This is a genomic window from Streptomyces sp. NPDC057565, assembly GCF_042801455.1.
Lineage (GTDB): Bacteria > Actinomycetota > Actinomycetes > Streptomycetales > Streptomycetaceae > Streptomyces > Streptomyces yanii.
This window is the reverse complement of sequence record NZ_JBHVFU010000006.1, coordinates 57196-150155: the sequence shown is the minus strand read 5'-3', so window position 1 is coordinate 150155 and position 92960 is coordinate 57196. Positions and strand designations below refer to the sequence as shown.

Below are 92960 nucleotides of genomic sequence, written 5' to 3'. Positions count from 1 at the left end.
CAGCCACCGGACCGACCGGACCCACAGGACCGACCGGACCCACGGGACCGACCGGAGCCACCGGAGCCACGGGACGGACCGGACCCACGGGGCCGACCGGACCCACGGGACCGACCGGAGCCACCGGAGCCGCTGGGCCGTGCATCTCCATCGACGCCTTCCAGACCGCGAACGAGAGGGAGGTCAAGGCCGTGCTGGCCCCCGACGGGACCGCGTTCGGGGCTTCTGTGGACTTCAACGTGGACCCGCAGTACACGTGGCAGGCCCTCCCCAGCGGCCCCGGGTCCGGCTACCCGCCCAACCCCTGTGGCATCTCGATCACCACGCACGCCAACTCCGTCAGGTTCGAGGTGGTCACCACCGACGGGGATGTCTTCGACCTCCAATGCCCGACGGTCGGGGGCGAACCTACGACGTTCAATTGCGCCGGCCAGACATGGGTACCGGCCGATGTACAGCCCCTCGGGACCCTGGCCGGCGCCGGCAAGCCGCCGCTCGTGAGCGAGGAGCCGATGACCGAAAGCCAGCAGTCCAGCTACCAGAACGCGATGGAGGAGCTGCTGAACAGCCTCGGCTCCAACGGGGGGATGAAGCCTGGCACGCAGGACGCAATCGAGAAGGGACTCTCGAAGAGCCAGTAGTGGTCCTGACCTCGTTGGGATCCCTCTGAAGTGTGCCGTGTCCGGGATCGTCCGGGCACGGCACACGTGCGTGCGCCGTGCGGCGCAGCCCACGTTCCGCCTGTGACCGGGTTGCCGGAGAGAATCGGCCGCTCCCGTTGCGTACTGGGATGCGCACTTCACCTGCCGTCCACTCAACTCGGCCTGGAATGTGGGTTTCCGCGAGCAGTCTGCATCCGTGAGACGCATCGTGGGAATCGTCCTGGCGGTGCTGCTGATCGGCGGAGTGGCAGTAGCCGTCGTAGCAGGCCGCGACAGCAAGGACACGAGCACGGCAACGAGGACCGTGCGTGGAGTGATCGGGTCGGAGAAGGCGGAGTTCTTCGCCGATCCCGATGTGGTGAAGGCCCTTGCTGCCAAGGGATTCACCGTGAAGGCGGAGACGTCCGGGTCCTGGGCCATGGACCGACTTCCCCTGAAGGGTTACGACTTCGCCTTCCCGAGCTCGAAGGCTCCGGCCGATGAGCTGCAGCGCAAGTCCCCCGTCAAGGGCGGCCCGCTCAGGCCCTTCTACTCGCCGCTCGTCGTCGTCGCGCACCGCGGCGCCGCGCAGGTGCTGGCGGACAACGGGCTGGCGACTCTGAGCGGCAGGTCCAGCGGGAAACTGCACATGGCTCCGTATCTGAAGGCCGCGAAGGCGGACCGGACCTGGCAGCAGCTGGGGGGTGCGGACGAACACGCCGAGTTGACCGGGACGGTGTTCATCACGAGCACCGATCCCGTCGCGTCCAACTCCGGCGCGCTCTACCTGGCCGCCGCCTCGTACGTCGCCGACGGCGGCCGGGTCGCCGCCGACGACGCCGCGATCGACCGCACCGCGCCGCTGCTGAAGAAGCTGATCCAGGTGCAGGGTGCGCAGCAGACCAGCAGTGACGCGCCGTTCCGGGACTTCATCAGCGGAGTCGGCAATCCGCTGGTCCTGGTGTACGAGTCGCAGGTCGCCTCGCTGCTGATGCAGAAGCAGCAACAGGAGCTCGGGGACCTGGTCGTCCTCTACCCGGACACCACCGTCTCCAGCGATCACACCCTCGTACCGCTGACCGCCCCGGGCCGGCAGCTCGGCGAGCTGCTCTCCACCGACCCCAAGCTGCGCAGGCTGGCCGTGCGGCACGGCTTCCGCCCCCAGGGCGCGGCGGCCGAGTTCACCGCCGCGACCGCCGGCCACTCCGACTACATCGACCAACAGCTGACCGGGATCCGCCAGGCGCCCGTGCCCACCGCCATGGTGCTGCGCGCGATGGCCCGCCGGACCCGCGGCTGATGACACACGCCTTCCGGGAGACCTCACCCATGACCGAAACCGAGCCGCAGCCGCTCGTCCTCACCCCGCCCGAGCCCGTCGCCCCCGTCCGTACCGAGCAGGCCGCCGGTCTCGTCCCGGTCGACGACTCCGTGCGCACGGAGATGACGCGACGCGCCACCGAGTACGTCGCCGGCCTTGCCGGGCTCGATGCCCGCTCGCCCGAGTTCACCACCAGGATCGGGGAGATCGCCGCCCTCGGGCAGGGCGACATCCGCAGCGCCGCCCAGCAGTCCAACCGGATGCTGGACCGCACGGTCCGTGAGCTCTCGGCCGGGTCGGGGGACGGGGACGCCCGGTCGAGGGTCGGTGCCTCGCTCGTCGAGCTGCGCCGCACCGTCGAGGACCTCGACCCGCGTGACACCCCCGGTCGCGGCGCCCGCCGGCTGCTGGCGAAGCTGCCCGGCGGCAACAGGCTGCGCGATCACGTCGCGAAGTACGCCTCCGCACAGTCCACCCTGAACAGGATCGTGGGCTCGCTCCGCGGCGGCCAGGACGAACTGCGCCGCGACAACGCCGCCCTGCACACCGAGCGCACCCGGCTCTGGGAGACGATGGGCAAGCTCCAGGAGTACGTGGTCCTCACCGAGGCCCTGGACGGCGCGGTCGAGGAGCGCATCCGGGCGACGGAAGCCGCCGACCCCGTGCAGGCGGACGCCCTGCGGGCCGATGTGCTGTTCCCCGTACGGCAGAAGCACCAGGATCTGCTGACCCAGCTCGCGGTCTGCGCGCAGGGGTACCTGGCGATGGATGTCGTACGCCGCAACAACGAGGAACTGATCAGGGGCGTCGACCGCGCCGCGACCACGACCGTCTCCGCGCTGCGGATCGCCGTGATGCTGGCATCGGCGCTGGAGAGCCAGCGCAAGGTGACCGAACAGGTGCAGGTGCTGCGCTCCACGACGGAGGATCTGATCCGCGGCAATGCGGAGATGCTCGCCACCCAGAGCGGGGAGATCCAGCGGATCGCCGCGGACCCGGCGGTGGGCGCGGAGACACTGCGGACGGCGTTCCAGCAGATCTACCGGACGCTGGACGCGATCGACACGTACAAGGTGCAGGCGACCGAATCCATGGCGGTGACGGTCGAGTCGTTGACAGCCGAACTCCAGCAGGCCGGAACCCACTTGGAGCGCAGCCGGACGGCGGGGGCCCTTGAGGGCGGCGGTCTCGGATGAAGGGCCGGCTCAGAAGGCTGCGCCGTCGGGTGTCGCGCAGGCTCGCCGCGCTGCTGGCCGCCGCGGTGCTCGTGCCGGTCGCCGCGTGCTCGGCGGCGGACGATCCCGCGGCGTCCGGGAAGAAGGACGACGGCGCGCCGCGGGCCGGCACGCTGCGCGTGCTGGCGTCCAGTGAACTGTCCGATATGAAACCGCTGTTGGAGCAGGCGCGGAAGGCCACCGGGATCACTGTGCGGCCCACCTGGACCGGGACGCTCGACGCCGTCCAGCAGCTCGGCTCCGGGAAGGCGGACGGGGCGTACGACGCGGTGTGGCTGTCGTCCAACGACTATCTGCGGCTCCACCCGGAGGCGGCGAAGCGGGTCACTTCCGAGACGCCGCTGATGGCATCGCCGGTCGCCCTCGGCGTCAAGCCGGCGGTGGTGAAGCGGCTGGGCTGGGACCCGTCGCGCGTCACCTGGTCGCAGGTGCACCGGGCGGTGGCCGACGGGGAGCTGACGTACGGAATGACGGATCCGGCGCGCTCCAACTCCGGTTTCGCCGCGCTTGTTTCGGTCGCTTCGGCGCTGTCGGGCGCCCAGTCCGCGCTGACCGACGCCGATGTCCGCAAGGCGAGCGGGAAGATGGAGGAGTTCTTCGGCGGGCAGCGGCTGACCTCCGGATCGTCCGGTTGGCTGGCCACCGCGTACGCCCGGCGGGGCACGGTCGACGCGCTGATCAACTACGAGTCCGTGCTGCTCTCCCTGGGCCGGGACAGTCGTACCGGGCTGACGGTGATCCGCCCGCGCGACGGTGTGGTGACGGCGGACTACCCGCTGAGCCTGCTCTCCGCCGCCTCGCCGGAGGCGAAGGACTCGGTGCGCGCCCTGACCTCGTACCTCCGCTCCCCCGCCGTGCAGCGGCAGCTGACCCGGGAGACGTTCCGCCGCCCGGTCGTCACGTCCGTGCGGCCCGCGGCGCCACTGGCCGCCGAGGCGCGACGTGAACTGCCCTTCCCCGGCTCGCGGTCCGTCGCGGACAAACTGGTCGACAGTTACGAGAACAAGCTCCGGCGCCCCTCGCGGACCGTGTACGTCCTGGACACGTCCGGGTCGATGAAGGGCGAGCGGCTGCGGAGGCTGAAGGCGGCGCTGACCGGGCTGACCGGGGACTTCCGGGAGCGCGAGGAGGTCACGCTGCTGCCGTTCGGGTCGTCGGTGAAGCGGGCGCGCACACATACGGTCGATCCCGCCGATCCGCGGGCGGGGCTTGCGGCGATCAAGGCGGACACCGCCGCCCTGACCGCGAGCGGCGAGACGGCGATCTTTTCGAGTCTGGAGTCCGCCTACGACCGGCTGGGTCCGGACACCGGGTCCGCGTTCACCTCGATCGTCCTGATGACGGACGGCGAGAACACGACGGGCGACTCGGCCGACGACTTCGCCGGCTTCTACCGTTCGCTCCCGGCTGCGCGCCGCGTCACCCCCGTCTTCCCGGTCGTCTTCGGAGACTCGGACCGTGCGGAGCTGGACGCGATCGCCTCCCTGACCGGTGGCCGGCTCTTCGACGCGACGAAGGACCAGGGGCCGGGCTCTCTGGACGGGGCCTTCGAGGAGATCCGTGGCTACCAGTAGAGCGCCGGGCCGGCTCCTGGCGTACATCGAGTCGCGCAAGAACCTCACCGGGAGCGCCTGCGGGATCGCCGGGCTCGCCCTCACCTTCACCGGGCTCGCGGGGGCGTACTGGCCCGTGGTGATCGTCGGGCTGTACGGCGCGGGTGCGCTGATCGCCCCGCCCGAGCGGCCGTCCGCCCCGGACTTCCCCGACCCGTCGTCCCAACTGGATTCGTTGCGGGCCGACTTCGTGACCCTGCGGGCGTATCTGGACGAGGTCGAGCTGCCGCCCGCCGCGTCCGGGCGGCTCGTCGAGCTGACGGAGCTGCTGGCGGGGCTGCTCGCACCCGGCTGGGTCTGCGAGGCCCTCGCCACCGACCCGGAAGGCATCCACGCCCTGTCGCGCGCCGTGCACCAGGACATCCCGGAGTCCGTGGACACGTATCTGCGGACCCGCTGGTGGACGCGGATCGCACCGGGCACCGAGCCGCCCGAGCGCCACCTCGAACAGCAGCTGTCGCTGCTGCACCGGGAGGCGGAGTCGCTGGTCGCGGGGTTGCGGGAGGCCGAGGCGCGTCGGCAGCAGACGCACACGCGGTACCTGGAGGACCGGGGCCGGGCACTCTGAGCCCCTTCGGACGGGCCGGGAGCCCCGGCCCGTCCGAAGGGAAGCCGCCCGACTACCGCCGGACGCGCACCGTCGCCGACGCCGTCGAGTCCGTGTGCAGAGCGTCGCCGGCGTAGCTCACCGTGTACGTCACCTCGCCGGTCGCCCCGGGCAGGTCGTTGATCCGGAACGTGCCGTCGGCGGCGACCGCCGCCGACGTCAGCGCGCCGGTGCCCTTCCGGTCGGTCCGTTCGACGGCGACGGTGATGCCGGACGGAAGCGCCCGCCCCTGGCCGGTGAGCTTTCCGGTGATCTCCACGCCGCCGGACTTCGTCGCCTCCGCCGGGGCGGTCAGCGTGATCGTCGTCGGCGCCTTGGCGACCGCGACGGTCAGGGCGATGTCCTCGGCCGGGCGGTGGGTGACGTCGCCGGTGAAGGAGACGGTGTACGTGGCGTCCCCGACCAGCGACGGCACGTCGAGGACGGTGAACGAACCCTCCGGGTCGACCTCGACGGGGGCGAGCTTCCGGTCGCCGTTGGCGTCGTGGCGTACCGCGGACACGTTGACCGGCTCGGCGGGGGCCGTCCCGTCGAGCTCCAACCGGCCGCGTATGCCCACGGGTTCGCCGACGACCGGCTGCCCCGGGGTGGTGGAGAGCGAGCCGGTGAACCGGGAGTCGTACTGGGCGGCCGGGGGCTGGATGACATGCAGCCAGTACTCGTTGCCGTACGTGTTGGTGGTGACCGCGAAGAGGCGCGACCCGTCCTTCGACCAGCCGAGCCCGCGCGGCGCGACCCGGTCCCCGTCGAGCACCCCGTCGAAGGCGAACTCCAGCGGCACCGTGCCGTCCGCCGGGTCCGCGGGCTGCACCAGCAGATCGGGCGTGGACCCGGTCGCGGCGGCGCCTCGCGCGAGGTACTTCCCGTCGCCACCGAAGGAGACGGCGGACGCCGTGGCGCCTTCGGGCAGCGGCTGGTACGCGGTCGCCGCGTCGGACAGGTCGGCGGCGTCCAGCAGCCGGGTGCCGTAGGAGGCGTCGGCGACGGCGATGCGCTTGCCGTCGGCGGACTGAGCCACGTCCTTCACGTCGAGCGCGCCCTGCCCGTCGCTGTCCGCGAACCGGCGCTCCGGACCGCGCACGAGCGTGTCCCCGCTCGCGTCGAACGTGGTGAGGAAGGGATTCGGCTCCGCCGTGCTGCGCGCCTGCGCCACGACGAGACGGTCCGGCGCCTCGGGACCGCTGGTCAGCCGCAGCCGGCCCGCGCCGTTCCAGCCGGTGTTGACGGACTGCGTGCCGCTCGTACCGTACAACCAGCTCTGGCGCGCGTCGCAGTCGGAGTAGTACGGGATCTCCGTGTGCCACTCCTTGCCGCCGGCGAAGGCGACATCGCGTGGGCAGCCCACGTCGTACGCGGTGAAGGTGAAGCCGGTGCGCGTCTGCGTCCGGGTGTCGAAGACGAGGATGCCGGACGACTGCGAGACGTAGAGCGTGCTGCTGTCCGCGCTGAGGGCCATCCCCGAAGGTGCCGTGCCGGTGAGCAGCGAACCGACCTTCTGCCCGTCGAAGTTGTAGACGAGGACCTCGCCCGCGCTGCGGTCCCTGCGGTCGTCCGTGACGTACACCCGCTCATGGACGGAGTCGACGACCAGGGCCGAGTACGAAGCGATCGGCAACTTGGCCACGGTGTCACCGGCCGCACCGCCGTCGGCCGCATGGGCGCCGGGTGCGGCGAGGGCGGTGAGGCCCACAGTGGTGAGCGTCAGTGCGGCCAGCGTCGCCGCCATGCGCCGGTAGTGCCGAGACGTGTTCAACTGAGTCCCCCACAGGCTCGGTTGGCCTCCGGACGGCTCGACCGAAGGCGATGTGGAGGGACATCAAAGCCATGTGAAGGTCTCGTGTGCAACCCTGCGGCGATGTGCGGATGTTCTCTATAAAAGGGGCGGGAAAGGGCGGCCCCCGGAACCGTGAGGGGATTCCGGGGGCCGTTCCGCGGCGGGCTGTTGACCCCACAGGTCAGGGCGGATGTCGGAAGACCCGGCCGCGGGGATCGAAAGGGGCGCGCTTCAGGAGTGCGCCCGGGTGGGCGACGCCTCGAAGGCGCCGCCCGGGGGCCTCAGCCCAGGCGCTGGACCAGCGCGCGGTACTCGTCCCACAGTTCCTTCGGCGTGTGGTCACCGAAGGTGTTGAGGTGCTCGGGGACCAGCGCCGCCTCCTCGCGCCAGACCTCCTTGTCGACCGTGAGCAGGAAGTCCAGGTCGGACTCGGAGAGGTCCAGGCCCTCGGTGTCCAGGGCGCCCTTGGCGGGCAGGATGCCGATCGGCGTCTCGACGCCCTCGGCCGTGCCCTCCAGGCGCTCGACGATCCACTTCAGAACACGGCTGTTCTCGCCGAAGCCCGGCCACACGAACTTGCCCGCGTCGTTCTTGCGGAACCAGTTCACGTAGTAGATCTTCGGGAGCTTCGCCTGGTCCTTGTCGGCGCCGACCTTGACCCAGTGGTTCATGTAGTCGCCCATGTTGTAGCCGCAGAACGGCAGCATGGCGAACGGGTCGCGGCGCAGCTCGCCGACCTTGCCCTCGGCGGCGGCGGTCTTCTCGGAGGCCACGTTGGCACCGAGGAAGACACCGTGCTGCCAGTCGAAGGACTCGGTGACCAGCGGTACGGCCGAGGCGCGGCGGCCACCGAAGAGGATGGCCGAGATCGGCACACCCTTCGGGTCCTCCCACTCGGGCGCGATGATCGGGCACTGGCCGGCCGGGACGGTGAAGCGGGCGTTGGGGTGGGCGGCGGGCGTTTCGGACTCGGGGGTCCAGTCGTTGCCCTTCCAGTCCGTGAGGTGCGCGGGAAGCTCCTCGGTCATGCCCTCCCACCACACGTCGCCGTCGTCGGTGAGCGCGACGTTCGTGAAGACGGAGTTGCCCCACATCGTCTTCATGGCGTTGGCGTTGGTGTGCTCGCCGGTGCCGGGGGCGACACCGAAGAATCCGGCCTCGGGGTTGATCGCGTAGAGACGACCGTCCTCGCCGAACCGCATCCAGGCGATGTCGTCGCCGATCGTCTCGACGGTCCAGCCGGAGATCGTGGGCTCCAGCATGGCGAGGTTGGTCTTGCCGCAGGCGCTCGGGAACGCGGCGGCGACGTACTTCGACTCACCCCGCGGCGGCGTGAGCTTGAGGATCAGCATGTGCTCGGCGAGCCAGCCCTCGTCGCGGGCCATGACCGAGGCGATGCGGAGCGCGTAGCACTTCTTGCCGAGCAGGGCGTTGCCGCCGTAGCCGGAGCCGTACGACCAGATCTCGCGGTCCTCGGGGAAGTGCGAGATGTACTTGGTGGAGTTGCACGGCCACGGAACGTCCTCCTGGCCCTCCTCCAGGGGTGCGCCCAGCGTGTGGACCGCCTTGACGAAGAAGCCGTCGGTGCCGAGCTCGTCGAGGACGGCCTGGCCCATGCGCGTCATGGTGCGCATCGAGACGGCGACGTACGCGGAGTCGGTGATCTCGACGCCGATCGCGGACAGCGGGGAGCCGACGGGGCCCATGCAGAACGGCACGACGTACATCGTGCGACCCCGCATGGAGCCGCGGAAGACACCCTTCTCACCGGTGAAGATCTCCCGCATCTCGGCGGGGGCCTTCCAGTGGTTCGTCGGGCCCGCGTCCTCCTCCTTCTCGGAGCAGATGAAGGTGCGGTCCTCGACGCGGGCGACATCGCTCGGGTCGGAGGCGGCGTAGTACGAGTTCGGGCGCTTGATCTCATCGAGCTTGGTGAACGTGCCCTTGGCCACGAGCTCCCCGCACAGGCGCTCGTACTCGGCTTCGGAACCGTCGCACCAGACCACACGGTCCGGCTCGGTGATGGCTGCGATCTCGTTCACCCAGGAGGCCAGCTCCTGGTGACGGGTGGGAACAGTGAGGGGAGCCGCGATGTCGCGCGCCACGATCGCTCCTTGTTGAGGGTGTCTTTGGGCAGTTGCCCCGTGGGGGCTGCGACCCGGATGCTTCGTAGCCGCTCATCCGGTGCCGACCATACTCATTTGATCATCCGACCGATTCGCCCATATGTCCAGAGGAGTGCCCACGTGAGCATCGCCACTCGCGTCTGCAACCTACGGTGGCGTAGGTAGCATGCGGTCATGACTGCTGCCGCCGCCGCGCCCGAACCAGCCGAGGTCGAACCAGCCGAGCCGGGCCCGGCCGAATCGGCGCCGGGCCCGGTGAAGCCGCGCATGCGCGGCTGGCTGCATGCCGGAATGTTCCCCGCGGTGCTGATCGCGGGGATTGTTCTGATTGCGCTCACGGACAGTATCCGCGGCCGGATCGCCTGCGGCATCTACATCGTGACCGCATGCCTGCTCTTCGGCGTGAGCGCGGTCTACCACCGCGGCACGTGGGGTCCGCGCGGCGAGGCGGTGCTGCGCCGGCTGGACCACGCCAACATCTTCCTGATCATCGCGGGCACGTACACGCCGCTGACCCTGCTGCTGCTCCCGGAATCGACCGGGCGTCCCCTGCTCTGGGCGGTCTGGGCGGCAGCCGCCGCCGGCATCGCCTTCCGGGTGTTCTGGGTCGGCGCCCCCCGCTGGCTGTACACCCCCTGCTACATAGCGATGGGCTGGGCGGCGGTCTTCTTCCTGCCCGATTTCATGCACACCGGCGGGATCGCGGTCCTGGTGCTGGTCGTCGTCGGCGGCCTGCTCTACAGCGCGGGCGGCGTCATCTACGGGATCAAGCGACCCAACCCGTCACCGCGGTGGTTCGGCTTCCACGAGGTCTTCCACTCACTGACCCTGGCGGCCTTCACCGTGCATTACGTCGGCATCTCGCTGGTGGCGTACAACCACGCCTGAGCGAACCTCCTCCCCGCCCTCCAGGGCCGCGGCTTCCGGGCCGCGGCCCTTTTGCACGGCGAGGCATCGTCGCCCGGCGCCCACCGCATCGATGGATCATCGGCGCCGCGTCGCCGGTGACCGCGCTGCTGGTGGGGGCACCTCTGACGGACGCCGGCCCGTCGCGGACCGGGGACGCCGACGTGGTCGCGGAGTCCGTCGATGCATGAGAATGGCAACCATGGCCGCCACCTCCCGTACCTCCTCCGCCACGCCCGTCGAGGCGCAGGCCCGGCCGGGGCTGCGCGAGCGCAAGAAGCTCAAGACCCGAATGGCGATACGCAGCGCCACGTACCGGCTGATCGCCGAACAGGGGTACGACGCGACGACGATCGAGCAGATTGCGGAGGCGGCGGAGGTGTCGCCGAGCACGGTGTTCCGGTACTTCGCGACCAAGGAGGACATCGTCCTCACCGACGAGTACGACCCCGTCATGGAAGCGGAGATGCGGAACCGTCCCCCGGACGAGCCGCCGCTGGAATCGCTGCGGTTCATCATGACGAAGGCGCTGACGGCGTTCCTCGCCACCGAGGAGGAGGAACTGCGCCGGCGCACCCGGCTGATGGTGGAGGTCCCCGCAGTCCGGGCACGCATATCGGAGGCCATGTCGGACACGGCGAAGATCCTGGCCCAGGTACTCGCCGACCGCAGCGGCCGCAGCGCCGACGACCTGGAGGTCCGGGTGTTCGTCGCCGCGGTGCTGGGGGCGCTGCGCGAGGCGACGTTGTACTGGGGCGAGCACGACCAGGAGGGCGACCTGATCGCGATGATCAACCGGGCCATGGACACACTCGAGGGCGGCCTGACGCTCTGACGCAAGCGGTGCGCCGGGCCGTCGGCCCTGGTGGGGGGAGACCGCGGACAGAGCGCCGGCCGGGCACCCACCGGGCTCCTCCCCGGGTCACCCCCCGAGCTTCCGCGCCAGCTCCCCCGCATCCGTGGTCGGCGCGTCGCACACAAAGTGCCGGCAGACGTACGCCGTCGGCGCCCCGCCCACCATCGGCCGGTCCACCAGCAGCGGAAACTCCGCGCCACCGGTCTCGCCCGCCGCGACCACCGCCCCCGGCGCCCGCCCCAGCAGTGCCGTACGGTGCAGTCCGCCGCCGACCGGGCCGGCGACCGCCACCTCGCGCGGGCCGTCGAGCAGCGCCTCGGCGACCGCGAGGCCCCACCCGATGAACCGCGGAACACGTGGCCCGAGCGCCTTCACCACCCCCAGCGCACTTTCCGCGGCCGCGCGATGGGCCTCGGATCCGGTGTGCGCGGCGTACGAGAGCAGCGCTCCGGCCGCCGCCGTCCAGCCCGCCGGAGTCGCGCTGTCGGTGGGGTCCTGCGGGCGGCGGATCAGCTGCTCGGCGTCGTCCGCCGTGTCGTACAGCTGCCCGCCCTCGCCGGTGAAGTGCTGCAGCACGATGTCGAGCAGGAAGCCGGCGAACTCCAGCCAGACACCCTCGCCGGTGACGGCGGCCAGCGCGAGGAAACCCTCCGCGACATCGCCGTAGTCCTCCAGGACCCCGGCGTTGTCACCCGCCCGGCCGTCCCTGGACGTCCGCGACAGCCGGGCGTTGTCGCCCATGTGGACCCGGACCAGCAGGTCCGCCGCCTCGGTGGCGCGTTCGATCAGGTCGGGCCGGTCGAAGTACGCCCCGGTCTCGGCGAGCGCGGCGATCGCCAGACCGTTCCAGGCCGCCACCACCTTGTCGTCCCGTCCGGGACGCGCCCGCTCCTCGCGCGCCGCGAGCAGCCGGGCCCGCACGTCGGCGGCCCGGTCCGGGTCCACCGCGTCGTCGGTGCGCGGCAGTTGGAGCACGGACGCACCCTCCTCGAAGGTGCCCGCCTCGGTCACCCCGAAGTACTCCGCGGCGAACGTGGCGTCCTGCTCTCCCAGCGCCTCGCGCAGCTGCGCGGGCGTCCACACGTAGTACGCGCCTTCCGCGTGGCTGCCGCCACCGTCCTCGCTGTCGGCGTCGAGCGCCGAGGCGAACCCGCCCTCCGTCGTCCGCAGTTCGCCCACGATGAAGTCGGCGGTCTCCAGCGCGACCCGGCGGGCCAGGTCGGAGCCCGTCGCCCGCCACAGATGCGCGTACACCCGGCAGAGCAGCGCATTGTCGTAGAGCATCTTCTCGAAATGCGGTACGACCCATTCCCGGTCCACCGAGTAGCGGGCGAAGCCGCCGGCGAGCTGGTCGTACATCCCGCCCCTGGCCATCGCCTCACAGGTGTCGGCGGCCATCTGGAGGGCGCCCTCGGCACCGGTGCGGGCGTGGTGGCGCAGCAGGAACTCGATCGTCATGGACGGCGGGAACTTCGGAGCACCGCCGAAGCCCGCGTACTTCTCGTCGTAATCCCTGGTCAGCCCGAGCAGCGCCTGCGAGAGCTCCTGCTCGCCGGGCAGCCCCTCCCCGCCGTGCGCCAGCGAGCGGCCTGCCAGGTCGTGCACGATGCGCCCGGCAACCTCGGCGACCTCGTCAGGACGTTCGGTCCAGGCGGCTACGACGCCTTCGAGAATCTGCCGGAAGGACGGCATGCCGTGACGGGGCTCAGGCGGGAAGTACGTACCGAAGTAGAAGGGCTCGGCGTCGGCGGTCAGGAAAACGGTCATCGGCCAGCCGCCCTGACCGGTCGCCGCCTGCACCGCCTCCATGTAGACGGCGTCGACGTCGGGCCGCTCCTCGCGGTCGACCTTCACCGGGACGAAGTGCGCGTTCAGATACGTCGCAAGCTCCGGGTCCTCGAACGATTCGTGCGCCATCACATGGCACCAATGACAGCTCGCATAGCCGACGCTGAGCAGCACCGGTACGCTCCGCCGACGCGCCTCCTCGAACGCCTCGGGCGACCACGGCCACCAGTCGACCGGGTTGTCCGCGTGCTGAAGGAGGTACGGGGAGGTGACCTGCGCGAGTCGATTGGACATGCCCCCATCCTTGCGCACGGGGCGGAGCCCCCCGCCGCACGCCACGGTCCGGGCACCGGACTCTCACCCGGCACCCCCCAACCGATCTCCTTGCTCTCTCGCGCCGATCCGCCGTAGACAGGACACTTGGTGCTGTGTCAGCTGATGCAGAACGCGGCGGTCGGAGGGGGACGGACATGTGGGACAGCCACCGGGCTGAAGCCGAACGGCTGTTGGTACGCGCCGTGGAGGAGGAAGTACGCCGTTCGGGGGGCAGGGCCGACGCGGGTGCGCTGACGGCGCGCGGGCGGGCGGCGCTCGACTCGCTGGCGGCGAGCGCGGCCGAGGAGTACGCCGCGTACACGCAGGCGCTCGACGCGATGGAGGCCGGGCAGAAACCCCTGTCGCAGCAGTTCAGCAAGGCCGCGATGGGAACTCCCCTGCTGGTCACGGGGGTTGCCGCGGCAGCGGCGTTCGGCGCCGATCTCGCGTTCGGTACGGCGGCGGGGCCGGCGCTCGGCGCGGGCGCCGTCGTCGCCGTCGCGGGCGCCGCGGCCACCGTCGTCAAGGTGACCGCCTCGCACTGGCCCGCCGCCCACCGGCACGCGGGTGCGGCGGGCCAGCCCGGCGGGCCCGAACAGCTGCGGCTGCAGTGGCTGGCGGCGCTGGAGGTACGGGGCATCCGCCCGTACCTGGACCAGCAGCGGATGCTGAGCGCGTCGTCCCGTACGCCGAAGAAGAAGGCCGCCGCCGTCGTGCCGCAGCTGCGCGGCGGTGACCGCAGTGCGGCGGCGCGCAGGCGGTCGCTGCTCGACCAGTCCTTCGGGCATCTGCCCGCCCCCGACGGCCCGTTCGCCGGCCGCCGGGCCGAGCTGGCGCAGATCGCCCAGTGGGTGCACGCGGCCCGCGCGTCGACGGAGACCAAGCCGACCGTCGTCGTCCTGCACGGCACACCCGGCTCCGGGCGCACGGCACTCGCGGTGCGGGCGGCGCATGAGCTGAAGGACCAGTTCCGGGGCGCGTGCGTGGTGGATCTGCGTTCCGATGTCACCGGCGAGAACCCGCTGCCGACCCGCGACGCGCTGCTGCACCTGCTGAACCGGCTCGGCGCGCCGCGCGAACAGCTGCTGTTCCGGGACGGGGTCTCCCCTGATCGGTCGGAGTCGGGATCCCGGGGCAGGTCCTCCGCCGAGCAGCAGGTACGACGGCTCAGCGAGCTCTACCACCAGCATCTGACCGGCACGCCCGTGACGATCGTCCTCGACGACGCCGGTGACCCGGCGCAGGTCCGTACGCTCATACCGGAGCGCTCCGACAGCCTGGTTCTCGTCACCGCCCGCGCCCCTCTCGACCTGCCTGCCGACATTCCGGCGTGGGTGCATCAGCTGCCCGTGGGCCCGCTGGACCCGGCGGGTGCGGAGGAGCTGCTGCGCGTGTCGGCGCAGGAGGAGGAGCAGGGGCCGTACGACTCCCAGTCGACGGACGCGATCGCCGAGCTGTGCGGTGGGCTGCCGCTGGCGCTGCGGGTCGCGGGTTCCTCGCTCGGGCCGCGTACCCGCACGGCGCTGGCCACCGAACTCGCCGCGTACGGTCCCGTCGCGCCCGTCGAACGGGCTCTGTGGCTGCGCTACACCGACCAGTCCGAGCAGGCGCGGAGGCTGCTGCGCCGGCTCGCGCTGGCCGGGCGCGCCAGCCTGGGCGCGGCGGCGGCCGCGGCGCTGCTGTCCGCCGAGGAACAGGAGGCGCAGTCGCTGCTGACGGCCCTGTCCCGGGCCGGGCTGCTCGACCATGTGCGGGGTTCGCGCTACCGGCTGCACGATCTCGTACGGGGTTTCGCCCTGGCCCGGTTGCGTGACGAGGAGGAGGCGGCGGACCGTACCGCCGCGCAGGAACGGCTGATCCACAACTATGCGGAGCTCGCCGGTGCGGTGATCCGGATGGTGGACGGCAAGATGTCCACCCGGGCGGGGCAGTTCGGTTCGCACGGGTTCGGTTCGCTGGACGCGGCACTGCACTGGCTGGACGACGAGTCGAGCTTCATCACCTCCGCGCTGCGGCATGCGGAGGGCGTCGACCAGGGGGCCGTGCTGGACCTGCTGGGCGCACTGTGCGACTACTGCCTGCTGCGCGGCGACCTCTATCGCCTGGGTGAGATCAGCGAGCTGACGCAGGCCGTCGACAAGGGGCTGCTGGAACGGTCGGTCCAGTGGCGTACGGGCATCGCGGCCCGGCAGCTCGGCGAGCTGGACAAGGCCCGCACCACACTGTCCTCGGTCGTCGGTCTCTACCGCGAGGCGCAGAACGACGCGGGCACGGCGCTGGCGCTCTGCTCGCTCGGGATCACCCTGCACCACCAGGGCAACCTCACCGAGGCGTCGGCGCGGCTGCGCGAGGCGATCGCGCTGCAGTCCTCCGACGGGCAGGCCGAGGACCGGGCATGGTCGCTGCACGCCCTGGCCGCCGTCGAGCGCGACCGGGCGAACCTGGCGGAGGCCCTGACCCTCCTCGACACGGCGCTGATCCTGCACCGGGAGGGCGAGTCGCTGCACGGCGAGGCGTGGACGCAGTTCCAGCTGGGCCAGGTGCTGCTGCGGATGGGCGATATGCCCGGGGCCGAGGAGACGCTGCGTACGGCCCTGGACCTGTACGGCCGCACCCGTGACGAGCGCGGCGAGGCGTGGGCGCTGACCCAGCTGGCCCGCGCCCGGCTGCTCGAGGGCGACCCGGGCCCGGCGGTCGACGAGTTGCGCCGGGCGCTCTCCCGCCACCGTGACAACGAGGACGCGCGCGGTGAGGCGTGGACGATGTACTACCTGGGCCAGGCGCTGGAGGAGGCGGGCGACACCGACCAGGCGGTGCGGGAGCTGGAGCGGTCGCGCACGATGTTCTCGCGGATGCGGGACGTCTACGGGCTGGCGTGTGCCCGGCACCACTCGGGCCGGGTCACCCGCGACCAGCGGGCCGCCCGGACCGGCAATCTGCGCAACTCCGGTTTCGCCCGTCAGCTCCTGGCCGACGCCCGGGCCGACTTCCGGCGCATCGGCGTCGCCCACGGCGAGGCGTGGACGTGTCTGGAACTGGCCCTGGTCGACGCGGGGAACAACCGGGCGGCCCAGGCGCTCGCGCTGTGCGACGAGGCGGTGGAGCTGTTCGACTCGTACGGCGACACGCGGGGCGCCGACTGGGCCCGCTTCCTGCGCTGCACACTGCTGCCGTACGCGTCGGCGGGCGGCACGGAGGTGGGCACCGTGGTGGCCCAGCAGGAACTCGCCGATCTGCTCCGGGCCGGGCACCCGAACCGCGACAGCAAGCTGCTGGACTGCGCGGAGGCGTTCACCGTGGTCCTGAACCGCGGGATCGACCTGGAGGACGGCTGGCAGGCCTGGCGCCTGGGCATGACCCCGACCCGCCGCGCCCGGGAAATCATGGGCGTGGCAGTGGGAGCACGGTCGTAGCCGCCGTCCCGGCACCCTCGCCGGACGGGCCTTTCAAGCCCGTCCGGCTCGAGGACAAAGGCACCGACCGGTTGCGCCGGAACCCGCTACTTCGCGGACCCGGCCCCCGCCCCGGATACGTCGGCCCCGGCCGACCCCGCATCCGGATCCGGCGCCTCCTCGAAGTTCACCTTGCCCATGTGCCGGTTCATGGACTTCATCAGCAGCCACACGCCCACCGCGAGCGCCGCGAAGACGAGGAAGCCGAGGACGCCGGGTGTCACCTTGTTCTTGTCGAACTCCTCGGCGAGAGGAACGACGTGGGTCAGTGCCTGGGTCGCGTACATATCAGGCATTGTCGCGGATGCCCGCGAAGAGGTCGCTCTCGGGGAGGGAGGTATCGACGAGAGACTTCGCCAGCTCGTACTCCTCGGTCGGCCAGACCTCCCGCTGGATGTCCATCGGCACCCGGAACCAGCCGCCGTCCGGGTCGATCTGCGTGGCGTGCGCGATCAGCGCCTTGTCCCGGATCTCGAAGAACTCCGCGCACGGGACGTGCGTGGTCAGCGTCCGCTCGACGCGCTCGAACTCCTTCCAGCGCTCCAGCCACTCGCCGTAGGGCGACTCCAGGCCGCGGGCGAGCAGCGCCTCGTGCAGCGCCACCGTGCGCGGACGGTTGAAGCCCTGGTTGTAGTAGAGCTTCTGCGGCTGCCAGGCGGGGCCGAATTCGCTCTCGGGGAACGTCTCGGTGTCCGCGGCGCCCTCGAACGCGATCATCGTGATCGTGTGGGTCATGATGTGGTCGGGGTGCGGGTAGCCGCCGTTCTCGTCGTACGTGGTGATGACCTGCGGCCGGAACGCGCGGATGGAGCGGACGAGACGCCCTGCCGCCTTCTCCTCGTCCTCCAGGGCGAAGCAGCCCTCGGGCAGCGGGGGCAGGGGGTCGCCCTCGGGCAGCCCCGAGTCGACGAAGCCGAGCCACTCCTGCTTGACGCCCAGGATCTCCCGGGCCTCGTCCATCTCCTTCTTCCGTACCTCGTGGATGTGCTCCTCAATGTACGGGTCGCCCTGGAGCTTCGGGTTGAGGATGGAGCCGCGTTCGCCTCCCGTGCAGGTCACAACCAGCACGTCCACCCCCTCGGACACATACTTGGCCATGGTGGCCGCGCCCTTGCTCGACTCGTCGTCGGGGTGGGCGTGGACGGCCATCAGTCGAAGCTGCTCAGTCAAGACTCGATCCTCAGTGATTCGGCCGCCACCCAGTGGCGCCGTCCCGGAGGGACGGCGGTGTGGGGCGGCGGTCGGGTGGCGGGTGAGAGGCTTCTATAGTGACCGAACCGAGGGGCGGAAAATTCCTCGATCCCCGGTACGGGAGGAACGATCATGGTTGCGGTGCGTGAGGCACTTCCGGAGGGCCGCTACGGGCGCTCCGCGGACGAGCGCGCGGACCGCAAGCTCAAGATCATCGGCTCGGTGCTGGGCGTCGCGCTGCTCGGCGTGGTCGGCTGGATCGGTTACGACTACGTGGCAGGCCAGGGCATCAGCGCCGAGGTGATCAAGTTCAGGATCGCTTCGGACGACCGGGTCGACATCCACCTCGAGGTGCGCAAGGAGCGGGACGCGAAGGGGTACTGCACGCTCCGCTCCCAGCAGGTGGACGGCAGCGACGTGGCCCGGAAGGACATCCGCTTCGACGACCGTTCCGACCGGATCGACCGGATCGTCTCGTTGCGTACGACCTCGCGGGCGACCAGCGTCGAGCTGCTGGGCTGCACGGTTGACGGCGGGTCGTCGAACTGACCGGAACGGACCTGCCCTGACCTGCGATTATCGCCGCTGACCTGCATTGACGCGGTCATAGCGGTTTACCTTCTCCCCCTTTTCCTGGGGAATTGTTAGGCTCGTGGTTTCGCCCACCCGTGGAGGCACATGCTTCTGGGTAGGGCGATGCTTTGTATTCCCAGTACCGACGCTTGAATATCCAGTACCGACTAGGAGCACCTGTGACCCAGACCAGCGAAAACGTCACCTGGCTCACGCAGGAGGCGTACAACCAGCTCAAGGCCGAGCTGGAGTACCTGTCTGGTCCCGCGCGCACGGAGATCGCCGTCAAGATCGCGGCGGCCCGTGAGGAGGGTGACCTCCGGGAGAACGGCGGGTACCACGCGGCCAAGGAGGAGCAGGGCAAGATGGAGTTGCGGGTGCGCCAGCTCACCCAGCTCCTGGAGCATGCGAAGGTCGGCGAGGCCCCCGCCGACGACGGCGTGGTCGAGCCCGGCATGGTCGTCACCATCGCGTTCGACGGTGACCCCGACGACACCATGACGTTCCTGCTCGCCTCCCGCGAGTACGCGAGCGCGGACATCGAGACGTACTCTCCGCAGTCTCCGCTCGGTACCGGCGTGAACGGCAAGAAGATGGGCGAGGACGCCGAGTACGAGCTGCCCAACGGCAAGCGGGCCTCGGTGAAGATCCTCGCGGCGAAGCCCTACTCGGGCTGAGCCGGCCACCGGACACGGCAGAACACCAGGAAGCCCCGGCCGCCGACGGCCGGGGCTTCCTGGTGTTCCTCAGGCGGTCGCCGAGCGGTACTTGCGGACCGCGAGGGTCCGGAAGACCACGATGATCAGCACGGACCAGATCAGCGAGGCCCAGACGGGATGCTGCATCGGCCAGGCGTCCGACGGGGAGACGCCCGGGTTCCCGAAGAGCTCGCGGCAGGCCTGGACGGTCGCGCTGAACGGGTTCCATTCGGCGATCGGCTGGAGCCAGCCCGCCATGTTCTCGGTGGGCACGAAGGCGTTCGAGATGAACGTGACCGGGAAGAGCCAGATGAGACCGCCCGACGTGGCCGCCTCGGGGGTGCGGACCGACAGACCGATCAGCGCCCCGATCCAGGAGAAGGCGTACCCCAGCAGGAGCAGCAGCGCGAAGCCGCCCAGCACCTTGCCGGCGTTCTCATTGGTGCGCCAACCGACCAGCAGGGCGACGACCGCGAGAACGACCAGGGTGAGCGTCGTCTGGACGAGGTCGGCGAGCGTACGGCCGGTGAGGACCGCGCCGCGCGCCATCGGCAGCGAGCGGAACCGGTCGATGAGGCCCTTGTGCATGTCGTCCGCGATGCCCGCACCGGCGCCCGCGGTGGCGAAGGTCACGGTCTGCGCGAAGATGCCCGCCATCAGGAAGTTGCGGTAGTCACTGGGGCTGGTGGAACCGCCGATCATCATGGAGCCGCCGAAGACGTAGCTGAACAGCACCACGAACATGATCGGCTGGATCAGCCCGAAGATCACCATCTCCGGGATCCGGGTCATCCGGATCAGATTCCGCTTGGCGACGACGAGGGAGTCGCGGACCGACCCGCCGATGCCGCCACCCACCCTGGGGGCTGCCGCGAGGCGCGGCGTGTCCGTCGTGGCAGTCACTTGCTGACCTCCTGTCCGGCCTTCCTGCCGGTCTGCGCGCCGGGACCCGGGACCGTCCCGTTCTCGTCGGTCTCCGGCGCCTCGGCGACATGGCCGGTGAGCGAGAGGAACACGTCGTCGAGGGTCGGGCGGCGCAGTCCGATGTCGTCGATCTCGACCCCGCGGGTGTCGAGATCACGGATGATCTCGGCGAGCAGCTTGGCGCCGCCGAAGACCGGGACCGTCAGTTTGCGGGTGTGCTGGGCGACGGTGACCTCACCCTTGCCGAGGTTGGTGAGGACCGCGCGGGCCGGCTCGATCTGGTCGGGGTGGTGAACCACGACCTCGACGCGCTCGCCGCCGGTCCTGGCCTTCAGTTCGTCGGAGGTGCCACGGGCGATGACGAGGCCGTGGTCGATGACACAGATGTTGTGCGCCAGATGGTCGGCCTCCTCCAGATACTGCGTGGTCAGCAGCAGAGTGGTGCCGCCTGCGACGAGCTCCTCGATGACCTCCCACAGCTGCTGTCGGTTGCGCGGGTCGAGTCCGGTCGTCGGCTCGTCCATGAACATCACCGGCGGGGAGACGACGAGCGCCGCCGCCAGGTCGAGGCGGCGGCGCATACCACCGGAGTACGTCTTCGCGGGGCGGTCGGCCGCGTCCGCGAGGTTGAACCGCTCCAGCAGCTGCACCGCACGGGCCTTCGCGTCGCGACTGCTCATCTGGTAGAGCTGACCGACCATCTGCAGGTTCTCACGGCCCGTCAGATACTCGTCGACCGCGGCGAACTGGCCGGAGAGGCCGATCGAGCGGCGAACCTCGTTGGGTTTCTTCAGCACGTCGATGCCTGCCACGACGGCCCGGCCGCTGTCGGGTTGGAGCAGCGTCGTGAGGACACGCACGGCAGTCGTCTTGCCTGCGCCGTTGGGGCCGAGGAGGCCCAGGACCGTGCCCTCCGGCACGTCGAGATCAACACCGCCGAGTGCTCGTACATCGCCGAAGGTCTTCACCAGACCTTCGGCGTAGATGGCGCCTGGCATAAGGGATTCCCCCAGAGCGTTTGTTGACTTACTCGACAGATCCTAGGTTTGCGCGCCTCTCCCCGCCCGGCGAACGCCCAACCTGACGACATGTCATTCCGTCACCAGGTAGCCCGCACCACGCAGCTCCGCGGTGACCTCCTCGCAGTGCTCGGGCCCCTTGGTCTCCAGATGCAGGTCGACCTCCGCCTCGGTGAGTCCGAGCCGCGGGTCGGTCCGCACATGACCGATGTCGAGGATGTTCGCGTCGGCGACGGTCAGCACGGAGAGCAGCGTGGCCAGTGCCCCCGGGCGGTCCGTGAGCCGGACCCGCAGGCTGAGATAGCGGCCGGCGGTCGCCATGCCGTGGGTGAGGATGCGCTGCATCAGCAGCGGGTCGACATTGCCGCCCGACAGCAGGGCGACGACCGGTCCGCGGAACGACTCCGGGTCGCTCAGCAGCGCCGCCACCGGGCTCGCCCCCGCCGGTTCGACGACCAGCTTCGCCCGCTCCAGACAGAGCAGCAGCGCGCTGGAGAGTTCGGCCTCGGAGACCGTGCGGACCTCGTCGACCAGTTCCCTGACGAGCTCGAACGGTACGTCGCCGGGGCGCCCCACCTTGATGCCGTCCGCCATCGTCTGGAGCGAGCCGATCGCCACCGGGTGGCCGGCGGCGAGCGACGGCGGGTAGCAGGCGGCGCCCGCCGCCTGGACTCCGACGATCCGCACGTCGGGCCGGATCGCCTTCACGGCCACGGCGATGCCCGCGGCGAGTCCGCCGCCGCCGATCCCGACGACGATGGTGCGGACCTCCGGGCACTGTTCGAGGATCTCCAGGCCCACGGTGCCCTGTCCGGCGATGATGTCCGGGTGGTCGAAGGGGTGGATGAAGACCGCGCCGGTCTCCTGTGCGTACTCCTCGGCGGCGGCGAGGGTCTCGTCGACGACGTGGCCGTGCAGCCGGACCTCGGCGCCGTACTCGCGGGTCGCGGCGACCTTCGGCAGCGGCGCCCCGACCGGCATGAAGACCGTTGAGCGTACGCCGAGCAGTGCAGACGCGAGTGCGACACCCTGCGCATGGTTTCCGGCGCTTGCGGCGACGACTCCGGCCGCCCGCTCGACCGGGGAGAGGCCGGCGATCCGCACGTACGCGCCGCGCAGCTTGAACGAGCCGGTCCGCTGCAGGTTCTCGCACTTGAAGTGGACCGGCGCTCCGACCAGCGCGGACAGGTGACGGCTGCCCTCCATCGGGGTCATCCGGGCCACGCCGGAGAGCATCTTCCGTGCGCCGCGGACGTCGTCGAGGATCACTGGGGGAAACGGGTGTGGCGTACGGAAGTTCATACCGCAAGTCTCGCAGCTGGACACGAGGGCCGGACGCCGTGCTGGTGCCGTCCTGCGTCGTTGTTCGCAGGTTTGTGCAGCACTGGTACACGTTGCCCCGTGGCCGCGTACTCTGTCCCCCACCCATCCGAACACCGCACGAAGAGAGCCCCCGGCCATGCCCCCTCAGGACATGACGACTGCTGCGTCTCCTTCCGGGGGCGCCACCCCCGACTCCACGGGTCCCGACCACCTCCTCGATGTTCTGCAGCACCAGGTGGCCGTCTTCGCCCGCCGTGCCGAGCAGACCCGCCTCGGCGGTGTCGGCCAGGTCCGCAATTCCATGGACCGGGCGGCGTATCTGCTGCTGAACCGACTGGACCGGGAAGGCCCGATGGGCGTCAAGGCGCTGGCCGCGGGCATGGGGATCGACTCCTCGACCGTGACCCGTCAGGTCGCGCCGCTCGTCGACACCGGTCTGGTCAAGCGGACCTCGCATCCGGAGGACGGCCGCGCGGTCGTGCTTCAGCTGTCGCCGCGCGGACATGCGCGGCTGGACGAGGTGCGTGCGTCGCGGCGGGAGCTGATGTCGCAGGTGACGGGGGAATGGACGGCGGAGGAGCGCGAGACGTTCTGCACGCTGCTGACCCGGTTCAACGCGGCGCTGGCTGCGCGGCAGCACCAGCCCGCGGGTAGCTGAGGACCGGATTGCGCCTGCACGACCTCTTGACCCGGGGACCTCCCTGGCGATCCGATGTGGGTGTGCGAGAGCGGCAGACAGGACTTCAGCGGCGGCGCGCCCAGGAGTTCGAGGCCTTTGTGGCGGGCGCCGCGGGCCGACTGCTGCATACCGCCACCCTGCTCACCGCCGAGCCGACGCAGCCGCCCGGCGCGAACGAACGGGCACAGCGGCTGCTGACCGCCGCCCTGGCCCGCACGTACGCGGCCTGGGACGGGCTGCACGGCGAGGATCCGTACGACCGCACCCGGCAGGAGCTGGCCATCCGGTTCGCCCATGAGGCGTGGCGGCACCATCGGCCGCGCGGTGGGCTGTTGGATCCGTTGACCCCGCGGGAGCGACTGGTTCTCGTGCTGCGGCTGTACGAGGGGGTCGCGGAGGAGCAGACCGCCGCGTTGCTGGGGCTTCCGGTGGACCGGGTCCGGGCGCTCTGCAACCGGTCGGTGGCCACGATGCGCGGCACCCGCAGGCCCACGGCGCGGCGGTTGCCCGTACGACTGCTGGGGGTGGGGCCATGAGCCGTCAGGGCCAGAAGGAGGAGCAGGTCCGGCGGATGCTGGACGTGCCGCATCCGCAGGTCCCCGCCGATCTGGCGGAGCGGGCGGCGGAGCAGGGCGGCCGGATGCTGCGCCGGCGCCGTGCGTTCCGTGCGCTGGTGGTGTTCGTGCTGTGCGTGGCGGTGGTCGCGTTCACGGTGTGGGTGATGATCGCCGAGCCCTGGCACGTGCGGCCCTCGGAGACAACCCCACCCCTGGACGGGGCATAGAGCCCGATTCCTGTGGATTTATCCTGGATATGACGGCATGCCGCACGCGCCGAGGAGCCCGTCATGACCAGGAAGATCGCTGACTGCCGCAAGCACCCGAGCGTCACGAACTGCTCGCTCACCATCGCCGGTGAGGAGGAGGAAGTGGTGCGAGCCGCGACGGAACACGCGGTCTCCGTCCACGAACACGCCGACAGCCCGGAGCTGCGGGAGCAGATCCGGGCGTCGCTGGAGGACGAGAAGGTCGACGCCTGACCCCCAGGACGCCGGGCGGGCGGGACGAGCGCCTGCCCGCCCGGTTCTGTGCCGCCCGACTCCCTGGACCTCTCCAGTGCTGCGACCGGAAAGGTTCACCGGCTCGCGGGATCCGGTCCGACCGGAAGAAAGGCCCTATCCGAGCGCCTGCGTCAGGTCGGCCAGCAGGTCGTCCGCGGACTCGATGCCGACGGAGAGGCGGACCAGGTCGGCCGGTACCTCCAGGGCGGAGCCGGCCACGGAGGCGTGCGTCATCCGGCCCGGGTGCTCCACCAGCGACTCGACGCCGCCGAGCGACTCGCCGAGCGTGAAGAGCTCGGTCCGGTTGCAGACCTCGACCGCTGCCTCCTCGCCGCCCTGGACCCGGAAGGAGACCATGCCGCCGAACGCCCTCATCTGCTTGGCGGCGATCTCGTGTCCCGGGTGCTCCGGCAGCCCCGGGTAGAGGACCTGGGTGACCTTGGGGTGCCGGGTCAGCAGCTCGGCAACCTTGGCCGCGTTCTCGCTGTGCCGGTCCATCCGGACGGGCAGCGTCTTGATGCCACGCAGCACCAGCCAGGAGTCGAACGGTCCGGCGACCGCGCCCATCGCGTTCTGGTGGTAAGCCAGTTGCTCGCCGATCTCCGCGTCGGCGGCGATCAGCGCACCGCCGACGACGTCGGAGTGGCCGCCCATGTACTTGGTCAGGGAGTGCACGACGACGTCCGCGCCGAGTGCGATCGGCTGCTGCAGGTAAGGGCTGGCGAAGGTGTTGTCGACGACCAGCCGGGCTCCCGCGGTGCGCGCCACGTCCGCGACCGCGGCGATGTCGGTGATGCCGAGCAGCGGGTTGGACGGCGTCTCGACCCAGATGACCTTCGTACGGTCGTTGACCGCGGCCCGGACCGCCGCCGGGTCCGAGGTGTCCGCGACGGAGTAGTCGACGCCCCACCGCTCGACGACCTTGGCGAAGAGCCGGAAGGTGCCGCCATAGGCGTCGTTCGGGATGACGACATGGGCGCCGGGGTGGAGCAGCGTGCGGAGCAGGCAGTCCTCCGCCGCGAGCCCGGACGCGAAGGCGAGACCGCGGCGGCCGCCCTCGATGGCCGCGAGGTTCTCCTCCAGCGCCGTGCGCGTCGGGTTGGCGCTGCGGCTGTATTCGTAGCCGCCGCGCAGTCCGCCGACGCCGTCCTGCTTGTACGTGGACACCTGATAGATGGGCGGAACAACGGCACCGGTGAGGGGATCGGCGGTGTTGCCCGCATGGATCGCGAGGGTCTCGAAGCTGTGCTGATCGCTCATGGGGCCCGAGCGTAGTTCGTCACAGGGGTGATCCACGCCCACTGCGCCGTCCGGTGACAATGGGCGCATGGAGATTCTCTGGTTCCTGATCGCGCTCTGCATGCTCGCCGCGGTCCTCGGCCCCTTCGTGCTGCGTCGCCGCTCCGGTATCCACCAGGTCGCGCCCGGCTCCCCCGACGCCGCCGACCCGGACACGTACGGCTTCGTGCGCCAGGAGCAGCTGGACATCCGGATGCCGGGCCCCGACCAGGACCTCCTCGATGTCCTCGATGTCGTGCAGCGCACCCAGGACTGGCGCGCCGCCTCTCAGTTGCTGGCGGGGACGCCGAAGGAGGGTGAGGTGCGGTGGCAGCGCGTGCAGGCGTTCGCCGGTGCCGCCTCGCTGGAGCTGATGCAGGCGCCCGGGGTCGGTGGCGCGTGGCTGCGGTCGTGGCGCGCCCAGTCGCCGAAGGACGCGGGTGGGGCCGCGGTGCACGCCGAGTTCCTGGTCCAGCAGGCTTGGCGGTCGTCGTCCGCGGGGACGGACGACTTCCGGATCATCCTGGAGGAGGCCCGTGCGGTCTGCGGCGAGGCGGCCCTGCTGGCGCCCGGCGACCCGGTCCCGTACATCGTCGAGCTGGCCGTCGCGCGTGGACTCGGCTACTCCCACGAGCAGTTCGACCAGCTCTGGGCGAAGATCATCGACCGCGCTCCGGCGCACATGGGCGCGCACATCGCCGCGCTGCACTTCTGGTGCGAGAAGTGGCACGGCTCCCGCGAGGAGGCCGAGCGGTTCGCGACGTCCGCCGCGGCCCGCGCCCCGCAGGGTTCGCTGCTGGCCGCGTTGCCGCTGTTCGCGGTGTACGAGCATCTGCCCGAGGTCAATCTGGTGCAGGGCTTCTACCGGGGCGTCGTGGTGACGAAGGCCGTCGAGGGCGCCTTGTTCGCGGTGCACGCGGCGCGCCCCGACGACCCGATGCTCGCCCATGTCCGTCATCTGCTGGTGCTGTTCCTGGTCCGGATGGAACGCTGGGCGGAGGCGATGCACCAGCTCGTCCACATCGACGGGCACGTGGGCGCGCTGCCGTGGACGCAGAACCCCGACCCGGCCGCCGAGTACACGGTCTACCGGGCGCTGGCGGTCGCCGGGTACGAGGCGAACGGCGGCAGCCCGGCGACGCTGCCGCGGTGAGGGGGGCCGGTTCCGCCACAGGTCACCCCTCGTTCCACCGCTGGTCAGCCGTCGTTCCACCGTCGGCTGCGGCTGTCGCCGAACCACGTTGCCGCATCCGCCCGCGGTAGGACATACTCCGGATCCCCCCACAACCCGCACGCCCGACTCTGCCGTTCGCCATACGTTTCTCATTCCCGTGGGGGGAATCGCCCAATGGGCCCATCTCTGCGTGCCGCGCGCGCCCTTGTCCTGCTCGCCGGCTTCTATCTGCTGAGCGTCGTCCTGCTCGCCGCCCTCGGAGCCCTCGACTGGGCGGCGTTCGCGTGGACGACGGGCAGCGTCGCCGCGAAGCTGTTCGTCCTCAGCGTCGTGCTGGCCGTCCCGATCGTGCGGGGCATGTTCATGCTGCGCACGCCGAAGGACGAGGGCCTGGCCGGACTGCCGGTCGACGACACCCACGAACCCCGGCTCTGGGCCACCGTCCGTGACATCGCGCAACAGGTCGGCACCCGCGCGCCGGACGAGATCGTGCTCACCGGCGATGTGAACGCCGCGGTCAGCGAGGACGCCAGGTTCCTCGGCCTGGTCGGCGGCAGCCGCCGGCTCTATCTCGGCCTGCCCCTGATGACCGGCCTGTCCCAGGCCCAGCTGCGTTCCGTACTCGCCCACGAGATGGGCCACTACGGCAACTCCGACACCCGGCTCACCGCGATCACCGCGCGCGGCCGCATCCAGGTGATGCGTACCATCGCCCACTTCCAGGAGCGGGCGGGCAAATCCGTCGCCAAGGAGCAGGCGCGCCAGGAGAAGAAGGCGGCAAAGGCCCTCGCCAAGGGCAAGAAGGCCAAGGAGATCGACGCCGGTGGCGCGGGTGTCACGTACCGCGCGATGGCGGCGATCTACACGGCGTACGCGAAGTTCTACATGCGTGCCACGCTCTCCGGCGCCCGCCGCGAGGAGCTCGCGGCCGATGTCGCAGCGGCCCGGATCGCGGGCCGTGACGCGACCGCTTCCGCCCTGCGCGAGCTGCCGGCCCTCGACGCCGCCCACGGCTTCTACATGAACGCGTACGCCACTCTCGGCGTCGAGGCAGGAATGCTGCCGCTGCCCGGCCAGGTCCTCGGAGGCGTACGGCATCTGCTGGCCGCCCGCCAGGACGAGCTGGACGAGATGCGCGACTCCCTGCCGACCGAGCCGTCCTCCCCGTACGACTCGCATCCCCCGATCGCGGAGCGCGTCGCCCGGATCGAGGCGCTGCCGGACGACGGGCGTGCCTCGGAGCCGGTGGAACCGTCTCTGGCCCTGCTCGCCGATCCCGAGCGGGCGCTCGCCGCCGTCGAGGAGGCAGTCCTCACGCCCGAGGCGCTGAGGCTGCGCCGTGCCGACTGGCCGGAGCTGGTGCACGAGTCGATGGCGTCGTACACCGAGCGGTCGGCGCGGGGGTTCGGCGCGGTGGTCGCCGAGGCGACCGGCAGCGACGGCTCGCTCTCCGCCACGCTCGACGCGATCGACGCGGGTGCGCTGTGGCAGATCGCCGACCGGCTGCCCAAGTCCGAGGAGGCCGCCGCGGCGACCGGCCGGGCGGCCCGCGAGTTCGCCAGGCCCCGGCTGCGGTCCGGCCTGTCGCAGCTGGTCAGCAACGAGTGCGTACGGCAGGGACGGGCCCACTGGCAGCTGTCCTGGTCCGACTCCGCCGCGCTGGAGCTGCCGCACGGGTGGGCGCAGGAGCTCCCCGCGGCGCTGGACGCCGCCGTGGCGGACATCCCGGACACGGAGCCGCTGCGCAAACTGCTCACCCCGTGACCTCCCCGCATCCTCCCGGATTGGACCGGTACTCCCTGTGGCACGACTGATACCTCTGCTGGCGATCGCGTTCGGCGTCTACTTCTGGCTGAAGGCACGGCAGAACACGGCGTCGCCCGACACCCCCTCGGCGTCCGGCAGGCGCCGGAGCCGCAAGTCCGACCCGGCGAGGGCCGCGACAGAGCTCGGCTTCGTCCCGGCCGACGCCATCGACACCGCACACGCCGCCGCCCCCGACCCGCACGACGAGGAGGTACGCGCCACTGTCCGGGCCGGGAACTGGCAGGCGGGCGCCGACTTCCTCGCCGGCGCGGGCCGGGACTGGCAGGAGCGCTACCGGCGTGCCGGCGTGCTCCAGGACGAGGCCGCGGCCGACGACACCTGGCTGCTGGCCTGGCGCTCCGCGCAGCCGAAGGACGCGGGCGCCGCCCTCGTGCACGCGGGCGCGCTGATCAGCGTGGCGGCGGACATCCGCGGTGCGAAGCAGGCGAAGTACACCACGCAGGAGCAGTTCGCCGGCTTCCACCGGATGATGGCCCAGGCCCGGGTGGCCTGCCACGAGGCCCAGGAGCTGGCGGGCGACGACCCGTGCCCGTACATCGCCGAGATCTCCTGCGCCCTGGGCCTCGGCTACGGGCACGACGACTTCCGCGCCCTGTGGGCCGAGATCGAGAAGCGCGACGCGCACCACCTCGCGGCTCACACCTCGGCACTCCAGTACTGGTGCCGCAAGTGGCGCGGCTCGCACGAGCTGGCCGAGCGTTTCGCGCGCGAGGCGGCGGCGAAGGGCAGTCCCGGCCGGCTCCTCTCCTTCCTCCCGCTCTACGCCGCGTTCGAGCAGGAGACGGCGGAGCAGGACGTGGATCCGGACGCGTACTACAAGAGCCCTGAGCTGATCGCCGCGGTCGACGCCTGTCTGATCGATGTGGCGGCCGCCGCGGAGGCCAACCCCGGAGACCCGCGGATCGTCCGGGTCCGCCACATGCTCGCCTGGCTGCTGTACTGGCAGGATCGGTACGAGGAAGCGGTGGAGCAGTTCCGTGCGGTCGACGGCCATATCGACAGCGCCCCGTGGACGTACTCGGGCGACCCCGAGAAGCGCTACCTCCAGGCCCGCGACTTCAGCGCCGCACAGGTCCTGGCGGCGAGCGGGAACTGACCGCTGCGACGCGGCGGGGGCGCCGGAATCCGCGGCGGCCCCGCCACGTTGTACGGGCTGCACACCCCTACCCCGGAGGAGCCCCCGCATGTTCCTGCAGCGCCGCACCCCGCAGCTCCCCACCCCAGAAGAGGCTCTGCGCGGCCGCCCCACCCCCGAATTCACCGTCCCGTCCCGCCACACGGTCCTCGGCAATCCGCTGGTGGGCCCGTACCCGGACGGACTGGAGGTCGCGGACTTCGCGCTGGGCTGTTTCTGGGGCGCCGAGCGCAAGTTCTGGCAGACGGACGGTGTCTGGACGACGCTCGCCGGCTACCAGGGCGGCTACACGGAGAACCCCGCGTACGAAGAGGTCTGCTCGGGCCTGACGGGGCACACGGAAGCGGTCCGCGTCGTCTTCGACCCGAAGATCGTCACGTACTCCGAGCTGCTGAAGGTCTTCTGGGAGTCCCATGACCCGACACAGGGCTTCCGCCAGGGCAATGACGTGGGTACGCAGTACCGCTCGGCGGTCTACACCCACTCCCCCGAGCAGGAGGCGGCCGTTGCCGCGTCCCGCGAGGCGTACCAGAAGGTCCTGACGGCCTCCGGCCACGGCACGATCACCACGGAGATCCTCCCGGCGGAGGGCCGCATGTTCTGGCCCGCCGAGGCGTATCACCAGCAGTACCTGGACAAGAACCCGGCCGGCTACTGCGGGATCGGCGGGACGGGCGTTTCATGCCCGATCGGTGTGGCCCCTGTCCCCTCGACGGACACCTGAGGGACAGCTCACCACTTCGGCGACTCCCGGCCCTGCGCCGCGAGCGCGCACGCATCCGCAGCGAAAAGGGCACGACGACCGGCTGGCTGCCGGACGGGCCCACTGACCAGAGACTGCGATTCGCCGCCGAGCCGAGCCACGGTGGTCGGAACCTGGCCAGAATCCTGGAACCAGCTGATGCGTGCCCCCGGGGAAGGCGTTGACCCGGGTCGCTCGCTTACGACGGCCGTGAGAGCCGGTCAGGGGTTCGTGCGTGACAGGTGGTCGGGGAGGTCGGTGAGCCGTTCGATGCGGAGCACCGTCTCGTCTGCCGTCGGCGATGGCCCACCGGTGACGAAGTCGATGCCACGGTCCAGCCAGATGCCGGTGAGCCCGGCGAGGGCGGCTGCGTTTACATCGCTTTCCAGCATGTCGCCCACGTTGACCGCCTGCGCGGGGTCCGTCCGCATCCGCCGGCAGGCGGTGGCGTAGGCGGCGGGCTTGGCCGCACCGAGCTCGGTCGGGGTCAGGACGGCTTCGAAGTATTCGAGGAGGCCGAAGCGGGCGAGCTTGGCGCGCTGCTGCTCGGGGTCCCCGTTGGTGAGAACAGCCAGACGCGGTCCTCGGGGAAGCCGTTTCAGGGTCTCCAGGCATGGCTGGACATCGGGATAGCACCGCCAGGACTCCTCGAACGCGGTGAGGTAGCGCTCGGCGATCCAGGCGTCCAGAAGGCCGGGACTTTCAGGAACCGGCTCGCCGAGCATCGGCAGGAAGGAACGGAGCCTGCGTCGGTGGTGCTCAGCGAAGGAGCACTGACCGGCCAGGTATTCCCGCATGTGGCGCGCCTCCAGCGTCCACCACAACGTCACCAGCTCCTCCGGTGGAGCCGTCGCGTTCGGCGCGGCCCGGACGATCCGGCCGATCGTCTCCAGGACCGCGCTTCGGTGATCGACCAGGGTGCCGTCCAGATCGAAGAAAATCACATCTGCCACAGGCTGATCGTCTCGTGGTGCCCGTCCCTGACGCCAGAAGGCAGGTATCGCGATCTTCCTTTCGGTTTGCGTAGCCGGACGTAGTGGTTGAGGGGGCCGGGCCGGGAGAACGACCCCTTCGGATGGAAAGAGGGGTGGTGCTGCACCCTCCCTGCCCACTGGCCCAATCACGGGTCCAGCCCGGCAGAAGGCTGAACCCGGCGAACCTCCCCCGCAGGCACCGAAGGACCGGTGCCCGGACTGCGCGCAGTGCGGCCATGGTTCGCCGGTCGGCCAGAGCAACGGACCGCCCATGGAACTGTGCCGGACGCCGGGCTCCCCACTCCTCGGATACAGCAAGGTCGTCTCCCTGGCGAAGCTCGCGAACTCCGGTACGAGCTCCGCCAGGTCGAAGGGCGGTGGGGGAATCCTGCGGGGCACGGTGCGAGTCCTCCAGGGACGGACATGCTGGTTCAGGCGGTAGGTAACCTATGCCGGAGTGCTGACAGACGAGGGACACCTGGCACAACAGACCCGCGGGACGCGGCATATCGTGCCCGATCGGTGTCTCGCCCGCGGACGGCCGACCTGCCGCCCGCCGTCTCGCGGACCTGCCCGAGGAGGAGTCCCACCCGATGACGAGCGACGGCCTCGACAGCCTTGCCGCGATGCGCGGCCGCCCCTGGTTCATGGCCAACGAACTCCTGGCGTTCGTGATCGAGTTGGCGGCACTGGCGTGCCTGTCGTGGTGGGGTTTCACCGCCGGTGGCTCAACCGCTGCCCGGTGGCTGCTGGGGCTCGGGATGCCGGCGGTGGCCATCGTGCTGTGGGGGCTGTTCGCCGCTCCTCGCGCCCGGGTCCGGCTTCCGCTGTGGGGCGTCCTGCTGGTGAAGGCGGTGGTGCTCGGCGGCGGGGTGTACGCGGTGTACCGCGTGGGTCATCCGGTGGCGGCGTCGGTGGCCGGCGTCGTGGTGGTCGTGAACACGGGGCTGGCCGAGTTCTTCCGGCGCCGCCCCGCACGGTGACGGGGCTCTCGGGGCCTCTCGCGTTCGGATCACGCCGGGCTCGCGGGGACCGATCCGAGGGGAAGGGCCCTGACGCCGCCGGCCCGGCCGCGGAGGCGGCCGGGCCGGCGGTGCGTACGGCGCGGGATCAGATGAGGCCCTGCGCGAGCATGGCGTCGGCGACCAGTTCGAAACCGGCGATGTTCGCGCCGACCACGTAGTTGCCGGGGCTGCCGTAGCGCTCCGCCGTGGTGAAGCAGGAGTCGTGGATGTGGCGCATGATCTCCGCGAGCCGCTCCTCGGTGTGCGCGAAGGTCCATGAGTCGCGCGACGCGTTCTGCTGCATCTCCAGCGCGCTGGTGGCCACTCCGCCCGCGTTGGCGGCCTTGCCGGGGGCGAAGGCGACGCCCGCTTCCTGGAGGACCCGCACGGCCTCCGGGGTGGTGGGCATGTTGGCGCCCTCGGCGACCGCCTGCACCCCGTTGCGTACGAGTGTCAGCGCATCGGCCTCGTGGAGTTCGTTCTGCGTGGCACACGGCAGGGCCACGTCGCAGGGGACGTTCCACACGCCTGTGCCGGCGACGAAGCCGACATGCGCGCCGCGCCGTTCCGCGTACTCCGAGACCCGGCCGCGACCGGCCTCCTTGACCTCCTTGAGCAGGGCGAGGTCGATGCCCTTCTCGTCGACGACATAACCGTCGGAGTCGGAGCACGTCACCACGGTCGCGCCGAGCTGCTGGGCCTTCTCGATCGCATAGATCGCGACATTGCCGGAGCCCGACACGACGACCCGTCGGCCGTCGAGGGATCCGCCCCGGCTCCTGAGCATCTCGTCGGTGAAGAGCACACAGCCGTAGCCGGTGGCCTCGGTGCGCGCCTGGGCACCGCCCCAGCCCAGGCCCTTTCCGGTGAGCACACCGGATTCGTACCGGTTGGTGATCCGCTTGTACTGACCGAACAGATAGCCGATCTCGCGGCCGCCGACGCCGATGTCACCGGCCGGGACGTCCGTGTACTCGCCCAGGTGACGGTGGAGTTCGGTCATGAACGACTGGCAGAACCGCATGACCTCGGCGTCGGAGCGGCCCTTCGGGTCGAAGTCGGCGCCGCCCTTGCCCCCGCCGATCGGCATGCCGGTGAGGGCATTCTTGAAGATCTGCTCGAAGCCGAGGAACTTCACGATGCCGAGGTCGACCGAGGGGTGGAAGCGCAGCCCGCCCTTGTACGGTCCCAGCGCGCTGGAGAACTCGACGCGGAAGCCGCGGTTCACATGGATGTCGCCGGAGTCGTCCGACCACGGCACTCGGAAGATGAGCTGACGCTCCGGCTCGCAGATGCGCTCGATGATCCGCGCGTCCACGAACTCCGGTCGCTTCGTCAGGACCGGGCCGAGTGTCTCGAGGACTTCCCGTACCGCCTGATGGAACTCGCTCTCGCCCCGATTGCGCCGCAGGATCTCCGCGTACAGCGGCTCGATGACACGGATCTCGGCTGCGTGCGGCTCCGAGGAAACAGGGGTGGCCGGCATCTGATCAAGACCTTCCATGGGTCGGCAACATGCGCGAAGGCGCCCCTGTCCCGAGGGGCACCGCCGGTCCCCCTCCCCATTGAGGACGTCACCCAGACATCGTGAGAAGTGCACTCACCAATGCGACGTACGGGACCGTTGTGACGTACCGATTGTCCCAGGGGAGCCGCACGATCCTCGGCCGCATCCACATACTGAGCTTTCCCCGGGCCTTCCGGCACCGGGCGTATGGCGCAATCCACACCGGATGCGGCCGGTCGGGGCGCACGGGTCAGGCCTCCTCGCGCCTGTCCCGCAGCATCCACAGCCGCACGCCGGACGCGAGGACGACGGCGCCCGAGACGACGCTCAGGGCGATGTGCAGCCCGGTGTCCTCCATCAGGTTCAGGCCGACATTGGCGACGACTGCGAGACAGAGCACGAGCCAGAGCAGCGGCTTCATGGGGTTCCCTCCGTGGTTGATCCGATGTGTTCCATCCTCCCGGGCGGGGCGCGCCGCAGCGAGGGACTCCCCACCCGGAACGGAGGTGTACTCAGCTACACCTCGGCTCGGAGCCTGCAGCCCCTCGGGGCTCAGCCGTGGCGGCTGCCGGCCGTGGCCCGTCAGGCTTGTACGGCCGCTGCCGCCGCTCGCATCGCGGCCGCGGTCGTCGACGCGTCGTACTCCGGCCCGACACCTTCGACGAGCACCGCATCGCCCGCCATGTTCCGGGTCCGCAGCGGCAGCAGTTCCCGGTAGGCGTCCGACTCGTACCAGCCGCGGGCAGCCGTCATGCTCGGGAACCCGATGACGACGAGCGCACCCGGCCAGTCGCCCTCGATGACCTCGACCTGCGCGCCGTGGACGAGGAAGCGGCCGCCGAAGGGCTCCATGGTCGACTGGATGCGCTCGATGTAGGTGAGAACCTCCTCGCAGGGGTGGGCGGCGGGGTGCAGGTGGGCTATGGCGTATGCGGTCATGGTCTCGCCCTCCGGGATCTGCGTGCTGCCGTGTATCCGTCAGCCGGTGTGCACCATGCTGCTCGGGGGCGTGCGGAGCGTCGATTACCTCCGGGGTAGGAGCGGGGCTCAGTCGGCGATGCCCAGGTCCTCCCGCATCAGCTCCCGCATCGTGTCGAGGTACGGACTCGCCGCCCCCAGGTTCTCCAGGATCCGGGTCACGGTCTCGCCGTCGCGGGCGAGACCGCGATCCAGGCGTTTGACGGCTCCGTCTGCGTTCGCGAGGACCTGGTTGAGGTCACGGGAGGCCTGCAGGATCCGCTCCGGGACGATCATCTGCGCCTCGGCGTATCGGTCGCGGTGGTCGAGGCGGGCCTCTTCGAGCTGGGTGCGTTCCTGCTCCGTATAGACGCCGTCCCTGATCCGGTGCAGGGCGTCCTTGAGAAGTGTGTGGAATTGCCGGGAGGCCCGGTTCATGGCCGTGTACTGGGCGCGCTGCTCCTCGAACCTCCGCCGCGTGTCGGCCAGTTCGGCCTCCTCCCGGCGCTGCCGCGCGGTCATTCGGTGCGCGAGCATCGGCGCGAACAGGGTGCCGAGCACACCGACGACTGCGGTGATCATGGCGGTGATGGCAGCGGTCATGACTGTGAGATTAATGCGATGAGCGGAGGGGAACAGACATGATGCAGCCATGACAACACCACCCACCACGCCGCTGCCCCGTACCCCACTGCGCGCCGGGGACATGCGCCGCTTTCTCGCCGCCGGACTCGACTGCTACCTCTGCCTGCTGACCGTCGGCTTACTGGCCCGGTCGCATGCCGATGCGGCCACCGGACCACAGCTCGCCGGCCTGATCCTCGGGCCGGCGCTCGTGTTCTCGTTCCTCAACCAGGTGGTGCTGACCGCGCTCGTAGGGGCCGGTGCGGGCAAACTCATCATGGGCATACGCGTCATCAGGCTGCCCGATGCCGGTCGCCCCGGCCTCGGCCGGCTGACCCGGCGCTGGCTCCACGGGCTGGCCCGGCTGCCGCTGCAGCCCTGTTACTGGCTGCGCCCGTTGCGCTCCGGCTTCTCCCGTACGGGCGAGGGGCCGCGCCCCGCGGGCAGCACCCCGCCCGGCCGCCCGTGCGCGGACCCGTCCGCCGACCTCTCCGGACTGCGCCAGGTCCGCCGCAGCGACCTCGCCGCGTACCGGACCGCCTGCGAAACCGTGTACGGAACCGCCGGCGCCGGGCAGAGGCATCGGCGTTAGCGCCGTTGTCCCTGCCCGGAAGGCCGGTGTGCCCGAGCCGGTGCGTCCGTGCGTCACGCGTCCGCGTCCGTACGCCGCCTTCTGCGTCCGTACGCCATACCGTGGCGTCCGTGCGTCAGGCCGCCGCGTTCTCCGTGATCGTGACACGGCCCTTGCGGATGGTCGCCAGCCGCGGCGCCCTGCGGGCGATCGCGCTGTCGTGGGTGACCATGATGAAGGTCAGCCCGTGCTCCTTCCACATCGTCTCCAGCACCTCCATGACCTCGTCGCGCATCGATTCGTCGAGGTTGCCGGTGGGCTCGTCGGCGAGCAGCACCTTCGGCTGCTTGACCAGGGCCCGTGCGATCGCCACACGCTGCTGCTGTCCGCCGGACATCTCGCTCGGGAGGTGTCCGAGCCGCTCACCGAGTCCGACGGAGTCCAGCGCCTCCGCGGCCCGCCTGCGCCGCTCCGCAGGCCTGCCGCCGAGCGGGACGAGCGCCGTCTCGACGTTCTCCTGCGCGGTCAGCGTCGGGATGAGGTTGAAGCTCTGGAAGACGAAGCCGATGTTCTGTGCGCGCACCTCGGTGAGCTTGGCCTCGCTGAGCTTCGCGAGGTCCACACCGTCGAGTTCGACGCTGCCGGCCGTCGGACGGTCCAGACCGCCGAGCATCTGCAGCAGCGTGGACTTACCGCCGCCGGTGGGGCCCTGGATGACCAGGCGGCCCCCGTCCTCGATGGTCAGATCGACGCCGGCGAGCGCATCGACGGTGGACTTGCCGCGGGTATAGCGCTTGGTGACGCCGCTGAGCGTGTACATGGGTCAACTCCTGCTGGACTGAAAGGGGTGGGGCTCGCGGTCGGGCTATTCGACGCGACGCAGTGCGTCCGCGGGGCGCAGCCGGGAGGCCCGCCAGCCGCCGAACGCGCCGGCGATCAGCCCGCCCGCCACGGCCAGCGCGACGGCGATGAGGACGGTGGAGAGGGAGACGGGTGCGGTCAGCGCGATGTCGAGGGACTTGGACGCCGCCTGCCGGGCGGGGCCGCCCATGCCGCCGGGGCCGCCGGCCATGCCGCCACCGCCGCCCGAGCCACCGAGCTGCGCGGTGAGGGTGGGGCTGATGGCCGTCACGACGTACGCGCCGGCCAGGCCGACCGCGATGCCGAGGACACCGCCCATCAGACCGTTCACGAGGGCCTCGCCGACAACCTGGCGGGTGACCCGGCCGCTCTTCCAGCCGAGCGCCTTCAGCGTGCCGAACTCCCGCACCCGACGGCTGACCGCGGAGGAGGTGAGCAGTCCGGCGACCAGGAAGGCGGCCACGAGGACCGCGATCGACAGCCACTTGCCGACGCTGGTGGCCAGGTCGGAGGCGGTGGACAGGGAGCCGGAGACGGTGTCGGCGAGGTCCGCGGAAGTGGTGACGGTCGTGCCCGAGATGTTCTTCTGGATGGCGGACTTGACGCTGTCGATCTGCTGCGAGTCGGCGGCCTTGACGTAGACCGTGGTGACCTTGTTCTTGGCGTCGGCGAGGGTCTGCGCCTGCTTCAGCGGGATGTAGAGGTTGGCGGCCGCGTCGCCGCTGTCCGCCGTCGAGACACCGACGATCTTGTACTTGGTCCCGGAGACGGTCACGGTCTTGCCGACCGCGAGCTTCTTCTGCTTGGCGTACGAGGCGTCGACGACCGCGACCTCGGCGTCGGTCTCGGTGGCCCTGAACGTACGGCCCTTGGTGATCTTCGACGAGGTCAGCGGGCCGAGGTCCTGCTTGGTGACGTCGGTCCCGTACACGGTGTACGAGTTGACGTCGAACGAGGCGCCGCCGCCCTGGACCTCACCCTGCGGCTGCGTCGTACCGCCCTCGCCGCCGGGGCCGCGCTGGCCGGTGGCGCCCGCGTTCCCGTTCTGCTTGAACTCGCCGCGCTTGAACTGGCCGTCCACCTTCAGGACGTTGAGGCTCAGCCCACCGACGGCGTCCGCGACGCCGCTCTGCTTGCCGACCTTGTCGACGGTGGTGGAGGACAGCGTCTGGAAGCCCTGGACCATGACGCGGTCCGAACTCTGCTCCGAGTCATCGCCCTTGGCGTCGAACTCGAACCTGGGGCGCTGACTGCTGGAGCCCGGAGCGGCGGCGGCCTTGGTGACCGTCATGTCCGTGCCGAGGCCGTACAGCGATTCCAGGACCTTGTCCTGGGCCTTGCTCATGCCGGAGGAGACGGAGCTGACGATGATGACCAGCGCAATGCCCAGGGCGAGCCCCGAGGCGACGACCAGCGCCGCCTTTCTGCGGCGGCGCAGCTCGCGCCGGAGGTAGGTGAAGAACATGACGCGACGCTATGGATCAGTTGTGATGGCGGGTTAAGGCCACGATGAGATCCGGATGAGAAGGCTTCCGTACGACGAAGGCGGCGGCACCGGGGATCCGAGGGGATCCGTGGTGCCGCCGCCTTGCTTACGTACGTGGCGTCGGGGATTGCGCGGGTACGCGGTCGAGCGTGGGACACGGAGGGCGTCCGGGGACGCCCACCGGGGTCAGACTGCGGAGCCTGCCTGCCAGTCGGCCCAGCTCAGGTTCCAGCCGTTGAGGCCGTTGTCGGGGGTGATGGTCTTGTCCGGGGAGTTCTTGACGATGACCACGTCGCCGACCATCGAGTTGTTGTAGAACCACGCGGCAGGCTGGTTGGCGTCGCCCGCGCCCTTGACGTCGGCGAGGCCGACACAGCCGTGGCTGGTGTTGGCGCTGCCGAAGACCGACCGCGCGCCCCAGTAGTTGCCGTGGATGAAGGTGCCCGACGAGGACAGCCGCATGGCGTGCGGCACGTCCTTGATGTCGTACTCACCCTTGCCATCGGCGTCGGTGAAGCCGACCGTCGCACCGTTCATCCGGGTCTCCTTGAACTTCTCGGAGATCACCATCTGACCGTTGTACGTCGGGTTCTCCGGGGAACCGGCCGAGATCGGGATGGTCTTGATCGTCTTGCCGTTCTGGGTGACGGTCATCGTCTTCGCCTTGGCGTCGACCGTCGAGACCTGGTTGCGGCCGACCTTGAAGGTGACCGTCTTCTGCTGCACACCGAAGACGCCGTTCGAGCCCTCGACGCCGTCCAGCGCCAGCTTCAGCGTGACAGTGGAGCCGCCCGTCCAGTACTGCTCGGGACGCAGGTCCAGACGCTGCGAGTTGAACCAGTGACCGACGACCTGCTGGCCGCTGCTGGACGTCACGGTGATCCCGGCCTGAACGGCCTTCCTGTCCGTGATCGGCTTGTTGAAGTTGATCGAGACCGGCATGCCGACGCCGACCGTGGAGCCGTCCTCGGGGGTGAAGTTCCCGATGAAGCTGTTGGCGGGCGACACCGTGGTGAACGAGGAGTTCTCGTGCGCCTCGCGGCCCTTCGAGTCCTTGGCCGTCGCGTTGATCTTGTACGTGGTCGAGCGCTCCAGCTGCCCGTTCGGCTGCCAGCTCGTGCCGTCGGCCGCCAGGGTGCCCTGGACGCTCGCACCGGCCGACGTGGTCATGGTGACCTCGCTCAGCTTGCCCTTGGTGACGGTGACCTTGGCGTCGTTGTTGATGCTGGCGTTGGTCGCGCCGTTCTTCGGCGAGATCGCTATCTGCGCCTCGGAGGCGTCCTGGGCCGCCGCCTTGTCGACCGCTGCTGCCTGCGACTTCTTCGAGCTCTCGGCGCTCGCCGTGTCCCCGCCGTCGCTGCAGGCAGTGAGTACCAGAACGCCGCCGAGCAGTGCGGACGCGGCCATCAGGCCCCTGCGTCGTTTGCTGTCCGTCATCACACGCTTCTCCATCGTTGCCGTATCCCCCATAACCCCGAGCAGAGCCGCCGGCCGGCGGTACCCCGTCAATGTTCCAAGAACACCCAGGAAAGGCCCTCAGTTCCACATCCGTCAAAGATGTGGGGAACACCACTCATCGACGCAGCCGTGGCAGCTGTGGTTCCAGGGCCGAACGCCTGGTGGCCCCGACCCACCGGGAACGGGCCGGGACCGGTGTGTTCACCGGCTGGACCGCTGTTCCCCGTCGTCGTGTTCCTCCCCATTGTGCGCGACGTCGTCGTCGTCCTCGTCGCCGTAGCCCTCGTCCTCGTCGTCGAGGTCCCAGGCGTCCGGCTCCTCGGGGTCGTAGTCGACGATCTCGCTGGTCCAGGAGGCCTGGGCCAGCTCGACCCCCGGCACCTCGGCGACCAGATCGAACGGGTCGATGAGGGAGGCGAGGGCCTCCGCACCGTCTTCCCGTACCGCGGACTCGGCATGCATGCGTTCCTCGGCCGACTCGCCGCCGGGCTCGCCGTACTCGGCGGCGATGCTCTCCAGTGCCGTACCGCTGAGGGCGTCCGCGTCGGTGATCTCCAACACCATCTCCACGCGAAGACGAACAAACCGTGATGTCTCTGAAGTGCTCATACGCCGGAGCGTAGGGCCAAGAACTCCCCCGGCTTTCCCGCGACCCGCTGCTTTCATTAGCATCGGCGCAGCCGGCTAACTCACTGCTGTCACAAGGGGGATCGATTCCGTGGCCATGGCCCGCCGTCCGCTCCTGACCGCCACCGCGGCGGCCACGCTGCTGTGCGCCCTGTGGTTCGTCCCGTCGGCCAACGCGACGGACGATGCCGACGGTGTGGCCGGTGCGCCGAGCAGACCGGCGGTCACGAGCACCGGGGACGAGGCGTCCGGGCCGGCGCTCGCCGAGACCGGAGCCGGGGTCGACACCACTCCGTATCTGATCGGTGGCACAGCGTTCCTGTTCGTCGGCGCGGCGTTCGTCGCCCACTCGGGGCGCCGCGCGGGCGCGTTGTCCTCGGTCGCCGGACGGGCTTGAGGGACGGGCCCGGCCGGCAGATACGCAGATACACCGGATGCCCCGGGAGACGTCCGCACCATATCGCCGTCCGCCCGAAGGGCGTGGCCCCGGCGTCCGCACATGGGATCGCAAGGCGCCCTGATGCCCAAGTAGCGGAGCCACTTGGGCATCAGGGCAACGCCGCGGGCCGGGCGAGAACTTGTGCACGCACACCAGCCGCTCCGCGGCGAGCCGCTCCCCGATCCGGCCTGATCCGAACGGGAAAACCCTAGTGCCGTGACCGGCAATGTTTGCCCCATGAGGAGCGTCGTCCAGTGCGTGCGATCGCAAGGCGGCCGGAAGTCCTCGTAGCGGAGCTACTAGGGCTTTTGGCCAACGCGGCGAGCGTGCGTGCTGGACGGCGCGACGGGGCAAAGCTTGCCGGGAGGGGCACTAGGCCAGTGCGCCGGTGACCGGCTCCACCGCAGCCACCAGCTTCCCGCTCCGCACGAACGCGTCCGCGGCCGCCAGGTCCGGCGACAGGAACCGGTCCGGGCCGGGCCCCTCGACACCGGCCGCCCTCAGCGCCTCGATCGCGGCGAGGGCCGCGGGCGCGGGGGCGAGCCCCTGGGCGACGCGCAGTTCGATGGCGCGAGTCGCCGCGTACAGCTCGACGGCGACGATCCGGCCGAGGTTCTCCACCGCGGTACGGAGCTTGCGCGCCGCCGACCAGCCCATGGAGACGTGGTCCTCCTGCATTGCGGAGGACGGGATCGAGTCCGCCGACGCCGGGACCGCGAGCCGCTTCATCTCACTGACCAGGGCGGCCTGCGTGTACTGGGCGATCATCAGACCCGAGTCGACACCGGCGTCGTCGGCGAGGAACGGCGGGAGCCCGTGCGAACGGTTCTTGTCCAGCAGTCGGTCCGTGCGGCGCTCGGTGATCGAGCCGAGGTCCGCGGCGACGATCGCCAGGAAGTCGAGCACGTACGCCACCGGGGCGCCGTGGAAGTTGCCGTTGGACTCGACGCGGCCGTCCGGCAGGACGACGGGGTTGTCGACGGCGGAGGCCAGCTCGCGGTCGGCGACGATCCCGGCGTACGCAAGGGTGTCCCGCCCGGCGCCGTTGACCTGGGGCGCGCACCGCACGGAGTAGGCGTCCTGGACACGCGGGGCGTCGTCCTGGTGGTGGCCGGTGAGACCGGACCCGGCGAGCACCCGCAGCATGTTGTCGGCGCTGACGCCCTGGCCCGGGTGCGGGCGGATGGCGTGCAGCTCCGGGGCGAGGACCTTCTCCGTGCCGAGCAGCGCCTCCAGGCTGAGCGCGGCGGTGATGTCGGCGGAGGTGTAGAGGTTCTTCAGGTCGGCGAGGGCCATCACCAGCATGCCGAGCATGCCGTCGGTGCCGTTGAGGAGGGCGAGGCCCTCCTTCTCGCGCAGTTCGACAGGGGCGATGCCGTGCGCGGCGAGGAGCTCACCGGCCGGGCGCACGACACCGTCGGGGCCCTCCGCGTCACCCTCGCCCATCAGCGTCAGGGCGCAGTGCGAGAGCGGTGCCAGGTCGCCGGAGCAGCCGAGCGAGCCGTACTCGTGCACGACGGGGGTGATGCCCGCGTTCAGTACGTCGGCCATGGTCTGGGCAACCTCGGGACGGACGCCGGTGTGGCCGGAGCAGACCGTCTTCAGGCGCAGGAACATCAGGGCCCGCACGACCTCGCGCTCGACGCGCGGGCCCATCCCGGCCGCGTGCGAGCGGACGATGTTGCGCTGGAGCTGAGCCCGCAGGTCGGGACTGATGTGCCGGCTGGCGAGCGCGCCGAAGCCGGTGGAGACGCCGTAGACAGGCTCGGGCTTGGCGGCCAGCGCATCCACGATCTCGCGGGCGGTGGCGAGCGCGCCGACTGCGGCTGCGGAGAGCTCGACGCGGGCTCCCGCGCGAGCCACGGCGATGACGTCCTCTGCGGTGGTACCGGACGTCCCCACCACGACTGTATGCATATCCATATTCAGAAGCGTACGGACTGAAACTCTCCATGTCACTAGTGGTCGCGCGGTTGACCCCTTACCGATCTCGACCGCGGTTCCGCACGCGCGCTACGGACGGCTGCCGCGCAGCCGGCGGCGATCGTGGGCGGACTTCGGCGGCGAGTCGGCCAGCCGGATGACCTCGCCGTCCCGCCCCGCCACCACCGGTTTCGTCGAGCGGGCCGCCTTCGCCCGGTACTGGGCGGCGTCCGCCAGCCGGAAGAGCCGCCGGGCCGAGACCACCGGACCGATCGGGTCGCCGGTCGATGCGATCCCGCAGGCGACCCCGTCGCCGTGCTCCAACTCCGATGCGCGGTCGCAGAGTTCGGTGGCCACCCGGATCACCTCGTCCGCCTCGGGGCCCACGGCGAGCAGACAGAACTCGTCACCGCCGAGCCGGGCCGCGAGCGCGCCCGGCAGCATCGCGCCACACCGTGACAGCACCGAGCCGAAACGTTCCAGCAGTCGGTCGCCGACCGCGTGGCCGAGCGTGTCGTTGACCCCCTTCAGGCCGTTCAGGTCGCAGACGACCAGGCTGACCACCGAGCCGTCGGCATGGTGCCGTTCCACCGCCTCGTCGAGCCGCGTATCGACGAGGCGGCGGTTGGCCAGCCCCGTCAGCGGGTCGGTGAAGGCGAGCTTGCGGACCTCTTCGAGGCGCTCGGTCTGGGAGATCCCGGCGGCGACGACGGCGGCCAGCACGGTCGCGAAGTCCGCGTCCTCCCGCCCGAACACCGGCTCCCCCACCGGTCGCGCCACATAGAGCTCACCCCAGGCCCTCCCGTGCAGCACGATCGGCGCGACCACACAGCAGCCGCGCCGGCGGCGGCGCAGAGCCGCCACGCGCTGATGGTAGTAACCACTCCCGTGTCCTCCCCCACCCGCCGATTTCGCGTCGGACGCGGCACCGTCCTCGCCGGCCGGCCCGTCGGCCGTCTCCACCCAGGCGTCCGGTTCACCACCCCCCGCCCACCGCTCGTGCAGGAACTCGGTGATCTCCGGGAACTGGTGCACAGGGTACGTCTCGTCGTCGGGGAACTCCTCCTCCCCCTCGGCCCGTTCACCCGCGTTCACCAGCACCCGGAGCCGCCCCGGCCCGCGCTCCCACACGGAGAGCGCGGCGAAACTGCCGCCCAACGCCTCGCACGCACCCAGCGCGGCCGCCCGCCAGGACTCGCGCGGGGTATGCGCCGCAGCCATCGACTGCGCAAGCGATACGACGGCCCGCAGTCGCACATCCTCACCACCCATCGTTACATCGTATGTAGATCTGTGGTGATTTGATCAACTTGAAGCGACGAATCGGCCGCTCTGCGCGTCGGAACCATGACGTACCGTTACTCGCCGGGCCAGTTCGGCTTCCGCTTCTCGTTGAACGCGGCCACGCCCTCGGCCCGGTCCCCGGAGAAGGCCACCGAGCGCCAGGCCGCGTCCTCCACTTCCAGTCCGGCCCGCAGATCGAGCCCGTGGCCGAGCCGCAGCGCACGCTTCGCAGCGCGCAGACCCACCGGCGAGTTGGCCGCGATCCGCCCGGCGAGCGCGAGCGCCCGCGTCCGGTCCTCCCCGGCCTCCACCAGCTCGTCGACGAGCCCCAACTCCCTTGCCTCAGCGGCCTCCACCCGCCGGGCGGTGAAGACCAGCTCGGCGGCGCGCGCCGTCCCGACCCGGCGCGGGAGCAACTGGGTACCGCCGCCCCCCGGGATGACGCCGACCGACACCTCCGGCAGCCCCACCACGGCGGTCCGGTCGGCGACGATCAGGTCGCAGGAGAGAGCCAGCTCGAATCCGCCGCCGAGGGCGAACCCGTGCACGGCGGCGACCGTCGGCATCGGCAGGTCGAGGACGCCGGTGTAGGCGGCGCGGGCGGTGGGCCGCTGCCGCACCAGCTCGGCGTCGGTGAAGGAGTTCCGCTCCTTGAGGTCCGCGCCCACACAGAAGGCGCGCTCGTGGCTGGAGGTGAGAACGGTGACCCGCACGGTGGGGTCGGCGGCGAGCGCCGCACAGGCGGCACCGATCGAGCGGGCCATGTCCGTGGACACGGCGTTCATGGCCTTGGGCCGGTCCAGAACCAGTTCGGCGACATGGTCCTGGCCCTCGTGGACCCGTACGACGACGAACTCCCCGAACCGCTGCTCGGACGTGACGGTCATGACTGCACCCCTCCGGTTAACGAGCGTTACCGGAGGGATCCTAGGGGGTGTACGCGACCGCGCCCCGGGGCGCGGTCAGGACATACCGCGCCGGGCCAGCAGCCACGGCTCCACCACGCCGAGCCCACGCACCGGCCGCTGCCACATCGGCTGCAGCCCGTACCGGTACTTCGGCACGGCCAGCGGCTCCACGCCGTTCTCGCGCTCCTTCTCGGCCGCCGCGGCCTCCTCCGCCGCCTGCGCCTCGGAGGCCGGGGCATCGCCCGTACGCGTCAGCTCCTCCGCGAACGCGCCGTCCACCAGCACGGCGTCCTTGGGCGCTATAGAGGTGAGGCGGCTGGCGAGGTTCACCGTCGTGCCGAAGACATCGCCCATCCGGGTCGTGACGGTGCCGAAGGCGATGCCGACGCGGAGCGCGGGCATCGTCTCGTCCTGGGCCATCGCCTCTATCAGGCGCAGCGCGATCTCGGCCGCCGTGCCCGCGTCGTCCGCGGCGAAGAGGACCTCGTCACCGAGGGTCTTGATGAGCCGGCCGCCGTGCGCGGCGACCAGGTCGGCGCAGGTCGTCTCGAACGACTCGACGAGCTCGCCGAGCTCCTCCTCCTCCAGCCGCCGGGTCAGCCGGGTGAAGCCGACCAGGTCGGCGAAGCCGACGGCGAGCCTGCGGTCCACCATCTCGTCGTCGTCGGCCGCCTGCACCACCCGGCCGGTCGCGGCGGCGAGCTGGCGCCGCCAGACATAGATGAGGAACTCCTCCAGCTCCGGCAGGAGCAGCTCCACCAGGGGATACGTGACCTCGGTGCGGGTCATGCCGGGCTCGGGCGGCTCGGTCAGCCCCTCCAGGAAGGAATCGATCTGCCATTCCGCCAGCCGGGCGGTGGTCTGCCCAGTGGACCGGGCCACCTGCACCGCCATGGGCTCGCTGAGCAGTCCCGCCTCCACGAGTCCGGCGAGCCGCCGCAGCGCGAGCACGTCCGCCTCGGTCAGCGCCTTCGCCTGCCCGATGTCGGCGAACCCCATGGCGCGCCAGAACCGCGACGCCAGGTCCATCGAGACACCGGCGGTACGGGCCGCCTGGAACGGGGTGTAGCGGCGGTCCGCCCCCAGGATCAGCTGTTCCAGCCGGATCGCGAGGGGATCGTCGGTCGGTTCCGCCGTGTGGTCGACTTCGTGATGCGGCGTCGCGTGGACCGAGGGTTCCGGTGGGGGCTCCGCGCCCGCGCCGGAGCTCGTGTCGTCGACGGTCACCAGCCGCCTCCTGCCCGTTCCCTGCGCACTGCCCTGCCGATCTGTCGGTGGATCGCCTCAACGATACGGCAGGTGTGCGCTACCTCACTAAGTGAGGGCGTCCCGGTACGAGGCCGGCCGGGGCCGGGGGCGTGGGGGTTTGCCCCCCGGCGGGTGGTTCCCACGGGGACGACGGCCGGATCGGGCCCCCGGTACGGGGCCGGCCCGGGGGATCGTGGTGGCTACGGGTGGTGGGCCGGGGCAGAGCCGGCCGGGAGGGGCACTGGGGCTTGTGTCGGAAGTCCCGCCGTCCGCCCGCAGGGCGGGCCCGGCGGCGTCCGGTGCGTGCGATCGCAAGGCGGAGGGTCGTCCTCGTACGGGACGTACTCGGGCGAGCCCGACAACGCAGCGAGCGTGCGTGCCAGGCGTCGCCGGGCAGGCGGGACTTCCGACACACGCCCTAGGTGAGGCCGCCCTCCGCGCCCCTCAGGTGGACGATGTCGCCCGCCGACACCGGTTCCTGCAGGCCTTCGTCGGTGGACAGGATCAGGCGGCCGTCGCCGTCGATCGCCACCGCCTCACCGGTGAGGGAGCGGTCGCCGGGGAGCTGGGCACGTACCCTCCGCCCCAGCGTCGCGCAGCCCGCCGCGTACGCCGCCTGGAGGCCGCTCTCCGCCGCGTCGCCGTCGGCCGAGCGCCATTCCTCGTACCAGTGCTCCAGCGAGCGCAGCACACCCCGCAGCAGGGTCTCCCGGTCGGTGGAGACCGCTCCGGCCAGGGCGAGGGAGGCGGCATTGGGGGCGGGGAGCTCGTCCGCGTGCAGGGACACGTTGACGCCGATACCGACCACGACGCCGTTCGCGGCGCGCTCGGCCAGGATGCCGCCCGCCTTCCGCTCCTCGCCCGCCACCGTGACCAGCAGGTCGTTCGGCCATTTCAGCGCCATGTCGACGCCCGCCGCCTTGGCCAGGCCGGTCGCCGCCGCGACACCGGCGAGCAGCGGCAGCCAGCCCCAGCGATGGACCGGTACGCCGTCGCCGGGCGTCAGGTAGACGGAGAAGAACAGGCCGGAGCGGGCGGGCGCCGACCAGGTCCGGTCGAGGCGGCCTCGGCCCGCGGTCTGTTCCTCGGCGATCAGGACCGTGCCCTCGGTGAGTTCCGCAGCCCGTCCCGCGAGGTCGGAGTTGGTGGAACCGGTCGTGTCCACGACGTCGAGTGAGGTCCACAGTCCGCCGGGCCGCAGCAGTCCGCGGCGCAGCGCGGGGACGTTCAGGGGCGGCCGGTCCAGGTCCGACCAGCGGTTCTGTGACGCATCCGGAGGTGTCATGCAAGCCACCCTAGGTGTGGCAAACGACGCACTGCCGAACGGTATCCGCGCCGATACGCTACGGATCAGTAGCCATTCCGTACCTTCGGCAGCTGCCCGGCCGGCCGTCCCCGCGCACGCATCGCGCACCCGGCCGCGCACGCAGCCGTAGAACCCACCAGTCAGTCGTCCCCGTGACCAGGCAGGGAGCCGCCACCCGATGTCCGAGCCGGAAGAGATCGACATCCACACCACCGCGGGCAAGATCGCGGACCTGCAGCGCCGTATCGACGAGGCGACACACGCCGGTTCCGCACGCGCGGTCGAAAAGCAACACGCCAAGGGCAAGTTGACCGCCCGCGAGCGGGTCGATCTTCTGCTCGACCAGGGCTCCTTCGTGGAACTCGACGAATTCGCCCGGCACCGCTCCACCAACTTCGGCATCGAGAAGAACCGCCCGTACGGAGACGGTGTCGTCACCGGCTACGGCACGGTCGACGGCCGCCCCGTCTGCGTGTATTCGCAGGACTTCACCATCTTCGGCGGCTCGCTCGGCGAGGTCTACGGTGAGAAAATCGTCAAGGTGATGGACTTCGCGCTGAAGACCGGCTGCCCGATCATCGGCATCAACGACGGTGGCGGCGCACGGATCCAGGAGGGTGTGGCCGCGCTCGGTCTCTTCGCCGAGATCTTCCGCCGCAATGTGCACGCCTCGGGTGTCGTCCCGCAGATCTCGCTGGTCGTCGGACCGTGCGCCGGTGGCGCGGTCTACTCCCCCGCGATCACCGACTTCACCGTCATGGTCGACCAGACCTCGCACATGTTCATCACGGGTCCCGACGTCATCAAGACGGTGACCGGTGAGGACGTCGGCTTCGAGGAACTGGGCGGCGCCCGTACGCACAACACCACCTCGGGTGTGGCGCATCACATGGCGGGGGACGAGAAGGACGCCATCGAGTACGTCAAGTCGCTGCTGTCCTACCTCCCGTCGAACAACCTCTCCGAGGCGCCCGCCTTCCCGGAGGAGGCGGATCTCACGGTGACCGACGAGGACCGCGAGCTCGACACCCTCATCCCGGACTCGGCGAACCAGCCGTACGACATGCACACCGCCATCGAGCATGTGCTGGACGACGGCGAGTTCCTGGAGACGCAGGCCCTGTTCGCGCCGAACATCATCACCGGCTTCGGGCGTGTCGAGGGCTACCCCGTCGGCATCGTCGCCAACCAGCCGATGCAGTTCGCGGGCTGTCTGGACATCAACGCGAGCGAGAAGGCCGCACGCTTCGTCCGCACCTGCGACGCGTTCAACGTGCCCGTGCTGACCTTCGTCGACGTCCCCGGCTTCCTGCCCGGCGTCGACCAGGAGTACGGCGGCATCATCCGGCGCGGCGCCAAGCTGATCTACGCGTACGCGGAGGCGACCGTCCCGCTGATCACGGTGATCACCCGCAAGGCGTTCGGCGGCGCGTACGACGTCATGGGCTCCAAGCACCTGGGCGCCGACATCAACCTCGCCTGGCCGACCTCGCAGATCGCGGTGATGGGCGCGCAGGGTGCGGTGAACATCCTGCACCGCCGCACGATCGCGGCCGCCGAGGATCAGGAGGCGACCCGCGCCGAGCTGATGGCCGACTACGAGGACGCGCTGCTCAACCCGTACGTGGCGGCCGAACGCGGCTACGTGGACGCGGTGATCATGCCGTCCGACACCCGGGCGCACGTGGTGAAGGGGCTGCGCCAGCTGCGCACGAAGCGGGAATCCCTGCCCCCGAAGAAGCACGGCAACATCCCCCTCTAGAAAGGGTCCTGACCATGATCAAGGTCGTACGGGGCAACCCGACCCCGGAGGAGCTGGCCGCCGCACTGGCAGTGGTCCAGGCGCGCGCCGCGGCGACGGCCGCTGTGTCGTCCGGCGCGCCCGCGCAGCCCGAACAGTGGTCCGACCCGGGCCGCATCGCCCGCCGGGAGCGCCACCGGCCCGGCCCGCGGGCCTGGGCGCGCACCTACTGGCCGGGGTAGCCGTCCGGCCGCACGGTGTCCTCGGAGGCCCGGAACCCGCCACAGGGGTCCGGGCCTCCGCCGTGCGGCCGCGGAACGATCTGGTCCGTACGCACCAGGGCGGCTGAGTACCCGTACTCAGGCGCCGCGGGGGCGGCCGCAGCAGGATCGGGACCATGCTGTGGTCCGACCCCGAGAACAAGCCTCCGAAAGAGCTGCGCGACGCCCAGGACATGATGCGGCGCGTGTGGCTGGTGCTTGCGCTCGCCATGGTCGTCGCGATGCTGGCGCTCGGCACGCGCTGACGCCGTGGGCGCCCGGTGCCGCGGCGCGCGTCATGGCGACGGATGCCCGGTGGCGCGGCGCGTGCCGCAGTCGTGGGCGCCCGGCGACGTGGCGTGCGCCGAGGCCGTGGATGCGTGGTACTGCGGCGCGCCGGGCCCTTCTACGATGGCCGGTATGACTGATCAGCGCCGTCTCGTGCTCGCCTCCGCCTCCCCCGCCCGTCTCGGTCTGCTGCGCCAGGCAGGCTTCGCACCCGAGGTGATCGTCAGCGGTGTGGACGAGGACGCGTTGACCGCCCCGACGCCGGGCGAGCTGGCGCTCGTCCTCGCCGAGGCGAAGGCCGCCGCCGTGGCCGGCCGTCCGGAGGCCGCGGGGGCCCTGGTCGTCGGGTGCGACTCGGTCCTCGAACTCGACGGCGAGGCACTCGGGAAGCCGGCCGACAGCGAGGACGCCACCGCCCGCTGGAAGTCCATGCGCGGCCGGTCCGGGATCCTGCAGACCGGCCACAGCGTGATCGACACGGCGACCGGGCGTACGGCGTCCGCGACGGCGTCCACCGTCGTCCGGTTCGGTGAGCCCACGGATGCCGAGATCGCCGCCTACGTCGCCTCGGGCGAGCCGCTCCATGTCGCGGGCGCCTTCACGCTGGACGGGCGCTCGGCACCGTTCGTCGACTCCATCGAGGGCGACCACGGCAATGTCATCGGGCTCTCGCTGCCGCTGCTACGCCGGCTCCTGGGCGAACTGGGTTTCTCCGTCACCGACTTGTGGGTCTGACGTGCACGGCTGACGCGCACGGGCGGGTCACGCGGGCGCCGGAGCACCCTCTTCGGCGCCGCCGCCGTTCCCGTCCGCCTCGCCGTCGCTCTTCTCTCGCGCGGTCCCGTACGCCACCAGAGTCAGCACGATCAGTCCGAGCACGACCATCATGAAGGCGAACGCGGCCCAGCCGACCAGCCCCACGGTCAGCGCGCCCAGCACCCCGTGCACCACGGCGCAGCTGATCAGGGCGAACCGTCCGACCCGGCCGGGGGCCCGGTCACGGATGCCGGTCAGCAGCAGGACGAGACCGCACAGCAGCAGATAGAGGCCGGCGACGCCACCCATCGCCCATGCTCCGGCGGACATGGCGGCGGGATCGAGCCCGGCCAGCGACATCTCCTGGTTGTCGACGACCGTGGCCAGGATGCCGTTGACGAGCACCATGCCCGCGGCTTCCACGAACAGCACGATCGCGGCCACGAAAGCCACCGGTCTGCGCACCACGGCGCTCACCCCCTGTTACCTGCAGTACGTGCGATAGCGCGGACCCTACTAACGGGTAATCCTTCGGACAAGAGTTCAGACCGCCCTGCCTGCCTCTTTTCGCACCCGGGCATGGATCACACTCGGCACACGGACCCCGCGTTGTCGCGCCCCTCGTGCGTCGCGCAAAGAAAACCCCGCCCCTTAGTAGGTATTCCACAAAGAAACGCCGGGAGCTGTCGTTCCTGTGAACAGAGACCTGGACCACACCTCGTGGCTACTGTGCGGTCATGAAACCCGGCGTACCGTGGTGCCACAAGGGATTTCACGCTTCGAGCAGGCCTCGAATCACGCTCCGTGTGGGCAAGCTCACCAATGGGGACGGGTCGTAAGGCCGTGTCGGTAGTCCCTAAACTCAGCTTGTTTCAAGGAGGGAGCCATCGTGCGCAAGGTGCTCATCGCCAATCGTGGCGAAATTGCTGTCCGTGTTGCTCGGGCATGCCGGGATGCCGGGATCGGGAGCGTGGCCGTCTACGCCGACCCGGACCGGGACGCTCTGCATGTGCGTGCGGCCGACGAGGCATTCGCTCTGGGCGGTGACACCCCGGCCGCCAGCTATCTGGACATGGCCAAGGTGCTGCAGGCTGCCAAGGACTCGGGGGCGGACGCGATCCACCCGGGCTACGGCTTCCTGTCGGAGAACGCCGAGTTCGCCCAGGCCGTGCTGGACGCCGGGCTGACCTGGATCGGTCCGCCGCCGCAGGCGATCCGCGACCTGGGCGACAAGGTCGCCGCCCGCCACATCGCGCAGCGTGCCGGTGCGCCGCTGGTCGCCGGCACCCCGGACCCGGTGTCGGGTTCCGCGGAGGTCGTGGCGTTCGCCGAGCAGCACGGGCTGCCGATCGCGATCAAGGCGGCGTTCGGCGGTGGCGGTCGCGGGCTGAAGGTGGCCCGGACGCTGGAGGAGATCCCGGAGCTGTACGACTCCGCCGTCCGTGAGGCGGTCGCGGCGTTCGGGCGCGGGGAGTGCTTCGTGGAGCGCTACCTCGACAAGCCGCGGCATGTGGAGACGCAGTGCCTGGCCGACTCCCACGGCAATGTGGTGGTCGTGTCGACACGTGACTGCTCGCTGCAGCGCCGTCACCAGAAGCTGGTGGAGGAGGCTCCCGCGCCGTTCCTGTCCCAGGAGCAGAACGCGGAGCTGTACGCGGCGTCGAAGGCGATCCTGAAGGAGGCCGGGTACGTCGGTGCGGGCACCGTGGAGTTCCTGGTCGGTGTGGACGGCACGATCTCGTTCCTGGAGGTCAACACCCGTCTGCAGGTCGAGCACCCGGTCACCGAGGAGGTCACCGGTCTCGACCTGGTCCGGGAGATGTTCCGGATCGCGGACGGCGAGAAGCTCGGCTACGACGACCCGGCGGTGCGCGGACACTCGTTCGAGTTCCGGATCAACGGTGAGGACCCGGGCCGCGGCTTCCTGCCCGCCCCGGGCACGGTGACGGTGTTCGCACCGCCGACCGGTCCGGGTGTCCGCCTGGACGCGGGCGTCGAGTCCGGCTCGGTGATCGGTCCGGCGTGGGACTCGCTGCTGGCGAAGCTCATCGTGACCGGTGCCACGCGTGAGCAGGCGCTGCAGCGGGCGGCGCGCGCGCTGGCCGAGTTCAACGTCGAGGGCATGGCCACCGCAATCCCGTTCCACCGCGCGGTCGTCACCGACCCGGCGTTCACCAGCGACCCGTTCCGCGTCCACACCCGCTGGATCGAGACCGAGTTCGTCAACGAGATCAAGCCCTTCGCCGCTCCCGCCGACGCGGAGGCGGAGGAGGAGGTGGGCCGCGAGACGGTCGTCGTCGAGGTCGGCGGCAAGCGTCTCGAGGTCTCCCTGCCCTCCTCGCTGGGCATGAGCCTGGCCCGCACCGGACTCGCCGCGGGCGCCAAGCCCAAGCGCCGCGCGGCGAAGAAGACCGGCTCCGCGGCCTCCGGCGACACCCTCGCCTCGCCCATGCAGGGCACCATCGTCAAGATCGCCGTCGAGGAGGGCCAGCAGGTCCAGGAAGGCGACCTGATCGTCGTCCTCGAGGCCATGAAGATGGAACAGCCCCTCAACGCCCACCGCGCCGGAACGATCAAGGGTCTGGCCGCCGAGGTCGGCGGCTCGGTCTCGTCCGGCGCCGTGATCTGCGAGATCAAGGACTGATCCGCCGATCCGTGCCGGGGCCCCTGCGGAGTCGTACGAACGACTCCGCGGGGGCCCTTGTCGTCTGTCGGCTCCGCCCCGGTGTCGCGGCGGGTTCCGGTCCGGCCCCGACGGGGCGGAGGCCTACGTTTCCGCAATGGCATCCTGGACCCCGGGGGCGGAAAAAGGGAGGACTGCGCAATGGCGATGAGCACGGCACAGACGCCGGGCCGGCCCATGCGCGCCGACGCGCGGCGCAACTACGACCGGTTGCTCTGCGAGGCCCGTACGGCGTTCGCGGAGCACGGCACCGATGCCTCGCTGGAAGACATCGCGCGCCGGGCGGGCGTGGGGATCGGCACGCTGTACCGGCACTTCCCGAACCGGCACGCGCTGATGAGCGCGGTGTTCCAGGAAGCGGTCGCCTCACTGCTCGCCCGCTCCCACGAGCTGGCGAAGGCGGATCCGTGCGGGGGCCTGGTGGACTGGCTCGGCGCAATCATCACCCATGCGGGTGAGTACCGCGGGCTCGCGCAGGCACTCATGTCGACGTCGCGGGACGAGACTTCGGCCCTGTCCGACTGCAACGTGCCGCTGCGCGAGGCGGGGGCACGGCTGCTCGCACGGGCGCAGGCGAGTGGGACGGTACGGGCGGACGTGTCGATCGGCGACCTGATGCAGCTGACGAATGCGATCGCGCTGGCGGCGGAGCAGGCGCCGGAGGATCCGGCGTTGGCCGGGCGACTGCTGACGCTGACGTTGCAGGGGCTGAAAGGGCCGCGGGCGGCGGCGGGCTGAGACTGCTCCTCAGTCGCGGGAGGGGCCGGGTTCCGTCGGCCCCATCAAGCCCGTCCGGCACTTGAACGCTGGGGTTCGGGGCAGTGCCCCGATGGACTCAGCGGCGCCGGAGGTCCGCCACGCGGGACCGGTCGCCCGGGGACTGGTCCGTCAGGGCCGAAGCCGCGCTGCGCAGTTGCGGCCCCGGACCGCTGTGCGTGCGCCGCTGACCGGGCAGGGGCATGTCGCGGCGCGCCTGGCGCCCCGACGAGTGGGAGTCGGTCCCGACCGGCCCCATCCCCGCCCCGGCCACCGCGATCTGTACGCCCTGGTCGGCCAGCGCCTGCAACTCGGTGGCGGACCGCTCGTCGTGGGCCGGAGGTTCGTCCGTCACCAGACGGGTCATCAGGTCCGTGGGCACCGTCTGGAACATCGTGTCGGAGCCGAGCTTGGTGTGGTCCGCCAGGACCACCACCTCCGCGGCGGCCTGCACCAACGCCCGGTCGACGCTCGCCGAGAGCATGTTGGACGTGGACAGCCCCCGTTCCGCGGTGAGTCCGCTCCCGGACAGGAACGCGCGCGACACCCGCAGCCCCTGGAGCGACTGCTCCGCACCGCTGCCCACCAGGGCGTAGTTGGAACCGCGCAGGGTGCCTCCGGTCATCACCACCTCCACCCGGTTGGCATGGGCCAACGCCTGGGCGACCAGCAGTGAGTTGGTGACGACGGTCAGGCCGGGGATCCGCGCGAGCCGACGGGCCAGCTCCTGCGTGGTCGTGCCTGCTCCGACCACAATGGCCTCGCCCTCTTCGACGAGACCGGCGGCCAGGTCGGCGATGGCCGTCTTCTCCGCGGTGGCGAGATGGGATTTCTGCGGAAAGCCGGACTCCCGCGTAAAACCGCCCGGCAAAACCGCACCGCCATGCCGGCGGTCGAGGAGTCCTTCTGCCTCCAGTGCCCGCACGTCCCGCCGTACGGTCACTTCGGAGGTCTGGACGACGCGGGCGAGCTCACGGAGCGATACCGCCCCGTTGGCGCGCACCATTTCGAGGATCAATTGACGACGTTCTGCAGCGAACACGAAACTGACAGTAACGTGACCACCCGAGAGTTTTCAGCAGTTTGCGCCGAATAACAGAAGTTGTACACACAAGGGGCCGCCAAGTGATATAGGCGGCCCCGTTGTTGTTCCCTACTGATCGTCCGACGGCCTCCCGCCGGCCTGAGTTGCCAGGGGTTGCCGGGGAATGCCGGGTTCCTACGCCTCGCCGGCCCGCTTCCGGGTGTGCAACTGCCGTGCCACTTCGGCGATCGATCCCGACAGGGACGGGTACACAGTGAAAGCGTTTGCGATCTGTTCCACCGTCAGATTGTTGTCCACCGCGATCGAGATGGGGTGGATCAGCTCGCTGGCCCGCGGCGCGACGACACAGCCGCCGACCACGATGCCGGTGCCGGGCCGGCAGAAGATCTTGACGAAGCCGTCCCGGATGCCCTGCATCTTGGCGCGCGGGTTGCGCAGCAGCGGCAGCTTCACCACACGTGCGTCGATCGCGCCGGAGTCGACGTCCGCCTGCGTGTAGCCGACGGTGGCGATCTCCGGGTCGGTGAAGACGTTCGAGGAGACGGTCTTCAGATTGAGCGGGGCCACCGCGTCACCGAGGAAGTGGTACATCGCGATCCGGCCCTGCATCGCGGCGACCGAGGCCAGGGCGAAGATGCCGGTGACGTCACCGGCCGCGTACACGCCGGGGGCGCTGGTGCGGGAGACCTTGTCGGTCCAGATGTGGCCGGAATCCTTGAGCCGGACCCCGGCCTCCTCCAGACCCATGCCCGCGCTGTTCGGGATCGCGCCGACCGCCATCAGACAGTGCGAACCGGTGATCACGCGGCCGTCGGCGAGGGTGACCTCGACCCGGTCGCCGACCCGCTTCGCCGCCTGGGCGCGCGAGCGCGCCATGACGTTCATGCCGCGGCGCCGGAAGACGTCCTCCAGCACGGCGGCGGCGTCCGGGTCCTCGCCCGGCAGCACCCGGTCGCGGGACGAGACGAGCGTGACGCGGGAACCGAGTGCCTGGTAGGCGCCGGCGAACTCGGCACCGGTGACACCGGAGCCGACCACGATGAGCTCCTCGGGGAGCTCGTCGAGGTCGTAGACCTGGGTCCAGTTCAGAATGCGCTCGCCGTCGGGGAGCGCGTCCGGGATCTCCCGGGGGTGGCCGCCGGTCGCGATCAGCACGGCGTCGGCGGTGAGCCTCTCCTCCGTACCGTCGGCCACGGTCACGACGACCGTGCGGGAGCCGTCGGCGGCCTGGAGGCCTTCCAGACGCCCGCGGCCACGCATCACGCGCGCCCCCGCGCGGGTGACGGAGGCGGTGATGTCGTGGGACTGGGCGAGCGCCAGGCGCTTCACCCGTCGGTTGACCTTGCCGAGGTCGACGCCGACCACCCGCGCCGCCTGCTCGATGTGCGGCGTGTCGTCGGCGACGATGATGCCCAACTCCTCGTACGAAGAGTCGAAGGTGGTCATCACCTCTGCCGTCGCGATCAGGGTCTTGGAGGGCACGCAGTCGGTGAGTACCGACGCGCCGCCGAGGCCGTCGCAGTCGACGACGGTCACCTCCGCGCCGAGCTGGGCGCCCACCAGTGCCGCCTCGTAGCCGCCGGGTCCGCCGCCGATGATCACGATCCGGGTCACAAAAAGTCCGCCTCGCGTATGTCATCCCGCGGCCGTCTGCCGCCCCGGCCGGGGGTCCGGGGGATCACCCCGGGGGTATGCAGTACGTACTCCATTGTCCCGCACGCGCCAACATGCTTCGCCCCGGGGCCCTCCATACGGGAGCCAGGACGGCGAAAGGGGCGCGGCGAGGTCCCCTCGCGGAGACCTCCACGGGTTCCCCTCGAAGGCGCCGACCGGGGTCTTCCTCACAGGAATCGCCGCTCCCGGGGTCACCTCCCGTACCCTCGACCCCATGTCGCTCTACGCCGCGTACGCCGGCAACCTCGACGCGCGGCTGATGACGCGCCGCGCACCGCATTCCCCGCTGCGCGGCACGGGCTGGCTCAACGGCTGGCGGCTGACCTTCGGCGGGGAGCAGATGGGCTGGGAAGGCGCGCTGGCCACGGTGGTGGAGGCGCCGCGCTCGCAGGTCTTCGTGGCGCTGTACGACATCGCGCCGATGGACGAGGACTCCATGGACCGCTGGGAGGGTGTCGGCCTCGACATCTACCGGCGGATGCGGGTCCGGGTGCACACCCTGGACGGCGAGGAGCCGGCCTGGATGTACGTGCTGAACGGGTACGAGGGCGGGCTGCCGTCCGCCCGCTATCTGGGCGAGATCGCGGACGCCGCCGAGTCGGCGGGCGCACCGCACGACTATGTGATGGAGCTGCGCAAACACCCCTGCTGAGGCGCCGCGCCGCTGCCCGGTTCTGTGTGAAAGTACAAAGAGTCGCGTGGAGACTCTGCGCAGGGGCATCTACGCGCGTAGGGAATCACCGGCTACCCTCATCCGCGTGAACGCATCTGTTATTCCGGACAACATCCAGGGCGACCCGCACGCCGCCGCTGCCGACGCCGCTGCCCGCCTGCGCGAGCTGACCGGTGCCGAGACCCACGACGTCGCCCTCGTGATGGGTTCCGGCTGGGCACCTGCGGGCGACGCGCTCGGCACTCCGGAGGCCGAGTTCCCGGTGACCGAACTTCCCGGCTTCCCGGCACCCGCCGTCCAGGGCCACGGCGGCACGATCCGCTCGTACCGGATCGGCGAGAAGCGCGCCCTGGTCTTCCTCGGCCGCACGCACTTCTACGAGGGCCGCGGCGTCGCCGCCGTCGCGCACGGGGTCCGCACCGCCGTCGCCGCGGGCTGCAAGACCGTCGTCCTGACGAACGGCTGCGGCGGTCTGCGCGAGGGCATGCGCCCCGGACAGCCGGTCCTGATCAGCGACCACATCAACCTGACCGCGGCGTCCCCGATCGTCGGCGCCAACTTCGTCGACCTGACCGACCTGTACTCGCCGCGGCTGCGCGCGCTGTGCAAGGAGGTCGACGACACCCTCGAAGAGGGCGTGTACGTGCAGTTCCCCGGCCCGCACTACGAGACCCCGGCCGAGATCAACATGGTCCGGGTGATGGGCGGCGACCTGGTCGGCATGTCCACGGTGCTCGAAGCCATTGCCGCGCGGGAGGCGGGGGCGGAGGTGCTGGGCATCTCGCTCGTCACGAATCTGGCTGCCGGGCTGAGCGGGGAGCCGCTGAACCACGAAGAGGTACTGCAGGCAGGACGGGACTCGGCGACCCGGATGGGGTCGTTGCTCGCGCGGGTGCTCGAGCGCATCTGACCGCGCGTCGCCCTGCGGCGGGCGGTGTCTGTCGCCCGGGACGGCCCCGCGCGGCGTGCCACCCACCCGCACCCGGAAAACACCTCACCCCGCAGAAAGGCGGACACCGTGCAGCAGGACCTCATCACGCAGGCCAGGACCTGGCTCGTCGAGGACCCCGACCCCGAGACCCGCGACGAGCTCGCCAAGCTCATCGACGCCGAGGACCTCGACGCGCTCGCCGCACGGTTCGCAGGCACGCTGCAGTTCGGTACCGCCGGGCTCCGCGGTGAGCTGGGGGCCGGGCCGATGCGGATGAACCGGTCCGTCGTCATCCGCGCCGCCGCCGGGCTCGCCGCCTATCTGAAGGCGAAGGGGCAGACCGGCGGCACGGTCGTCATCGGGTACGACGCCCGGTACAAGTCCGCCGACTTCGCCCGCGACACCGCGGCCGTGATGACGGGTGCGGGTCTGCGCGCGGCAGTCCTCCCCCGCCCGCTCCCGACCCCCGTCCTGGCGTATGCGATACGTCACCTGGGCGCCGTCGCGGGCGTCGAGGTGACCGCGAGCCACAATCCGCCGCGCGACAACGGGTACAAGGTCTATCTGGGCGACGGCTCGCAGATCGTGCCCCCGGCGGACGGGGAGATCGCCGACGCGATCGCCGCGGTCGGCCCGCTGGCCGGCGTGGACCGGCCGGAGAGCGGCTGGGAGATCCTCGGCGACGAGGTCCTGGACGCCTATCTGGCCCGTACGGACGCGGTGCTCGATGCCGGGTCCCCGCGTACCGCCCAGGTCGTGTACACCGCCATGCACGGCGTCGGCACGTCCGTCCTGACCGCGGCCTTCGCCCGCGCCGGGTTCCCGGAGCCGGTGCTCGTCGCCGAGCAGGCCGAGCCCGACCCGGCGTTCCCCACCGTCGCGTTCCCGAACCCGGAGGAGCCGGGGGCGATGGATCTCGCGTTCGCCACCGCCCGGCGCGCGCACCCGGACATCGTCATCGCCAATGACCCGGACGCGGACCGCTGCGCCGTCGCCGTCCCGGACCCGTCCGTGGACGGCGGCTGGCGGATGCTGCGCGGCGACGAGGTCGGCGCGCTGCTCGCCGCCCATCTGGTCGCCCGCGGTGCCACCGGTGTCTTCGCCGAGTCGATCGTGTCGTCGTCGCTGCTCGGCCGGATCGCCGAGAAGGCGGGGAACGGGTACGAGGAGACGCTGACCGGCTTCAAGTGGATCGCCCGCGTCGACGGCCTGCGGTACGGGTACGAGGAGGCGCTCGGCTACTGCGTCGACCCCGACGGCGTACGTGACAAGGACGGCATCACGGCCGCACTGCTCGTCGCCGAGCTGGCCTCCGTGCTCAAGGAGCAGGGGCGCACGCTCCTCGATCTCCTCGACGACATCGCGGTCGAGCACGGGCTGCACGCCACCGACCAGCTCTCGGTCCGGGTGGAGGACCTGTCGGTCATCGCGGACGCCATGCGGCGGCTGCGCGAGGCCCCGCCGACCGCGCTCGCGGGGCTCGCCGTCACCTCGGCCGAGGATCTGTCGGAGGGCTCGGAGCAGCTGCCGCCCACCGACGGACTCCGTTACCACCTTCAGGGTGCCCGGGTGATCGTCCGACCGAGCGGCACCGAGCCGAAGCTCAAGTGCTACCTGGAGGTCGTGGTGCCGGTCGGTTCGGCGGACGGCCTGCCCGCCGCGCGGGCCAAGGGCGCGGAACTCCTCGCGGGGATCACCAGGGACCTGTCGGCGGCCGCCGGGATCTGAGCACAAGCGCCCCTTCGTACGTGCGGAGGAATCGGGTACGGCAGTTGCCGCAGCCTTCCGCCTCCTTTCCCGGTCATCGGCCCGGGCCGGGAAGGGGCCGACCCGGTGTCCCCGCACCGAGCCGTCCCCGCTGTCCCGATCGTCCCCGCCTCCCGTGCCGCGCAGCCGCCGGTCACGGGAGGCGGTGGCGCAGGGCCCTGCGGTCCCGGACGTCGTCGCTCGCGGATCGGCGCGCGTCGTCGGACGCGGTGCGTCGCAAGGCGGAGAAGCCTCCTCACACGGGGCGCACCCGGGCGCTCCGACGAAGCAGCGGGGTGCACGCTGTCGTCGTGCACCCGCCGGCGATGAGCAGGACAGCCCTCAGCCCAGCGCCAGCAGCACCACCAGCAGCACAGCCCCCGCGACCGCCGGCGCAATCACCTCGTACGCCCATCGCACGACGACCGCCGCGGCGCCACCGGCGCCACCCGCGCCGCCCCCGCCCTGCTCGGCCATCTCGCGCAGATCCGCCACCGTCTGGTCCGCCCCGGCGATCCGCGCCTTCGTGTCCCGCACATCCGCATGCACCGACGTGCGCCGGTACGGATCGTCCTGCGACTGGCGCGACTGCTGCCGTGCCGCCTTCTTGCGCTGCCGCAGCGACACCGGCACCGCCCACAGCTGGTACTTCGCGCCGTCGTGGGTGAACAGTTCGGTGGAGTACCCGGCCCGCACGTCCGCGACCGCCGGCCACGGTGCCGTGATCGTCCGGAACGGGTTGCGGATCCGGATCCGCTCCTTGTTCACCGACACGACCGGTCGCAGGGTGAACGCGACGATCAGCGGTACAGCCGTCAGCAGTCCGGCCAGGGCCAGCCACGGCGTCCGCCCGTCACCCCTGATCAGGGCATCCACGCCGAGCCAGCCGACCAGCAGGAGCAGCAGGGCACCGCCCACCATCCCGGCGGGCGACCGGAAAGTCCGGTCGGCGTAGGAGGGCTCGGTGGGAGGTGTGGGGCTCGTCATGAGGCCGATTCTGCCTGACGTGCGGGGGCCTCGCCGGAGCGGCCACCCCGCACCCGCACGGGCACTGCGCTCCACGCCGGTGACCCCTCCCCCCTGTACAGGCCGCTACGCGCGTAGATATGCTCATCTGGTGACCATGCCCACCACTGCACCCGCATTCTCCGACGCCACCGCGTCCGACGGTGCGCTGCGCCGCTTCCTGCACGGGCTGCCCGGCGTCGACGCCGTCGGCCTCGAAGCGCGCGCCGCGTCCCTCGGAACCCGTTCGATCAAGACGACGGCCAAGGCGTACGCCATCGACCTCGCCATCTCGATGATCGACCTGACGACGCTGGAAGGCGCGGACACCCCGGGCAAGGTCCGGGCTCTCGCCGCCAAGGCCGTCAATCCCGACCCGACCGACCGCACGACCCCGCGCACCGCCGCGGTCTGCGTCTATCCCGACATGGCGGCGACGGCCGCCGCCGCGCTGGCCGGTTCCGGCGTGAAGGTGGCGTCCGTCGCGACGGCCTTCCCCGCCGGGCGCGCCGCGCTCGACGTGAAGCTCGCGGACGTCCGTGACGCCGTGGCCGCCGGGGCCGACGAGATCGACATGGTGATCGACCGGGGCGCCTTTCTCTCCGGCCACTACCTCAAGGTGTACGAGGAGATCCTCGCCGTAAAGGCCGAGTGCGCCCGTGCCGACGGCACCGACGCCCGCCTCAAGGTCATCTTCGAGACCGGAGAGCTGTCCACCTACGACAACATCCGCCGCGCCTCCTGGCTCGGCATGCTGGCGGGCGCGGACTTCATCAAGACGTCGACCGGCAAGGTCGGGACCAACGCCACACCTGCGAACACCCTGCTGATGCTGGAGGCCGTGCGCGACTTCCGGGAGCAGACCGGTGTGCAGATCGGTGTGAAGCCCGCGGGCGGCATCCGCACCTCCAAGGACGCGATCAAGTTCCTCGTCCTGGTCAACGAGACCGTCGGCGAGGACTGGCTGGACAACCACTGGTTCCGCTTCGGCGCCTCCAGCCTGCTGAACGACCTGCTGATGCAGCGTCAGAAGCTCAGCACCGGCCGTTACTCCGGCCCCGATTACGTGACGGTGGACTGATCCCCATGGCATCTGCATTCGAGTACGCACCCGCCCCCGAGTCTCGGTCGGTCGTCGACATCGCACCGTCGTACGGCCTGTTCATCGACGGCGAGTTCACCGACGCGGCCGACGGCAAGGTCTTCAAGACGGTCTCCCCGTCGTCCGAGGAGGTCCTCTCCGAGGTCGCGCAGGCCGGCGCCGCGGACGTCGACCGGGCCGTGAAGGCGGCCCGCAAGGCGTTCGAGAAGTGGTCGGCGCTGCCGGGCTCCGAGCGCGCCAAGTACCTGTTCCGGATCGCCCGGATCATTCAGGAACGCTCCCGCGAGCTCGCCGTCCTCGAAACCCTCGACAACGGCAAGCCGATCAAGGAGACCCGCGACGCGGACCTCCCGCTGGTCGCGGCGCACTTCTTCTACTACGCGGGCTGGGCCGACAAGCTCGACCACGCAGGCTACGGCGCGAACCCCCGTCCGCTCGGCGTCGCGGGCCAGGTCATCCCGTGGAACTTCCCGCTGCTGATGCTCGCCTGGAAGATCGCCCCGGCACTCGCCACCGGCAACACCGTGGTCCTGAAGCCCGCCGAGACGACCCCCCTCTCCGCGCTCTTCTTCGCGGACATCTGCCGCCAGGCGGGCCTCCCGAAGGGTGTCGTGAACATCCTCACCGGGTACGGGGACGCGGGCGCGGCCCTCGTCCAGCACCCGGACGTCGACAAGGTCGCCTTCACCGGCTCGACCGCGGTCGGCAAGGCGATCGCCCGCCAGGTCGCCGGTACGGACAAGAAGGTCACTCTGGAACTGGGCGGCAAGGGCGCGAACATCGTCTTCGACGACGCCCCGATCGACCAGGCCGTCGAAGGCATCGTCACCGGCATCTTCTTCAACCAGGGCCAGGTCTGCTGCGCGGGCTCGCGCCTCCTCGTCCAGGAGTCGATCCAGGACGAGCTGCTGGACTCCTTGAAGCGCCGGCTGTCCACGCTGCGCCTCGGCGACCCGCTGGACAAGAACACCGACATCGGCGCGATCAACTCCCCGGAGCAGCTCTCCCGGATCACGGCACTGGTCGAGACGGGCGAGGCGGAGGGCGCCGAACGCTGGTCGGCCCCCTGCGATCTCCCGTCGTCCGGCTACTGGTTCGCCCCGACGCTGTTCACGAACGTCACCCAGGCGCACACCATCGCCCGCGACGAGATCTTCGGCCCGGTGCTGTCCGTCCTGTCGTTCCGTACGCCGGACGAGGCGGTCGCCAAGGCCAACAACAGCCAGTACGGCCTGTCGGCCGGCATCTGGACGGAGAAGGGCTCCCGCATCCTCGCGGTGGCGAACAAGCTCCGGGCGGGCGTCGTCTGGGCCAACACGTTCAACAAGTTCGACCCGACCTCGCCGTTCGGCGGTTACAAGGAGTCGGGCTTCGGCCGCGAAGGCGGCCGTCACGGCCTGGAGGCGTACCTCGATGTCCGATAACCGTCTGAGTGTCTTCAAGACCTACAAGCTGTACGTCGGGGGCAAGTTCCCCCGCTCCGAGAGCGGCCGGGTGTACGAGGTGACGGCGAAGGCATCTGCCGCTGACGCGGCGGGCAAGGGCACGTGGCTGGCGAACGCCCCGCAGGCCTCCCGCAAGGACGCACGGGACGCGGTCGTGGCCGCCCGTAAGGCGTTCGGCGGCTGGTCGGGCGCGACGGCGTACAACCGCGGCCAGATCCTCTACCGCATCGCGGAGATGCTGGAGGGCCGCAAGCACCAGTTCGTACGGGAAGTGGCGGACGCGGAAGGGCTGTCGAAGTCCAAGGCGGCGGCCGCCGTGGACGCGGCGATCGACCGCTGGGTCTGGTACGCGGGCTGGACCGACAAGATCGGCCAGATCGTGGGCGGGGCGAACCCGGTCGCGGGCCCGTTCTTCAACCTGTCCACGCCCGAGCCGACGGGCGTGGTCGCGATCGTCGCGCCGCAGAAGTCGTCGTTCCTGGGCCTGGTCTCCGTCGTCGCGCCGGTGATCGCGACCGGCAACACGGCGGTCGTCATCGCGTCCGCCGACGCCCCGCTCCCGGCGCTGTCCCTGGGCGAGGTGCTGGCCACCTCCGACCTGCCGGGCGGTGTGGTGAACATCCTGTCCGGGAAGACGGCGGAGCTCGCGGCCCCGCTCGCGTCCCACCAGGACGTGAACGCGATCGATCTCACGGGCGCCGACGCCGATCTGGCGAAGGAGCTGGAGATCGCGGCAGCGGACAACCTGAAGCGAGTTCTCCGCCCACCCGTCCCCCGCCACCACCCCGAGAAGGAAGCGCAGAGCTCCGATCGTCCACAGGCTGTGGACGGAAACGACTGGTCGGCCGACCCGGGCACGCACCGCCTGACGGCCTTCCTGGAGACCAAGACGGTCTGGCACCCCACGGGTGCGCTCGGCGTCTCGGGTTCCTCCTACTGAGCGACGCGGCTGCGGCCCGCCCCTCCGGCAACACCGCGGAGGGGCGGGCCGCAGCCCTGTGTGCCGGGATCAGCCGTGCACCAGCCCCGTCACCTGCCCCACCGACGGCAGGTCGTTCAGCGCACCACCGCCGCTCAGTGGTTCGGTGACGATGCCCGTGGTGACCGGCTTGAAGTCGCCGATCTGCGTCCCCACCCCGTTGGCCAGCGGGTCCACACCCGTCTTGGCCAGCGGGTCGAGCTGAAGGTTCGTGACCGGAGAGACCCCGTGCCCGAGCGCCCCGGTCACCGCGCCCCCGGTCGCCTCACCGACCGCGTCGAGACTGCTGTCGGCGCCGGGGGCCGGAGCGATGGGCAGCGGCGCCGCGTGGGCCGCCGCACCCCCCGCACCGAGCGCGGCGCCCATCGCGGTGACGGTCAGACCTGCGCGCAGCAGCGCGGGGCGCCGGGACCTGGAAAGTGCATGACGTGCCATGGAGTTCCCACCTGATCGACAACGATCGAGTAATCATCTGTACACGTAGAGTAATTGAGGTGTGATGCTGGATACCAACACGGGCACCGGGGGATCCCCTGCGCGGGTCGATGCCTCACACTCGTGTCCTGTGAGTTCCCAACCGATCCCGACCCGCGTCGTGCTGCTCGCGGGCCCCTCCGGCTCCGGCAAGTCCTCCCTGGCCGCCCGCACGGACCTTCCGGTGCTGCGCCTGGACGACTTCTACAAGGAGGGCGACGACCCCACACTGCCGCTGGTCCCGGGCAGTTCGGACATCGACTGGGACTCCGCACAGTCCTGGGACGCGGATGCGGCGGTCGCCGCCATCACGGAGCTGTGCCGCACGGGGCGTACGAACGTCCCGGTGTACGACATCGCCACCAGCTCCCGGATCGACCGCGAGGCGCTCCACATCGAGCGGACGCCGCTCTTCGTGGCCGAGGGCATCTTCGCGGCGGACATAGTCGAGCGATGCCAGGAACTGGGTGTCCTGGCGGACGCGTTGTGCCTGCGCGGCCGTCCGACGACGACGTTCCGGCGCCGGCTGCTGCGGGATCTGCGCGAGGGCCGCAAGTCCGTGCCGTTCCTGCTGCGACGGGGGTGGCGGCTGATGCGCGCGGAGCGGCGGATCGTGGCACGGCAGACGGCGCTGGGCGCTCACCCCTGCGGGAAGCAGGAGGCGCTCGGGCGCCTGGCGGCGGCTGCGGCAGGGCGGTGCCGCCGGGCACCGGTGGCGTAGCCGGTCCGGCGCCGGGGGCTCACGCGTCCCGAAGCCGCAGGACCAGTCCCCCTCCCAGGAGCGCGGCCGCGGCCCATCCCGCGAGCACTCCCAGCCCTGCCCACGGGCCGATGGGCAGGCTGTCGGCACCGGTCGTGGACTGAATGGCGAGTCCCGCCGTCATCGGGGCGATCTGCTGCAGGTGACGGTGCCAGTCCGGGTCGGTGACCAGCTGCGTGAGGATCGGGAGGACGAAGAGCAGGCCGAGTACGACGCCGACCGCCGCCGCCGGGTCCCGGACCGCGGTGGCGGTGCCGAGAGCCAGCAGGGCGATCAGCACCAGGTACAGCACCGACCCGGCCGCCGCGCGCAGCGTCGGACCGTCGGCCGGGGACAGCATCGCCTGGCCCTGCGCCGTCGTGAAGCCGTTGCCCGGCAGGATCAGCCCCGCCGCCAGCAGGCAGCCGAACACCGCGACCGCCCCGGCGACCAGCACCACCCCCGTGAGGACGACCGACTTCGCGGCCAGGACCGTGGACCGGCGCGGTGTCGCCATCAGCGTGGTGCGCATCATCCCCGTGCTGTACTCGCCGCTGATCACCAGCACGGCCAGGACGGCGACGACCGTCTGCCCCACATGGATCCCGGTCAGACCGAGCCTGGCGACGTCCTGGTGACAGCCCGTCGAGGGGCACTCGGCGGCGGCAGCCGTCGCGGCACTGACCGCCACCGTGAGCACGACAAGGGCAAGAAGCAGCCGCCCCGGGGCCGTCACGGTGCGCAGCTTCGTCCACTCCGCGTGCAGGGTCTGCTTCATGCGTCCCTCCGGCGCATCATGAACACCGCCGCGCCCAGCGCGACAGCCGTCCACCCGCACAGCACCGCGAATCCGCCCCAGGGCGGCAGCGGGAAGTAGCCGAAGGCCGGTGTGTAGTCGCTGTCCACCTGCGCGTACTGCGGCATGTTCTGCTGAATGGCGAAGCCCGCTGCCGGGGTGACACGCAGCAGCCACTGCGAGGGCCCGGCGGGCAGGATCGAGGCGGTCGCGAGGATGTACGGCAGGACGATCGCCGCGAACACCAGGGTGACCGCCCCGGCGCTGCGCCGCAGTACGGTGCCGACGGCCATGGCGAGCACCGCGGTGACCGCGAGCAGGGCCGCCGTACCGGCCACCACGCGCAGCTCCGTGAGCGTGCCGACCGGGAAGTCGAAGCCGCCGGGGCGCACCAGCCATTCACCGAGCAGCACCGCTGCCGCCGCGGCGGGCAGCCCGGCCGCAAAGGTCACGGCGGCGAGGACGACGGCTTTCGCGGCCGGCGCCCTGCCCCGCCCCGGGCTCGCCATGAGGGTGGTGCGGATCAGTCCGCGCCGGTACTCGGCGGTGATGAACGTCGCCCCGACGACGATCACCAGGATCAGCCCGACGAACGTGCCGGCCAGGCTGCGCTCGATGGTCTGACCGCCCGCGGTCATGGGGCCGCCCACGGCAGGTGCGATGTCGCCGGAGCCGGTGACGGTGAACGTGTCGTCCGCCCGGCGGAACGTGCCGTCCGACGCGAAGTCATCGGCGGGTCCGCCCATCTGCTCACCGTGCCACGCCGCGTCCCCGGACTCCGCGCCGCTGAGAGCGACGTGGTCGAAGACACCGGTGGCCCGGGTGGGCGCCCCGCGGTTGCTCAGCCCGCCGAACTTCTGGCTCGTCGACTCCGTGGCGGGTGGCGAGGCGGCGAACATCCCGGCCTGCACCTGCGACGGAAGCCCGGTCAGGCGTGCGGTGCCGACCGCGGTCCAGCGCGCCCCGTCGGCCGACCGGTAGCCGGTCACCATGTCCCCGGTCCGGGTCAGCCGCAGCCAGTGCGGGGACGCGGCGGAGACGGCGCCGGGCGCACCGGCTGTGTCGTGCGTGTAGTTGTACTGCATCCGCACACCGTGCCCCGCGGTGGCCATGACGGCCGCGTACGCCGACCCCGCCCGGTCGCCCGCCTTCAGGACGATCCCCGCCTTCGCCCACGGCGGCAGCCCGCCCTCGGCACCGTCCGGGCCCAGCGACGTGATCCGTACGGTGATGCTGCCGTCCCCGGTCAGCGGCCGGTGCACGAAGTAGAACCGGTCCGTCACGGCCTCGCCGCCCGGACCCCTGGCACCGGTGCAGGGCTGGTTCGGATCCTCGCAGGTGGGCCGCTCGGTGTGGGCGCCGATCAGCCCGATCAGTACGATCACCAGCGCCGCGGCCGCGAGTCCGGCGACCCAGCCCCGCACCGTACGGAACTTGGTCCACTCGGCCCGCAGTTGCTGAGCGAACCCGGCGTGCACGGCCGGCGTCCCGGAGCGGTACGACGTCGTGGTCCGGGTCATCGGGCCGGCTCCTCGGCAGCCGCGGCGCGGAACTCGACCGCGTCCCGGGTGAGTTCCATGTACGCCTCCTCCAGTGTCGCGCGATGCGCGGACACTTCGGAGAACGGCACCCCGCTCTCACCGAGCAGCGTCACGACGTGCTCCGCCGTCAGCCCGGAGACGGTGAGGGTGTCGCGGTCCGTGGCCGCCACGGTGGCTCCGGCGTACGCAAGCGCCGTCATCGCCTCCGACCGTGCCGAGGTCCGCAGCGTGACCCGGTCGCCGGACGCGGCCCCGATCAGCTCGCGCACGCTGGTGTCGGCGATGACCCTGCCGCGTCCGACCACCACCAGATGGTCGGCGGTGTCCTGCAGTTCGCTCATCAGGTGGCTGGACAGCAGCACCGCACGGCCCTGTGCGGCCAGCGCACGCTGGAAGTCGCGCATCCACACGATGCCTTCCGGGTCCAGGCCGTTGAACGGCTCGTCCAGCATGATCACCGGCGGGTCGCCGAGCAGTGCGGCGGCGATCCCGAGGCGCTGCCGCATGCCGAGCGAGAAGCCCGCCGTCCGGCGCCCGGCGACCGGCCCCAGACCGGCCTGCTCGATGACGTCGTCGACCCGACGCGCGCCGAGGCCCTGCGAGTGGGCCAGCCACAGCAGATGGTTGCGGGCGGTCCGGCCCGGCTGCAGTGCGGCGGCATCCAGCAGGGCCCCGATGTGGTTCAGCGGGTTCCGCAGGTTCCGGTACGGCTGACCGCCGATCAGCGCGGTGCCCTCGTCGGGCGTGTCCAGGCCGAGGATGACCCGCATCGTGGTGGACTTGCCGGCGCCGTTGGGGCCGACGAAACCGGTGACCTGTCCGGGCCTGACGGTGAACGTCATCCCGTCCAGCGCGGTGGTCGGCCCGTAGCGCTTGCGCAGGCCGGTGACTTCCACGGTTGCTTCCATGTCCGGCAGGCTAGGCAGCCCGGTGCCCCGCGGTCGTCACGCCGGACAGCGACTTCTGATCTCCCTGGCACGAGGGATGTCCGGTGCCACGGGTCCCTCACGAGAGGGATGCCGGGGTGTGCCACCTGCGGCAAGAATGACGGACGTGGACGAGCACCGGTGGGGCGGACGGGCCGAGTGGGGGCGGCGCATCGGCGTCGGCCCTCGTACGCCTGTCGTGGCCGGGACGGTCCTGGCGCTGCTCGCGGTGACCGAGTCGTTCGCGCGGACGGCGGACAGCGGCGTCACGGTCCGGTTCGGTCTGCTCATCGGCCTGCTCGCGCTGGCCACCACGCTGCCCCCGGCGTTCTTGAGTCCTGCCGCGGCCGCCGCGTCGGTCACTGCGGCAACCGTGCTGTCGCTGGCCCCGTTCCACTCGCTGACCGTCGCAGGGCTCTGCGCCCAGCTGATCGTCCTGCACCGTCTGGGCCGTGCGGGCTCACCGCGGTCGGCGGCGCTCCTCGCCATGCCGTTCCTGCCGCTCGCCCTCGCCGGGCTCGCCCCGGCGCACTCCGAAACCGGCGTCCTCACCGTGCTGCTGGCCTCGCTCGCCCCGGTCGCGGCGTGGGCGGGCATCGCCCGCCGGGCCCGCGGCGAGGCACTCACCCACAGCGCCGCTCACCGGGCGATGACCAGCACCCTGCTCGAGCACACGGCACGCAGTGAACGCGCCCGGATAGCACGCGAGTTGCACGACGTCGTCGCCCATCACATCTCCATGATCGCCGTCCAGGCGGAGACGGCCCGGCTGACCACCCCCGGGATGCCCGCCGCCGGTGCGCAGCGGCTGTCGTCGATCGGCGACACCGCGCGGGCGGCACTGACCGAGATGCGCCGACTGCTCGGCGTCCTGCGCGAGGACACCGGGTCCGATACGGCCGACCGGCAGCCGCAGCCGGGCCTGCGACAACTGGTCGACCTGCTCGACGAGGCCCGGGACGCGTCCGGGACGGGCACCCGCCTCATCGTCCGCGGCCGGCAGGCGGCGCTCGACCCGGGCGTCGAGCTCGCCGCATACCGCATCGTCCAGGAAGCCCTCACCAACGCCCGGCGACACGCACCGGGCGCCGCCGTCGACGTGGAACTGCACTACACCGCCGGCACCCTCGCCCTGCGCATCCGCGACAACGGCCCGGGCCCGCCGCCCGCGCCGCCCGCGGGCGGCCACGGACTGTCCGGCATGCGCGAGCGTGCCGCCGCGGTCGGCGGCGACCTGCGCACCGGCCCCGCGCCCGGCGGCGGCTTCCTCGTCGAGACCGTACTGCCGACCCACGCGGAGACCACCGGATGAGCACCGAGCCACAGCCCGCCGTACGGATCGTCGTCGCCGACGACCACCAGGTCGTCCGCACGGGCTTCGCCGCCCTGCTGGACACGCAGCCGGACTTCACCGTCGTCGGCACGGCGTGCGACGGCGCCGAGGCGGTACGGACGTGCGCCGGTCTCCGGCCCGACGTGGTCCTCATGGACGTACGGATGCCGGGCACGGACGGCATCGAAGCGACGAGACAACTGGCCGCGTCGGGCCCGGACGGCCCCCGCATCCTCATCCTGACCACGTTCGACCTGGACGAGTACGTGTACGACGCGCTGCGCGCCGGAGCCAGCGGCTTCCTGCTCAAGGACGTCACCGCGGAGCGGCTCTTCGACGCGGTGCGCGTCATCGCGGCCGGCCAGGCCCTGCTCGCTCCGACCGTCACCCGCCGCCTGATCAGCGAATTCGCCACCCAGCACCGCACGCCGGACCCCGTACCCGCGGCGGTGCTCGCAGCACTCACCCGCCGGGAGACCGAGGTCCTGCGCCTGGTGGCGGAGGGCCTGTCCAACCCGGAGGTCGCGACGCGCCTGCTGATCACGGAGGAGACGGTGAAAACACATGTCAGCCGAATCCTGGCCAAACTGGCCCTGCGCGACCGCACCCAGGCGGTGGTGACGGCCTACGAATCGGGCCTGGTCGTCCCGGGCTCCCGGGGCAGAACCCCGGATCCGAGGCCGTCGCGCGATTGAGGACCGGGGTCCGGGGCAGAAGCCCCGCGGGCCCCCTGCCTCTCCGCACCCGTCCCCGGACGCACCGCAGGGCCGGACGGGACCCCCCGGCCCATCCGACCCCGCTGCGTGCCCCCGTAAGCCCGCCGCTTCCCCCGAAGCAGCAGTCCCCCGATCCCCCGCTGCCTTCAGGCCACCAGCTCGCCGAAGGACTCCTCCTCGTCACGGCCGAAGCTCAGCACCTCGTCCTCGCGCAGCCGCCGCAGCGACCGCCAGATGCTCGACTTCACCGTGCCGACACTGATGTCGAGTATCGACGCGATCTCCGGGTCCGTGCGGCCCTCGTAGTACCGCAGGACCAGCATCGTGCGCTGGAGTTCCGGCAGCCGCGCCAGCGCCTGCCAGAGCACGGCACGCAGTTCCGTACCGCGCATCGCGTCCGTGTCGCCCGCCGTCTCCGGCAGTTCCTCGGTCGGGTATTCGTTCAACTTGCGTCGGCGCCACGCACTGATGTGCAGATTGGTCATGGTGCGGCGCAAGTATCCGCCGACCGCCGCCTTGTCACTGATCCGGTCCCACGCCCGGTAGGTGGAGAAGAGGGCGCTCTGCAGCAGGTCCTCGGCCTCGAACCGGTCACCGGTCAGGTGGTAGGCGGTTGCGTACAGGGAGGCGCGGCGCTCCTGGACGTAGGCCGTGAACGCCGCTTCGGCGTCCGAGCTCTCCGTCCGGGACATCCGCTCCCCCGTGTCCTCCCCGTACGCGGCTCCCCCGCCGGCTCCCCCGCTTGCGTCGACCACCGTCATACAGGACGTGTGCTGACGCCCGACACCACGAACGCACCCCCGCCCTGCCCCGAGCTCCCGGCTCCGCTCGAGCAGGGAGGCGACCCCTCCTGCGCCGGACTTCTCGGTGCCCCTGCCGACGTCGTGGAGACGCGTGACAACTGCGCTTGTGGTCGTGCTGTGCAGTGCGTTCATCTCGCGCCCCCCGTCGGTGGAGTCCGTCCGTTCCTTGTGCCAATGAGCTTGCCCGGGCTGTTTCATGACGCTGTCCGCCGACTGTCACAGACCTGTCACAGGACCTCCCACCGGGGCGCCGGATGTATGAGAGCGCTTCAAGTGTCGAACTGAAGCTCCACCATGGGCCAGAATGACCTCCGTGCCTTTCCTGTTGCTGATCGAGGACGACGACGCCATCCGCACGGCCCTCGAACTCTCGCTGTCGCGCCAGGGCCACCGTGTGGCCACCGCGGCGACGGGAGAGGACGGCCTGAAACTGCTGCGCGAGCAGCGGCCGGACCTGATCGTGCTGGATGTGATGCTGCCCGGCATCGACGGTTTCGAGGTGTGCCGCCGTATCCGGCGCACCGACCAGCTGCCGATCATTCTGCTGACCGCGCGCAGCGACGACATCGACGTCGTGGTCGGACTGGAGTCCGGCGCCGACGACTATGTGGTGAAACCCGTGCAGGGCCGGGTGCTCGACGCCCGGATCCGCGCGGTGCTGCGCCGCGGCGAGCGCGAGTCCACGGACTCGGCGACGTTCGGGAACGTCGTCATCGACCGTTCCGCGATGACCGTGACGAAGAACGGGGAGGACCTGCAGCTCACACCGACCGAGCTGCGGCTCCTGCTCGAGCTGAGCCGTCGCCCCGGGCAGGCCCTGTCGCGCCAGCAGTTGCTGCGGCTGGTCTGGGAGCACGACTATCTCGGTGATTCCCGGCTGGTCGACGCCTGTGTGCAGCGGCTGCGGGCCAAGGTCGAGGACGTGCCGTCCTCGCCGACCCTGATCCGTACCGTGCGCGGCGTGGGCTACCGGCTGGACTCGCCTCAGTGAGTGCTGCCGCCGAACGCAGTCTGCTCGCCGGACTTCGCTGGACCAGTCTGCGGCTGCGGCTCGTCGTCGTGTTCGCACTGGTGGCGCTGACCGCCGCGGTGTCGGCCTCGGGAATCGCGTACTGGCTCAACCGCGAGGCCGTCCTGACGCGGACGCAGGATGCGGCGCTCGGGGACTTCCGGCAGGAGATGCAGAACCGGGCGGCTTCGCTGCCGCTGCGGCCGACCAAGGACGACCTGCAGAACACCGCCGTGCAGATGGCGAGCAGCAGCCCCGGCTACAGCGTGCTGCTCGTCGACAAGCGTGACGGCGGCAAGCCGATCGTGGGCAACTCCGATCTGGACACGTTCACGCTCGACAACGTGCCGCTCTCGCTGCAGCGGCAGGTCAACCGGAAGCAGCCGGTGGAGGCGGGCAACAAGTACGCGTACCACCTGTTCTGGCAGCGGACCTCGATCCGCGGTACGCCGTACCTGGTGGCCGGCACGAAGATCATCGGTGGTGGTCCGACCGGCTACATGCTGAAGTCGCTCGACCAGGAACGGCAGGACCTCAACTCCCTTGCGTGGTCGCTGGGGATCGCCACGGCTCTCGCCCTGGTCGGCTCGGCGCTGCTGGCGCAGGCCGCCGCGACGACGGTGCTGCGGCCGGTGCAGCGGCTCGGTGACGCGGCGCGCAAGCTGGGCGAGGGCAAACTCGACACCCGCCTGGTGGTGTCCGGAACCGATGAACTCGCCGATCTCTCCCGCACGTTCAACAAGGCCGCGAGTTCGCTGGAGAAGAAGGTCGCGGACATGAGCGCGCGGGAGGAGTCCAGCCGCCGGTTCGTCGCCGACATGTCGCACGAACTGCGGACCCCGCTCACCGCGATCACCGCGGTCGCCGAGGTGCTGGAGGACGAGGCCGACAGCCTCGACCCGATGATCGCGCCCGCCGTGCACCTGGTGGTCAGCGAGACCCGGCGGCTCAACGACCTGGTGGAGAACCTGATGGAGGTCACCCGCTTCGACGCGGGTACCGCCCGGCTCGTCCTCGACACGGTCGATGTCGCCGACCAGGTCACCGCCTGTATCGACGCCCGGGCCTGGCTGGACGCGGTGGATCTGGACGCCGAGCGCGGCATGATGGTCCGCCTCGATCCGCGCCGGCTCGATGTGATCCTGGCCAATCTGATCGGCAACGCGCTGAAGCACGGCGGTTCGCCGGTACGGGTCGCGGTACGGACCGACGGCGACGAACTCGTCATCGAGGTGCGCGACCACGGCCCCGGCATTCCCGAGGACGTCCTGCCGCACGTGTTCGACCGTTTCTACAAGGCCAGTGCGTCCAGGCCGCGTTCGGAGGGCAGCGGGCTGGGTCTGTCGATCGCCGTGGAGAACGCGCACATCCACGGCGGTGACATCACCGCGGCGAACTCGCCGGACGGCGACGGCGCGGTGTTCGTCCTGCGGCTGCCGCGCGATGCCGAACAGCTCACCCGCACCGCGCAGGACCACGACACGGAGGTCCAGGACGAGGAGGGCGGCGCGACGTGATGCGCAGCAACCGTGGTAGGCACCGGGCGCTCCGCTCGGCCGGGGCGCTGGCCGGAGCCGTCGTCTGTGCCGTGCTGGCTGCCGGGTGCGGGATCAGGACCACCTCGGTGCCGGTCGACGCCGGGGCCGCGCCGTCGCGGGTGCCGTGTTCGATGTCCGCGGAGGACGTCAGCACAGAGGCGTTGAAGGGCATCCCGGTCCAGATCTATCTGGTCTGCGCCTCGCAACTGGTCACGGTGGACCGCACGGTGCAGGTTCACGACGACGCGAAGTCGGACCGGGTCCAGGTGGCGCAGGCGCTCCTCGACGAGCTGCAGCGGGAACCGGCCGATGACGAGCGTCAGGCCGGCTTCTCCACAACCGTGTCGGCGACGCTCCGGATCAGCGCGGCACGTCGGGGCGATCCGGCGACCACGCTGCGGCTCAGCGAGCAGCCGGAGGACCTGCCGCCGCAGGCGCTGGCGCAGATCGTGTGCACCTACGCGGAGAGCGAGTCGCTCGCCACGGACGGCACGGTGCTGCTCGGCGGACCGGGGAACTACGCCCCGCGCGGCTATCTGTGCACCTCGGAGACGAAGTCCCGGCCGAATTCCGTGCCGACGCTCGGCGCGCTCGAACTGCCCTGACGGCCTCCCCCCGCCTGTCGCTCCGCCCCCGCCCGGGTTTCTGCGGCGGGGGCGGAACCGATCCCACCGGTGGGGGCGTCCTGGGAGGCGTGGGTCAAGGTTCGGACGGCCAGGCCGTCATCCGCTTCCGCGCGGCCGGGGGGTTCCTCCTCCTCGCGCATCTGCTGCTGGTCGGGTGGCTGACTCTGCGCCCGCTGGATGTCCCGTGGGTGACAGCGGCGAACCTTCAACCGCTCGCCGGCATCAGAGCGGACCTGTCCCTCGGCCCGGCCGCGGCGGCGCACCGGATCGGTGAGGGACTGTTGTTGCTGGCACCGCTGGGGGTGCTGCTGCCGATGGCCGGGGGCCGGCTCTTCGTCTCCCCGTGGGCCTCGCTGGCGCGTACGGTCGCCGCCGGGTCGCTGATCTCGCTGACCATCGAGCTGGCGCAGACCGGGGTGCCGGGGCAGGTCGTCGATGTCGACTCGCTGCTGCTGAACACGGTCGGGGTGGCGCTGGCCCATCTGCTGGTGGTGCCGGTGTTCCGGAAGCGGCTGCGCCGCCGGAAGCAGGAGCAGCAGGTGCCGGGGGCGATTCCCCGCCCCAGGGAGGAGACCTCTCAGGGGTCGACCCCGACGATTTCCAGGGTCGGTATCGCACCGTAGAGCGACGCTTTGCCCCGTTCGCGGAGCCACCATGGAGACATCGGGAGCACGACGGAGCTGCTCCCCAGCAGACGGTTCGCGAAGGAGCCCACCATGGCCGCACTTGCCCGCCCCCGTGACGGACGCATGATCGGCGGAGTGTGCGCAGCGCTGGCACGGCGCTTCGGCACGTCCGCCGGGACCATGCGCGTGATCTTCCTGGTCTCTTGCCTGCTGCCCGGCCCGCAGTTCCTGCTCTACCTGGCGCTGTGGCTGCTGCTGCCGGCCGAGAAGTCGTCGGCGGCCGCCTGGTAGGGGCCGTCCGGCGGATCATGGCCGGACATCCCCTCGTCCCCGGACGCACACGTGGGGCGGACACCCGGACCGGGTGTCCGCCCCACGTGCGTGGGTGCGGGGGTCAGCCGCCGAGCGGGAGACCGTTGGTCGACAGACCGTTGGCCTTCACGCCGCCGGCGGGCAGTCCGCCGAGCAGACCCTTGAGCGGTGAGGTGGCGTCGTGGACGACCTTCGTCTGACCGCTGCCGAGGAGCTTGGTGGCCGTGTCCTGGACCGGAAGGCTCTGGGTCGCGGTACCCAGCGCCGAGCCGGCGGCGGGCAGGGCGGACGTGGCGTCGACGGGCAGCGCGGACGCCGAGGCGGTACCGGCGGCGGCAGCGGCGAAAGCGGCGCCGAGAGCGGCGACACCGAGATTCCTGGCAGCGGACTGCTTCATGTGGAATTCATCCTTGGGGAAGGGGATGTGAGCGGCTCTGCAAACTAGTCAGCCCACGACCGGTCCCGCAAACATGCCGGACACGCCGAACGGCCGGGATTCGATCGTCCCGGCCGTTCGGCAAAGCACGCGAATCAGCCCGCGGGGGACGAAGATCCGCTGGTCGCAGCGGTCTGCTCGAAGAGCCACTCGGACTTCAGCTCCGCATATCCGGGCTTGATCACGTCATTGATCATCGCAAGACGTTCATCGAAAGGAATGAACGCTGATTTCATCGCATTGACTGTGAACCACTGCATGTCGTCGAGCGTGTACCCGAAGGTCTCGGTCAGCCGCTCGAATTCCCGGCTCATGCTCGTACCGCTCATCAGCCGGTTGTCCGTATTCACGGTGAGGCGGAAATGGAGCCTCCGCAGCAGCCCGATGGGGTGGTCGGCGTACGAGGCGGCGGCGCCGGTCTGAAGGTTGGAGGTCGGGCACATCTCCAGCGGGATGCGCTTGTCCCGTACGTACGAGGCGAGTCGGCCGAGCGTCACGCTGCCGTCCTCGGCGACCTCGATGTCGTCGATGATGCGGACCCCGTGGCCGAGGCGGTCGGCGCCGCACCACTGGAGCGCCTGCCAGATCGACGGCAGACCGAAGGCCTCGCCCGCGTGGATGGTGAAGTGGTTGTTCTCGCGCTTGAGGTACTCGAAGGCGTCGAGGTGACGGGTGGGCGGGTAGCCCGCCTCGGCGCCCGCGATGTCGAAGCCGACGACACCCAGGTCCCGGTAGCGGTTGGCGAGTTCGGCGATCTCCAGGGCGCGGGCGGCGTGCCGCATCGCGGTGAGCAGGGCGCCCACCCTGATCCGGTTGCCGTCCTGACGGGCCCGGCGCTCACCCTCGCGAAAGCCCTCGTTGACCGCCTCGACGACCTCTTCGAGGGTCAGCCCGGATTCCAGGTGCTGCTCGGGGGCGTAGCGCACCTCCGCGTACACGACACCGTCCGCAGCCAGGTCCTCGGCGCACTCCGCGGCCACCCGGAACAGGGCGTCCCGGGTCTGCATGACGGCACAGGTGTGGGCGAACGTCTCCAGGTAACGCTCCAGCGAGCCGGAGTCGGCCGCCTCGCGGAACCAGATGCCGAGCTTGTCCGGCTCGGTCTCGGGAAGGGCTTCGTAGCCCGCGTCACGGGCCAGGTCGACGATCGTGCCGGGGCGCAGACCGCCGTCGAGGTGGTCGTGGAGCAGCACCTTGGGGGCGCGTCGGATCTGGTCGGTGCCGGGCACGTGCAGGGTCGGGCTCATCATCTGGGCACTCTAGCGCCTACGCGCGTAGAGCGCCGCGCGCCGATACGTAACAGTGACCGCGAATACGGGTGGAGTACACCTCTCCTTCTGACACTGTTCTGTCATGGGACAGCGCGCACTTCCCCTGCCTGCTCCGAGGCTGGGACGGGCCGTGAAGACGGCCGGAGCACAACCTGCGGTCAGCGGAGTGGTCGTGCTGCTCCCGGACGGCGAGGCCGACTCGCGCCGCCGCCCTTCCTCCCTGTCGTACGCACTGCAGCTGCCGCTCGCCCGGACCCTGGCCCGCGCGGGCCAGGACGACGGGCTGGCCGCGCATGTCGTGCACTACCGCTGCCGGGGCTGGAACGCCACGGACGCGCAGCTCGCGGCGGACGCGGAGTGGGCGGTGGAGGAGGTCGTACGACGCTACGGCGACATACCCGTCTGTCTGGCCGGGCACGGCATGGGCGGCCGGGCGGCGCTGCGCGCGGGTGGCCACGCGGCAGTCAACTCCGTTCTGGCGATGGCTCCTTGGCTGCCCGGGGAAGCCTCGGCCGAGCCGGAACCGGTGAAGCACCTGCTGGGCCGCCGGGTGTTGCTCGTCCACGGCACGAACGACGCCCGGTCCGACCCGGAGTTGTCGTTCCGGCTGGCCGAGCGGGCCAAGAAGGCCAACCGGGACACCTGTCGCTTCGAGGTCCACTCGGACGGTCACGCGCTGCGCCAGCACCGGTCCGAAGTGGTGGCGCTGGCCACGGACTTCGTGCGGGGGTCGCTGTTCGGCCGGGCCTACGCGCGACCGGTCGCCGACGCGCTGGCGGCGCCGCCGCCACTGGGGCTGCGGATGCCGTTGGCGGCGGGGTTCGGGCGGTCGCTGGGATCTTAGGGTGCGTGTCGGAAGTCCCGCCTGGCACGCACGCCCGCCGCGTTGTCGGGCTCGCCCGAGGACGCACCCCCACCGCATCCCCGTCCGCGGGTCAGTCGGGCAGCAAGTGCCCCCGACGCGACAGCAGGAACTGCTTGAACGCCGCCACCGGCGGGGTGTCCGGGTGGCCGTCCAGCCAGGCCACGCCGATCTCGCGGGCCGCACGGGGGGCCGTGACCGTCAGTTCGACCACGCCCGGGCGGGCCACCGCCGGCGGCGGCAGCAGGGCGACGCCCAGGCCCGCCGCGACCAGGCCGCGCAGGGTCTCCGCCTCCTCTCCCTCGAATGCCACGCGCGGAGTGAAGCCCGCCTCGGCGCACAGGTCGTCGGTGATACGCCGCAGGCCGTAACCGGGCTCCAGGGTCACGAACGCCTCGTCCGCCGCCTCCGCCAGGCGGATCCGCCGGCGGGAGGCGAGGCGGTGGTCCTCCGGGACGACCAGACGCAGCCGCTGCTCGTCGAGGCGGCGGGAGACCAGGTCGGGGGCGTCCGGGACGGGGGAGGTGAGGCAGAGGTCGAGGCCGCCGGCCCGGAGGCGTTCGATCATCGCCTCGCCGTAGTTCTGCACCAGCTGGAAGCGGACCCGCGGGTGGTCGGCGCGGAAGGCGCGGAGCAGGGCGGGGACGGTCTCGGAGCCCATGGTGTGCAGGAAGCCGAAGGCGACCTTGCCCGCCGTCGGATCGGCGTCCGCCCGCACCGAGTCCGCGGCCCGCTCCACCTCGGTGAGAGCCCGCTCGGCGGAGCCCAGGAAGGTGCGGCCCGCGGGGGTGAGCGAGACGGTACGGCCCTTGCGGGCGAACAGGGCGACGCCCAGGTCCTGTTCCAGCCTGACCATGGCCCGCGACAGCGTGGACTGCGGGACGCCGAGCTCGTGCGCGGCGCGCGTCACATGCTCGTGGCGGGCCACCGCCTCGAAGTACGCGAGCCGCGGCGCAAGCACTGCGCGAATGTCTTCTTCGTAACTACTCGGTGACAGCCGAGGCTGTGAGCTGCGTTCATGCACCATAGGATTGATTATCGCAAGTTCGTGCATTGGACGCATGAATCAGAGAGATCTACTTTCGATGTATGCCTCCTGCCAGTACCAAGGCGTCCACCCTCACGCTGGACGCCTCATCCCCCTCATCGCCCGTCGCGCCCGTTTCCTCCCCTGACCGGCTGGAGCCCGGCCGGCCCGGCTACCGCCGGATGAGCTTCGCGCTCTTCGCCGCCGGTGTCGCGACGTTCGCACTCCTCTACTCCACCCAGGCACTGCTGCCCGCCGTCTCCGCCGGATTCGGCGCCACGGCCGGACAGGCCAGCTGGACGGTCTCGGCGGCGACGGGTGCGCTGGCACTGTGTGTGCTGCCGATGAGCGCGCTCTCCGAGCGGTTCGGGCGGCGGCAGATGATGACCGCGTCGCTGACGGTCGCGGTACTGGTCGGGCTTCTCGTCCCCTTCGCCCCCTCGCTGGGCTGGCTGATCGCCCTGCGCGCCGTCCAGGGCGCGGCCCTCGCCGGACTTCCCGCCTCCGCGATGGCGTACCTCGCCGAGGAGGTGCGGCCGAAGGCGCTGGTCGCCGCGATCGGACTGTTCGTGGCGGGCAACAGCATCGGCGGCATGAGCGGGCGCATCCTCACCGGCTGGATCGCCCAGCTGTGGGGCTGGCGGGCGGCGCTCGGCGCGGTCGGGCTGCTGGCCGTGGCCTGCGCGGTCGTCTTCCACTTCATGATCCCGAGGGCCCGTCACTTCACGCCCGGTTCGCTGAACCCGAAGGCCCTGGCGAAGACGGTGGGCGGACACCTCGCCGACCCGTTGCTGCGCAGGCTGTACGCGATCGGCGCACTGTTCATGACGGTGTTCGGGGCGGTCTACACGGTGATCGGCTACCGGCTGGTCGGGGAGCCGTTCCACCTCCCGCAGGGTGTCATCGGCTCGATCTTCCTGGTCTACCTCGTCGGTACGGTGTCGTCGGCGGCGGCGGGCAGGCTCGTCGCACGGCTCGGCCGCCGGGGCGCGCTCTACCTGGCCGTCTCCACCACGGCCGCCGGTCTGCTGCTCTCCCTCGCCGACCAGCTGATCGCCGTACTTCTCGGTCTGGTCCTGATCACGGCGGGCTTCTTCGCCGGTCACGCGGTCGCCTCGTCGTCCGTGAGCCGGACCGCGACGACCGGCCGGGCGCAGGCATCGGCGCTTTACCAGTCCGCGTACTACCTGGGCTCCAGCGCGGGCGGCACGCTCGGCGCGATCGCCTTCCACGCCGGTGGCTGGGCGGGCACGGTGACGCTGGGGCTGCTCGCGGTCCTCGGGGTCGTCTCGATCACGCTGTACGGGTCGCGGGTCGCCCGCGCCGAGCGGCGGCACCTCGTCCCGATGGCGTCAGTACAGAACTGAGACATACACACGCACAACCACCGACTCCCCTTCGCGCGTCTATCAGGCGTAATCAACGCACTGCGGCGCGAAGGGGAGTTGGCGTACATGGCAGTTGCAGGGAACATGCGGGGAGTCCGGACGCGGCGCGCGGTCGCGCTGTCCGTCGCCGGGCTGATGGCGGCGCCGGCGCTCGTCCTGGGCGGTGGCACGGCGGCGCAGGCGGCGTCCTGCACCACATCCACCGGGCCGTACCAGAAGCAGGTCGAGGCGTATCTGAACCGGCCGGTCGACGGGAAGCAGTCGGCCGCCGACTGCAGGGCGATCCAGACCTTCCAGCGCACCTACGGGGTCACCCCCGACATCGGGTACGCGGGACCGGTCACCTGGCGGACGATGAAGACGCTCACGGCACAGAAGGCGGCCGGCACGAACCCCAACAAGGACAGGAAGTGCCCCACGAACAAGGGGCGCATCGCGTGTGTGGACCTGACCCGGCAGCTGAGCTGGATCCAGGACGGATCGAAGCTGAAGTTCGGTCCGGTGCCGATCCGCAGCGGGCGGAACGGGTACGAGACGCGCACCGGTTCGAAGAAGATCTACCTGCGGCACATCAAGCACTGGTCGTCGCTGTACCACGTGTGGATGCCGTACTCCCAGTTCTTCGACGGCGGGCAGGCGTTCCACTCGGTGAATCTGAAGATGTGGAACCCGCCCGGCTCGCACGGCTGCGTCAACATGCGGGACGCGGACGCGAGGACATACTGGAACCTGCTGAAGAACGGCGACGACGTGTACGTGTACGGGCGCAAGCCCGGAACGTGACCGGAATCGGGGACGTGACCGGAGAGCGGGCGGCTTCGGCACTTCCCGCCCCCGTTGTCAGTGGCCTGCGGTAGCTTCCGAAGTGCCGAAGTGAGCGGCGTCACAGCACAACAGGGGTGGAGCGATGAGTGATCTGACGGCACCAGCGGATATCGACAGCCGTCTGGAGGGACACCGGGTCGAGCTCACCGGTTACTGCTATCGCATGCTCGGCTCGGCCTTCGAGGCGGAGGACGCGGTACAGGACACGCTGGTGCGCGCCTGGCGGAACTTCGACAAGTTCGAGGGCCGTTCCTCGCTGCGCTCCTGGCTGTACCGGATCGCCACCAACGTCTGCCTGGACATGCTGAACGCGGGGAAGAAGCGGGCCCGCCCGGTCGACCTGACGGGCCCGACACCCCTCGCCCAGGCCGCGCTCAACCCGCTCCCGGAGAACACCTGGCTGGAGCCGATGCCGGACGGGCGGATCCTGCCGTCGGTGGCCGACCCGGCGGAGGCCGCGGTGGCGCGGGAGTCGGTACGGCTGGCGTTCGTCGCCGCGCTGCAGCATCTGCCGCCCAAGCAGCGTGCCGTGCTGATCCTGCGCGAGGTGCTGGCGTGGAAGGCAAGCGAGGTCGCCGAACTGCTCGACACGTCGGTCGCCTCGGTCAACAGCGCCCTGCAGCGGGCGCGGGCCACGCTCACGGACCATCGGAGCGCGGCCACCGACACCGCTGAACCGCTCGACGACGAGCAGCGCAAGCTCCTTGAGCGGTACGTGGCGGCGTTCGAAGGCTACGACATGGCGGCGCTGACCGCGCTGCTCCACGAGGACGCCGTGATGACCATGCCGCCGTTCGACCTCTGGCTCCAGGGGCACGACGACATCACGGGCTTCATGCGCTCCCTCGGTGCCGGCTGCGAGGGCTCCCGCCTGGTGGCGACCGTGGCCAACGGCACCCCGGCGTTCGCGCAGTACAAGCCGAATCCGGACGGTCCGGGATTCGTGCCGTGGGCGGTGCAGGTCATCGACATCTCGGACGGTGCGATCACCGGCATGCACTGCTTCCTGGACACACCCCGCTGGTTCCCGCTCTTCGGCCTGCCCGACCACCTCGAGGCCGAGACGGCGTGACGCGGCGGCCGCGGCAGCGGCACGTGTGGGTGGCCGGCTGGGTGGTGCTGGTGCTCGGCGGCTGGGGGGTCACGCAGTGGCTGGGTGAGCCGGTCGCCACCGAGGGACCCCGCCCGGCCCGGCCCCCTGCCTCCGGCGCCGAACCGGGACCGCAGCCGGAGCACTGGCACGACGGAGCCTGCGCCGACGACGCGACAGCGACGCCGGCGCCGCACCCCTCGGCCTCGGCGGCCCTGCTGTTGGTGGAGTTCTGCGCGCGGGCCGGCTGACGCCACGGGACGGGGCCGGGCACCTCAGCCCTGCTCCCCCAGGTCCACCACATCGGCCAGCCCCACCAGGTCCAGCAGTTGCTGCAGTCCGGGCGGCACATTGCGCAGCCGGAGCTGTCGGCCGCCCGCCCGGCGCGCGATGAGCCCCAGCCGCGCTATCGCCTCGACCAGGGCCAGGTCCGCCTGTACGACCCCGCCCACATCGCAGTCCACCCCCGCGGCCGGGTCGCGGACGGCGCCCCCGGGGTCGAAGAGCAGCGCCTCCAGCTCGGCGCAGAGTCCCGGCACGGCCGCGCGTGTGACGCGGCCGGTGACGACGAGAACGATCGGGGTCTTGGATTCCACATCAAACAGACCGGTCCGGCGGCCGAAACTCATCGCTGCGCCGCCGCGCTCCATCTCTCCGGCGCCGACCTGCTGTCCGCCACACCCATACGTCGGGACCAAGGGCTGTCCCGTCATCTCTTAGAGGAGCTGACCAAATGGGTGCCCGGCTCGCTACGCCTGGCATCCACCCCGAATCGATGCATTTCCGTCAACTGTGGTCAGCGGCAGCATGCGTGTGAACCCGCGCGGCCAATTCCCCCTCTAGGTACATGAACCGGCGAGCACCGGTGCCACACCGGGGCGCGCGGGACAACGGTTCCGAGAGATCACCTCATTCTCCAGGGGGAGAGTTGCGCAGACACGCGAGAAGCGCCTGTGTTTCGACCATCGCCACGGCGGCCGCCGTGGCGCTCGCGGCCGGGATGACCACCCCGGCCATGGCGCAGCCGGAGCAGGCCCGTCCGGCCGCCGGAACCACGTCCGTGACCCGGCATCAGCTGACACTGATCACCGGCGACCGGGTCTCGGTGGACGCGAAGGGCCGGGTCGTGGACTTCCGGCCCGCCGAGGGGCGCGGGCGGATACCCGTGCAGCGGCAGATACGTGACGGGCACACCCTGCTCATACCGGCCGACGCCCACCGGCTGATCAGTTCCGGCAAGCTGGACCGCCGGCTGTTCGACGTCACCGAGCTGAACCGTCCGGAGAACCGCCGGGCCCAGCACACCGACCTGAAGCTGATCGTCGGCTACAAGGGTGCGCAGGCCGCCGCCGCAAAGGCGGACGTCCGGGACGCGGGCGCCACCCGGGTCGTCCGGACCCTGAAGTCGCTGAACGCCCAGTCGGTGACCACTCCGAAGAGCGACGCCAAGGACATCTGGCAGGCGCTCACCAGCAAGCCGTCCCAGGGCGCCCAGCGCACCACCGCGGCCGGCATCGACCGGGTCTGGCTGGACGGGGTGCGCCGGGCGAGCCTCGACAAGAGCGTGCCGCAGATCGGCGCGCCGACCGCCTGGAAGGCCGGTTACACCGGCAAGGGCATCAAGATCGCCGTCCTGGACACCGGTGCGGACGCCACCCACCCGGACCTCAAGGGGCAGATCCTCGACTCGAAGAACTTCTCCGCGTCGCCCGACACCAAGGACCGGTTCGGGCACGGCACCCATGTGTCCTCGATCGCGGCCGGTACGGGCGCCAAGTCGGGCGGCAGGTTCAAGGGGGTCGCACCGGACGCCAAGCTGCTCGAGGGCAAGGTCCTCGACGACGACGGCTTCGGTGAGGACTCCGGCATCCTGGCCGGCATGGAGTGGGCGGTCGCGCAGGGCGCCGACATCGTCAACCTGAGCCTCGGCGGCCCCGACACCCCCGACGTCGACCCGCTCGAAGCGGCGGTCAACAAGCTGTCGGCCGACAAGGGCGTCCTGTTCGCCATCGCGGCGGGCAACGAGGGCGACGGCGCAGGCACAGTCGGCTCCCCGGGCAGTGCGGACGCCGCACTGACCGTCGGTGCCGTCGACGACAACGACAAGCTCGCGGACTTCTCCAGCCGCGGACCGCGCATCGGCGACGGCGGCATCAAGCCCGATGTCACCGCACCCGGCGTGGACATCACGGCGGCCGCCTCACCCGGTTCCGTGATCGACCAGGAGGTCGGCCAGAACCCGCCCGGCTATCTGACGATCTCCGGCACGTCGATGGCGACCCCGCATGTCGCGGGCGCCGCGGCGCTGCTCAAGCAGGAGCACCCGGAATGGAGGTACACCGAGCTGAAGGGCGCGCTGGCGGCCTCCACCAAGCCGGGCGCGTACACGCCGTTCGAGCAGGGCACAGGCAGGATCGCCGTCGACAGGGCGATCGCCCAGACCGTCGTCGCCGACCCGGCCTCGGTCGGCTTCGGGATACAGCAGTGGCCGCACACCGATGACGCCCCGGTCACCAAGAAGGTGACGTACCGCAACCTCGGGACGACCGATGTCACCCTCGACCTCGCGGTGACGGCCACCGGCCCGAAGGGCAAGCCGGCCCCGGCCGGCTTCTTCGCCCTCGGTGCCGAGCACGTCACCGTCCCGGCGGGCGGCACGGCCGACGTACCGCTCACCGTGAACACGAAGCTCGGCGGCACGGCGGACGGCACCTACTCCGCTTATGTCGTCGCCACCGGCGGCGGCCAGAGCGTCCGCACCGCGGCCGCGGTCGAGCGGGAGATGGAGTCGTACGACCTCACGATCAAGAACGTCGGGCGTGACGGCAAGCCCGCCACGTACTACGACAACAACCTCTTCGGCCTCTCCGGCGCCGCGGGCGGCATCTGGCTGAACCCGGCGGGCCCCGACGGGACGGCGAAGGTCCGTGTCCCGAAGGGCGGTTACGTGCTGAACTCGGCCGTCTACGTCGACCCGGACAACGCCACCAAGGGCGTCGACTGGATCACCCAGCCGAAGCTGGACGTCACCAAGAACCTCACCGTGACGCTCGACGCCCGGAAGGCGAAGCCGGTGACGTTCACGCTTCCCGCCACCGGCACGAAGTCCCTGATGGCTGCCCCCGACCTCCAGTTCGACAGCAAGGACGGCGGCTTCAGCTACGGCTGGTTGCAGAACTCGTACGAGGGCTTCCGCACCGCGCACGTCGGCCCGAAGGTCACCGACGGCTCGCTCTCCCAGCACTGGCTGGGCACCTGGGCCAAGGGATCCTCGACCCGCTACGACGTGGCGGTCGGCGGTCCGGTGACGCAGGCGGCGACCGGCTACACCCGGAAGTTCACCAGCGGTCAGCTGGCGAAGGTCACGATCGGTCTCGGCGCGTCCGGCAAGGGCAAGACCGGATCGATCACCGCCTGGGGCACGCTGCCCGGCGTGGACGGGGGCTGGGCCACATCGACGGGGCAGCCGGCCCCCGGGACCCAGACCGTCTATGTCTCCACTGCCGACAAGGTGAAGTGGAACTTCGACTTCGAACAGGAGGGCGGGCGCTTCCCGAAGTACGAGGCGGGTTACTCGCTCGGTGACCCGCAGACCCTCAAGGCGGGCAAGACGTACCGGAAGCGGGTCAACACCGCGGTGTTCGGCCCCGCGCTCCCCGAGGGGTACGGGTTCTTCCGCAAGGACAACAAGATCCTCGGCGTCCTGCCGCTCGTGGCCGACGGCAACGGGAACGTCGGCGGGTCCACGTACAGCTCGGTGAAGACCGTCCTGTACCGCAACGGCGTCAAGTTCGCCCAGAACAAGGACCCGCTGGAGGGCGATACCCCCTTCACCGTGCCGTCCGGCGTCGCCGACTACAAGGTGACGACCTCGGTGCAGCGCAACGTGAGGATCTCCGCCGTCTCCACCCGGATCGACGCGAGCTGGACGTTCCGCTCGAAGAAGACCAGGGATTTCACCGAACTTCCCGTCTCCACGGTGCGGTTCACGCCCCATGTCACCCTGGACAGCAAAGTCACGGCCGGCCGGACCGCGTCGGTGCCGGTGAAGGTGCAGGGTGCGGCCGCCGGCAAGAACCTCAAGTCGCTGACTGTGTATGTCAGTTACAACGCCGGTAAGACCTGGAACAAGGTCACGGTCAAGTCCGGCAAGATCTCCGTGAAGAACCCGGCCAAGGGGAAGTCGATCTCCTTCAAGGCCAAGGTCACGGACAAGCAGGGCAACACGTCGTCGGTGTCGATCTACCACGCCTACTTCGGCAAGTAGGCGCCCGACCGCATGACGGCGGCCCGCCGGACGGATCTCTCCGTTCCGGCGGGCCGTTCGCATGCGCGGGCGGTGTTACGCGATGCGCTCGCGCACCACCGGGGTCGGCGTGAACTCCGTTCCTGCCGGGGCGATGTCGAACGAACCGGGCAGGGCCTTCAGCGCGTACTCGAACTTCTCCGGGGTGTCCGTGTGCAGCGTCAGCAGTCGCTGGCCCTCGGTCACCGTGTCGCCCGGCTTGGCGTGCATCTCGATGCCCGCGCCCGCCTGCACCGGGTCCTCCTTGCGGGCCCGGCCCGCGCCGAGGCGCCAGGCGGCGACACCGATGTCGTATGCGTCGAGGCGGGTGAGCACACCGGAGGCCTGGGCCGTCACCACGTGCTGCTCGCGGGCGACCGGGAGCGCGGCGTCCGGGTCGCCGCCCTGGGCGGAGATCATCCGGCGCCAGACGTCCATCGCGGAGCCGTCGGCCAGGGCCTTCTCCGGGTCCGCGTCCTTGAGCCCGGCCGCGTCCAGCATCTCGCGGGCCAGGGCGAGGGTGAGGTCGATGACGTCCTTCGGACCGCCGCCGGCCAGGACCTCGACCGACTCGCGCACCTCCAGGGCGTTGCCCGCGGTCAGGCCGAGCGGGGTGGCCATGTCGGTGAGGAGCGCGACCGTCCGCACACCGCTGTCGCTGCCCAGCGCGACCATGGTGGAGGCCAGTTCGCGGGCGTCCTCGATGGTCTTCATGAAGGCGCCGGAGCCGACCTTGACGTCCAGGACGAGTGCCCCGGTGCCCTCGGCGATCTTCTTGGACATGATCGAGCTGGCGATCAGCGGGATGGCCTCGACGGTGCCGGTGACGTCGCGGAGCGCGTACAGCTTCTTGTCGGCGGGGGCCAGCCCGTCACCGGCGGCGCAGATCACGGCTCCGGTGGTGTCCAGGACGTTCAGCATCTCGGCGCCCGAGAGGTGGGCGCGCCAGCCGGGGATGGACTCCAGCTTGTCGAGCGTGCCTCCGGTGTGGCCGAGACCGCGGCCGCTGAGCTGCGGCACGGCGGCGCCGCAGGCGGCGACCAGCGGGGCGAGCGGCAGGGTGATCTTGTCGCCGACGCCGCCGGTGGAGTGCTTGTCGGTGGTGGGGCGGGAGAGCGCGTCGAAGTTCATCCGCTCGCCGGAGGCGATCATGGCGGCGGTCCAGCGGGCGATCTCCGTGCGGTTCATGCCGTTCAGCAGGATCGCCATGGCCAGCGCGGACATCTGCTCGTCGGCGACCTCGCCTCGGGTGTATGCGTCGATGACCCAGTCGATCTGCTCGGGGCTCAGCTCGCCGCGGTCCCGCTTGGTGCGGATGACGGAGATGGCGTCCATGTCCTGGGTGTCCTTCCGGCCGGTACGTACGCAAGAGTCCCGAATGACTCTACGCGCATAGAGGGTGGAGACGGGTGTGGCCCTCCCGAAGTTTCAGGAGGGCCACGGGAGTTCTGGGCCTGTCTTTCGGATCAGGCCGGGCTCGCGGGCCCTGGCACCCGGCCCGATCCGGCCTGATCCGAGAGGGAAGCCCTACCTGAGATGGTCCGGCCCGAATGCCTGCGGCAGCATCTCGTCGAGCGTACGGAGGCCGTCCGGGGTCTCCAGGACGAGCTCCGGTCCGCCGAACTCGTACAGCAGCTGACGGCACCTGCCGCAGGGGACCAGGATCTCGCCCGCCCCGTCCACACAGGTGAAGTGGGTCAGCCGGCCGCCGCCGGTGGCGTTCAGCTGCGAGACCAGGCCGCACTCGGCGCACAGGCCGAGTCCGTACGAGGCGTTCTCGACGTTGCAGCCGACCACCGTGCGGCCGTCGTCGACGCGCGCCGCGACGCCGACCGGGTAGCCCGAGTAGGGGGCGTACGCCCGGGACATGGCCTCCCGGGCGGCGACACGCAGGGCGTCCCAGTCGACGTCGGCAGCCGCGGTCATTTGCCCTGGCCCTTCCGGTACCGCATGCCGTCCGCCTTCGGCATCCGCAGCCGCTGCGCGGAGAGCGAGAGGACGAGCAGCGTGACGATGTACGGGGTGGCGCTCACGAACTCGGTGGGCACCGTGTCCGTGGCGAGGTACCAGACCAGTACGGCGGCGGCGATGACGGCGCTGACCGCACCCTGGACGAAGCTCTTGCGGTAGAGCTTCCAGGCGGCGAGCACGGCCAGCACGACCACCAGCAGGAGCAGCAGCGCGTGGACGGACTCGCCGCCGTTGCGCAGCTGGAGCGCGTCGGCGAAGCCGAACAGGCCCGCGCCCATGGCGAGACCGCCGGGCCGCCAGTTACCGAAGATCATCGCGGCGAGACCGATGTAACCGCGGCCGCCGGTCTGGCCCTCGTTGTAGATGTGCGAGGTGACCAGGGAGAGGAAGGCACCGCCGAGTCCGGCCATGCCACCGGAGATGATCACCGCGATGTACTTGTAGCGGTAGACGTTCACCCCGAGCGACTCGGCGGCGATCGGGTTCTCGCCGCAGGAACGCAGCCGCAGCCCGAACGAGGTCTTCCACAGGACGAAGAACGTCACGACGAACAGGATCACGGCCAGGATCGTCAGCAGCGACACGTTGGTGACCAGGCCGCCGATGACACCGGCCACGTCGGAGACGAAGAACCAGTGGTGTTTCTCGATCGAGTGCAGCCAGTCGGACAGGCCCGGGATCGTCACCGAGGTGATGTCGTCGGACGGCGGCGACTGCTTGGGGCTGCCGCCCTTGGCCGCCGCCTCGCCCGTGTTGAACCAGAGCTTGGCGAAGTAGGTGGTGAACCCGAGCGCCAAGATGTTGATGGCGATGCCGGAGATGATGTGGTCGACGCCGAACGTGACGGTCGCGACGGCGTGCAGCAGCCCGCCGAGCATGCCGCCGATGATCCCGGCCAGCACGCCGAGCCAGGGGCTGGTCTGCCATCCGGCCCAGGCGCCGAAGAACGTACCGAGAATCATCATCCCTTCGAGGCCGATGTTGACCACACCGGCCCGCTCGGCCCACAGGCCGCCGAGACCGGCGAGCCCGATCGGCACGGCCATCGCGAGCGCCGCGCTGATCTGTCCGGCCGAGGTGACGTCCTGGGCGCCGGTGATGGCGCGTACCGCGGACAGTGCGAGCAGCGCGCCCGCGACGATCAGCAGTACGACGGGGAAGGAGAGGCGGGTGCGGCCGCCCTTGCCACCGGAGACCTTGGGGGCCGCGGGCGGCGGGGTGGAAGTCGCCGTGGCGGTCACGCCGACACCTCCTGCTGGTCGGAGTTACGGGCGGCCTGTGCGGCGAGTTCCGCGCCGACCTTGCTCTGCTGGCGCTTGAGTCCGTAGCGACGGACGACTTCGTAGGCGATGACGACGCACAGGACGATGACGCCCTGGATGACGCCGACGATCTCCTTGTCGTACCCCTCGAACTCGAGCTTTCCGGTACCGCGCTCCAGGAAGCCCCAGAGCAGCGCGCCGAGCGCGATGCCGACGGGGTGGTTGCGGCCGAGGAGGGCGATGGCGATGCCGGTGAAGCCGATACCGATGGGGAAGTCGCCGCTGTACTCGTAGCTGTCGTTGAGCAGCGTCGGCATACCGACCAGCCCGGCCACCGCGCCGGAGATCAGCATCGACGTGACGACCATCTTCTTGACGTTGACACCGCTGGCCTCTGCCGCGGAGCCGGACTGGCCGACCGTACGCAGGTCGAAGCCGAACCGGGTGCGCGAGAGCGTGAACCAGTAGGCGATGCCCGCGACGACCGCGACCACGATGAAGCCCCAGACGGGCGTCGGGGTGGTCGGGAACTCGAAGAAGTGCGAGGACTCCGGGAGCGGGGTGGTGGAGATCTTCGTGCCGGCCTCGTCGAGGTGACCGAGGCGGCCCTGCTGGAGCAGATAGCCGATGATGGCGGTCGCGATGGCGTTCAGCATGATCGTCGAGACGACCTCGCTGACGCCCCGCGTGACCTTGAGGACACCGGCGATCCCGGCCCACATCGCGCCGACGATCATCGCGGTGAGGATGATCAGCGGGATCTGGAGGGCACCCGGCAGGGTCAGCGCGCCACCGACGGCGGCGGCGAAGAAGGCGGCAAGGCGGTACTGGCCGTCGACGCCGATGTTGAAGAGGTTCATCCGGAAGCCGACGGCCACCGCGAGACCCGCGAGGTAGTACGTCGTCGCCTTGTTGAGGATGTAGACCTGGCTGTCCGACTTCACCCCGTAGTCGAACATGATGCCGAACGCGCTGAACGGTTCCTTGCCGGTGGCGGCCAGCACGAGGGCGGTCACCAGGAAGGCGACCACGATCGCGAGTACGGGGGCCGCGATCCCCAGGAGCAGCCGCTCCTTGTCGAACTTCTTCATCGGTCCTCTCCCCCGTCCCGGGGGTCGGTGTCGGCGGCGTCCGGACCGGACTCCGCATCCGTCCCGGACTCGGCGGGCGCTTCGAGATGGCCGGAGGCCGCTCCCGTCATCGCCGAGCCGAGCTCCTCCGGGGTGATGGTCGCCGGGTCGGCGTCCGCGACCAGGCGGCCGCGGTACATGACGCGCAGGGTGTCGGAGAGCCCGATCAGCTCGTCCAGGTCGGCGGAGATCAGCAGTACCGCCAGGCCCTCGCGGCGCGCCTCGCGGATCTGGTCCCAGATCTGCGCCTGCGCGCCGACGTCCACGCCCCGGGTGGGGTGCGCGGCGATCAGCAGCTTCGGGGAGTGGCTCATCTCGCGGCCGACGATCAGCTTCTGCTGGTTGCCGCCGGAGAGCGAGGCGGCGGTGACCTCGATGCCGGGGGTACGGACGTCGTACTCGCGCACGATCCGCTCGGTGTCCGCGCGGGCGGCCTTGAGGTCGAGGAACGCGCCCTTGCTGTTGGGGCGCTCGGTGACGTGGCCGAGGATGCGGTTCTCCCAGAGCGGGGCCTCCAGCAGCAGTCCGTGCCGGTGGCGGTCCTCGGGGATGACGGCCATCCCGTCCTCGCGGCGCTTGCGCGTCGGCGTCCGGGAGATGTCCGCGCCGTCCAGGGTGAGTACGCCGTGGTCCAGGTGGCGCATACCCATGATGGCGTCGACCAGCTCGGACTGGCCGTTGCCCTCCACGCCCGCGATGCCGAGGACCTCACCCTTGTGGATGGTGAAGGTGATGCCGTCGAGCACGGCACGCACCACCCCGTCCGGGTCGGTGGCGGTCAGCCGCAGGTCGTCGACGGTGAGCATCGGAGTGTCGGTGACGGTCGACTCGCGGGTCTCCGGCGACGGCAGCTCGCTGCCGACCATCAGCTCGGCGAGCTGCTTGGGCGTGGTGTTCGCCGGATCGGCGGTGCCCACCGTCGTACCGCGCCGGATGACGGTGATCTCGTCGGCGACCGACAGCACCTCGCCCAGCTTGTGCGAGATGAAGATGACGGTCAGGCCCTCGGCCTTGAGCTCGCGCAGGTTGTCGAAGAGTGCGTCGACCTCCTGCGGCACGAGAACGGCGGTCGGCTCGTCGAGGATCAGGGTGCGGGCGCCGCGGTAGAGGACCTTGAGGATCTCCACGCGCTGGCGGTCGGCGACGCCGAGGTCCTCGACCATGGCGTCCGGGCGGATCCCGAGACCGTACGCGTCCGAGATCTCCTTGATCCTGGCGCGGGCCCGGTCGCCGATCCCGTACAGCTTCTCGGAGCCGAGGACGACGTTCTCCAGGACGGTGAGGTAGTCGGCGAGCATGAAGTGCTGGTGCACCATGCCGATGCCGCGCGCGATGGCGTCACCCGGGTTGTGGAACGAGACCTGCTCGCCGTCCACCGCGATGGTGCCCTCGTCCGGCTTCTGCATGCCGTACAGGATCTTCATCAGAGTGGACTTGCCGGCACCGTTCTCGCCGA

At 70.8% G+C, this 92960-nt stretch carries 87 protein-coding genes and 1 pseudogene (1 of these 88 running past the window's edge); 47 read left to right on the top strand and 41 right to left on the bottom strand.

The window, feature by feature from the left end:
* From ACFU8W_RS15220 to ACFU8W_RS15200, 5 genes and pseudogenes are all read left to right on the top strand, one after another.
* Positions 1-641, top strand: a pseudogene (locus tag ACFU8W_RS15220) (hypothetical protein); the annotation flags it as partial.
* A gap of 190 nt (positions 642-831) precedes the next feature.
* A complete protein-coding gene (locus ACFU8W_RS15215; protein WP_384036532.1) occupies positions 832-1941 on the top strand; it encodes a hypothetical protein in 1110 nt (369 codons plus the stop codon).
* Positions 1941-3158, top strand: coding sequence for a toxic anion resistance protein (locus tag ACFU8W_RS15210; protein ID WP_384036529.1), 1218 nt, complete (start codon positions 1941-1943; stop codon positions 3156-3158). Before ACFU8W_RS15215 ends, ACFU8W_RS15210 begins: the two co-directional genes overlap by 1 nt.
* The gene (locus ACFU8W_RS15205) at positions 3155-4771 is read left to right on the top strand and encodes a substrate-binding domain-containing protein (RefSeq protein ID WP_384036525.1); all 1617 of its coding nucleotides are present in this window, start codon (positions 3155-3157) and stop codon (positions 4769-4771) included. Before ACFU8W_RS15210 ends, ACFU8W_RS15205 begins: the two co-directional genes overlap by 4 nt.
* On the top strand, positions 4758-5378 hold the full coding sequence (locus tag ACFU8W_RS15200) for a hypothetical protein (RefSeq protein ID WP_384036522.1): 621 nt from the start codon (positions 4758-4760) through the stop codon (positions 5376-5378). The genes ACFU8W_RS15205 and ACFU8W_RS15200 overlap by 14 nt, the downstream gene beginning before the upstream one ends.
* A gap of 52 nt (positions 5379-5430) precedes the next feature.
* Here ACFU8W_RS15200 and ACFU8W_RS15195 read toward each other — a convergent pair whose 3' ends face one another.
* Together ACFU8W_RS15195 and ACFU8W_RS15190 are read right to left on the bottom strand one after the other, a co-directional pair.
* Positions 5431-7170 (bottom strand): YncE family protein, encoded by a 1740-nt coding sequence (locus ACFU8W_RS15195; RefSeq protein ID WP_384036519.1) that lies wholly within the window; start codon positions 7168-7170, stop codon positions 5431-5433.
* Positions 7171-7472: 302 nt separating this feature from the next.
* Complete coding sequence (locus ACFU8W_RS15190) at positions 7473-9296, bottom strand: phosphoenolpyruvate carboxykinase (GTP) (protein WP_345515216.1); 1824 nt, start codon at positions 9294-9296, stop codon at positions 7473-7475.
* 195 nt (positions 9297-9491) lie between these two features.
* Between ACFU8W_RS15190 and ACFU8W_RS15185 the strand changes: the two genes are divergently transcribed.
* Both ACFU8W_RS15185 and ACFU8W_RS15180 read left to right on the top strand, forming a co-directional pair.
* A complete protein-coding gene (locus ACFU8W_RS15185) occupies positions 9492-10205 on the top strand; it encodes a hemolysin III family protein (RefSeq protein ID WP_384036515.1) in 714 nt (237 codons plus the stop codon).
* A 220-nt stretch (positions 10206-10425) separates the two neighbouring features.
* A complete protein-coding gene (locus ACFU8W_RS15180; protein WP_384036512.1) occupies positions 10426-11058 on the top strand; it encodes a TetR/AcrR family transcriptional regulator in 633 nt (210 codons plus the stop codon).
* Between the two features lie 87 nt (positions 11059-11145).
* On the opposite strand, the gene ACFU8W_RS15175 is transcribed toward ACFU8W_RS15180, so the two are convergent.
* Positions 11146-13161: a thioredoxin domain-containing protein gene (locus ACFU8W_RS15175; protein WP_384036509.1), complete on the bottom strand. Its 2016-nt coding sequence runs from the start codon at positions 13159-13161 to the stop codon at positions 11146-11148.
* 176 nt (positions 13162-13337) lie between these two features.
* Here ACFU8W_RS15175 and ACFU8W_RS15170 point away from each other — a divergent pair, with 176 nt between their 5' ends.
* Positions 13338-16595: a tetratricopeptide repeat protein gene (locus ACFU8W_RS15170; RefSeq protein WP_384036507.1), complete on the top strand. Its 3258-nt coding sequence runs from the start codon at positions 13338-13340 to the stop codon at positions 16593-16595.
* 86 nt (positions 16596-16681) lie between these two features.
* Here ACFU8W_RS15170 and ACFU8W_RS15165 read toward each other — a convergent pair whose 3' ends face one another.
* Positions 16682-16921 (bottom strand): hypothetical protein, encoded by a 240-nt coding sequence (locus tag ACFU8W_RS15165; RefSeq protein WP_345515210.1) that lies wholly within the window; start codon positions 16919-16921, stop codon positions 16682-16684.
* Position 16922: 1 nt separating this feature from the next.
* Positions 16923-17804 (bottom strand): mycothiol conjugate amidase Mca, encoded by an 882-nt coding sequence (gene mca, locus ACFU8W_RS15160; protein ID WP_345515209.1) that lies wholly within the window; start codon positions 17802-17804, stop codon positions 16923-16925.
* Positions 17805-17957: 153 nt separating this feature from the next.
* Here mca and ACFU8W_RS15155 point away from each other — a divergent pair, with 153 nt between their 5' ends.
* Entirely contained in the window at positions 17958-18374 is a 417-nt protein-coding gene (locus tag ACFU8W_RS15155) for a DUF4307 domain-containing protein (protein ID WP_384036503.1), read from the top strand.
* 203 nt (positions 18375-18577) lie between these two features.
* Positions 18578-19075, top strand: a complete 498-nt coding sequence (gene greA, locus ACFU8W_RS15150; RefSeq protein ID WP_037688517.1) for a transcription elongation factor GreA — start codon at positions 18578-18580, stop codon at positions 19073-19075.
* A gap of 69 nt (positions 19076-19144) precedes the next feature.
* On the opposite strand, the gene ACFU8W_RS15145 is transcribed toward greA, so the two are convergent.
* The 3 genes from ACFU8W_RS15145 to ilvA form a co-directional block, all read right to left on the bottom strand.
* The gene (locus tag ACFU8W_RS15145; RefSeq protein WP_384036499.1) at positions 19145-19999 is read right to left on the bottom strand and encodes an ABC transporter permease; all 855 of its coding nucleotides are present in this window, start codon (positions 19997-19999) and stop codon (positions 19145-19147) included.
* Positions 19996-21018, bottom strand: a complete 1023-nt coding sequence (locus ACFU8W_RS15140) for an ATP-binding cassette domain-containing protein (protein ID WP_345515206.1) — start codon at positions 21016-21018, stop codon at positions 19996-19998. Before ACFU8W_RS15140 ends, ACFU8W_RS15145 begins: the two co-directional genes overlap by 4 nt.
* 93 nt (positions 21019-21111) lie before the next feature.
* A complete protein-coding gene (gene ilvA / locus ACFU8W_RS15135; protein ID WP_345515204.1) occupies positions 21112-22341 on the bottom strand; it encodes a threonine ammonia-lyase in 1230 nt (409 codons plus the stop codon).
* A 157-nt stretch (positions 22342-22498) separates the two neighbouring features.
* On the opposite strand from ilvA, the gene ACFU8W_RS15130 reads away from it, so the two are divergent.
* The 4 genes from ACFU8W_RS15130 to ACFU8W_RS15115 all read left to right on the top strand — a co-directional run bounded on the left by ACFU8W_RS15130 (position 22499) and on the right by ACFU8W_RS15115 (position 24080).
* Complete coding sequence (locus ACFU8W_RS15130; protein WP_384036494.1) at positions 22499-23020, top strand: MarR family winged helix-turn-helix transcriptional regulator; 522 nt, start codon at positions 22499-22501, stop codon at positions 23018-23020.
* A 62-nt stretch (positions 23021-23082) separates the two neighbouring features.
* Positions 23083-23577, top strand: a complete 495-nt coding sequence (locus ACFU8W_RS15125) for a sigma factor-like helix-turn-helix DNA-binding protein (RefSeq protein ID WP_384036491.1) — start codon at positions 23083-23085, stop codon at positions 23575-23577.
* Positions 23574-23825, top strand: a complete 252-nt coding sequence (locus ACFU8W_RS15120) for a hypothetical protein (protein ID WP_384036488.1) — start codon at positions 23574-23576, stop codon at positions 23823-23825. The genes ACFU8W_RS15125 and ACFU8W_RS15120 overlap by 4 nt, the downstream gene beginning before the upstream one ends.
* 63 nt (positions 23826-23888) lie before the next feature.
* On the top strand, positions 23889-24080 hold the full coding sequence (locus ACFU8W_RS15115; RefSeq protein ID WP_037688500.1) for a DUF1059 domain-containing protein: 192 nt from the start codon (positions 23889-23891) through the stop codon (positions 24078-24080).
* 135 nt (positions 24081-24215) lie between these two features.
* Here the strand turns inward: ACFU8W_RS15115 and ACFU8W_RS15110 are convergent, their stop codons facing one another.
* Positions 24216-25361 (bottom strand): cystathionine gamma-synthase, encoded by a 1146-nt coding sequence (locus ACFU8W_RS15110; RefSeq protein WP_384036485.1) that lies wholly within the window; start codon positions 25359-25361, stop codon positions 24216-24218.
* 67 nt (positions 25362-25428) lie between these two features.
* On the opposite strand from ACFU8W_RS15110, the gene ACFU8W_RS15105 reads away from it, so the two are divergent.
* The 4 genes from ACFU8W_RS15105 (at position 25429) to msrA (ending at position 30239) form a co-directional block, all read left to right on the top strand.
* Entirely contained in the window at positions 25429-26532 is a 1104-nt protein-coding gene (locus tag ACFU8W_RS15105) for a hypothetical protein (protein WP_384036482.1), read from the top strand.
* 195 nt (positions 26533-26727) lie between these two features.
* Positions 26728-28317 (top strand): M48 family metallopeptidase, encoded by a 1590-nt coding sequence (locus ACFU8W_RS15100; RefSeq protein WP_384036479.1) that lies wholly within the window; start codon positions 26728-26730, stop codon positions 28315-28317.
* A gap of 37 nt (positions 28318-28354) precedes the next feature.
* Positions 28355-29476: a hypothetical protein gene (locus ACFU8W_RS15095; RefSeq protein WP_384036476.1), complete on the top strand. Its 1122-nt coding sequence runs from the start codon at positions 28355-28357 to the stop codon at positions 29474-29476.
* 88 nt (positions 29477-29564) lie between these two features.
* On the top strand, positions 29565-30239 hold the full coding sequence (gene msrA / locus ACFU8W_RS15090) for a peptide-methionine (S)-S-oxide reductase MsrA (protein ID WP_384036473.1): 675 nt from the start codon (positions 29565-29567) through the stop codon (positions 30237-30239).
* 239 nt (positions 30240-30478) lie between these two features.
* On the opposite strand, the gene ACFU8W_RS15085 is transcribed toward msrA, so the two are convergent.
* A complete protein-coding gene (locus ACFU8W_RS15085) occupies positions 30479-31210 on the bottom strand; it encodes an HAD family hydrolase (protein ID WP_384036470.1) in 732 nt (243 codons plus the stop codon).
* Positions 31211-31857: 647 nt separating this feature from the next.
* On the opposite strand from ACFU8W_RS15085, the gene ACFU8W_RS15080 reads away from it, so the two are divergent.
* Positions 31858-32214 (top strand): YrdB family protein, encoded by a 357-nt coding sequence (locus tag ACFU8W_RS15080; protein ID WP_384037124.1) that lies wholly within the window; start codon positions 31858-31860, stop codon positions 32212-32214.
* A 127-nt stretch (positions 32215-32341) separates the two neighbouring features.
* Here the strand turns inward: ACFU8W_RS15080 and gdhA are convergent, their stop codons facing one another.
* The 4 genes from gdhA to ACFU8W_RS15060 form a co-directional block, all read right to left on the bottom strand.
* Positions 32342-33721: an NADP-specific glutamate dehydrogenase gene (gdhA, locus tag ACFU8W_RS15075; RefSeq protein WP_345515191.1), complete on the bottom strand. Its 1380-nt coding sequence runs from the start codon at positions 33719-33721 to the stop codon at positions 32342-32344.
* Positions 33722-33992: 271 nt separating this feature from the next.
* Positions 33993-34163 carry a hypothetical protein gene (locus ACFU8W_RS15070; protein WP_266982203.1) on the bottom strand — a complete coding sequence of 57 codons (171 nt, stop codon included), beginning with the start codon at positions 34161-34163 and terminating at the stop codon, positions 33993-33995.
* A gap of 161 nt (positions 34164-34324) precedes the next feature.
* On the bottom strand, positions 34325-34681 hold the full coding sequence (locus ACFU8W_RS15065; protein ID WP_384036466.1) for a DUF1330 domain-containing protein: 357 nt from the start codon (positions 34679-34681) through the stop codon (positions 34325-34327).
* A gap of 108 nt (positions 34682-34789) precedes the next feature.
* The gene (locus tag ACFU8W_RS15060; protein ID WP_384036463.1) at positions 34790-35302 is read right to left on the bottom strand and encodes a hypothetical protein; all 513 of its coding nucleotides are present in this window, start codon (positions 35300-35302) and stop codon (positions 34790-34792) included.
* A gap of 103 nt (positions 35303-35405) precedes the next feature.
* On the opposite strand from ACFU8W_RS15060, the gene ACFU8W_RS15055 reads away from it, so the two are divergent.
* Complete coding sequence (locus ACFU8W_RS15055) at positions 35406-35915, top strand: RDD family protein (RefSeq protein ID WP_384037121.1); 510 nt, start codon at positions 35406-35408, stop codon at positions 35913-35915.
* 115 nt (positions 35916-36030) lie between these two features.
* Here the strand turns inward: ACFU8W_RS15055 and ACFU8W_RS15050 are convergent, their stop codons facing one another.
* The 4 genes from ACFU8W_RS15050 to ACFU8W_RS15035 form a co-directional block, all read right to left on the bottom strand.
* On the bottom strand, positions 36031-36714 hold the full coding sequence (locus ACFU8W_RS15050) for an ABC transporter ATP-binding protein (RefSeq protein ID WP_345515188.1): 684 nt from the start codon (positions 36712-36714) through the stop codon (positions 36031-36033).
* A gap of 45 nt (positions 36715-36759) precedes the next feature.
* On the bottom strand, positions 36760-38220 hold the full coding sequence (locus ACFU8W_RS15045; protein WP_384036459.1) for an ABC transporter permease: 1461 nt from the start codon (positions 38218-38220) through the stop codon (positions 36760-36762).
* A gap of 207 nt (positions 38221-38427) precedes the next feature.
* Positions 38428-39693 (bottom strand): Ig-like domain-containing protein, encoded by a 1266-nt coding sequence (locus tag ACFU8W_RS15040; protein WP_384036456.1) that lies wholly within the window; start codon positions 39691-39693, stop codon positions 38428-38430.
* A 207-nt stretch (positions 39694-39900) separates the two neighbouring features.
* Complete coding sequence (locus ACFU8W_RS15035; RefSeq protein ID WP_384036453.1) at positions 39901-40308, bottom strand: hypothetical protein; 408 nt, start codon at positions 40306-40308, stop codon at positions 39901-39903.
* A gap of 109 nt (positions 40309-40417) precedes the next feature.
* Between ACFU8W_RS15035 and ACFU8W_RS15030 the strand changes: the two genes are divergently transcribed.
* Entirely contained in the window at positions 40418-40723 is a 306-nt protein-coding gene (locus ACFU8W_RS15030; RefSeq protein ID WP_384036450.1) for a hypothetical protein, read from the top strand.
* Between the two features lie 414 nt (positions 40724-41137).
* On the opposite strand, the gene hutH is transcribed toward ACFU8W_RS15030, so the two are convergent.
* The 5 genes from hutH to ACFU8W_RS15005 form a co-directional block, all read right to left on the bottom strand.
* Positions 41138-42688 (bottom strand): histidine ammonia-lyase, encoded by a 1551-nt coding sequence (gene hutH, locus ACFU8W_RS15025; protein WP_345515183.1) that lies wholly within the window; start codon positions 42686-42688, stop codon positions 41138-41140.
* Positions 42689-42778: 90 nt separating this feature from the next.
* On the bottom strand, positions 42779-43960 hold the full coding sequence (locus ACFU8W_RS15020) for a diguanylate cyclase domain-containing protein (RefSeq protein ID WP_384036446.1): 1182 nt from the start codon (positions 43958-43960) through the stop codon (positions 42779-42781).
* Positions 43961-44046: 86 nt separating this feature from the next.
* Positions 44047-44859 carry an enoyl-CoA hydratase/isomerase family protein gene (locus ACFU8W_RS15015; protein ID WP_384036443.1) on the bottom strand — a complete coding sequence of 271 codons (813 nt, stop codon included), beginning with the start codon at positions 44857-44859 and terminating at the stop codon, positions 44047-44049.
* A 75-nt stretch (positions 44860-44934) separates the two neighbouring features.
* Complete coding sequence (locus tag ACFU8W_RS15010; RefSeq protein WP_327244662.1) at positions 44935-46107, bottom strand: adenylate/guanylate cyclase domain-containing protein; 1173 nt, start codon at positions 46105-46107, stop codon at positions 44935-44937.
* Positions 46108-46546: 439 nt separating this feature from the next.
* Positions 46547-47413, bottom strand: a complete 867-nt coding sequence (locus ACFU8W_RS15005) for a biotin--[acetyl-CoA-carboxylase] ligase (protein WP_384036439.1) — start codon at positions 47411-47413, stop codon at positions 46547-46549.
* Positions 47414-47612: 199 nt separating this feature from the next.
* On the opposite strand from ACFU8W_RS15005, the gene ACFU8W_RS15000 reads away from it, so the two are divergent.
* From ACFU8W_RS15000 to ACFU8W_RS14985, 4 genes are all read left to right on the top strand, one after another.
* Positions 47613-49196, top strand: a complete 1584-nt coding sequence (locus ACFU8W_RS15000) for an acyl-CoA carboxylase subunit beta (RefSeq protein ID WP_384036436.1) — start codon at positions 47613-47615, stop codon at positions 49194-49196.
* Positions 49197-49210: 14 nt separating this feature from the next.
* The gene (locus ACFU8W_RS14995; RefSeq protein WP_345515177.1) at positions 49211-49417 is read left to right on the top strand and encodes an acyl-CoA carboxylase subunit epsilon; all 207 of its coding nucleotides are present in this window, start codon (positions 49211-49213) and stop codon (positions 49415-49417) included.
* 155 nt (positions 49418-49572) lie between these two features.
* Complete coding sequence (gene mmpB, locus ACFU8W_RS14990) at positions 49573-49701, top strand: morphogenic membrane protein MmpB (RefSeq protein WP_266982230.1); 129 nt, start codon at positions 49573-49575, stop codon at positions 49699-49701.
* A gap of 145 nt (positions 49702-49846) precedes the next feature.
* Positions 49847-50458 carry a nucleoside triphosphate pyrophosphatase gene (locus ACFU8W_RS14985; protein WP_376664118.1) on the top strand — a complete coding sequence of 204 codons (612 nt, stop codon included), beginning with the start codon at positions 49847-49849 and terminating at the stop codon, positions 50456-50458.
* Between the two features lie 27 nt (positions 50459-50485).
* Here ACFU8W_RS14985 and ACFU8W_RS14980 read toward each other — a convergent pair whose 3' ends face one another.
* Positions 50486-50956, bottom strand: a complete 471-nt coding sequence (locus ACFU8W_RS14980) for a hypothetical protein (RefSeq protein ID WP_345515173.1) — start codon at positions 50954-50956, stop codon at positions 50486-50488.
* Positions 50957-51368: 412 nt separating this feature from the next.
* Here ACFU8W_RS14980 and ACFU8W_RS14975 point away from each other — a divergent pair, with 412 nt between their 5' ends.
* Together ACFU8W_RS14975 and ACFU8W_RS14970 are read left to right on the top strand one after the other, a co-directional pair.
* Entirely contained in the window at positions 51369-53123 is a 1755-nt protein-coding gene (locus ACFU8W_RS14975; protein ID WP_384036431.1) for an acetyl/propionyl/methylcrotonyl-CoA carboxylase subunit alpha, read from the top strand.
* 180 nt (positions 53124-53303) lie between these two features.
* Complete coding sequence (locus ACFU8W_RS14970; RefSeq protein WP_384036428.1) at positions 53304-53900, top strand: TetR/AcrR family transcriptional regulator; 597 nt, start codon at positions 53304-53306, stop codon at positions 53898-53900.
* A gap of 97 nt (positions 53901-53997) precedes the next feature.
* Here the strand turns inward: ACFU8W_RS14970 and ACFU8W_RS14965 are convergent, their stop codons facing one another.
* Together ACFU8W_RS14965 and ACFU8W_RS14960 are read right to left on the bottom strand one after the other, a co-directional pair.
* The gene (locus tag ACFU8W_RS14965; protein WP_384036425.1) at positions 53998-54960 is read right to left on the bottom strand and encodes a DeoR/GlpR family DNA-binding transcription regulator; all 963 of its coding nucleotides are present in this window, start codon (positions 54958-54960) and stop codon (positions 53998-54000) included.
* A 177-nt stretch (positions 54961-55137) separates the two neighbouring features.
* Positions 55138-56577 (bottom strand): NAD(P)H-quinone dehydrogenase, encoded by a 1440-nt coding sequence (locus ACFU8W_RS14960; protein ID WP_345515169.1) that lies wholly within the window; start codon positions 56575-56577, stop codon positions 55138-55140.
* Positions 56578-56851: 274 nt separating this feature from the next.
* Here ACFU8W_RS14960 and ACFU8W_RS14955 point away from each other — a divergent pair, with 274 nt between their 5' ends.
* The 3 genes from ACFU8W_RS14955 (at position 56852) to ACFU8W_RS14945 (ending at position 59969) form a co-directional block, all read left to right on the top strand.
* Complete coding sequence (locus ACFU8W_RS14955; protein ID WP_266982241.1) at positions 56852-57289, top strand: gamma-glutamylcyclotransferase; 438 nt, start codon at positions 56852-56854, stop codon at positions 57287-57289.
* Positions 57290-57395: 106 nt separating this feature from the next.
* A complete protein-coding gene (locus tag ACFU8W_RS14950) occupies positions 57396-58220 on the top strand; it encodes a purine-nucleoside phosphorylase (protein WP_326792701.1) in 825 nt (274 codons plus the stop codon).
* A gap of 108 nt (positions 58221-58328) precedes the next feature.
* Complete coding sequence (locus ACFU8W_RS14945) at positions 58329-59969, top strand: phospho-sugar mutase (RefSeq protein ID WP_384036420.1); 1641 nt, start codon at positions 58329-58331, stop codon at positions 59967-59969.
* 360 nt (positions 59970-60329) lie between these two features.
* Here the strand turns inward: ACFU8W_RS14945 and ACFU8W_RS14940 are convergent, their stop codons facing one another.
* On the bottom strand, positions 60330-60974 hold the full coding sequence (locus tag ACFU8W_RS14940; RefSeq protein ID WP_384036417.1) for a PH domain-containing protein: 645 nt from the start codon (positions 60972-60974) through the stop codon (positions 60330-60332).
* Positions 60975-61110: 136 nt separating this feature from the next.
* On the opposite strand from ACFU8W_RS14940, the gene deoC reads away from it, so the two are divergent.
* The 3 genes from deoC to ACFU8W_RS14925 are packed head-to-tail and all read left to right on the top strand — an operon-like array spanning position 61111 to position 64479.
* The gene (deoC, locus tag ACFU8W_RS14935; protein WP_327249428.1) at positions 61111-62073 is read left to right on the top strand and encodes a deoxyribose-phosphate aldolase; all 963 of its coding nucleotides are present in this window, start codon (positions 61111-61113) and stop codon (positions 62071-62073) included.
* Positions 62074-62078: 5 nt separating this feature from the next.
* Positions 62079-63518, top strand: coding sequence for an aldehyde dehydrogenase family protein (locus ACFU8W_RS14930; RefSeq protein WP_345515165.1), 1440 nt, complete (start codon positions 62079-62081; stop codon positions 63516-63518).
* The gene (locus tag ACFU8W_RS14925) at positions 63508-64479 is read left to right on the top strand and encodes an aldehyde dehydrogenase family protein (protein WP_384036413.1); all 972 of its coding nucleotides are present in this window, start codon (positions 63508-63510) and stop codon (positions 64477-64479) included. Before ACFU8W_RS14930 ends, ACFU8W_RS14925 begins: the two co-directional genes overlap by 11 nt.
* 69 nt (positions 64480-64548) lie before the next feature.
* On the opposite strand, the gene ACFU8W_RS14920 is transcribed toward ACFU8W_RS14925, so the two are convergent.
* A complete protein-coding gene (locus tag ACFU8W_RS14920; RefSeq protein ID WP_384036410.1) occupies positions 64549-64953 on the bottom strand; it encodes a hypothetical protein in 405 nt (134 codons plus the stop codon).
* 64 nt (positions 64954-65017) lie between these two features.
* Between ACFU8W_RS14920 and ACFU8W_RS14915 the strand changes: the two genes are divergently transcribed.
* Positions 65018-65713 carry a uridine kinase gene (locus ACFU8W_RS14915; protein ID WP_345515162.1) on the top strand — a complete coding sequence of 232 codons (696 nt, stop codon included), beginning with the start codon at positions 65018-65020 and terminating at the stop codon, positions 65711-65713.
* Between the two features lie 19 nt (positions 65714-65732).
* Here the strand turns inward: ACFU8W_RS14915 and ACFU8W_RS14910 are convergent, their stop codons facing one another.
* Genes ACFU8W_RS14910 through ACFU8W_RS14900 form a run of 3 tightly spaced genes read right to left on the bottom strand, consistent with a single transcriptional unit; the run spans position 65733 to position 68976 of the window.
* Positions 65733-66509, bottom strand: a complete 777-nt coding sequence (locus ACFU8W_RS14910) for an ABC transporter permease (RefSeq protein ID WP_384036407.1) — start codon at positions 66507-66509, stop codon at positions 65733-65735.
* Entirely contained in the window at positions 66506-68047 is a 1542-nt protein-coding gene (locus ACFU8W_RS14905; protein WP_384036404.1) for an ABC transporter permease subunit, read from the bottom strand. The genes ACFU8W_RS14910 and ACFU8W_RS14905 overlap by 4 nt, the downstream gene beginning before the upstream one ends.
* Positions 68044-68976, bottom strand: a complete 933-nt coding sequence (locus ACFU8W_RS14900) for an ABC transporter ATP-binding protein (protein ID WP_384036401.1) — start codon at positions 68974-68976, stop codon at positions 68044-68046. The genes ACFU8W_RS14905 and ACFU8W_RS14900 overlap by 4 nt, the downstream gene beginning before the upstream one ends.
* A gap of 145 nt (positions 68977-69121) precedes the next feature.
* On the opposite strand from ACFU8W_RS14900, the gene ACFU8W_RS14895 reads away from it, so the two are divergent.
* The gene (locus ACFU8W_RS14895; RefSeq protein WP_384036398.1) at positions 69122-70306 is read left to right on the top strand and encodes a sensor histidine kinase; all 1185 of its coding nucleotides are present in this window, start codon (positions 69122-69124) and stop codon (positions 70304-70306) included.
* The gene (locus ACFU8W_RS14890) at positions 70303-71022 is read left to right on the top strand and encodes a response regulator transcription factor (RefSeq protein WP_345515155.1); all 720 of its coding nucleotides are present in this window, start codon (positions 70303-70305) and stop codon (positions 71020-71022) included. Before ACFU8W_RS14895 ends, ACFU8W_RS14890 begins: the two co-directional genes overlap by 4 nt.
* 167 nt (positions 71023-71189) lie before the next feature.
* On the opposite strand, the gene ACFU8W_RS14885 is transcribed toward ACFU8W_RS14890, so the two are convergent.
* Positions 71190-71978: a SigE family RNA polymerase sigma factor gene (locus tag ACFU8W_RS14885; RefSeq protein WP_384036395.1), complete on the bottom strand. Its 789-nt coding sequence runs from the start codon at positions 71976-71978 to the stop codon at positions 71190-71192.
* A gap of 181 nt (positions 71979-72159) precedes the next feature.
* Here ACFU8W_RS14885 and afsQ1 point away from each other — a divergent pair, with 181 nt between their 5' ends.
* From afsQ1 to ACFU8W_RS14860, 5 genes are all read left to right on the top strand, one after another.
* The gene (afsQ1, locus tag ACFU8W_RS14880; RefSeq protein ID WP_189275392.1) at positions 72160-72837 is read left to right on the top strand and encodes a two-component system response regulator AfsQ1; all 678 of its coding nucleotides are present in this window, start codon (positions 72160-72162) and stop codon (positions 72835-72837) included.
* Positions 72834-74372: an ATP-binding protein gene (locus ACFU8W_RS14875; RefSeq protein WP_384036392.1), complete on the top strand. Its 1539-nt coding sequence runs from the start codon at positions 72834-72836 to the stop codon at positions 74370-74372. Before afsQ1 ends, ACFU8W_RS14875 begins: the two co-directional genes overlap by 4 nt.
* On the top strand, positions 74372-74998 hold the full coding sequence (locus ACFU8W_RS14870) for a hypothetical protein (RefSeq protein WP_384037117.1): 627 nt from the start codon (positions 74372-74374) through the stop codon (positions 74996-74998). The genes ACFU8W_RS14875 and ACFU8W_RS14870 overlap by 1 nt, the downstream gene beginning before the upstream one ends.
* Positions 74999-75087: 89 nt before the next feature.
* Positions 75088-75642, top strand: a complete 555-nt coding sequence (locus tag ACFU8W_RS14865) for a VanZ family protein (RefSeq protein ID WP_345515150.1) — start codon at positions 75088-75090, stop codon at positions 75640-75642.
* Positions 75643-75735: 93 nt separating this feature from the next.
* Entirely contained in the window at positions 75736-75936 is a 201-nt protein-coding gene (locus ACFU8W_RS14860; RefSeq protein WP_345515148.1) for a PspC domain-containing protein, read from the top strand.
* Positions 75937-76039: 103 nt separating this feature from the next.
* On the opposite strand, the gene ACFU8W_RS14855 is transcribed toward ACFU8W_RS14860, so the two are convergent.
* A complete protein-coding gene (locus tag ACFU8W_RS14855) occupies positions 76040-76354 on the bottom strand; it encodes a hypothetical protein (protein WP_384036388.1) in 315 nt (104 codons plus the stop codon).
* A 134-nt stretch (positions 76355-76488) separates the two neighbouring features.
* Positions 76489-77643, bottom strand: coding sequence for an adenosine deaminase (locus ACFU8W_RS14850; protein ID WP_266982276.1), 1155 nt, complete (start codon positions 77641-77643; stop codon positions 76489-76491).
* 103 nt (positions 77644-77746) lie between these two features.
* Between ACFU8W_RS14850 and ACFU8W_RS14845 the strand changes: the two genes are divergently transcribed.
* Positions 77747-78508, top strand: coding sequence for an alpha/beta hydrolase (locus ACFU8W_RS14845; protein ID WP_384036385.1), 762 nt, complete (start codon positions 77747-77749; stop codon positions 78506-78508).
* Positions 78509-78599: 91 nt separating this feature from the next.
* Here the strand turns inward: ACFU8W_RS14845 and ACFU8W_RS14840 are convergent, their stop codons facing one another.
* Positions 78600-79553 carry a LysR family transcriptional regulator gene (locus ACFU8W_RS14840; RefSeq protein ID WP_384036382.1) on the bottom strand — a complete coding sequence of 318 codons (954 nt, stop codon included), beginning with the start codon at positions 79551-79553 and terminating at the stop codon, positions 78600-78602.
* Between the two features lie 62 nt (positions 79554-79615).
* Here ACFU8W_RS14840 and ACFU8W_RS14835 point away from each other — a divergent pair, with 62 nt between their 5' ends.
* The 4 genes from ACFU8W_RS14835 (at position 79616) to ACFU8W_RS14820 (ending at position 83107) form a co-directional block, all read left to right on the top strand.
* Positions 79616-80920 (top strand): MFS transporter, encoded by a 1305-nt coding sequence (locus tag ACFU8W_RS14835; protein WP_345515143.1) that lies wholly within the window; start codon positions 79616-79618, stop codon positions 80918-80920.
* A gap of 87 nt (positions 80921-81007) precedes the next feature.
* Positions 81008-81724: a L,D-transpeptidase family protein gene (locus tag ACFU8W_RS14830; protein ID WP_384036379.1), complete on the top strand. Its 717-nt coding sequence runs from the start codon at positions 81008-81010 to the stop codon at positions 81722-81724.
* A gap of 124 nt (positions 81725-81848) precedes the next feature.
* A complete protein-coding gene (locus tag ACFU8W_RS14825) occupies positions 81849-82838 on the top strand; it encodes a sigma-70 family RNA polymerase sigma factor (RefSeq protein ID WP_384036377.1) in 990 nt (329 codons plus the stop codon).
* Positions 82835-83107: a hypothetical protein gene (locus ACFU8W_RS14820; RefSeq protein ID WP_384036375.1), complete on the top strand. Its 273-nt coding sequence runs from the start codon at positions 82835-82837 to the stop codon at positions 83105-83107. Before ACFU8W_RS14825 ends, ACFU8W_RS14820 begins: the two co-directional genes overlap by 4 nt.
* Before the next feature lie 24 nt (positions 83108-83131).
* On the opposite strand, the gene ACFU8W_RS14815 is transcribed toward ACFU8W_RS14820, so the two are convergent.
* On the bottom strand, positions 83132-83569 hold the full coding sequence (locus tag ACFU8W_RS14815) for an STAS domain-containing protein (RefSeq protein WP_384036372.1): 438 nt from the start codon (positions 83567-83569) through the stop codon (positions 83132-83134).
* Between the two features lie 302 nt (positions 83570-83871).
* On the opposite strand from ACFU8W_RS14815, the gene ACFU8W_RS14810 reads away from it, so the two are divergent.
* Positions 83872-87123, top strand: coding sequence for a S8 family serine peptidase (locus ACFU8W_RS14810; protein ID WP_384037114.1), 3252 nt, complete (start codon positions 83872-83874; stop codon positions 87121-87123).
* Positions 87124-87198: 75 nt separating this feature from the next.
* Here the strand turns inward: ACFU8W_RS14810 and ACFU8W_RS14805 are convergent, their stop codons facing one another.
* The 5 genes from ACFU8W_RS14805 to ACFU8W_RS14785 form a co-directional block, all read right to left on the bottom strand.
* The gene (locus tag ACFU8W_RS14805) at positions 87199-88476 is read right to left on the bottom strand and encodes a thymidine phosphorylase (protein WP_266982287.1); all 1278 of its coding nucleotides are present in this window, start codon (positions 88474-88476) and stop codon (positions 87199-87201) included.
* A 192-nt stretch (positions 88477-88668) separates the two neighbouring features.
* Complete coding sequence (locus ACFU8W_RS14800; protein WP_037688350.1) at positions 88669-89067, bottom strand: cytidine deaminase; 399 nt, start codon at positions 89065-89067, stop codon at positions 88669-88671.
* Positions 89064-90353 carry an ABC transporter permease gene (locus ACFU8W_RS14795; RefSeq protein ID WP_384036368.1) on the bottom strand — a complete coding sequence of 430 codons (1290 nt, stop codon included), beginning with the start codon at positions 90351-90353 and terminating at the stop codon, positions 89064-89066. Before ACFU8W_RS14795 ends, ACFU8W_RS14800 begins: the two co-directional genes overlap by 4 nt.
* Complete coding sequence (locus ACFU8W_RS14790; protein ID WP_384036365.1) at positions 90350-91465, bottom strand: ABC transporter permease; 1116 nt, start codon at positions 91463-91465, stop codon at positions 90350-90352. Before ACFU8W_RS14790 ends, ACFU8W_RS14795 begins: the two co-directional genes overlap by 4 nt.
* On the bottom strand, positions 91462-92960 hold the 3' portion of the coding sequence (locus ACFU8W_RS14785) for an ABC transporter ATP-binding protein (protein ID WP_345515137.1). It continues 94 nt past the right edge of the window; only the last 1499 of its 1593 coding nucleotides appear in the window; the start codon falls outside the window, past its right edge; it ends in the stop codon at positions 91462-91464. The genes ACFU8W_RS14790 and ACFU8W_RS14785 overlap by 4 nt, the downstream gene beginning before the upstream one ends.

Coding starts and splice junctions, on each gene's coding strand:
- ACFU8W_RS15210 (WP_384036529.1), top strand. CDS start 1,941: ATGACACACGCCTTCCGGGAGACCTCACCCATGACCGAAACCGAGCCG.
- ACFU8W_RS15205 (WP_384036525.1), top strand. CDS start 3,155: ATGAAGGGCCGGCTCAGAAGGCTGCGCCGTCGGGTGTCGCGCAGGCTC.
- ACFU8W_RS15185 (WP_384036515.1), top strand. CDS start 9,492: ATGACTGCTGCCGCCGCCGCGCCCGAACCAGCCGAGGTCGAACCAGCC.
- ACFU8W_RS15180 (WP_384036512.1), top strand. CDS start 10,426: ATGGCCGCCACCTCCCGTACCTCCTCCGCCACGCCCGTCGAGGCGCAG.
- ACFU8W_RS15175 (WP_384036509.1), bottom strand. CDS start 13,161: ATGTCCAATCGACTCGCGCAGGTCACCTCCCCGTACCTCCTTCAGCAC.
- ACFU8W_RS15170 (WP_384036507.1), top strand. CDS start 13,338: ATGTGGGACAGCCACCGGGCTGAAGCCGAACGGCTGTTGGTACGCGCC.
- ACFU8W_RS15165 (WP_345515210.1), bottom strand. CDS start 16,921: ATGTACGCGACCCAGGCACTGACCCACGTCGTTCCTCTCGCCGAGGAG.
- ACFU8W_RS15155 (WP_384036503.1), top strand. CDS start 17,958: ATGGTTGCGGTGCGTGAGGCACTTCCGGAGGGCCGCTACGGGCGCTCC.
- ACFU8W_RS15140 (WP_345515206.1), bottom strand. CDS start 21,018: ATGCCAGGCGCCATCTACGCCGAAGGTCTGGTGAAGACCTTCGGCGAT.
- ilvA (WP_345515204.1), bottom strand. CDS start 22,341: ATGAACTTCCGTACGCCACACCCGTTTCCCCCAGTGATCCTCGACGAC.
- ACFU8W_RS15130 (WP_384036494.1), top strand. CDS start 22,499: ATGCCCCCTCAGGACATGACGACTGCTGCGTCTCCTTCCGGGGGCGCC.
- ACFU8W_RS15120 (WP_384036488.1), top strand. CDS start 23,574: ATGAGCCGTCAGGGCCAGAAGGAGGAGCAGGTCCGGCGGATGCTGGAC.
- ACFU8W_RS15115 (WP_037688500.1), top strand. CDS start 23,889: ATGACCAGGAAGATCGCTGACTGCCGCAAGCACCCGAGCGTCACGAAC.
- ACFU8W_RS15110 (WP_384036485.1), bottom strand. CDS start 25,361: ATGAGCGATCAGCACAGCTTCGAGACCCTCGCGATCCATGCGGGCAAC.
- ACFU8W_RS15105 (WP_384036482.1), top strand. CDS start 25,429: ATGGAGATTCTCTGGTTCCTGATCGCGCTCTGCATGCTCGCCGCGGTC.
- ACFU8W_RS15100 (WP_384036479.1), top strand. CDS start 26,728: ATGGGCCCATCTCTGCGTGCCGCGCGCGCCCTTGTCCTGCTCGCCGGC.
- msrA (WP_384036473.1), top strand. CDS start 29,565: ATGTTCCTGCAGCGCCGCACCCCGCAGCTCCCCACCCCAGAAGAGGCT.
- ACFU8W_RS15080 (WP_384037124.1), top strand. CDS start 31,858: ATGCGCGGCCGCCCCTGGTTCATGGCCAACGAACTCCTGGCGTTCGTG.
- gdhA (WP_345515191.1), bottom strand. CDS start 33,721: ATGCCGGCCACCCCTGTTTCCTCGGAGCCGCACGCAGCCGAGATCCGT.
- ACFU8W_RS15070 (WP_266982203.1), bottom strand. CDS start 34,163: ATGAAGCCGCTGCTCTGGCTCGTGCTCTGTCTCGCAGTCGTCGCCAAT.
- ACFU8W_RS15065 (WP_384036466.1), bottom strand. CDS start 34,681: ATGACCGCATACGCCATAGCCCACCTGCACCCCGCCGCCCACCCCTGC.
- ACFU8W_RS15060 (WP_384036463.1), bottom strand. CDS start 35,302: ATGACCGCTGCCATCACCGCCATGATCACCGCAGTCGTCGGTGTGCTC.
- ACFU8W_RS15055 (WP_384037121.1), top strand. CDS start 35,406: ATGCGCCGCTTTCTCGCCGCCGGACTCGACTGCTACCTCTGCCTGCTG.
- ACFU8W_RS15050 (WP_345515188.1), bottom strand. CDS start 36,714: ATGTACACGCTCAGCGGCGTCACCAAGCGCTATACCCGCGGCAAGTCC.
- ACFU8W_RS15045 (WP_384036459.1), bottom strand. CDS start 38,220: ATGTTCTTCACCTACCTCCGGCGCGAGCTGCGCCGCCGCAGAAAGGCG.
- ACFU8W_RS15040 (WP_384036456.1), bottom strand. CDS start 39,693: ATGGAGAAGCGTGTGATGACGGACAGCAAACGACGCAGGGGCCTGATG.
- ACFU8W_RS15035 (WP_384036453.1), bottom strand. CDS start 40,308: ATGAGCACTTCAGAGACATCACGGTTTGTTCGTCTTCGCGTGGAGATG.
- hutH (WP_345515183.1), bottom strand. CDS start 42,688: ATGGATATGCATACAGTCGTGGTGGGGACGTCCGGTACCACCGCAGAG.
- ACFU8W_RS15020 (WP_384036446.1), bottom strand. CDS start 43,960: ATGGGTGGTGAGGATGTGCGACTGCGGGCCGTCGTATCGCTTGCGCAG.
- ACFU8W_RS15015 (WP_384036443.1), bottom strand. CDS start 44,859: ATGACCGTCACGTCCGAGCAGCGGTTCGGGGAGTTCGTCGTCGTACGG.
- ACFU8W_RS15005 (WP_384036439.1), bottom strand. CDS start 47,413: ATGACACCTCCGGATGCGTCACAGAACCGCTGGTCGGACCTGGACCGG.
- ACFU8W_RS15000 (WP_384036436.1), top strand. CDS start 47,613: ATGTCCGAGCCGGAAGAGATCGACATCCACACCACCGCGGGCAAGATC.
- ACFU8W_RS14995 (WP_345515177.1), top strand. CDS start 49,211: ATGATCAAGGTCGTACGGGGCAACCCGACCCCGGAGGAGCTGGCCGCC.
- mmpB (WP_266982230.1), top strand. CDS start 49,573: ATGCTGTGGTCCGACCCCGAGAACAAGCCTCCGAAAGAGCTGCGCGAC.
- ACFU8W_RS14985 (WP_376664118.1), top strand. CDS start 49,847: ATGGCCGGTATGACTGATCAGCGCCGTCTCGTGCTCGCCTCCGCCTCC.
- ACFU8W_RS14970 (WP_384036428.1), top strand. CDS start 53,304: ATGGCGATGAGCACGGCACAGACGCCGGGCCGGCCCATGCGCGCCGAC.
- ACFU8W_RS14955 (WP_266982241.1), top strand. CDS start 56,852: ATGTCGCTCTACGCCGCGTACGCCGGCAACCTCGACGCGCGGCTGATG.
- ACFU8W_RS14940 (WP_384036417.1), bottom strand. CDS start 60,974: ATGACGAGCCCCACACCTCCCACCGAGCCCTCCTACGCCGACCGGACT.
- deoC (WP_327249428.1), top strand. CDS start 61,111: ATGCCCACCACTGCACCCGCATTCTCCGACGCCACCGCGTCCGACGGT.
- ACFU8W_RS14930 (WP_345515165.1), top strand. CDS start 62,079: ATGGCATCTGCATTCGAGTACGCACCCGCCCCCGAGTCTCGGTCGGTC.
- ACFU8W_RS14925 (WP_384036413.1), top strand. CDS start 63,508: ATGTCCGATAACCGTCTGAGTGTCTTCAAGACCTACAAGCTGTACGTC.
- ACFU8W_RS14920 (WP_384036410.1), bottom strand. CDS start 64,953: ATGGCACGTCATGCACTTTCCAGGTCCCGGCGCCCCGCGCTGCTGCGC.
- ACFU8W_RS14915 (WP_345515162.1), top strand. CDS start 65,018: ATGCTGGATACCAACACGGGCACCGGGGGATCCCCTGCGCGGGTCGAT.
- ACFU8W_RS14910 (WP_384036407.1), bottom strand. CDS start 66,509: ATGAAGCAGACCCTGCACGCGGAGTGGACGAAGCTGCGCACCGTGACG.
- ACFU8W_RS14905 (WP_384036404.1), bottom strand. CDS start 68,047: ATGACCCGGACCACGACGTCGTACCGCTCCGGGACGCCGGCCGTGCAC.
- ACFU8W_RS14900 (WP_384036401.1), bottom strand. CDS start 68,976: ATGGAAGCAACCGTGGAAGTCACCGGCCTGCGCAAGCGCTACGGGCCG.
- ACFU8W_RS14890 (WP_345515155.1), top strand. CDS start 70,303: ATGAGCACCGAGCCACAGCCCGCCGTACGGATCGTCGTCGCCGACGAC.
- ACFU8W_RS14885 (WP_384036395.1), bottom strand. CDS start 71,978: ATGAACGCACTGCACAGCACGACCACAAGCGCAGTTGTCACGCGTCTC.
- ACFU8W_RS14870 (WP_384037117.1), top strand. CDS start 74,372: ATGCGCAGCAACCGTGGTAGGCACCGGGCGCTCCGCTCGGCCGGGGCG.
- ACFU8W_RS14860 (WP_345515148.1), top strand. CDS start 75,736: ATGGCCGCACTTGCCCGCCCCCGTGACGGACGCATGATCGGCGGAGTG.
- ACFU8W_RS14855 (WP_384036388.1), bottom strand. CDS start 76,354: ATGAAGCAGTCCGCTGCCAGGAATCTCGGTGTCGCCGCTCTCGGCGCC.
- ACFU8W_RS14850 (WP_266982276.1), bottom strand. CDS start 77,643: ATGATGAGCCCGACCCTGCACGTGCCCGGCACCGACCAGATCCGACGC.
- ACFU8W_RS14845 (WP_384036385.1), top strand. CDS start 77,747: ATGGGACAGCGCGCACTTCCCCTGCCTGCTCCGAGGCTGGGACGGGCC.
- ACFU8W_RS14840 (WP_384036382.1), bottom strand. CDS start 79,553: ATGGTGCATGAACGCAGCTCACAGCCTCGGCTGTCACCGAGTAGTTAC.
- ACFU8W_RS14835 (WP_345515143.1), top strand. CDS start 79,616: ATGCCTCCTGCCAGTACCAAGGCGTCCACCCTCACGCTGGACGCCTCA.
- ACFU8W_RS14830 (WP_384036379.1), top strand. CDS start 81,008: ATGGCAGTTGCAGGGAACATGCGGGGAGTCCGGACGCGGCGCGCGGTC.
- ACFU8W_RS14825 (WP_384036377.1), top strand. CDS start 81,849: ATGAGTGATCTGACGGCACCAGCGGATATCGACAGCCGTCTGGAGGGA.
- ACFU8W_RS14815 (WP_384036372.1), bottom strand. CDS start 83,569: ATGACGGGACAGCCCTTGGTCCCGACGTATGGGTGTGGCGGACAGCAG.
- ACFU8W_RS14810 (WP_384037114.1), top strand. CDS start 83,872: ATGGCGCAGCCGGAGCAGGCCCGTCCGGCCGCCGGAACCACGTCCGTG.
- ACFU8W_RS14805 (WP_266982287.1), bottom strand. CDS start 88,476: ATGGACGCCATCTCCGTCATCCGCACCAAGCGGGACCGCGGCGAGCTG.
- ACFU8W_RS14800 (WP_037688350.1), bottom strand. CDS start 89,067: ATGACCGCGGCTGCCGACGTCGACTGGGACGCCCTGCGTGTCGCCGCC.
- ACFU8W_RS14790 (WP_384036365.1), bottom strand. CDS start 91,465: ATGAAGAAGTTCGACAAGGAGCGGCTGCTCCTGGGGATCGCGGCCCCC.